Here is a 115,343-nt window from a genome sequence, read left to right as displayed (position 1 = left end):
CTCATCTTCGCCAAAACCGTCCTGAATATGGATAACAGGGCATATCTTTGAAAAGGCATTCGCCATGACCCATTCAGTAGCGCCCCAATTATAGGTTACCAAAAGGTCAGGAGTTTCTGTTTTCAAATACTGTTTGATTTGTTTGATAGCTTGACGGGTATTGCCCTTAGTGATGTTGATATTGTTAGCAATTGATAATTTAGAATTTTGGACCAACTTGGCGGCATCATAACAGCCATCCATGGCGTACACCATATGCTCACAATCGGTGTTTGTATGAGAGATATAAGTAGCAAAACGTCGCTGTGACCCTCCAACCTCAAACGAGGAAAAAACATGTAGAACACGTTTGTTTGCGGACACTGGGCTACTCCATCTTTCATTCGCTGACATTAGGGCTGAAAATCCTATTGGAATCAAGCCTTAGCTGAAAATTGCCTTATTTTCTTGAACAACGAGTTAATCGTTATAGGTGATACTAATAAAGAAGCGATTGGTATAAGGAATAAAAATAATGATCATTGATGCCTGGGCACAGCACCCCACTTTACGGCATAGTCAGGACCCGGTTTTTGAATCGCTCCGGCGGTGGAATAAAACAGAAACACCAACAGAAGAACTACCGCTGGCAATTACCGTTGGTGCCATGGATGCAGTTGGTGTCTCCATGAGTTTGATTTCAGCCTGGTATGCACCTAGAAATATTATGATTTCCAATGATGAAGTCGCGGCGTTTGTCAGTAAATATCCAGACAGGTTTGTCGGGGTTGGGTCTGTTGATATTTCAAAACCAATGGAAGCGGTGCGGGAAATCCGTCGCTGTGTAAATGAACTAGGTTTCAAAGCTATACGGGTTCTTCCGTGGCTTTGGGAAGTGCCGCCGACAGACCGACGTTTTTATCCCGTTTACACCGCTTGTTGTGAACTTGGCGTGCCTTTTTGTACACAGATCGGACATACAGGCCCGTTAATGCCATCTGAGGTGGGCCGCCCAATTTATATTGATCAAGTAGCGCTTGATTTCCCAGAGCTTAAAATTGTTGGTGGTCATATTGGGTATCCTTGGACAGATGAAGCCATAGCGGTTGCTACCAAACATGAAAATGTATTCATTGATACATCAGCGTATACAGCTGCTCGTTATCCGGCACAGCTTGTGGAATTTATGCGCAGGCATGGGCGCAGGAAAGTGTTGTTTGGCACTAATTACCCGATGATAACGCCGGGGAAAGCCCTGGAAGCGTTGGATAGCTTAGGCCTTGATGACGAGGTAAAAGAACTTTTCCTTAGCGGAAACGCGCAGAGGGTATTTGGCCTTTAATGGCTCATGAAAACCGGAAGCTTTGTATTTGCAACAATCTGGGTAGTGATGCTGCCCAGTATTATTTCATGCCACCGGGCATGGGAGTAAGCACCAATGACAATTAGGTCCGCCTGAATATCTTGTGCTGTTGCCAGGATGGTATCTGAGATGCCCGCGTTTGATTGTGGCTGTTCAATGATGGATACGGTTAATCCGTGGTCTTCCAGATATTCGGCTGCTTCATAGAGCGACGGCCTGTCTTCATCTATTTCACCTACCTGAACGATAGATACCTTCCCGGCCGTCCGGAGAATAGGAAGAGCATTGGCGATAGAACGGGCAACTTCTGCCCTGCCATTCCAGGCGATCAGGATGTTTGTGCCAACTTCAAAGTTACCTTCTGTCGGTATCATCAATACCGGCCTGCCAGAACGGTAAATCAGATCATTAAAAAGATGCTTGTAGCATTCATGTTTATCAGAAGGTTGCATGCAGATAGATACATCAGCTGTGCGAGCTTTTCTCCCAATATGATCCGAGATTTCGCCAATCAGTGTTTTCCAACGGTAATGTGAGTTTGGCAAAATATCATCGCCGTTCTTTTTTGCGATTGAGTGGCTTTTCATGATTTCCGCAAATTGCTCTTTACAGAATTTTTCGTGCTCATCGTTTTCCTGCTCGGCGGCTTCCTGAACGCTTTGAATGATATCGGCGGAAAGGCCTTCTCCTACAAAGGGGATAGCTGTGCGGGGGTCTGGTTCCACGTAAAGTGCGGTTATGGTTGCGCTGTGTTTTTTGCTAAAGCGTGCAGTGAATTCAGAAATAGGAGCCAAGTCTACATGGGTTGTAAGCGGCAATAGGACGGATTTCATGTGATATCTCCTTATTTCTTCTTGGTTATTTGTGTCATTCTCTCTTATAACTGGCAGAAATACTGTATGATGAACCCAAATAGATGTACGGAATTCATCAGCGGTTCAGCGTTATCATAGCAGAGTATAACCCATGATGTATGTTTTGCGAAAATTGATGTTACTGAGTGTCCTGTTTTTGGGAGCTACAGCTGTTGTTTCAGCACTGCCACAACTCGTGAATACAGCTGTTGCTGCAGATGAGCATGATGAAGCCCTAAAAGCCATTAAGCGTGGGGACATTATGTCCTACTCGCAAATCAGAAAAATTGTGCAATCCAAACTTAAAGGTCGCGTAGTGAATATTCAGCTACGCCGCACAAACCGTGGATGGCAATATTTTATGCGGGTAAGTAAAAATAATGGCAGGGTTGTTGCTGCTGTTGTTGATGCTCGCAATGGAAAAATTCTTAGCACCAGATAACCTGGGAGGCTGTTATGCGTATACTAGTTGTTGAAGATGATCTTAGTTTGGCTGGGCAGATCCAGCAGTGCCTGCTTGATGCAGGTTATGCAGTTGATATGGCCCATGATGGAGAAGAGGGGCATTTCCTCGGAGATACCGAACCTTATGATGCCGTTATCCTTGATCTGGGCTTGCCAATTCTTGATGGTAAGAGCGTTCTGAAACGTTGGCGCGCTGAAGATAAGAAAATGCCTGTTCTTGTGCTGACAGCCCGTGATGGTTGGACTGATAAGGTCGAAGGTCTTGACGCGGGTGCCGATGATTATTTGACGAAGCCGTTTATTGTTGAAGAACTTCTTGCACGCTTGCGGGCCCTTATTCGTCGTTCAGCAGGACAAACTAATCCACAGTTAGAATGCGGCCCTGTACTTCTTGATACACGAAATGGTCGAGTAACGGTTGATGGTCGCCCGATCAAGCTAACAGCACAGGAATTTAAACTCCTTTCATATCTTATGCATCATGAAGGTAAGGTGATTTCCCGTACGGAGCTTACCGAGCATATTTATGATCAGGACTTTGATAGAGACAGCAACACTATTGAGGTGTTCGTAAACCGTATCAGGAAGAAACTGGATACCAGTATTATTCATACAGTACGTGGTCTTGGTTACCGTCTTGAATGGGATGAGGCTGCTTAGTGTTATCACGCTTAAAGCTCTTTCTAGTTACGATCCCGGGACGATTGTTCCTGTCGGCGGTGATATGGTCGATAGCGGCGCTTACAGTGGGTGGTTTTGCGCTGTCTTTTGTTTTTCGTACGTATGTACTGAATGACGTAGATAGAAAGCTTGAGTCGCTGATTGATACGATGGTGGGAATTAGTGAAATTTCACCTGAAGGAGTTTTAAGGTTTAATCGGCCACTGTTTGACCAGCGTTTTACCACCCCTTATTCTGGGCAGTATTGGCAGATTTCTGAACAAGGGCAGGAGCCATTCCGGGCGCGTTCGCTGTGGGACTTTGAACTACCCACGAATTTCGAGCATAACAGTTTTTCCCTCAAGTTTACTGAGGTGGTCGGCCCGGATGGTCAAGCGCTCAGGGTTGCTGAAAAAGATATTATTTTGCCTGAAGCTGACCGGATTTTCCATTATCAGGTAGCAACAGATACGGCCGAAATTACAGCTGCAATTAACCAGTTTAATTATCTGCTGTTTATTGCGCTTTCGATCATTATGTTCACAGTGTCCATGGCGCTTGTTCTTCAGGTACGTTATGGGCTGCGACCACTTCGGCAGCTTGGTAAAAACATTTCGGAAATTCGGGCGGGTAAAGAAACCCGCATCGAAGGAAGTTGGCCTCCTGATTTGCAGCCAGTAGCGCAGGAAACAAACGCCCTTCTTGACCAGAACGAACAGCTGGTTGACCGCGCCAGAACCCACGTTGGGAATTTAGCCCATGCATTAAAAACACCACTTTCTGTCGTTAAAAATGATGTGGAAGGCAAAGGCGATGAAGTATCGCAGCGTATCGCTAAGCAAGTACAGTTGATGCGTGAGCATATCGATCATCACCTAAAACGTGCACGTATCGCTGGTGGCGGATCGGGGGCAGGCCTTCCCATCAAAGAACGCCTTGAAAAGTTGATTAATGCCGTAAGTGTTATGACACGGGAAAAAGGTGTTCTTTACGATCTGGATTGCCCAGACGAGCTGCGTTTTGATGGTGAAAAAGAAGATTTTGATGAGATTATCGGTAACCTCATTGATAATGCAGGTAAATGGGCAACTGGCCGAGTGATGGTTTCAGTTGAACGTTTAGCGGACAGCCCTCGAAGGCCGTTTATGGAAATCCATGTTGAAGATGATGGTCCTGGCGTGCCTGATGAACAGATTGATACGCTATTTGAGCGAGGCAGGAGGCTTGATGAGCATGTGCCAGGAACTGGCTTAGGGCTCGCAATCGTGCGGGATATTGCGGAACTTTATGGCGGACAGGCACGGCTCGCCCACTCAGAGATGGGCGGCTTGCAGGCAACATTAAAACTACCTTGTAAATAACTATTCAGTTTTTGCTTTGAGGGCGCCGATGATCAGTAGCAACCATCCGGCCATAAAGCTTAAGCCACCAATTGGTGTAATCCAGTGAAAACTACCCAAGCTGCCAGGGCCCATTACCGCGCGCCAATATAGGCTGCCGGAAAAGAATAGAATACCGAGCATGAAACAGATAGTAGCTGCAGAAGCGGTTTTCTTTTGTTCCCATTGGCTTAGTAATATTGCACCGATCATTGCGAGCGCATGCCAAAAGTGGAAATTGGTTGCCTGATCAAAGAGTGATTGCCCTTTACCCTCAAACTTGATTGCATGGGAGCCAATAGCAGCAAGCGCTGTTGCGGTTATTCCGTTTAAGCCCGCTAAAGCTAATATATATTTGGTTTTCAAAGGGCTAACTCCCCGCCTGTTAGGCAGGGATAAACTCTGCCTTAATCATATCTGCACATTTCTCAGCGATCATAATGGTAGGTGCGTTGGTATTGCCACCAATTAATCTGGGCATAATTGACGCATCAACCACACGCAAGCCTTCCATACCGATTACCTTCAAGGTTTTAGGGTCAACAACGCTGTTTACATTATCCGTTGGGCCCATGGCGCATGTGCCAACCGGGTGGTAAATGGTCTCTGCCTTTTCACGAACAACAGTATCTGTGCCTTCGTCATCATCAACCTCTACGCCGTTCCAGGGCGCTTGCTCTTCAGTGATATAATGTGCGAGTGCAGGTTGGCGCATAAAGCGGCGAACAGTTTTCACGCCTTCTCTCATGACGCGTAAATCTTCTTCTGCCTCCAGATAATTGGGGTCTATCTTCGCTGGAGCGAGCGGATCATCAGATTTAAGGCTGATAGTGCCACGGCTGTGTGGACGAAGCTGGCAAACATGAATGCCCATACCGTGTTCGGTTGGCTGTTCAAACCCGTGCGGTTTTGAAGCCATGGCCAGCATGATGTGGAATTGGATGTCTGGGCGTTCGAGTGCTTTATCGGTTTTCAGGAATGCGCCAACAGGTGTTACGCAATCAGAAAGCACACCTGGTTTTTTCATAAACCATTTTGCCATCTCGAAAATAGCGCGATGAGGCGCTTTGTATTTGATGGCGGAAATCGGTTCATTGATTTTGGCATATACAGTCAGATCAAGATGATCCTGCATGTTTTTACCAACGCCCTTGAGTTCATGATGTACCGGTAAGCCAACGTCTTGAATATCGGCAGGATCACCGATACCTGAAAGTTGTAAGAGTTGAGGGCTGTTGATGGCACCACCTGAGCAGATTACCTCTCTGCCTGCCTTCCAGCTTTCGATCTTACCTTTACGGCTTACCTCAACACCAACGGCTTTTTTTTCTTCCAGAATAATTTTACGCGCTTGTGTGCCAGTAAGAACTGTGAGGTTAGGGCGGTTAAGAGCTTGGTGGATGTAAGCACGTGCTGCTGATTGTCTGCGGCCATCTCTGATAGTTTGGTCATACCATCCCACGCCTTCTTGCTGAGGGCCGTTAAAATCATCCGTATAGGGCAGCCCCATTTCCTCTGCTGCCTTCAGGAAAGCAAGATTCAACGGATTAGTGGAGGTATGTTGAGACGTGAGAAGAGGGCCTGAACTGCTGTGTAAATCATCATCAGCCCGGTCGCTACCTTCAGATTTTTTAAAGTAGGGTAGGACGTCATCAAAAGACCAGCCAGTACAGCCAAGTTGGGCCCATTCATCATAATCACGAGCATGGCCTCGCACATAAAGAAGCCCATTAATCGCTGATGATCCGCCCAGGACTTTACCGCGCGGCCAGTACATTTCTCGGTTATTCAATTTGGGCTGGGGCTCGGTGAAATAAGACCAGTTATATTTATTAGGTGGCACTACATCGATGATCATGGCAGGCATATCGATTTTCATCGTGTTATCACGCTCGCCTGCTTCAAGCAGTAATACACTGATATTCGGGTTTTCAGTAAGGCGTGAGGCCATCGCGCATCCCGCAGAACCTGCACCGATGACGATATAATCAAATGTCTTTTCACTCATATTATTTAATCGCTTTTAATTTTACTGGCAGGCCGTCTACTGGTTTCATAAGCGGCATTACTTGGAACTCAGTTGTATAATCATCAGCTAATACGATTTCATAGTTTGGCAACAGATGGGTCATAATCACTTTGGCCTGCATGTAGGCAAAATGGAGTCCAACGCACATATGAGCACCGCCGCCAAATGGTACCCAGGCGAATTTGTGCCGTTCTTTTACACCACCTTCTGGTGAAAAGCGCATTGGGTCAAACTTGTTAGGTTCAGGCCATATCGCAGGGTCTCTATGGGTGGCTGTCGGGCTTATGCCAATTGGTGTGCCGGCTGGGATTTTATGACCTTGCCATTCAACTTCTCGAACAGTTTCTCTGGGTATTCCTGGTACAGGAGGATTCATCCGTAATGCTTCCTTGAAGGCATATTCATTCAGAACAAGCTTGTTCATAAGTGCATAAGGCAAAGTACCGTCATTGATGCCTAGCTCAGAAATCTCGTTTCTCAATTTCTCTTGCCAGTCCGGGTTTTTACCCAACTGATAGACCATGGTGGTGACGCTGCTTGTGATGGTATCGTGTGCGGCCATCCATAAAAAAATCATATGATCGATGATTTCCTGATCAGTGAAGGTATTCCCGTTTTCGTCTTCGGCTTTACAGAGCTGTGTAAACAGGTCCGACGCGTCAGAGTTTCTACGAGAGGGAATAAGATCCTTCAGGAATTGGATCATATATTTCCGCCCTTGAACGCCTGCCCACATAGCTGTGCCTGGGATAGGTACACGGACCAATCCTATTGAGGCGGAAACCATATCGGTAAGTGCTTTATTGACTTTTCCTGTTTGCTTGCCAGGTTCCAACCCAAAGAAAACAGTGGTCGCCATATCAAGGGAAAGCTGTTTGATGGCAGGGTAGAAATGGAAGCTTTCTTTCTTTCCCCATTTGGCGATGCGCGCGGGCATATCTGCGTTTAGGCGTTCCAGATACCCTTTCATAGGGCCGGTTTTAAAAGCCGCTGCCATAATGTGCCTGTGGGCTTTGTGTTCATCAAAATCCAGCAGCATCAAACCGCGTGGAAACAGCCTTTCCAGAAAGCGCCCCCATCCTTTTTCACTGGAAAAGTTTTGCCCTTTATCCATCAAAACAAACTGGTTCGCGTCTGCGCCAAAGAAATTTACTGAACGTTTGAAGAATGTATTGGTGCGGTATGTATCGCCGAATCTTTCGCGCATGGTGTTCCCGAAACCTTCAGGGTCCCTGAGAAGCCAGAAGGTGTGGCCGAAAAATGGCATACCCTCATCGCCTGGAATATCTTCAAGGCGTGCAGTTTTTGTGGTGTCGTCTATATGAGCTGTCTGTGACATAGGCTCCCCCAGAACAGAAATTTTACCCTTCCAAGTGAAAAGAGTATCGCTGCAAATTGGGTGAGTCAATCTTATTGATTGTTTTATCAATAAGAGCCGTAACCGCCTCCACCAGGTGTATTGATTTCAATAATATCACCGGCTTCTAGTGCTGCACTATCGGATGCATTAAATGTCACTGTGGTGCCATCTCTACGGTGAACTATGGTGGAGCCAATTTCGCCGGGGTCACCTCCGTTTAAGCCGGGGGCTCCTTTAATGCGGTGGCTTGAAAGTATGGAAGCTTCCATTGGTTCCATAAATTCTATGATACGTCTGGCGCCGTTCCCTCCTGTGAATTTACCTTTGCCGCCGCTGTTTTCTCTTACTGAAAATTCAAGGAGCCTTACTGGATACCGCCATTCCAATACTTCGGGATCAGTTAAGCGGCTGTTGGTCATATGGCTTTGGATCGCTGCGGTGCCGCCAAAGCCTTGTCCTGCGCCTGTGCCGCCAGCAATCGTTTCATAATATTGATAGGTATCATTTCCAAAGGTGAAATTATTCATGGTGCCTTGAGAGGCTGCGACAGCATTTGTTGCAAGGAACAAGGCATTGGTGACTGCTTGGCTTGTCTCTACGTTACCTGCGACAACGGCGGCTGGGGAAATAGGGTTCAACATAGAGCCTTGTGGAACGATTAGTTTAATCGGCTTAAGGCATCCTGCATTTAGCGGAATATCGGCGCCAGTAAGTGTGCGGAAAACATAAAGTACTGCCGCTTTGGTAACGGCAAGAGGAGCGTTGAAATTGCCATCCAACTGTTTGCTGGTGCCAGTAAAGTCAACAATTGCAGAACGAGTGGATTTATCGGCAGTAATTGAAACGTTGATGGTGCCCCCGCAATCCATTGGGTAGCTGTAGTCGCCGTCTTTAAGGTCAGCGATCACACGCCTTACGGCTTCTTCTGCATTATTTTGAACGTGACCCATATAGTTATCAACTACATCTTCGCCAAAGTTTTTCACAAGGGCTATAACCTGCGACATGCCTTTGGTGTTGGCGGCAATCTGTGCTTTCAGGTCGGCAAGATTTTGTTCAATATTACGTGCTGGATAGGATCCAGATGCAAGTGCTTCTTTCGTAGTCGCTTCTTGAAAATCTCCTTCTTTCACGAGTTCGAAGTTTGTGAACCGAATACCTTCTTCCTGAATGGTTTGTGAGTTTGGTGGCATAGAACCGGGGCTGATACCGCCAATATCTGCATGGTGGCCACGAGACGCTACAAAGAATGATGGGTGTTTGCGCGCGTCATCTAGAAAAACAGGTGTAATAACTGTGATATCGGGCAGATGGGTGCCACCAGCATATGGATCATTCACCATGAAAACATCACCGGGTTTGATAGTGCCTGCACGGGCCCTTAGAATGGCGATTACACTTTCCCCCATACTGCCTAAGTGCACCGGCATATGAGGGGCATTCGCGATCAAGTTGCCAGTTTTATCAAATACGGCACAGGAGAAATCCAAGCGTTCTTTCACATTCACCGATTGAGCGGTTTTAGCAAGAACGCCACCCATTTCTTCGGCAACCGACATGAAGAGGTTGTTGAAAATTTCCAGAAGAATTGGATCTGGCGTATCGCTGACCTGATGTTGTTTTTTGCTTTCCCCTGTTTTAGTGAGTTTCAGGGTGTCATTTTCCTCAAGCGTAGCAGTCCAGTTCGGTTCAACAATAGTTGTACCACCATTTTCGAGAATGATTGCAGGCCCAGAAACAGGATGGTGCGGTTGAAGGCTTTCCTTGTGAAAAATACTCGTCTCACGTTCCTTTCCGCACATGTAAACCTGCCTCTCAGCGAGTGCAGTGGTGCAATTCCCTGAAGCACGAATATTGAGGGCAGATGTGCTTTCACCGCCAGATGCTTCAGCTTCAAGAGCTTGGGCGATAATAGCGCGGTCTTTATCAAGGAAACCAAATTGCTGCTTATGAGCGGTTTCAAATGCTGCTTGCATGTCACCATGGTTTCCAAAAGGAACGGCTAACGTGCTGTCGCTTCCTTCATATTTGGCATGAATGGTTAGCCTGTGGCTTTGGGTTTTCTTCGGAACGCCTTGGGCAGCCAGTTTATTTGATACGGCTTTAGTTAGTTCTTCTACAGCAGAATTAAGGGTGGCTTCTTTCGTCAGAAGGCATTCTAGCGCTCTTTCAGTGATCGTGGTTTGAGAAGCGAGCCCCATGCCTAGTGCTGAAAGCACGCCGGAGAAGGGTGGTATCACAACTGTATCAATTCCTAGCGCACTGGCAACTAGGCATGCGTGCTGCCCGCCGGCACCGCCGAAGGATAGAAGGGCATGGTTTTTGATATCGTGTCCGCGTTCCACTGATACCTTTTTGATTGCACGTGCCATATGTTCAACGGCAACTGCCAAGAAACCTTCTGCTACATTTTCAATCGTTAGTTCTTGGCCAGTTTCAGTTTTGATCTGCTTTGCGATTGCTTTTAGGCCAGAACGCGCGGCTGCAGTATCTAAAGGTTGTTTACCGTCTTTACCAAATACATTTGGAAATAAGTCTGGCTGAAGTTTGCCGATAGCAACGTTACAGTCTGTAACGGTAATAGGGCCACCTCTGCCATATGCTGCAGGACCAGGGTTAGCGCCAGCTGAAGCAGGGCCAACAAGGAAACGACCCTGAGAAAATTGGCAAATGGAGCCGCCGCCTGCGGCAACTGTGTGGATATCCATCATCGGAACTGTCATGCGGACGCCAGCAACAACTGTATCCAGAACACGCTCATACTCACCAGCATAATGGCTTACATCTGTTGATGTACCGCCCATATCAAAACCAAGCAGGTGCTTTTCATTGGCGCGTTCGCCGGATTTTGCTGCCCCGACGATGCCGCCTGCTGGGCCTGATAATACGGCGTCTTTTCCTTCAAAACTATCCGCAGCAGCCAGACCACCATTTGATTGCATGAAATAGAGTGGCGTATCACCAACAGCTTTTTTCACTTTGCTTACATAATGGCGGAGAATGGGGGACAGGTAAGCGTCAGCCACGGTAGTGTCACCGCGGGAAACTAGCTTCATCAGTTGGCTTACTTGGTGGCTTGTAGACACCTGAGTGAAACCCATATCGGATGCGATTTTTGCCGCCGCTTTTTCGTGACCGGGGAAGCGGTATCCATGCATGAAAACAATAGCAACGCTCCGCATACCTTTTGAATACGCAGCCTGTAGCGAGATGCGAACAGAGGTCTCGTCCAGCTCCGTGATGATTTCACCGTGCGCGTCAACTCTTTCCTCTGTTTCTACGACATGAGAATAAAGCGGCTGTGGGCGTGTAGGGTTTAGAGCGAATAAATCTGCCCGGTGTTGCTGGCCAATCAACAGGGCATCCTTAAAGCCTTTGGTGATCAAAAGCAGTGTGGGCTCGCCTTCGCGTTCGAGTAGTGCGTTGGTGGCAACAGTTGTGCCCATTTTAATGCAGGCAACCTGATCGGAAGGAAAAGGGTTTTTTTTGGGAACTTCCATAATTTCGCGCATGGCAAACACGGCAGCATCTTCGTAGCGTTCCGGATTTTCAGAAAGATATTTATGGCTTGTAAGCTGACCTTCAGGGTGGCGTGCTACCACATCCGTAAAAGTGCCGCCGCGATCCACCCAAAACTGCCATTGCTTCGCGTTCATATATTTTGTCCTCCAAGTTCCCTAGCTAAGAGTTAACAAACAATATAGAGTTGGAGAAGTTAGAAATTGCTGGCTGTTAAAGAGTTTATCTTATGCTGATCTAAAGGATATGTATGAGCCTTCTGAAGATAGAGATATATACTAAGCGTGAGAGAAATCAGGCAATTAGCGATCTGGTGGATGCTGTAAATAGTTCTGATGGATGGGTTTCTGGACACCAGCTTTTTTCCAATGTTGCAGCATCAATCGCATTTGAGATCCCTTACGAAGGCCTGACGAGTTTTCTATCTAAATTGGAAGAAGGTGATTTTACGCCTCATGTCGCTGAAGCGCCGTTACCGAAGAGCAAAGAGATAAAAGGCACGATTGCGATAACCTTCATTCATGAAGAACCTGATATGAAGCGGGATGTACCAGCTTTTGGTTAGACGTTATTCTAAATCCAGTTTTTCCTTGGCGCCGACAGATAGCTGCTTTGCAGCTAGATAATCGCCTTGAACTACCTCAATATCGTGAACCCGAACGATCATGCCTTGCAGCTCTGGTGATCGGTCCATAATTCTCTTTACGATACCCCAGTTTTCCATCATGAAACTGGCGCGTCCTTCCGCGAGTAGTTGAACCACACGGTCAACTTCAATGCCGCTTACTCTAAAGATATTTTCTTCTTTAAAGCCAAATTCCAGTAACATCTGGCAATTGCTAGTGTTGGTCTCGCACACCGCAAAATATTTACCGGAGGTAATCTCGGCTTTACTGAGTTGGTTTGGGTTGGCTCCAACGTGGCCGAGTAAATTGAAGCGGTGTTCATCAATTTTCTTAATCCAGATAAATTGATCTTCCCGAGGAGTGGTTCTGGTTAAGGGATAGATTAAGACATCTTCTGTGTTCTCAGTAAGGTTATAAGCCCGGCTCCAGAGCATGGTTTCAATATCCAGATCCAGCCCCTTTGATTTAAGGAAAGTTTTAACTGCATCAGTTCTTGGACCGGCTATGGGTTTCTGGGTTCTATCGGCCTCTATGGCTTCATAACCGCCAGAAACCACTCGGATAGCATGCGCGGCTTCCTGAGCATCCAGTCTACAAGACTGTAAGCTTAGGAAGGCGATAAGCACGATTTGAGAAATTGCTTTAAAATAACTGAGCAACATTTCTGATCCGATTAACCTGAGAATGATTCTGATAGTGCAGATTAATCGGATAGGCTTCAAGTTTTTTGTATAGGTAGTTTAATCCGAAATTATCTTATTCAGGTAAATGGCATACCGCTTCGATATTGTTGCCGTCTGGGTCAAACACGAAAGCGCCAAAATAGTGCTCGTGATACATGGGGCGAGGCCCAGGTGCACCGTTATCTTTGCCTCCAGCAGACAAAGCAGCTTCATAAAACGAGAATACGCTCGAGCGATTGTTGGCTGAAAAGGCGACATGACGGGGAGAGACAGGCTCCTTCACCTCTATAATCCAGTATGCAGGTTTACCTTCCGGTCCGAAAGCACACATACGGCGCCCGGGGAAATCCTGATCCCAATCAGCTTTCATTTCTGTTTGGATGCTATGACCAAGTGCCTTGAAAGCCGTTTCATAAAAAGCCTTGGTTTTCTCATAGTCAGTTGCATAGGTACTTAAATGATCAAACATAAAAACCCCCTTCAATCACTTTACGTTACGTAAATATGCATTAGTTTGTTTGAAGAGGAAGTTTAGGGGGCTGTACAGGCATATGTAAATAACCTGCATTCAGTTCAGCTGACGGAAAGTGTCAGTATTGGAAGTCTCTTATTGACATTAATGTTTATAATAGGCTTTATAAATTTAATGGAATCAATTAAAATGCTTTGCAGCGTTTCCGGGGAGTAAAACATGCAAAACAGAAATGCATCGCCAAGGGTTGCGATTATAGGTGCTGGTTTTTCTGGCATGTGTATGGCTATCAAGCTGAAAGAAGCTGGGTACACGAACATTAAAATGTTCGATAAAGCCGATGAAATTGGTGGTACATGGCGCGACAATACCTATCCCGGTGTAGCCTGTGATGTTCCTTCACACCTATACAGTTACAGCTTTGCCCCAAAAGCTGACTGGAGCAAAGTTTTCTCCCCAGGTGGTGAAATTCAAGAATATTGCCTTGGTGTTGCAAAAGAATATGGTCTTTATGATTATTTCGTGCCGGGGCATGAACTGGTCCATTCAGAATTCAAGGAAGGCGCGTGGCATCTGGAATTTAAAAACGGCAACAAAGAAACATTTGATTTTGTTGTTAGCTGTATTGGTGGCCTTCATATTCCCAATTATCCGGATATCCCGGGGCACGAGAAATTTGATGGGGTGAGCTACCATTCTGCTGCATGGAACCATGACCATGATCTGACAGGCAAAAATGTTGCTATTATCGGTACCGCAGCGAGTGCTTTGCAGATTATCCCGAAAATCGTAGATAAGGTGAAACATCTGGATGTTTACCAGCGCACACCAAACTGGGTGATGCCGCGGGAAGATATGGAATACCCTGAAGAGAAAAAAGAACAGTTTAAAAAATCTCCGCTCAGAGCAAAATTGCACCGCTTGTTTATTTATTCGCTTTTTGAAATGCGTTTCCCGATGTTCCGGGGCAATAAATGGATTGCGAATTATTCAAAGAAAATGGCAATGAAGCATCTGGAAGAGCAAGTACCAGACCCTGAATTACGTGCGAAACTAACGCCAGATTTCCCAGTGGGCTGTAAACGTATTCTTGCTTCCAATACTTTTTATCCAGCACTTCAGCGAGATAATGTGGAACTGATTACCGAAGGCGTGGCTAAGATAACACCTAAGGGCATTACCTCTACAGAAGGAAAAAGCCGCAAGGTGGATACCATTATTTATGCCACTGGTTTCAAGCCTTTCAGTTTGTTCGACAGTCAGGAAGTAATTGGGCGAGACGGTTTGAAGCTAAGTGAATATTTCAAGGATGGTATCCGTGCACACCGCACACTTACAATGCCGGGTTTTCCAAATTATTTCACCATGCTTGGGCCCAATAGTGGGCTAGGGCATAACAGTATTATTCTCATCATTGAGGCACAGGCCAAGTACATTGTGAAATGCCTTGATGAGCTGAAGAAGAAAAACTGCACAACGATTGAGCCAACAGAAGAAGCTGCAAAAGCTTTTGATGATAAATTGCTTGAAGACCTTAAAGGTACCGTGTGGCACGGCAGCTGTAAAAGCTGGTACAAAGATGAAGATGGCCGTATCTTCACACTTTGGCCGAGAGGGACTGTGAATTTCCGAAAGGAAATGAAGAAGGTGAAGCCAAGCGAATATAAGTTTGCAACATCCTAAGTAAAAGGCCGGTTTCCCCGGCCTTTTTTATTCCATCTCGGAAATGAGTTCATTATAGCGGTTTCTTACATCCGCTTGTAAGCCTGCGCAGAAGCGCTTGTTGCCGAAATCTGTTAGGAGTGCATCAAAGAGACCGCGACGCCTGCCTACCTCAAACATTAATACAGTGGTTGCCATGTCACCTACCAGTTCCATACGCGATTCCATAGTAATTTGCTGACTGATACCCTCTAGCTGTTTTGCGATGGTTGATTTTCCAGCCATAACAGCAATTTTGAATGTGACATCGGTAGCGATGTCATTTAGTGCCTGATTATCCATGGTTTCATCTTCGCAGATAAGATTATAGGCCATTACTTGCGAGGCATCTTCGATAAGCCTTATGATCTGATCTTCTCTATTCGCAAGGATATAAAGGTGATGCTCAGCTGCTAAGGACCGAACGAGCTGTGCTCGAGCTAGCATATGGTTGATGGATTTTTTGATTTGAGCTTGCTGATCTGGCTGTGAGGGTTGCGATGGAGCTTCTTGCGCACCGAGAGGGTTATTTAACGTGGTAAACGTAATTAGAGTTGCCAAAGCGCTGACAAAGATAAAGTTTTTCATTGCGATCCCATTTAATAATCTGTAGCGAGTTTGACGAATAATTAGAAAAAAATAAAGGCCTATGAATGCTGGAAGTTTTTGTTGATGCGGATGCCTGTCCTGTGAAGGAAGAGGTTTTAAAGGTTGCTTATAGGCATGATCTGGTTGTGCATTTGGTAAGCAACCAGTGGCTTAGGCTTCCTGTCGGTCCGAAAATCAACAAGGTGGTGGTCTCTGAAGGTTTTGATGCAGCGGATGATTGGATTGCAGAAAAGGCTGGTGACGGTGATATCTGCATAACAGGCGATATTCTACTGGCTTCTCGCTGTCTCGAAAAAGGCGCTACTGTTATCGGGCACGGTGGTAAACCTTTCACCGAGGATAATATCGGCATGGCAATTGCCATGAGAGAGCTGAAGTCTCAGCTCCGTGATATGGGGGAAGATAAAGGGTATAACGCTAGCTTTACTGGGAAAGACCGTTCCAGATTTCTAAGTGCCCTTGAAAGCTGGGCGCAAGAACAGCTGCGAAAACAACATTAAGCACTGATATCGATTTTCAGGCCTTTTCCCTGGCCAGCCGACCCACCTGGTGCTGGTTCAACACGCACTTTGCTCTCTGGCACGGTTTGAATATCTAGCTTGGGCTTTCTTTGCGGTGTTACATCAAGATTGATGGATGCGGGGCGTGCTTGGATTCCAGCATTTGAAGAAACAGTATTTACCATAATCTACTCTAAAAGCATGTGATTCTTGTTTTTTACTCTTTTGCCAAATGTTGGGTGCGCTGTATAGATTTGTATAAAAATTTAATTATTTTTAATGTGAGGGCGCAGAAATTAATACATTCACACAGTTTTAATCATTGGGGTTGTTAATTCATATTGATCTGCAAAAAAAATGAGATTAAAGGGCGCAATCTTTTTATTACTAGGTGAAAGCTTATGTCAGGTTTTGAAGTTGGTTGGGAAGAATGGTTAGCGTTACCGAATTTAGGTTTGCCGGCGCTTAAGGCGAAGGTTGATACAGGGGCAAGAACATCTTCACTCCATGCGTTTACAATTCAGCCATTTGGTAGCGATGAAAAGCCGAAGGTTCGCTTTGGTATTCATCCAATTCCAGATCGGCCAGATATTGAAGTTTATTGCTCTGCTGAACTTGTTGATCGACGTGAAGTGACATCTTCTAATGGTCAGGCAGAACTGCGATATGTAATTGAAACACCTATCAGGATTGGAGATAAAGAATTTCCAATTCAAATCACACTCGCGAACCGGGAAAACATGGCCTACCGCATGTTGTTGGGGCGCCAAGCATTAGAAGAGGGTGTAGCAGGTGGTGTTGTTGCCGTTAAGCCTGATATGTCATGTCTGCAAGGAGAGCTTTCATATGATCTCTATAAAGGGTTAAGAAAAGCGAAACCTATCAAGCGGCCTCTGCATATTGCAGTGTTAACTCGGGAACCAAACAATTATTCAAGCCAACGCGTGAAAGAGGAAGCGGAAGCCCGCGGGCATACTGTTGCCTTGGTCGATACAAGGCGTTGTTATCTTGATATCAAGAGCCATGCGCCAGAGGTGCACTATGACGGTGTGCCGCTACCAGCATTTGATGCAGTGGTCCCCAGGATTGGAGCTTCGCTTACATTTTACGGTATGGCAGTTGTCAGGCAGTTTGAGGCTATGGGGGCCTATTGTTTGAATAGTGCTGCAGCCATTGGTGCATCAAGAGATAAGCTTCAAGCACATCAACTTTTAGCGCGTCATAAAATTCCTATGCCAACAACAGCTTTTGCAAGTTCTCCAAAAGATACAGATAGTTTGATCGATTTGGTTGGCGGGTCACCACTGGTGGTGAAGCTTCTACAAAGTACACAAGGGCGTGGTGTTGTTCTTGCTGAAACAAAGAAGGCAGGGGAAGCGGTAATTAGTGCTTTTCAAGGCCTTGATGCCAATTTTCTGGTTCAGGAATTTGTGAAAGAAGCCGCGGGGCAGGACTTAAGATGTTTTGTTGTTGGTAAGCGGGTTGTAGCTAGCATGATCCGTAAAAGCGAAGACGGTGATTACCGCTCTAATCTGCACCGGGGAGGTAGCGCAAAATCGGTGAGAATCTCTAAAGCCGAACGGGAAATTGCTGTGAAAGCAGCTCGTGTGATGGGATTGGAAGTAGCAGGGGTCGATCTGTTGCGAACAAACTCTGGTCCAGCTGTTCTTGAGGTGAATAGTTCTCCTGGTCTGGAAGGGATAGAGAAAGCTTCCAAAAAGGATGTGGCAGCGAAAATTATTGATCATATTGAAGCGAATGTGCGGCCAATTGTAGGTTCACTTCGCACAAAAAAATAAACTTAGTCTTTAGGTAACCATGTTTGGAGGAAGGCAATACTGTTGCCTCCCATTACCTTGCGGATATCTTCTTTGCTGACATTAAGTTTCAGAAGTTCTGCGGTGATATGGGGAACCATATTGCTTGGGATAGCTTGTACAGAACCATCCCAGTCAGAACCTAGTGCAATATGATCTGCGCCTACAAGTTCAATGCCGTATTTGATGGTTTTAGCAATGCCAGCGGGTGTTGGATCACATACTGCCGTTTCCCAGAAGCCGATGGCGATCAAGCCTCCTTTGGCGGCAATAGCTTTCATCAGGTCATCAGAAAAATTACGAGGGGTATCACATGCGCCCTTGAGGCCAGTATGAGATACAACGGGCGGTCTATTGGAAAGGGAGAGCACATCATATGCCATTTCCTCTGAGGCATGGGCTAAATCAATGATAATTTCCAGCTCATCAAAGCGCTTAACGGCCGCTTTTCCAAAATCGGTTAATCCCGCTTTGCTGGTACCATGGAGCGAGCCGCCCAGAGCATTATCAAAAAAATGAGTAAGCCCAAACATGCGGAAGCCAGCATTATACATGCGGTCTATATTGTTGATGTTACTCTCTAAGGGGTGAGAACCTTCGGTACCAAGCAATACCGCAACACTGCCACCGTTACTGTTTAGGTAAGTTTTGAAATCTTTTTGGTTACGAATCCACGCAAGCTGCCCTTCTGAAGCAACAACATAATCAGTCAACTTATCAGATTGATATAATGCGCGTTCCAGAAGGCTGTTGATAGTTGATAGAGGCCAGCCCTGTATAGCGGCCAGCATGGTGATATTGTCAAAGGTATCAGCATTGTTGGAATGCACATTCTGACCTGACGGAGACTTAGTAACTGTTGTAAGCATTTGTATGCTGATGTTACCCTCTTTCAGGCGCGGTAAATCTACCAAGCCATAGTCATTCCGCTTCAGGAAGTCTCTGTTCCAGAGCAGGCTATCAGCATGCCAATCCATGATGGTAAGACTATCATGAAATGCTTGGGGCTCTGCTGATATCGGGGATGCATTATACTCAAGGAAGGGGTTGAGTTTACTATCAATTGCTTTTGGTCCAAAGATACGGCCAGCACCATATGCTAGCAGTAAAATAACAACTAGACCTATCGATAGTTTTTTCAGCAACTTCATGATCTATCCCCCTATTTGCTACCTGTAACTGTATGGTACTTTTTATACGCGGCAAGAAAAAAGGGGGCTGAAAGCCCCCAAGTTGGTTACAGAAGTATAAATTCCTGATTAATTAGTATTGGTTTCCGGTGTCCTTGGTGCAGGTGATGGACGCACTGAACTACGTGGTTGAACCGCCGGGCGAGGAGCCTGTACTGGCTTCTTCGATAATTGTATTTGGTTCATACTTACTTCTAGTTCAGCAAGCGCACCTGCTAAGTTGCCAATGTGATCTCTCAGACCGGACTGTTCATTAAGAAGACGATCATATTCCAGGAACTTTTCTTCTTGTTCGGCCAGGAATTTTTCGAGTTCTTTTTCATTTTTTGAGCGATTTAGTTGCCCTTTATCGAGTTCTTTCTTGAGCCGTTCAGCTTCCTTCATAACGCGGTTCATTTCACGCTCGACTTCTCTTTGTTCTCTGACCAGTTGGCGTTGAACATCACGTAATTCACGAAGTTGGGTGCGCCATTCATTATTCGCGGCACGAGCGGCGCGTACGGCTCTTTCTTTATCAGCCTTTCCGGCAACCAAACGTCTCTCATGGTCGCTACCAATGGTGTCGATAGCTTCTTCCATGGCTTCACTTAGCTGGCGCGAAGACGGCATCTGACGTTTGATCTTGCTCAGGATTAGACGTTTTTCGTAGTCACTATCGATTAGTGCAGCTGCTTCAATCACCTTCAGCCAGTCGTTTACACCCAGTTTGTTATGTTGAATAAGGGTGCTTAGAAGAAGGCGTTTCTCGTAATCACTGTCCATGGTTTCAAAAGCTGCCTCCAAAGTAAGGTTTATACCCTTAGAAGTTAGGCTACCGTTTTTGAGAGCCTCAGAGAGAAGAAGGCGCATTTCGTAGTCGCTATCAATCTGTTTAGCGGCAACCTCGATAAGTTTTTCAATGTTATCTTTATTAACGGTTTGGCTATCTAGAACTTGTGCCAGCATCAAGCGAAGTTCATAGTCACTGTCGATGTCAGATGCCAAATCAATGAGATTGCGGATATTTTTATCGTCCATGTCAAAGCGTTTGATAAAAGTATCTGCTAGCAAGCGTTTTTCATAGTCGCTATCAATTGCCTTAGCGGCCTTAATGATTTTTGGCAGCATGCTTGATGGAATGTTATTCTCGGAACGAAGCAAACCAGAGAAAGCAAGGCGCATTTCATAATCGCTCTCTATCTTTGAAGTGGCCTTAATGAGATCAGAAACCTCGCCTGATTTCAGTTTCGCTGTTGCCGCTAGGCCCGAGATGTAAAGACGGCGCACATAGTCAGTTTCAAAGCCATTGATTTCTTTAATAACGGCTTTGGCGCCTTTGGCTTTCACCAGATACTTGATGCGTTCTTTTGCTTCAAAGCCATATGAATATAGTTTTTCCAGACTGGCGTTTAGCCATTTTTGGCCCTTTGCATCAAACTTGGTTTTGTCGCCATCAACCCAGTATGTTACCGAGCGATCGCCCCCGACGTTCTTGATGCGGATTTTTCTTTCATCACCGTTTTTATCTTCCGATTTCAGGGTGAATTGACCACCGTTAACAACAGAAATAGTGTTGTCTTTATGATCAATGGAAAATCCTTTTTTCCACTGTACATTGATGCGGTCTTTACCATCATGCCAATTCATATTACCTGAATCGCGTTTGCGATCAAAGGTGATGCCGCGTTTGCCACCTTCAAGGCTAATCGCTGAGATGTCTCCAGCGTTAGCGGTTGCTACAGCAACTTCAGGAGCCTTGATCTCAAAGGTTTTCAGTTCGCCTAGATTAGGTTCGGCTTCATTGCGAATATTGGTAAAGTCTGGTTCTAGTGGTTCAAAAGCGTTGAACTCGCTATTGCCTGCGCCGGCGAATTGGATACTTGGGATGCCCAAGCTCAGACCAATAACGCCCACGCTAACAAGTGCCTTTGCAGATTTAGCGCTTGTTTTGAATGGAGTGTCTTCTGCTTTCAGAAGACGCTCCACCCGGTGCCTCAGGATTGACTTGTTTCCAGCCATTGCTAATCCCCATTCTATATGTCGTGTCTCATGTATTTTTGTGGCGCATGTATATAGTGCGTTTGCTACTGAACGGCTGCTTTGAATGCGGCTTGCAGCCCATTCATCTGCGGCTAGTTCTGCAATATCTGTCAACCGCTTGCGCGCCAGTAAAAATAGCGGTTGAAAGAAAAAGAAGCGGGTTAAAAGCTGAAGGGCGATCAGCATCTGCGGATCTTTTCTCAGCATATGCCCAATTTCGTGTGCCAAAAGACTTTTAAACTCATCTCGTGGCATTGTTTCAAAAGCCCAGTCAGGTAAGCAAATTTCACGCTTTGGTAAGCATACCGGGCTGTTGATATCACTTGATTTGCTTAGATAAGGAACGTGTTTGATGTCAGCTTCTTCGCAGATTTCACGAAGAACAAGATTGGCATTCTCTTCAGCGCCAACACGAACGCGGCTACCTAAATTGTGAATGGCACTGCGGTATCCAAGCAAAAGGCCCGTTACGGCAAGTAAACCAAGCACAATCCAGGTCACGACCGCTAAATCAATCGTTCTCAATTCATAAAAAGATGTACGAGTTTCTTCTGGAGCTGCTTCCCGAATAGGCAGTGTATCTTGAATAGGTTTTGTAGGAGCAGGGAACAAGTTACGCTGCTCTTCCAGGATTGTAGCATCCAGTTTTTCTTGTGCTGTCTGCTTTTCCTCTAACGCTCCAATACCAGAAGATTGCTTTGTTGAAATTTCTAGGAGAGGACGACGTTCCGCAATGTCGCCCGCGATTTCTACCATGTTTCTGTCGTTGATAACGACTTCTGGAGAAATTAGATTTGTAAAAGGTAAAACGGCAATAAACGAACCAGCAATAGCCGCTTTCCAGGCTCTCTCCGCTAAATCCGGTGTGTTGATGAGCCTGATTTTTTCCATCACCCAAACTAGAAGTAAAAGAGTAGAACTTGCGATCATGAATTTGACAAGCAGATCAAACAGTGGAAAGTCCATAAAGAAATCAAGCATCTTTTTTACCCCCATCTAACAGTGATTTTATATCGTCCAGTTCAGATTTATGAATGTCACCTTCGCTCACCAGATGAGCTAATAAGGCTTTGCTATCGCCTTTGAAGAGTGTGGAAATCAGGTTGGAGACCATCGAGCGTTTTACATCACCATCGGTGATCAGAGCTTTATATACCCTTTGACGTCCCTCAGTACGTGAGGAGAGTACTTCACGCTTCTCTAGTCTCGACAGGATTGTACCAATCGTGGTGTGTGCCAAGCCTAGATTTGACAACTTTGCTTGAACATCGCGGGCTGAGCCTTCTCCCATACTCCAGAGAGCTTGTACGACCTGATATTGCTGCTCGCTTAGCTTAATGTTACCTGCCACTTTATTTCTCCACTACTACATGTGTAGGAGAATGGATACTACAGGTGTAGTAGTAAGGCAAGCGAAAAATTTCTATTCAGAGATGAAGCGCTGATATTCATCGTTGCAGGCCGATTAAACACTTGAAATAGCTGATTTCTTCAATAAGGTACCCATGGGGAAAAGAGAGGGACTGGAATGACGTTGGATTTGCCTACGTTATCTTTTGCTGTAACTATAGTTATGGCGTTGTCGGCGTTTATTTTGAGTGCGCATTGGTTGGTCAATAAACATATCGAAGGGCTTGGGGGAGCTGCTTTAGGTATGTTGTTAGCCGCTATTGGCGTTCCTCTTCTTGTTTTTGCTTCGCTCCCTGCATCAGAATTATTATCCTTTACTGGCCAACTGCTTGTTATGACTGGATTTGGTGCTATCTGGTTGGGCACTGCGGCCTTCTGGAAAAAGGGGTGTAGAAGCAGAAGGAGACTTCTCTATATTTTTATTGCTCTTGGTGCGTCTGTTTTAGCCAAAAGTATCCTTGACCCTAATAAGGCAGGTGAGGATTTATACACCATCTATTGGTTGACAGCACTATTTGCATTAGCAACCGTGTTAGTAACAGTCAGGGCCTTGGGTGGCCTAAAAATGGTATATAAAGGGATGATAAGAAGAACGGCCATTGGTGCTGTTCTGGTTATTTTATTATTTACTGCTCACGGTACTTATATGTTTGGTGTCGGTGTCGTTAATTTTATAGGGCAAGAAGCACTTTTGCAGGCCTATAATTTCTCCGTCATCACTCGGATAGAGCTAATTCTCTTTTCCATTTCTTATGCTTTGATAATGATAATAATCACGGCGGAGAAGTTGCAAGGGCAGTTACGCACTCAGCAAATGATAGACCCGCTAACAGGTGCTTTAAACAGAAGTTGTTTTCTAGAGGTTATGCGGGCCACCGTTGCAAGAGCAAAGCGTTATAGTGAACCTGTTTCCATTATAATGCTGGATATCGATCGGTTCAAACGCGTTAATTTGGAACATGGCCGCGCGGTAGGTGATCAACTGCTTAGAGATCTGACCTCACTCATTATGCAAAAACGTCGCGCACAAGATGTGATCTGCCGCTTCAGTGGTGAAGAGTTCATTTTGATGATGCCGCATACCAAAGAAGAAGGTGTGAAGATGGTCGCTGAACGGATACGCCATAAGATCGCTGCCGCAGCGTTCTCTACATCAAAGGGTGTTCCAGTTAGTTTAACAGTAAGTGTTGGCACTGTTACTGCTCGTGGTGACGATCTTGAGGTAGACGGTATGTTGGATATGGTGGATAGAAGGATGCACCATGCCCAACAATTACATTTTGATAGTGTAGAAAGCGTAGGCGGCTGAATTAGAGCCGCTCCACCTCAAAGCAACCTATTGAATAACTGGCACCAAACGAGCAAATCAAACCTAAGTCACCTGTTTTAAAATCACTCTTGTATTTATCAAAAGCAATCAGGCATCCAGCGCCCGCGGTATTTGCGTATTCATCAAGAATAATTGGTGCTTCATCCTGGCTTGGCTCTTTGCCTAGTAGCTTCTTTGTGGCGAAAATATTCATGTTGATGTTCGCCTGATGGAGCCAGAAACGCTTGTAGTCTTCAACTGTGCGTTCGTTCTTCTCTAAATACCCATTTACCAGGTCAATTACCTTTGGCAGTAGTTCCCGGAACACAACACGGCCGTTCTGCTTAAAACGGTATTTTGGATCAGAAATATCTTCCGGCACCAGAAGATTACGAGTACCAAACGTCACCTGAATGTTTGGGGAGTATTCCGTAAACAACTTGCGATCATTAATACGGAAAGCTGTTTCTGATTTTGTTTCGGTTTCTCGTTCAAGAACAATCGCGACAGCACAATCACCAAAAATGAAATGGCTATCACGGTCTTCATAATCCATCACTGGTGTGAGGTATTCCGCTGTTACAACAAGTGCTTTATTAGCCATACCTGATTGCAGTGCATCGCATGCGGTAGAGATGCCAAATGTGGCGCTGGAACAGGCCATGCCCATATCGAAAGCGAAGCCTTTTGCGCCGATCATTGATTGTAGCTCACAAGCCATGGAAGGTAGGAAGCGTTCCCAAACAGAGGCAGAGATGATAACCATATCAATCTCTTCACCTTTTAACTTGGCTTCCTTAAGCGCTTTTTCAGCAGCTGCGAATGCCATCTTAACCTGGGCAGGCGTATCAACTGGGTTTTCAGGCGCTTCTTCAGAGAGATTAGGGTGCATGCGGCTAACGTCGATAGCACCTTTACCTTCCATCATGTAACGGCTCTTAATGCCGGACGCTTTTTCAATGAAAGGTACTGAGGAGGGCTGTTTTTCTACCGCGTCACCAGAAGCAATCGCTTCGGCGTTATCTGCATTCCAGTTTTCTGCGTAAGCATTATAACTTTCAACCAGTTGTTCGTTGGATACAGCATTTGGCGGCGTAAACACGCCGGTGCCGCTTATAACAACCCCACCCATAATATGTCCCTTTTATCGGCTTTTTAGCCTTGCTTGTTTTTAAAGTTTTTCAACGAGCAAACTACCGATTGAATAGCCTGCACCGAATGAGCAGATAATACCTTTATCGCCAGACTTTAGATCAGCGCGGTTTTTATGGAAAGCCACAATTGAGCCAGCGCCAGCTGTATTGCCGTATTCATCAAGTACGGTTGGGGCTTCATCAGTTTCTGGTTCGCGGCCCAGCAGTTTTTTAGCAGCAAACATATTCATGTTGATATTGGCTTGGTGTAGCCACATGCGGTTCAGGTCTGAAACCTTCAGACCCTCGGCTTCCAACTGTGTTGAGATAAATTCTGTTACAAGCGGTAAAAGTTCTTTGAATACTTTGCGGCCTTCCTGAACAAAGAACATATCTTTGCGTAGCATGCTGTTATCATCAATGCGTGTTAGCGGGCCATAGTGAGAGCGAATATTGCTTGAGAACTGTGTTTCAGCTTTTGTGCCAGTGATTTTCCACTGGTCATTCCCTTTAGCAAGATCGGCACGCTCCAGAACAACTGCGGTAGCGATATCACCAAAGATGAAATGGCTGTCGCGATCCCGGTAATTCACCATGGTTGAGAAAATCTCTGGGTTTACCATGAGAACCCGGTCAGCCATTCCTGATTTAATGGCATTAACACCAGCAAGCAGACCATATGTGGCACTTGAACAGCCCATAACCATATCAAGGGCTGATCCACCGGTGCCTAGATGGTGTTGCACTTCGATGCCGATTGCCGGGAAGGCCCGCTGCATAACGGCAGATGAACAGATAAGATGATCAATGTCACCAGCATCAATGCCCGCAGCTTCAATAGCCATTTTAGCGGCAGCAATACCCATTTCAGCTTGAATACACGGTTTATCCTGATCACCGTGAGCTTCTTCAGGTAGCTTGGACATCATACGGTTCAAATCCATCACGCCTTCAACTTCAATCATGTGGCGGGATTTGATGCCTGACGCTTTTTCAATGAAAGCCGCGCTTGAGTGTTGTTTGGCAGTTACGAGGCCTGCTTCAATATCTGCGGCATTTTCTGCATTAAACTGGTCAACATGGTCGTTAAAAGCGGCAACCAATTCTTCGTTCGTTATTTTATTTTCCGGTACAAATACACCTGTACCTGAAATAACTACATCAACCATGTTCCATATTCCCTCAAACTCGAAGGCTCGAAATATTTCAAGCGTGTTACATTGGCGCACAGATATACTGCCTTTTCGCCGTTCCGCCAACAGTTCATTCACCTGATTGTGAGGAAACAAAAATATCCTTAGTTTCCTGTAGGATAGGGAGAGGGGCTGTGCTAGAAAACACACATGTCTATTTGGGGTAAAATTATTGGCGGTACTGCAGGCTTCGCGTTAGGTGGGCCTATTGGTGCTCTCGCAGGTTTGGCTGTAGGAGCGGCGGTAGATGCGGGTGTAAACGCATCTCAACCACCTTCTGAGGCGACCAAGCATATTACATTTACTATTGGTGTAATTGCGCTTTCGGCAAAGATGGCGAAAGCGGATGGGCGTGTAACTCGTGAAGAAGTAGATGCCTTCAAACAGGTTTTTAAAGTGCCACAGCATGAAATGGCAAATGTGGGTCGTGTATTCGATACTGCAAGGCAGCATACGGCTGGTTTTGATGCTTATGCAAAACAGATTGCTGATTTAATGCATGATAACCGTCGGGCGCTTTCTGATGTGCTTGATGCACTTTTCTTCATTGCACAATCTGACGGGCATGTTCACCCCAATGAACTCAATTTTATCCGGGCGGTTGCGAAAATCTTTGGCTATTCCCAACAAGAAATCGATGAGTTGGTATATCGCTATCATGGTGCTGATCCTGATTGCCCATATGCTGTTTTAGGAATTAAACCAACAGCTACGGATGCTGAATTGAAAAAACATTACCGTCAGTTAGTGAGGGATAACCATCCTGATAAATTGATTGCGGCAGGTGTGCCAAGTGATTTGATCGCGGTGGCAACGCGCCGGGCTGCAGAAATTAATGCTGCGTACGATAAAATTGTGCGGCAGCGGGAAAAGGAACCTGCCGGTGCAGTTTAAGCATATTCTTCTAGCGGTACTGGTAACATTAGTTTGGGGGCTTAACTTCGTTGCTGTGAAATGGGCAGTGGTTGATTTCCCACCGCTTACAGCAAACGCCATTCGTTTTCTTATTGTATTTTGCTTTTTTGCGCCGTTCTTTAAAATAGTTAAAGGGCGTATGAAGATATTGCTGGCTGCAGCTATTACTCTTGGAGTGCTACATTTCGGTTTTGTATTTTGGGGTATGAAACTTTCCGGCGGTGTTGGAGCTGTAGCAATTGCTTCACAGTTGGCCGTGCCGTTTTCCACACTGTTAGCCATTATTTTCCTGAAGGAAGCTGTAGGATGGAAACGAGTAGCGGGTATCGCTATTAGTTTCGGTGGCGTTATGGTTCTTGGTTTTGATCCTGCTGTTTTCAGTTATATTGATGGCTTGCTTGTGGTTATCGGATCAGCGTTTTTATATGCGGTTTCTGCCATTTTTATGCGTTTTCTGAAAGATGTTCCTGCGATGACTACTCAAGCGTGGGTGGGATTAGCTGGAACGGTTGGTTCTATTGTTTTGTCGTTACTTTTCGAAAGTAATCAGGTGGCGGCAGTTACTGAAGCAACATCGCTTGCATGGGGTGGAGTAATTTATAGTGCGATCGGTTCATCGATTGTTGGTCACGGTCTGGCGAATTACTTATTTACCAAATATGAAGTCTCTGTAGTATCTCCGTATTTCCTCTTGATGCCACTCTTTGCTATCTTGGCTGGAGTTATAATTCTAGATGAAGAAATTACATCGAGAATGCTCATGGGCGGTATGTTAACTGTACTTGGCGTGTTGATCGTAACGCTCCGGAACAAGCAAAAGCACTCCAATATAGCTACCAGTATTGATGAATAAATTGATTTCACACCCATCACCAAATTGGAATGAACGTCCCACTGGTACAGTGATTGATACGGTGATTATTCATTATACAGGTATGAAAAGTGGGCAGGACGCACTAGAACGCTTGTGTGATGAAGATGCTCAAGTTTCGGCTCATTATCTTATTGAAGAAGATGGAAATCTCTTTCAATTGGTGAAGGAAGATAAACGTGCTTGGCATGCTGGTATTTCTTATTGGCGTGGTATGAATAATCTAAACCATAATTCCATTGGAATTGAGTTAGTGAACCCAGGTCATGAATTCGGGTATCGGGGTTTTCCCGAAAAGCAGATTGCAATGTTGCTGAAGCTTCTAAAAGATATTCATCAGCGGCATGATATAGTGCCCGCGAATGTCATTGGCCATAGTGATATAGCACCAGATAGGAAAAGTGATCCCGGGGAATTATTCCCTTGGGGGTATTTAAGCGCCAATGGTTTTGGGCTTTTTTCTCAAGAAACTGGTGAAAGCACCACTCAGCTTCTTAAGAGGGATGATAACGGAAAGGCTGTTGAAAAAATGAATAGTCTTCTAAAAATTGTTGGTTATAATATAACAGAAATAAAAACCTTCACTCAAGAAAGTGAAGATGCCTTAAGAGCATTTCAGATGCATTGGCGGCAAAGGGCTGTGACGGGTGGTTATGATCGAGGTACAGCCATTATCCTGCAGGATATAGCAGGGAAAATAGCGAGAGATGAGGACATAAAGTGAAAAAACTTGTTATAGCGACATTGATGATGTCGGCGTCATATTCTGGTCATGCTCAGGAAGTGAGCAGTTCTGACAGACCCAATACTCATACATTGAATTGTTTGGCTCAATTGAACCGAGATTGCGCAATTAAGGCTGCTCTTCAAACAGTGATTGAAGAAGATTTTGGTATTCAACGCGCAAAGATACTCATTGGTGTAGCACGGTCGATGATTGCTACTGGCAATACTCAGGACGCGCAACAAACACTTATGTTGGCATTGGATGAAGCACGGTCAGTAAATTTATCATTGGTTACATCAGAAAAAATCAGTGAAATTGCACCACTACTCGCCAAAGCGGGTGATACAGCTGGGGCACTCGCGCTTGTGCAAGAACTTTCTCATAAGACTGTGAAAGACATTACCTTGCTGAGGATTGCTGAAGAATCCGCTGCGGCTGGAACGTTCGCAGACGCTAGAGTAGCTCTGGCGCAGTTGAGTAACCCTAAGCGTGCTTTTTGGCGCGAGATCAGCTTATTCTCTCGTGCTGATAAAGAAACAATTGGTGCTGCGGACCGGATAACTGTTGAAGAGATTGTAAGAACAGAAGAAGCAGCTGAGTTAAAGTACCGTGGTTTTATTCTACTCTCTATTATGGCTGAGAAGATGGGGGAAACTGATTTGGCGGCAAAATATCTGCTTGAGGCGGATGAGTTTTTCCAATCTATTCTTGGGCAAAATATGAAAGCATTTATCGCGGCTGATCGTGCGCGTGCGATGCTTGAGGCGGGTCTCAATACACAAGCGGAAGACAGTTATGCGAAGGCAATTGGATACGCTGGCCGGTTGCGTGCAAAAGGACCTCACGTAACGTTTGCAGACAAAATTGGTTCCGTTGAGGCTGCGAGCGGTCATTTGAATAGAGCTATCGGCCGACTTGCCTATTATGATGATGTGAAAGAAAAGGTACGTTACCTGAAGCATCTGAAAGTAGGGCGGCCTGCAGAAGAGTTGCAAATGGCTTACAATGCAACACTGGATGAGATCGCTGCGATGGATGGCGCCTATGAGCGTGATGTTATTCGTCTTGATCTAATGGAAGCTGCTATCTCAAATCAGGATTTAGTATCAGCAAAGAAGATTGTTGCTGCCGTTGAAGATGATGATAACCAAGCCTTTGCTTTGGCACTATTGGCTCCACTCGTTCATTAAAGTTATATACTTTTGAATGTAAAAAGGGCTGGTGTTTGCCAGCCCTTTTTTTATTGCGTTATGGGTAGGATTGGTTCCGGGTTTTTAGGCTTCGGCAGCTCGCCAGGTGCGCTTACTCTTCTGCGCCGTGTTAGGAACAAGAAAGCGGCTGGTGCAAAATAAAAGCTAACAACCATGGAGAGGAATGCTCCGCCTGCAATAGCTACTGCGAACGGCGGCCAGAATGGGCCTCCGGCAAGAATAAGGGGCATAAATCCACCTACTGTGGTGATTGTTGTTGAAAGAATGTGGCGTCCTGTGCTCATCACGCCTTTCACAACAGCTTCAGCATCGCCGTTACGAGCATCTTCTCTGCCACGTAGTTCAGAGAGGATTACGATAGCTGCGTTAATCGCAAGGCCCACAAGTCCCATGAGGCCAAAGATCACCACAAAGCTGAGAGGGTAGTTAAAGAACCACATGGAAAACAGGCCAAGTCCTGCGGCCTGAACTGCGGCTGCTAATGTAACAAATGCTAGGCGGAAGCTATTAAAGGTGAGCACGATCGCGAGCAGCATAAGAACTACTAACATACCAGCTGTCCCAAAAAGTTGGCCAACAGCTTCGTCCCGTTCTTCAGATTCTCCACCAAATTGAATGGTGTAACCGGGAGGGGCTTTCAAATTGGCTTCCGCAAGAGCTACTTGTACTTCCTTGAAGGCATCTTCAGGTAAAATACCGAACCTGAGAAAGGCCTGTACTTTGTTCATGCGTTCACCGTTCCAGTGTTCTACCGCGCCTACCTTAGTCGCGAGTTTTACATCGGCTACTGCAGAAACGGGGAGATCAGCAAATGATTGATCAATTTCTCTACTGCGTTCGCCGCCCATCAGGCTCATGTTTGCGATTGATTCAATATTCATACGACTGGCGCGGTCAGCTATCAGGCGTACTGGAACCTGCTGAGTTTGTTCAATTACATATGTTGCGATGATGCCGCTGGTTAAGCCTTGTAGTTGTTGTTCCACTTGTTTGAGGGATAATCCCGTCACGGAAACATCATCTTCTCTGGCTTCTACGGAAACCATAGGCCGGCCAGCTTTCAGGCTCGTTCGGGTATAGGTAACGTTCGGTACCTCGGCGAGAATGCTGCGGGCTTGTTCACCAAGTTCTTCAAGAACTTCAAGGTCAGGCCCAAGGATACGAAGTTCGATAGGAGCCTGAATGGGTGGGCCACTGCCTAATTCCCGAACAAGAATCATCGCTTCAGGTAAGAGCTTGGTCAGTTCTTCCTGAAGGCGGGGAATAAGTGTTGTTATCTGCTCAAATGTTCCCACCGTTACGGCGGCTTCAGAGATGCTTACAACACCGTCGTTTGCCGCGATCATGCTGTAATAGAATTTGGCAGGGCGCGTTCCAATAAACCAGTGAACACTTTCGATTTCTTCAATTTTCTTCAAGTGCCCATTTACAAATTCTGTTGCCTTACGGGTTTCTTCAATAGAAGCCTGAGCAGGCATGTAAACTTGAATGCGGAATTGGTTGCGGTCGCTTACCGGAAAGAACTGCTCTGTTAGCTGACCAGCAAGTGCAAAACCTGCAAGCGGAATTGCTGTCGCCACAACAATGGAGCGAAGTGGGCGTTTCACTGACCACCGAAGGCTGGCTTCAAAAGCGCGAGCGAGCATGCCGCCATCAATGCCGTCACGCCACCACACCCGCTTCACTGGACCTTTCAGTACTTCATCAGGGAGGCGGCCTTCAAGCATCCGGCCTGCTACTGCGGAAATAATCGTGAAGGCAATAATATATGAAGCGACAAGAGATGCAATCACAGCTGCAGGTACGCCCAAGAGAAAGTCCCCTGCGTTTCCAGGCATAAGGACCAGCGGCATGAAGGCAATCACAGTGGTCATAGTGCTGCCTAGAAGGGGGACCCATAATTTCCTCACTGTTTTAGCAACTGCGGTGGCACGTCGTTCACCTTGCAGGCGCAGGTGTTGGATTTCATCTGTAATTACGATGGCATTATCTACCATAATGCCAAGGGCTACAATTAAGCCTGTTACAAGAACCTGCTGAATGCGGAGCCCAAACATATTGGTGATAGCAAGCGCAGCAAGGAGCGTTAACGGCAGAATGGAGGCTGAGACAAGGGATGCTCTCCAACCAAGAGATACTAAGAGAACCCCAAGTACCACGAGGGCACCAACCGCTAGATTACCCATCAGGCCATCAAGGCGTTCATCCGCATATTCGCGTTGATCAAATATGCGGTCCAGATGAATACTGGCAGGTAGTGTCTGCTCAATATCGGCCATCAGGGCAGCGATCTGGTCAGACCACTGGTCGATCCGGGAATCCTCGAACATTCTTGCAGCAACGACCACGCCGTAATGACCGTCAAGATATGTCAGGCGTGATGGTGGGTCTTCAAAGGTGCGCGTAACTGTTGCAACATCACCAATGCGCAGGCTAGCGCCGAAGGCATCCTGCCCAATTGGAATGCGCTGGATACGGGCGATATTATCAATGGCGCCTGTCACCTGAACCACCATGCGGTTTTCGGTGCCCGCAACAACACCTGCTGCACCGCGTGCATCAGAACCTCGGATCATGTTTGCAACTTCAGCCATAGTTAGGCCATGTGCTGCAAGTCTGCTATCGTCAACGGTGATACGGATTTCTTCTTGTGGAAGGCCAAGTACATCTACGAAATCTGTTCCGGAGAGGTTTCTAAGGCGGCTTTCAACTTCACGTGCGTGCCGCCCCAAAATCGCATAATTGATTGGGCTGTCTGAATGCCAGGTAAGTGAAAGAATGGCAGAGTGCGCATAAATGCGTGTATCTGAAAAATCTGGTGCCGTAGCACCTTCAGGTAAATCAGTTACTTCAGCGACTTTATCTCGGAGGCGTGCAGTAATGGGCTTTGCATCAGTGATGCGGTCTTCCAGTGTAACCGTGATCAGAGAATTACCGGGGCGTGATGTACTGCGTACTTTTTCCACCTCGGGGATTTCACGAATTTTACGTTCAAGTTTTTCTGTGACCTCAGCTTCCACGCGTTCGGCATCTGCTCCAGGATAGAATGTCGTTACCTGGATTACTCGGCTTTCCATGTGCGGGTCTTCAAGACGAGGCATGGTGAAGAAGGCGTTAGTACCTGAAATGACAATTAGGAGTAGGAGTAACCATACGACCCGGGGATGATTATAAAGAGAGCCTTTCATCTATAGTCTCCCTTTACTGCGCTGCACGTACGAGCTGGCCAGGTGCAAGCCTGTTCATACCGTCCGCAACCAGAATATCACCATCTGATATAGTACCTGTTACGAATGCCCGGTTGCCCTCGGTATAGAGGATCTGTACGTTCTCAAAGCGTACTCTTTGGTCACCACCTTCCTGATGTACTTTATAAACGCGCCACAGACCGCGTACATCAGATGACAGTGCGCGAATAGGGAGCCATGCACCATGTGCATCTTGTTCATCATTTACAACAGCATTGATTAGCTCGCCTCGAGTGGCGCGATTTTCCGGAAGATCAAACGTTACCATCATTGTCCGGGTCTGGCCGGTGATGATGGGAACAATAGAGCGAACCGTTGCTCCTTCAATAATTTGTCTTTTACCGTCTCTTAGTTCTACGGAAGCACCGGTTGCGATACTGTTTGCATGCTTGGGCGGCATGCCGATATGGGCTTCCATGCGGCTATCTTCTGTAATTTCTAGAACGGATGTGCCTGCACCAACAACGGTGCCTTCATCCACCATGCGCTGTGTAATGGTGCCGCTAAACGGTGCTTTTATTGAAGAGCGTCTGATATCTACATCAAGTGTACGCAAGGAAGCGTCCAGGCGCTTCAGGCGGGCTTTTAACGTGATTGCATTCGCTTCGGCCTCATCAAGCCGCTGTGCCGATGCATGGCCGCTTTTAAATGTCTCTTCAGCACGTTTTAAGGTCCGTTCTGCAAGTTTAAGAGATGCAGTTACTTCTTCTTGCTCAGCAATCAGTTGGCTTTTGCTGGCTTCAAGGCGGGACGTGTCAAGGCGGGCTATGACATCGCCTTTGGTAACCTGCTGACCTAGATCAGTGGATATCTCTGAAACTGTTCCGCCGAGCTCAAATGCCAAAGGGCTGATGCGGCCTGCTACAGCACGGCCTGTGAATGTGCGACGTGATACATAGCTGTCTTCAATCTTTACAGTGGTAGTTTTGATTGGAAGGGCAGATATTTTTTTTGAGACATCTTCCTGGGCCGTTAAACGTAAGCCGAGGGCGCTGGCCAAAAGGCCAGCAGAGATAATGATTGCTCCAGCTTTTAACAAGCGGGGGGAGGAGCTGGGGAGTTGCTTTTTCATGCCATCGTAATCCGAAATATTTAAAACGGTTTTACGGATATATAGTATTACTGGACTTATTAGTCTAGTAATTATTTTGAAATGTGATATGATCGAAACCTAAGAAAGCCGTAGGGTTTTTGAAAAGTTGAGGTAATATCTGGACTTATTAGTCTAAAAAATAATAGTTATAGGTGGCAGATTTATTTCAGTTGCGCTAAATGTTTGCTGAAATATGTACGATTATAGAACCTGTTCTGGATTGAAGATGGTTGACAAAAGTGTCTTGAGCGAAAAAAAGTCTAAGCCTTCACGTGGACGGCCGCGTGATGAAGGTAAGAATATTGCGATAACCGAAGCCGCTAGCGAACTTTTCATGGAGCTGGGCTTTCAAGGCACCAATATGGATAAGATTGCTAAACGGGCAGGTGTTTCAAAACAAACCGTTTACAGTCATTTCGAATCTAAAGAGGTTTTATTCGCTCGCGCTATTTCAATGGTGATTGAACGTCATAGTCCTGCAAATGTTTTGGAAAATCTGGAAACGCATTCCCTTGAAAGTGACCTGCGTATTATTTGTGACAGTTATGCGCGGCTTTTGATAAGCCCTGAAGCAATGTCGATGGAGCGTCTTTTGGCTGACGAAGCTGTTAAGGGGCCTGAGCTGGCGCAAATTTTCTGGGAATCGGGGCCAAAGATTATGCAGGAAGGTATCAAGGATTTCCTTCGGTCTTGGGCTGATAAAGGTGAGTTGAAAATAGAGAATTACAACAAGGCAGCAGCTTTGTTGACAACTCTTTTAAAGGGCAAGTTGCAGTTCAAATGGTCTATCGGTCTGATCTCTGAAGTGACGGAGCAGATGATACAGGAAAACATTGATGATACAGTTGAAGTGCTTTTGGGTCTTTACAAGGTAAAATAAAAGGCGCTCTGAAAATCAGTGCGCCTTTTGAAATCTGATATGTGCAGAAATTATTTTGAACCGTCTTCTGATTCTAACTGTGGGCCTTTACGCTCAGTACCAAGATAATTTGCATTGCCTGCATCTCCTTGAAGGTTGGAAGGCAGTGTCTTGATCTGGTCTTCGGTCTTAGGACCCAATGTTGTATCAAAAATAATTTCTTCGCCCTTGCCTTCAAAAAGGCTGCATGCCGAAAGACTGAATAGGGCTGCAATTGCTAGTAACTTTTTCATTATAAAAACTCTTGCTGTGTCACAAGTACCTCTTAAGCGCGGACTGTGCCCGAAATAAGGCTGGTATGCAACAGGCTTGACGTTATTCCCTTAAAATGGCTATGTGCATGCAGCAGATGGCTGGATGATCGCCGCTTGGTGTATGCTGAGGGGAGGAAAGTCCGGGCTTCACGGAAACACGGTGCCGGTTAACGGCCGGCGAGGGTGACCTCAGGGAAAGTGCCACAGAAAGCAAACCGCCTGTGCTTGCATGGGTAAGGGTGAAAGGGTGCGGTAAGAGCGCACCGCGCCTCTGGTAACAAAGGCGGCAGGGTAAACCCCACCGGAAGCAAAACCAATTTGAATGATAGCCCTTTTGGGGCAGGCTCTGTTTCCGAGCTATCATTGTGGTAGGTTGCTTGAGCTTGTTGGCAACAATAAGCCTAGAGGAATGATCATCACTGGCGCATGTCAGGACAGAACCCGGCTTACACGCCATCTGCTGCTATCTTTTCTTATGCTCACAATAAGTTTGTCCCTCTTGTAATTGCTTTCTTCTGATTTAGAGTGAAATCAAACCAATTTGGGGAGAACATATGTTTAGGGTTGGGAACCTGATTTCAGGCTTGTGTGCAGCGGCTTTATTAAGTTCAGTTGCCTTTGCAGATTTTGCAGAAAAAACGAAAGATCTGGAAAAGAAAGATGGATTGATCACCACATATGTTGATCATGACGGAGCTAAAGTTCTACTGGCGCTTGACAAAGCCAGTGATAATACCTTTGGTCGCTATATTTATGCATACTATTTAACAGGTGGTTTGGGGTCTAACCCTCTTGGGCTTGACCGTAGTTTGCCTGGTGGAACGGAGATTTTAACCTTCCGCCGCGCTGGCAAGAACATGTTGGCCGTTATTGAGAACCAAAGCTTTAGGGCATCTGCAGATAACCCTGCCGAGAAAAAGGCTGTCAGAACCAGTTTTTCGGAATCTGTTATCTGGTCTACGCCGATTGTTGAATTTGATGAAAAAACAGGTAAGGCACTGATTGATCTTAGTGGTTTTCTTAAGCGAGATGCCGTAGGCGTTGCTGCCAGATTAAAACGGAGAAATCAGGGGAGCTACCGCATTGATGGGAAACGCTCTTATGTGGACACGGAAGATGCCCATGTTTTCCCGATTAACCTGGAGTTCGATGCTCATCTCACTTTCGCAGGTACTAACCCAGGTGGTGAAATTTATGCAACAACGCCGGATGCTAATTCTGTAACGCTCATTGCTCATACTACTTTTTTGAAAATGCCCGATGATGGCTATGAAGTACGCCATTCTGATGAGCGCGCTGGCGTTATTTCTTCTTCATATGTGGATATGTCAGCCCCGCTTGATGGTAATACGGTGGTGCAACTGGCTAGACGTTTCCGGCTTCAAAAAGATGAAAATGGTGATGTGATTAAGCCGATCGTTTTCTATATTGATAATGGTGCTCCGGAACCTATTCGTTCTGCTCTTCTTGAAGGTGCGAATTGGTGGACGGAAGCCTTTGAAAAAGCTGGTTTCCCAGGTGGGTATCGGGCTGAAATTCTGCCTGAAGGCGTTCATCCGCTCGATGCTCGGTATAACGTCGTGAACTGGGTGCACCGTGCTACACGGGGTTGGTCTTATGGTTCTGCGCTACATGATCCACGTACAGGTGAAACTTTGCGTGGTGTTGTGTTGTTGGGCTCTCTGCGTGTGCGTCAGGATATCAAAATCTTTGAGGCTCTTTCTGGTGCATCGAAAACGGGTACGGGTGAGAAAGATGATCCGGTAGAGTTGGCGCTTCAACGTATCAGGCAGCTTTCAGCGCACGAAATTGGCCACTCTCTTGGCTTTTCTCACAATATGGCTGGGAGCTCATATGGAGATCGTGCCAGCGTGATGGACTACCCTGCGCCGGATGTGCGTGCGGTGGGAAGTGGTCAGCTTGATTTCTCGCGTACTTACGGCGTTGGTGTTGGTGGTTGGGATAATTGGGCGACCAAATTCCTTTATGCTGAATATGACGATGAAGAAAAAGTAGCGCAAGCAAAGCTGGTGAAAGAAGCTGATCAAGCTGGCCTTCTTTATGTGTCTGATCCTGATAGCCGAAATATTGGAACTGGCCACGCTAAGGGTGCTCTTTGGGATAATGGTTCTGATCTCGTTGCTGAATTAGATAATGTTCTAAAGGTGCGTGAAATTGCCATGAGCAATTTTGGTGAGCGTAATCTCCGTAAAGGTGAAACATACGAGGCGCTGCAAACTAAATTTGTGCCTCTCTATCTTTATCACCGTTATCAGCTACAGGCTGCGGCTAAGTCTTTGGGCGGATACGAATTTGAGTATCGCCATGAAGGTGATGGTCGGAATGCACCTGTGCGGGTTGATTGGAAACAACAACAAGCCGCACTTGAGGGGCTTTTAAAAACGGTTGCGCCTGAGGCGCTTGATATCAGTGATGAAACTCTCACAGTTCTGTCACCGGTTGGTCGTCCAAATGGTGATCCGCAATGGAACCGAGAAATTTTTGATGCAGTGGCAAGGCCTGTATTCAGTGAAGCTGAAGCAGCTGCGGTAGCTGCGGACCTTACGTTTGATGCGCTGCTGCACCCAGCGCGGCTTGCGCGCTTGGCTGAGCAAAACCTGTCCGGGCGTGGTAATGATTTGGCCTTTGTACTCGCGCGAACAATTGATTTTATAACGGGCACAGCACGTGGTGATGATGCTAATATAATCGCTCTTCGTATCGTTGTAGCTTCAAGATTGATGGAACAATTAATTACGCTTAATGATCGCCCGAGGACGTCTGTGATGGTGCGTTCAGAGGTGATGAAGGCGCTTAAAGATTTAAGGCTGCGTTTCATTGATTGGCGCCGCGGCTATAGCTCAGCAGGTAGCGCTATGGCGGTGCGAATTGAGAATGCTTTGGCGAGAGCTAAAACACCTGCTGTTAAAAATCCAGATAATCCTGATGTTCCTCCGGGTAGCCCGATTGGTTCTGGTGAAGCAGAGGCATGTTGGCACTGTGAACCTGTTGAGTTTAACTGACGTGTAATATCTTGGTCTTGGGGTGGTCTGGGTTTTTATGGGAATCGGATCACTTGTAAGACGGCTCCATGGGAAAACATGGGATAAATTGGAAAAGAGGGCGTTTTCGCCCTCTTTTTTTGTGGAATTGGGGAGTATTCGGGTTCTGATGCTTAGAAAATTAAAATTCTACAAGCGGAGGAACATAAAAAGAACATGTGGCCTTAATGCTATGTTTTTACTGAATTAACTTCATTTTAAAAAAAAGGAAAGGCCCAAGAAAAATACATATAGTCCCATAAAGTCCCATTGACCCACTATTAAATCCCATGATATCCCATAAGGGCATAGATGACGATCTATGTGCTTGCTTTTCGTTTGGCGGCGAATGGCGAGGGGGAATCAGAGGGGCGAGCGGACAATGGCATTTTTCCTGTCCACATTTACGAATAAGGTCGACAAGAAGGGACGTGTGTCCATTCCTGCGCCGTTTCGTAACGCCGTATCCCAGAGCCTCTTCGCTGGTGTTGTCGTTTACCAACCTTTTAATATGCCTTGCATCGAAGGCGCTGATATCTCTTTCCTTGAACAACTTTCTGACCGGCTCTACGGCGACTTTGGTCCTTTCGACCCTGATCAAATGTCCGTCGCCACCGCCATTCTTGCCGGCGCTTCCCAGCTTTCGTTCGACCCTGAGGGGCGTGTGATGTTGCCTGCGGAGCTTAAAGAATTTGCCGGGATTGATGGTCAAGCGACTTTTGTGGGTATTGGCCGCAAGTTTCAGATTTGGGCGCCAGATGCCTATAAACTTCATAGAGAAGAGCAAATGACACTCGCGGCGCAAAAAGCACCGACTCTTCCAGCTTTCGGGGGAGGGCCGCAAAAGTGATGGATAACGTGCGCGCAAAAGGCGGTAAGCATATTCCAGTTCTCCTGAATGAAGTTGTTCATGCACTAAAACCTGTAGACGGCGAAGTGTATGTGGATGGTACGTTTGGCGCAGGCGGCTATTGCCGCGCCGTGTTGGAGGCAGCAGATTGCAAAGTGATTGCTATTGACCGCGATCCAGATGCAATCAAGCGTGCTGAAGAGTTTGCCAAAGAATTCCCCGGGCGTTTCCAGATTGTCGAAGGATGCTTCGGCGATATGGCTACGCTGTTGCCTGAGGTAGGCATCAATAAAGTAGACGGCGTGATGCTGGATATAGGTGTTTCTTCCTTCCAGCTTGATGAAGCAGAGCGTGGTTTCTCTTTCCGGGAAGATGGCCCGCTTGATATGCGCATGGCGCAAGATGGTGAAACAGCGGCGGATGTAGTTAATACCTATGGGCAGGATACACTTGCGAATATCATTTATGATTATGGTGAAGAACGCCAGTCCCGTAAAATTGCCGCAGCTATTGTTAAAGACCGTGAAGAAGAGCCCTTCACCACCACTCGGCAGTTGGCAGGTCTTATTGAGAGAATTCTAGGGTTTGGCCAGCGTAAGAAAGGGCAGAAACAAGTTCACCCTGCGACACGCACGTTTCAGGCACTCCGTATTCATGTGAATGACGAGCTGGGTGAATTGCGCCGTGGTCTTGCTGGGGCAGAAGAAATTATTGCCGAAGATGGCCGTCTTGTTGTGGTGTCATTCCACTCGCTTGAAGACCGAATTGTAAAGCAGTTTATGGCAGAGCGCTCTGGCCGTTCATCCGGTGGTTCCCGTCATATGCCGGGGCCCATTGATATGGGGCCAGAGCCATCTTTTCGCCAAATCAAGAAGGGGGCTGTTAAGCCCTCCGACGACGAGCTGGATGTGAATCCTAGGGCTCGGTCTTCGCGGTTGCGTGTGGCTGAGCGTACTGGAGCATCAGCAAAGGGGGCGTGGCATGCGTAAAACGCTCACAATCTTTGCGGCAGCGACTGCTATTGCATCAGGTGCGGCTGTTCTTCAGCTCAAAATCACAGTTCAGAACAAAGTAGATAATGTGAAAGAGATTGCCCGGCAGATTAAACAGGACCGTGAGGCAATTAGGGTGCTTGAAGCCGAGTGGGCATATCTCACGACACCTCAAGTTCTTCAGGATCGTTCTATTCGTTTTCTGGCATTGATGCCGCCGCGGGCAAAGCAAATTATTGCTGATCCTTCTTTGATCCCGTTCCGACCGAAAGGATTGGAAGTCGAGGCAGGCGAGGGTGTGCTTCTACCCGCTGCGCAAAAGGAATTGAAATCAAGCAAGGAAAAGAAAAGTAAGCAAACAGAAGGGCAAACCCTGTGAACACAGTATCCGCATATCATAATATGACTACTGAAACTCACCGTCGTTCAGCGATTGAAATTGCTCGCAATCGTTTGATGATAGGCGTTGTTCTGTTCTGTTTTGCATTCTTGATTATGATTGGTCGTACTATCGAGCTTGGTGTTAGTGCGCCTAAACCCCGTGTAACGGCAACTCGGCAGGTAGTAACCGTACCAGAAGTTCAGATCGCTCGAGCTGATATTGTCGATCGTAACGGCGAAATTCTTGCTACAAACCTTGAAACAGCATCTCTTTACGCAGTACCAAAAGATATCAAAGATCCCCAAGAAGCTGCACGTCAATTAGTTTCTATACTGCCGGAGCTCTCATATGCTGATGTTGAAGCTAAGCTTTCATCTGGCAAGAAGTTTGTGTGGCTTAAGCGCAAACTAACTCCGCGCCAAAAATGGGAAGTGAACGCGATTGGCGAACCAGCTTTCCAGTTTGAGCGTGAGGAAGAGCGGATTTATCCACATGGCCGTTTAGCAGCGCATGTGCTTGGCTATGTAGACGTGGACGGTAATGGGCTAGGTGGTGTTGAGCATTTCTTTGATGCAAAGCTTGGCGATAAGTCTCGTACGTCTGAACAGCTTCAGCTTTCACTGGATATTCGCGTTCAGTATGCGCTTGCAGATGAATTGCAGGCTGCGATGCGTGCTTATCAGGCAATTGGTGGCGCTGGTCTTGTTATGGATGTTTCAACTGGTGAAGTGATCGCAATGGTTTCACTTCCTGATTATGATCCAAACAATGTACGAGGTGTTGCTGATACAGAGAAGTTTAACCGGGCAACCAAAGGCGTTTATGAACTAGGTTCCACGTTTAAAACCTTTACTTTTGCGAATGCCTTGGATGACGGCGTTGTATCAATGGAAGATGGCTATGATGCCACAAAGCCGCTTCGTATCTCTCGTTTTCTTATCAGAGATGATCACCCTAAAGAGCGCTATCTAACGGTCCCTGAGATTTTTACATTCTCTTCAAATATCGGTACAGCGCAGATGGCACTAGATATCGGAACTGAGCGTCAGCAAGAGTTTCTTGGTGAATTAGGTCTCCTTCAGCCAGCAAATGTTGAGCTTACAGAGGTAGGTGCCCCGCTTGTGCCACCAGTTTGGCGTAAATCTTCCACAATGACCATTTCATATGGGCATGGGTTAGCTGTTAGCCCACTTCAGCTTGCATCAGGTATTTCTGCGATGGTGAATGGTGGGCGTTTGATGACACCAACGCTCGTTCACAATCCAGAGAATTGGCAAACTGGCAAGCAGGTAATCGCTCCGGATACTAGCCGGAAAATTCGCCAGCTTCTGCGGATGGCAGTTACCAAAGGTACTGGTGGGCGTGCAGATGCTGTTGGTTATCGTGTCGGCGGTAAGACAGGCACGGCAGAGAAGGCAATTGCTGGAGGCTACGCTCGGAAGAAGTTGATTTCTTCTTTCATGGGCGTGTTCCCGATGGATGATCCTCAGTATGCAGTTTTTGCACTGTTGGATGAGCCTAAAGGGACGAAAGAAACATTCGGGTACCGTTCTGGCGGCTGGGTAGCTGCGCCAGTTGTTCGAAATGTGATCTTGAGGTCGGCACCACTGCTTGGTGTGTCACCCAAACAGGAAGATGCAGGGCTATATCAGGATGTGGCCTTGTTGATTGAAGACAAGAAGAAAAAATAGAGGCAAAGCTAGTATGACATATAAGCTTGCAGAGCTGCTTGGCGGAAATGGGGTGAAGGGCGATACAATTGTGTCTGGCCTTACCGTGGATAGCCGTGCAGTGAAGCCGGGCAATATGTTTGTTGCTCTGCCAGGTAGCCATACGGATGGTCGCAAGTTTATCGAAGATGCTATTCGGTCCGGCGCGACGTCTATTTTGTCTACACCAGATGCTGTAGTGCCTGATCATGTCGCTTTTGTTGAAGATAAAAACCCACGTAAACGCTATGCCGAGTTAGCCGCGCGGTTTTGTGGCACCCAACCAGAAGTGCAGGTGGCTATTACAGGAACAAACGGGAAAACATCTGTCGCTGATTTTGTTCGGCAGCTTTGGCAACTGAACGGTGTTGAAGCTGCAAGTATAGGAACTCTGGGTGTTAAATCTGGGCAGCTGCAAATAGATGGCGGTTTAACAACACCGGACCCGGTTGATTTGTATGGTGCCATGGCTCAGCTTGCTGAAAAAGGTGTTCAGCATGTTGCTGTAGAAGCGTCTAGTCATGGTTTGGACCAAAACCGATTAGATGGGCTAAATTTAAGTGCAGCCGGTTTTACAAACCTTACGCGGGATCATCTGGATTACCACCAAACTGAATTTGGCTATTTTTACGCGAAAGCTCGCATGTTTGCAGAGCTATTAATGCCAGGTGATGGTGCCGTGATTAATGTGGATGATCACTGGGGCGCTACGCTCGATGATGTGGCGTGGGCGCGTAACCTTAGCCGTATAACTGTTGGAAAACGTGAGGGAGCCTCAATCCATCTTGTTGAGCAACGTGTTGTGGCTGATGGGCAGGTTATTGAATTTACCATTGATGGTGGGCGTTATGAAGTGAAGCTACCTCTGATTGGTGGTTTTCAGGCTCATAACGTTTTGATGGCGCTTGGTTTAGTACATGCATGTGGTGGAAAAGTTTCTGCCAGTGTTGACGCTATGGAGCGGCTGAATGGTGTGCCTGGACGCATGGAATTGATTGGTTTGACCTCTAAGGGCGGCGCTGTGTTCGTTGATTATGCGCATACACCGGATGGCCTTCGTACTGTTCTGAAGGCAGCACGTGCACACCGGCCGAATAAACTGCATGTGGTTTTCGGATGTGGCGGAGACCGTGACGCAGGTAAGCGCCCGCAAATGGGAGAAATCGCCAGCAAACTCGCAGATACGGTTTATGTGACCGATGATAATCCCCGCAGCGAAGAGGCATCTGTAATTCGTGAACAGATTATGATCGCAGCCCAAGGAGCCATGGAAGTTGGTGACCGCGCTGAAGCTATCGCAAAAGCAATAGAGAATATGGGCAGTGGTGACATGTTGATTGTGGCTGGTAAAGGCCATGAAACCGGACAGATTGTGGGGAATGAAATTTTGCCATTCTCAGATGTTGATGCTGTGAAAGCTGTACTTGGGGAGGGGGCATAACATGGAGATTGGTACACCACTTTGGACCGCTGCTGAAATCAATGCCACATGTGGTGCGTTAACCGCCCGGCCTTGGTATGCTGATGGCTTGCAAGTTGATAGCAGGGACATCTTACCAGGTGATTTGTTTGTTGCACTGAAAGGTGAAGCGCTTAATGGCCATGATTTTGTTGCCAAAGCATTTGAAAAGGGCGCTGTCGCGGCCATTGTTTCAGAAACGCCAAAGGGTGTAAAAGAAGGCGATAATCGTCTCGTCTTTGTTGATGATACTTCTTGTGCGCTCGTTCGTATGGCACATCATGCCCGTGGCCGTGCGCCTGCTGGTATAATAGGTGTTACTGGGAGTGCAGGCAAAACCAGTGTGGTACAGGCTCTTCGTCAGTGTTTGGCGTTGGTTGGTGATACTCATTCGAGTATAAAGAGCTTCAATAATCACGTTGGGGTGCCGCTTTCCCTAGCGCGAATGCCAAGAGAAAGCAGGTTTGGAGTTTTCGAGCTTGGAATGAATAAGCCAGGTGAAATTATTCGGGAGGCTACCAAGGTTCAGCCTGATGTAGCAATTGTTACCACAGTTGGATCAGCGCATCAGGCTTCATTTGCGAATGTATCTGATATTGCAGAAGAAAAGGCTTCTATTTTTGGAGCGTTGAAACAAGATGGTTTTGCCATTTATGGTATCGACCATCCGTATAAAGATGAACTTCAAAAGGCCGCAGAAAAGTATGGTGCCAAGGCCATTAGTGTTTCCGTGACAGATAAAGCTGATGTTTATCCAGTACGGATGACTGAACACCACAACTGTACCTGTCTTACAGCAAATGTAATGGGAACGCTCATTACCTATAAAGTGGCACAGCCAGGTCGAGAGTGGGTATTGAATAGCTTACTTACTCTCGCCGCCGTGAAAGCGATTGGTGCTGATCTGGGACACGCGGCTTTAGCGCTTGCATCACTTGAAGCAGAACAGGGGCGAGGCCGAGAGTACAGCCTGCAGTTGGGATTTGGTGAGGCAAAGCTGATTGATGATAGTTATAACGCCAATATCCTTAGTATCCGTGCTGCTCTGCGGCGTTTAAGCCTTGCGAAAACAGGTAAACATGGTAAGAGAATTGCTGTTCTTGCTGATATGCAGGAGCTTGGCTCTCGCAGTGAAGAAATTCACTTCTCACTTATCGCGGATCTCAAAAAATTCGGTGTGTCGAAGATTATTGCCTTTGGTGACCAGATGGCTGCTGTTGGCGAAGCTTCGGGCTTGCCAACGGAACGATGGCACAATCCAGATGCATCTGCTGAGCAGTTGATGCAGCGACTGGGGGATGGCGATGTCGTGATGGTAAAAGGAGCTAACAGTGCGGGTTTATCTGCGCTTGTGAATAACATGTTGGATTTAAGTAAATGTGACACGCTTGTGCCTGAAAGTGGCTTACAGTGTGCTCATGGGTTTTAGGTAGGAGTGAACGCGTGCTATATTTATTAGCAGATCAAGGCGGTATATTTAACCTGTTCCGGTATCTGACGTTTCGAACCGGTGGTGCGATTTTTACTGCAATGATTATTTGTTTCGTGTTTGGCCCTGCCATTATCCGGTGGTTAAAGTCCAAGCAGAAAAAAGGTCAGCCAATTCGGGAAGATGGTCCTGAAAGCCATATCCTGACAAAGCAAGGTACGCCTACCATGGGTGGGTTTATGATTTTGTTGGGTCTTGGTATTTCTACTTTTTTGTGGGCTGATCTCTCCAATCCATATGTTTGGGCAGTCATGACAGTTACTCTGGGCTTTGGTGCTATTGGTTTTGTGGATGACTATCTGAAAGTAACGAAAAGATCATCAGCAGGGTTTCCCGGAAAACTTCGTTTGGCGCTAGAATTCGCAATCGCAGGCGGTGTAGCTTGGTTCCTCACAACAATGAATGGTACAGATCTGTCGTTGCCATTTGCAAAGAATTTTTTAGTGAACCTTGGTGTGTTCTACATTCCGTTTGCTATGCTTGTTATGGTGTGGGCCGGGAATGCCGTGAACTTAACGGATGGTCTTGATGGCCTTGCAACAGTTCCTGTTATTATTGCTGTGGGTGCTCTTGGTTTTATTGCATATGTGGTGGGCAGCACAGTTTATACTGAATATCTAGGCGTGCCATATGTGGCGGGAGCCGGTGAACTTGCCATTCTATGTGGTGCGATCATTGGCGCTGGCTTGGGTTTCCTTTGGTTTAATGCACCGCCAGCTGCCATCTTTATGGGCGATACGGGGTCGTTAGCACTTGGCGGCGCAATCGGCGCTATGGCTGTAGTGATTAAGCATGAGATTGTTCTCGGTATCATTGGTGGTTTGTTCTGGCTTGAAACAATTTCTGTAATTGTACAGGTAGCCTCCTTTAAGCTCACCGGTAAACGTGTGTTTCGCATGGCTCCGCTTCATCACCACTATGAACAAAAAGGTTGGGCGGAACCGACCATTGTTATTCGGTTTTGGATTATCGCCTTTATCCTCGCGATGATTGGCCTCGCAACATTGAAGTTGAGGTAAGCAGCTTTGATTACGGCACCAGCATATGATGGTAAATCAGTTGGAGTTTTTGGTCTGGCACGCACAGGTGTTGCCGCGGTCAAAGCCTTAGCTGCGTCTGGTGCTAAGGTTTTTGCCTACGATGATAATGCTGACCGCAGGAACGAAGTGGCGGAGCATGTGTCAAATCTTTATGAGTTAGATTTCTCATGTCTTGACGAGTTGTTGTTGGCACCGGGAGTGCCGCTTACACACCCTGAACCTCATGAACTGGTGTTGAAGGCTGCTGCAAATGATGTGAAAATCATCAGTGACTTTGATGTATTTGAAGCAGCTCGCATAGAAATGCCTGCGCATAAGGTTGTGGCTATCACTGGCACTAATGGGAAGTCCACCACAACAATGTTGGTGGCACATATGATTGCTGAATGCGGAAAACCTGTCGTTGTGGGCGGTAATATTGGTACCGGCGTATTGGCTCTCGATGCATTGCCTGAAGGTGGTGTGTATGTATTTGAAATGTCTTCTTTCCAGTTGGATTTAACAAAAGTGTTTGATGCGGATGTCGCTGTCCTTTTGAATATGTCACCTGACCATTTGGACCGACACGGCGACATGGCTGGCTATATTGCAGCGAAACGTAGATTATTTGAAATGCAGTCAAATGGGCAAACGGCCATTTTAGGTGTTGATGATAGGTCTTCAGAAGAAATCGCAGACGGTTTGTCCGACAATGTGACGGTTTCTACGAAAGGTGTCGTGGCGGATTATTCGGTTTCGAATGGTTTGTTGATGGCAGAGGAAGAAAAAGTATCAGATTTATCTGATCTCAATCGTTTGCGAGGTGCGCATAATCACCAAAATGCAGCTTGTGCATTTGCGATTGGTAAAGCGCTGGGGTTTGCTAATGCAGACATTCTTGCCAGCTTTGAAACTTTCCCGGGGCTAGAGCACAGGCAAGAGCTTGTGGGTACGTTTGATGGGGTAACTTACATCAACGATTCTAAAGCGACGAATAGTGATGCAGCCATTAGAGCACTTTCTTCTTTCGAAGATATCCACTGGATTGCTTGCGGTAGAGCAAAAGAGACAGATTTTACTCATATGAAGACTGCCATTGCACACGTGAAAAAAGGTTATTTTGCTGGTGAGGTTGCAAGCTCTCTATATAAAGATCTTGGTGAAAGTCTTGAAGCAGAATGTTTCGTATCTGTGACTGAGGCTGTGGTCGCCGCTTGTAGAACGGCGAAGTCCGGCGATGTGGTGTTGTTGTCGCCGGCATGCACAGCTTTTGATGAGTTTTCGAATTTTGAAGAGCGCGGTGAGGCCTTCAAAGCCCTTGTTCGTGAAGAGAAAGGAGCGGCGGCATGATTGCCCTTTCTCGAAATGACAACTCGGTTCTCTCTCGTTGGTGGTGGACAGTTGATCGCCTGATGCTCGTGCTTGTCTTAGCGCTTATTGTGTTAGGCCTTTGGCTTGCCCTTACTGCAAGCCCTGCGGTTGCAGAGCGGCTTGGCCTCGATAGCATGTATTTCGTTAAAAAACAGGGGCTTTTCCTTGGGGTTTCCTTGGGCGCAGTCTTGATTGTTTCCATGATGAGTACTGATCTGGTCCGCAGGCTGGCGATAATTGGGTTTCCCATCACTTTGGTTTTAATGGCGCTTACGCTGTTGATCGCACCGGAAATTAAGGGAGCAACTCGCTGGTTGCCGCTTGGTAGTTTTACTTTGCAGCCCAGTGAGTTCTTGAAGCCTGTTTTTATTGTAACGACGGCTTGGATTTTATCGGCTGACCTAAACGGTGAAAAAATTCCTGCAAAACAGATCAGTTTTGCACTGTATTTAATCGTGGTTGCATTCCTGATTTCTCAACCGGATTTTGGGCAGACCGTGCTTGTGAGCACTGTATGGATGGGACAGATGGCCCTTGCAGGACTGCCCATGACTTGGTTGATGATTGCTGGTGGTCTTGGTTTGCTAGGGGCCGGGCTTGCATATGCATTGCTGCCTCACGTAGCTAGCCGGATTGACCGTTTCATTAATCCAGCTAGCGGCGATACCTACCAAACAGACAAGGCTATGGAGGCTTTTGGCTCCGGCGGTTTGTTTGGCAAAGGGCCGGGTGAGGGAGTTGTGAAACTTGGTCTGCCTGATGCACACACAGATTATATCTTTGCGGTTATTGGGGAAGAGTTTGGCGCAATTGCAGGGGTAATGCTGCTTCTCTTATTCGCAGGTATTGTTGTGCGTGGTTTGGCTCATTTGGTTAATGAGGAAAATCCATTCCGCCTGCTTGCTGCGGCGGGTTTAATTATGCAATTTGGGCTTCAAACATTAATCAATGTGGGGGTAAACCTCGCGATTTTGCCTTCCAAGGGTATGACATTGCCGTTCGTATCTTCTGGTGGGTCATCAATGGTAGCGCTTGCCATTGGGATGGGGATGACACTTGCTTTCACCCGGCGGAACAGATTTATCCAGCCGGGTTTTGACCCTGTAGGGTGGAGAGCCGCAGAATGATGGAACAGAGAATGCCATTACGCGCACCTAAGATAATTCTCGCGGCCGGTGGTACCGGGGGGCATATGATGCCTGCAGAGGCTGTGGCGGATAAATTAACCGAGGAAGGTTATAAGGTCTCATTAATTACTGACAAGCGCGGTATAGCGCTTGGCAACATTATGGCTGATCTTGATAAAACGATCTTGAGTGCTTCTAGCCATATGGGTGGCGGCTTTTTAGGGAAGATCAAATCGGCAATTAGTCTTGCTTCAAGTACTTTGAAAGTACGCAAACAATTTAAGAAAGACATTCCATCTATCGTTGTTGGTTTTGGTGGGTACCCCTCGCTTCCAGCTGTGATGGCGGCTCGTAGTTTAGGAATTCCCTTTGTGCTGCATGAACAAAATGCTGTTCTTGGTCGTGTTAACCGTATGATGTCGAAAGATGCGGAGCTGATCGCACTTAGTGTAGAGAATACTGAACGTGTGCCTTACGGCGTAAAAACTATGGTAACAGGTAATCCAGTACGAAGGCTAATCGCCAAGCTCGCCAATATCGCATATTCGGTGCCATTCGGTCTCGGTGCAATCCGTATTTTCATTATTGGTGGTAGTCAAGGTGCCCGTATCCTTTCTGATGTGGTGCCCAGTGCACTAACAGCTTTACCAGAAGAGCATAAAAGCAGATTAGATATCGTACATCAGGCACGTCCTGAAGATGTTGACCGTGTAAAAATTGCATATGCAGAAGCTAATATAGCGGCGGAAGTAAAGCCATATTTTGACGATGTAGGTGGAATCCTGCTTCGTACACAATTGGTAATCTGCCGTTCCGGCGCATCAACACTTTCAGAACTTACAGCCATGGGGCGTCCGGCTATTTTAGTTCCGCTTAAAATCGCTGCAGATGATCATCAAACCGCAAATGCACGCATTGTTGAAGAAGCTGGCGGCGGTTGGATGATGCCTGAAGAAGAATTTACGTCTGAAGCTGTCACTGAAAAGCTCAATAAAATGTTTGAAGACATGGGTGACCTTAGGAACGGATCTGACGGTATGCGTTCAATAGCGCGCCTCGACGCGGCAGACAGGCTTGCGGATGTCGTAGTTAATATTTGTGAAGGTGAAGGAGTATCTGCGTGAAGGGCATTCCCTTTGATATAGGCACAGTCCATTTTGTGGGTATTGGTGGTATTGGCATGTCTGGTATTGCAGAGGTGATGCATAACCTTGGCTATAACGTTCAAGGTTCAGATATAAGTGCTAACCCCAATGTTGACCGTCTACAGAAGCTGGGAATAAGGGTAATGGTCGGCCAGAAGGCTGAGAATGTTGCAGATGCACAGGTGCTGGTGGTATCTACCGCTATTAAAGCTGACAATCCTGAAGTGGTTGAAGCTCGAACTCGCTCTATCCCGGTCGTACGTCGTGCCGAGATGCTCGCTGAGCTTATGCGCCTGAAATGGTGTGTATCAGTTGCCGGTACTCATGGTAAAACAACAACCACATCGATGGTCGCGACCGTTCTTGAAGCTGCGGGGATTGACCCGACCGTGATCAATGGCGGTATTATCAACAGCTACGGCACAAATGCTCGCCTTGGAGAAGGTGATTGGATGGTTGTTGAAGCAGACGAAAGTGATGGTACTTTCGTGAAGCTTCCGGCAACAATTGCTGTTGTTACCAATCTGGATGCTGAACATCTAGATTTCTACGGTACATTTGAAGCGGAAAAGGAAGCCTTTAAAACATTTCTTGAGCGCGTTCCTTTTTATGGCGCAGCTGTGCTGTGTGTTGATCACCCGGAGGTGCAAGGATTAATCGCAAATATCCAAGACCGGAAGTTCATCACTTACGGATTGAGCGCCCAAGCTGATGTACAAGCAGTAAATATTAGACCATCCTCCGGCGCTGTTACTTTCGATGTGCGTTTGAGAGAAACGGCGAATGCAGATGGTCGGGTTATTCAAGGTATTAAGCTTCCAATGCCAGGGGATCATAATATTCAAAATGCACTCGCGGCAATTTGTGTTGGCCTTGAGATGTATGTGGAAGATGAAACACTCCGCAAAGCATTTGAAAGCTTTGGTGGTGTAAAACGCAGGTTTACTAAAACTGGTGAGGCGAATGGTGTGACGGTGATCGATGACTATGGTCATCACCCGGTAGAGATTGGCGCTGTACTGAAAGCTGCGCGCGAGAGTTTTGAAGGTAAGGTTATTGCAGTTGCACAGCCTCATAGATATACGCGCCTTGAAAGCTTATTCGAAGAGTTTTGTACCTGCTTTAATGATGCAGATGTAGTGCTTGTTGCGCCTGTTTATGAAGCAGGTGAACAACCAATAGAGGACGTTAATCGTGATAGCCTTGCCGAAGGCATTCGTACTCATGGTCATCGGCTTGTTGACATAGTGGATGGGCCTGACGATTTGGCCGAGGTAGTTAGCAAATATGCTGAAGCTGGTGATGCTGTTATTTGTTTGGGTGCTGGTTCCATTACGAAATGGGCCCATGATCTGCCTGAGCAGTTAGGGGCTTAAATAATGACAGCTGCTTATTCATTCTTGGAAAATATGCCGCATTTGAAAGGACGCCTCAAGGAAGACGCTGATCTTGCACGTCTCAGTTGGTTCAGAACCGGTGGACCGGCGGATATTTTATTTGAACCCACAGATGAAGCAGATTTGCAAACCTTCCTACGCCATGTGCCCAGTGAAATACCAATTACTGTGGTAGGTGTTGGTTCTAATCTACTTGTGCGAGATGGTGGTGTTAGGGGGATCGTTATCCGGTTGGGTAGAGGCTTTTCAGGCACCCTTATTCAAGGAAATGTGCTGAAAGCTCTTGCTGGAACAATGGATGTACATGTTGCGCGTGAAGCACAGAAAGCCGGTAAAACGGGACTTGAATTCATGGTGGGGGTACCAGGAACAGTCGGCGGTGCATTACGAATGAATGCAGGTGCTTACGGTCGTGAGATCAAGGATGTTCTGTTGCATTCTCATGCCGTTGACCGGTATGGGCATATGCACGAGTTCAAATTGGATGATTTTGACTTCAGTTACCGCAAAACAGCTTTGCCAGCAGATCTGATCTTTTTAGGAGCATCGTTTCAAGTAAAGGATGGTGATCCTGCTGAGATACAGAAGCGTATGGACGAGATCACAAATGCGCGCTCAGAGAGCCAGCCTATCGGAACCCGAACTGGCGGTAGTACGTTTAAAAACCCTGAAGGTACGCATGCCTGGAAGCTTATTGACGAAGCCGGCTGTCGGGGGCTTCAAATCGGCGATGCTCAGGTTTCAGAAAAACACTGTAACTTCCTTATTAATCACGGCGGTGCTACAGCCGCTGAGATCGAGGAACTTGGAGAGACAGTACGCACGCGTGTGAAAGCCAATTCAGGCGTTGATCTTCACTGGGAAATCCAGCGAATTGGGGAGGCGAACTAATGACAGCTTTTGTTAAACAGCATCGTTATGGATTGTCGCTTTTTACCTTTATTCTGCTGGTTGCTTCAGTAATGCTGTTTGCGCGATCGGTAACGGAAAGCTGGTTCTACGAAACCACCCGTCAGGCCGGTTTTGAATTATCTCGGCTTTCGGTGAGTGGTGCTGAGCGTACGGCTTACAACGATGTGCTCGCTGTCCTTGATATTGATGATGGTGTGCCGATCCTGTCAGTAGATCTCGTTATGATTAAAGAGCGCATTGAGACTCTGCCTTGGGTTAAACAAGCTAAAGTGAGCCGTATTTTCCCGGGAGAGATTAAGGTCTCTATCACAGAACGTGAAGCGTTTGCCCTGTGGCAACAGGAGGGTCTTGTTAGGTTGATTGACCCAGACGGCGTAGTAATTACTGCTCGTGGCCTGCACGAGTTTAGTCATCTACCTCTTGTTGTGGGGGAAGCCGCACCTGCGCATATCGAAACGTTGTTTTCGAAGTTGGAAAGAGCTGGTGATTTATCGGACAGGGTGAAAACAGCTGTATTCGTTGGTGAACGGCGCTGGGATATTATTTTTGATAATGGTATTCGTTTGAAACTCCCTGAGGAATTTCTGACGGATTATAACGGTGATGCCGCATGGGATAAGTTTGTAAGGCTGGAGGCTGCTCACAATTTCCTTGCACGGGAGATTAGCGTATTAGATATGCGTGTTGCTGATCGTGTAGTAGTGCGGGTAACCCCAACGGGCCGTCGTATGATGGACGGTAAAGAGTGGGCAACCTGATTGTATAGAGTGATGGATCTATGAAGATATTAGATGACGTAATGGAAGGAACAATTGCTGCACTTGATGTTGGATCAAGTAAAGTAGCGTGCCTGATTGCTGATTTTTCCCCTGATGGATCTTATGTGGTACGTGGCGTTGGTAACCGGGCCTGTAACGGCGGCGTAGTTGGCGGTGCCATAGTTGATATGGAACTTACTGAGAAAGCGATCCGTGCCTCTGTCGATCAATCAGAGAAAATGGCCGGTACGACGGTAAGCGACGTAATTCTCAGCTTCTCTGGTGGTGAACCGCAAACGAGAGTAATTGAAGTTGAGGTAGATGTTGCTGGTCATGCAGTGACACAGACTGATGTTGATCAAGCAATTGCAGAGGCTAAAGAGCAAATAGATTTTGACGAGGATGGATTGTTACATGCCTTTCCTGCGGCTTACGCGGTGGATGGCAATTATGGTACCAAGCCTCCAGTTGGGATGTACGGTAAAAAGCTGGGGCTGGCCGTCCTCGCAGTAACTGTGTCAGCGGGCCCTCTTAAAAATCTGGAGGCCTGTGTGCGCAGGGCTCATCTGAATGTTCGGAGTGTGGTGCTTGCTCCTTATGCTGCAGGACTTTCCTCGCTTGTCGATGATGAAATGAAAATGGGTGCTGCCTGTATTGATCTTGGCGGGGGTACCACGGGTATTTCTGTCTATGCCCAAGGGGCTCTGGTCCATTCAGAAATTCTGCCCATTGGTGGCGCTCAGATTACTGAGCAAGTTGCTCGGAATCTGCTAACACCATTTGATGAAGCGGAACGGCTCAAAACATTTCATGGCTGCGCGCGAGTTGACGCAACGGACGAGCATATTGAGATTGAGGTACCGCAAGTTGGTGAAGTGGGGTCTGACCGTGTTGTGCGCATGAAACGTAGCGCGCTTACATCTGTTGTTGAGAAAGAACTTGAGCTTCTTTTTACAACAATTGCTGATCGCCTTGACCAGTCAGGTTTTTCGGGTGTTGCAGGACGACGGGTGGTTATCACTGGTGGTTCAGCGCAGTGTGAAGCTGTCCGGGATCTTGCAAGCCGTATCCTTGGCCGTCATGTGCGTATTGGCCGTCCTCAAAAGGTTTCAGGGCTTCCTGTGGCCGGGCAATCCCCTAACTTTGCTGTGGCTGTTGGTTTGCTGGAATATGCGGCTAAAACACCCCAGCAAATTTTTAAACAAGACAAACAAACAAGCAATATTCCCCAAGGCGGCGGGTTTAGCCGGGTAATGCGCTGGATAAAAGAAAGTTTCTGATGAAATACGTGCTGCAAACACTGGCATTGCCACGCGTAGCAGGTTAGAAAGAAATCAACGGAGGTATTCGGGCAATGTCGATTGAATTTGGAAATACAGAGCTAACAGAAATTACACCGCGTATTGCGGTTGTGGGTGTTGGTGGTGCGGGCTGTAACGCCGTAAATAATATGATTTCAGCGCAGCTACAAGGTGTTGATTTTGTCGTTGCAAATACAGACGCGCAGTCACTTGCTGCATCTGCTGCTGATAACCGTATTCAGCTGGGTATTGAGATCACTCAAGGTCTTGGTGCAGGCGCGCAGCCTAAAATTGGTGCTGCAGCGGCGGAAGAGGCAGTTGATTCAATTGATGAAACCTTAAATGGTTGCCATATGGCGTTTGTAACGGCCGGTATGGGCGGTGGTACGGGCACAGGTGCTGCACCTGTTATTGCTCGTCGTGCTCGTGAAAAAGGTATCCTTACTGTCGGTGTTGTGACACGTCCGTTCCAGTTTGAAGGTGGCCGCCGAGCAAAGATAGCAGATAGCGGCATCGCCGAACTTGCCCAGAATGTTGATACGCTGATTATTATCCCGAACCAGAACCTGTTCCGTGTAGCGAACGAGCGTACGACTTTCGCAGATGCCTTTAATATGGCTGATGAAGTGCTGCATTCCGGTGTTCGTGGCATTACAGACCTTATGGTTATGCCTGGTTTGATCAACCTTGATTTTGCTGACGTTCGTACAGTTATGTCTGAAATGGGCAAAGCCATGATGGGTACGGGGGAAGCGGAAGGTGAAACCCGTGCACAGGATGCCGCCGCAGCAGCTATTTCCAATCCACTTCTTGAGGAAGCTTCCTTAAAGGGCGCTAAAGGTGTGATCATCAACGTAACAGGCGGCATGGATATGACACTGTATGAAGTTGATGAAGCCGTAAATATGGTGCGTGAGCAGGTGGACCCAGATGCGCTTATCGTATTCGGTTCTGCTTTCAACCAAGACCTTGAAGGTAAACTCCGTGTCTCTGTTGTTGCTACAGGTATTGAGGGTGGGGCACAGAATATTGAAATTCCAGTGCCTGTGCGCAAGCCTGAGCCTGCGCCAGAACCTGTCGTAGAAGAAACTGCTGTTGAAGAGACGGAAGAGGCTGCCGAGGTTGCTGAAACAGCGGAAGAGCATGATGCTATTCCTATGGAAGAAGAGAAATCCGTTGCAGATATTCTAGGCGAGGTACAGGCATCTTTAGATGACCGTGCTGAGCAAGCTGTATCTGAGCAGCCAGAAATGCCAAGGGAAACTGAAGACCTAGAGGAAAAGGCGCTAGCGAAAGCTGAGCAAGCGGATGCTTTTGTTGCAGAGGCTCCTATGATGCCAAAAGAGACACTTGCTCAGCCTGCAGGCCAGGCAGAAGCACCTCTTGTGGATGCATATACGGCTGAGCCTAAGGTTGAAGAAGAGCCTAAGCCAGAACCTTCTACACCACAGAAACGTAGCCTGTTTCAGGTGATGACCGCCGGTCTAAGAGGCGGAAACACAGAAGTAAGCGCATCTGAGCGTGTAAATACGGAGCCAGAAGCCGTTGAAACAACTTCTTCGCTTGGTGGGGTAACTGAAGAAGATCGTTCCGCTCCTAAAACAGCAGATAAGGATCAGCTAGAAATCCCTAGTTTCTTGCGCCGTCAGCAAAATTAAACTGAGCTGGAAGTTAATCGAAAAGCCGGATTTCTTATCCGGTTTTTTTTATGTCCATATGCCGCAGTGATCATTTCAAATGAACCTGATAAAGTGTGTAGGTGATTTGAGGGATACATATGAACAGATACTTATTGATTGCGGCCGCCCTTAATTTCAGCGCGGCTTTTACCCATTTGCTAATTATCTATTTTGGTGCACCTTGGTACCGCTTTTTTGGCGCAGGTGAACAGATGGCAAAGCTTGCCGAGGAAGGTAGCAACTATCCTACTTTTATCACTCTATTCATTGCGGGTGTGCTATCTGCCTTCGGGCTTTATGCCCTTGCGGGTGCTGGTGTGAATATAAAGTTACCCTTGGTGAAGTATGCGCTTGCTGGGATTACCGCTATTTTCCTGTTACGTGCTTTAGCTCTAATTCCAGTTTTTAGACCTGAGGAACAGTTGCCTAGTCCAGCTTTCTGGACATGGAGTTCACTGATCGTATTAGTCTTTGGTCTTATACATTTAATTGGCCTTAAGCAAACCTGGCATTGGCTATAGAAGAAACTATTTTTGCCAGCGCTCTAGCGCTTTATCATCTGCGTCATTGGCATCCACCCATTTAGCACCTCTAGATGTGGTTTCTTTCTTCCAAAATGGTGCATTGGTTTTAAGAAAGTCCATAATAAAGTTAGCTGCGTCGAACGCTGCTTGCCTGTGTGCGGAAGCTGTAATCACCAGAACGATATTGTCGCCGGGGAATAATTCGCCGAACCTGTGGATGATACGGCAGCCCTCAAGTGGCCAGCGTTCTTTAGCTTCCTTTGCAATTCTAGCGAGTTCGGCCTCGGTCATTGCGGGATAATGTTCGAGCGTCATGGATGTAAGACCATCCGCTAAATCGCGTACTGTACCAACAAAGCTGACAACAGCGCCGATATCGTGCTTATCTACTTTGAGCTGATTGATCTCATTTCCGATATCAAAATCGTCTAGCTGTACTGAGATTTGGGGCTGCATATCAGCCGCCTGTAACCGGAGGAAAGAAGGCGATCTCATCAGTATCGCTTACGGGATGATCAGCCTGTGCATGCACTTGGTTTACTGCAATCCGAACAAACATCATGCTTTCAAGAGCGTTATGGTGATCTTCGCTGAAGCTTCTCAAATGTGCAACCAGATCAGCAACCGTTTCTACGTCGTCAGGCTTACTGATAGTTTCTTCACTTTTGCCAATTTGCTCACGGATGCTCGCGAAATAGAGGATCTGCATTCTTACACCATATGTTTTAGGCCAACCCGAAGATAATCAAGACCTGTATATAGTGTTAGAACTGCTGCAATCCAGAGGGCAACGATACCAATTTCCTGTGCAGGAATTCCAAATGCGATGGCACCCTTGGACCATGTAAGTGAACCAAGAGCCAGCATTTGTACGGTGGTTTTCCATTTAGCGAGCATGGTTACGGGTACACTCACCTGAATGCCTGCGAGGAATTCCCTAAGGCCAGATACAAGTAATTCCCGGCACATTATAATCACAGCTGCCACAACATGAATGCCGTCCACCCAGCCTGCAAAAACGAGCATGATAATGACTGCACCGACCATGAGTTTGTCAGCGATTGGGTCAAGGAATTGACCGATCTTTGAAACACTGCCAGTGGCACGTGCAAGATAGCCGTCAAAAAAGTCAGTGATGCCTGCTAGGGCAAAGGTAACAAATGCGACGTGGCTGCCTAGCGGTTGCTCCATAAAAAACGAAGCCACAAGAACAGGGATCACAACGATCCGTGACATTGTTAAAATGTTTGGCAAATTCCACATAAGCGCGGGTAATCCTAATGCTTTACTGTCTTTCGCACACCATAGCGATTAAAGCGCTAAGGTCAATCATCCGGCAAACTTAATCATGAAAATGATCATAAATCTGTTGGGCCATGGCTTTTGAAACACCGTCCACGTTCGCCAGATCTTTTACGTCTGCATCAATCACCGCTTTTGCCGAGCCGAAATGATGGAGAAGAGCCTTTTTGCGCTTTGGGCCAACACCTGGAATTTCATCAAGCGGTGATTTTTTAATATCACTCTTTCTACGGGCCCTGTGGCTCCCGATAGCAAACCTATGAGCCTCGTCCCGTAGGCGCTGAAGATAATAAAGTACAGCATCTGTATGTGGCATCATGAAGGTTTCTTTACCCGGCATATGGAATTGCTCACGTCCAGCATTTCTGTCCGGCCCTTTGGAGATGGCAACAATAGTAACATCGGTTACGCCAAGTTCTTCGATGATCTCCATAACGGATGAAAGTTGGCCTTTTCCACCATCAATCAATAGAAGATCTGGCCAGTGACCTCGTTCCCGGGTCGCATCTTCTTTGAGAAGACGAGAGAAACGCCGTCGCATCACCTCCTGCATCATGCCAAAGTCATCCCCAGGCGTAAGATCTTCGTCCTTGATGTTAAACTTGCGGTAACTGTTTTTCATAAAGCCATCGGGACCAGCCACAATCATGCCACCAACTGCGTTGGTTCCTTGAATATGGCTGTTATCATACACTTCAATACGCTGAGGGACTTCATCCATATCAAATGCTTCAGCTACACCTTCGAGCAGTTTGGCTTGGCTCGCACTTTCTGCCATATGACGCTCAAGAGCTTCTTTGGCGTTACGGCGTGCTTCAGCTATCACCTCGGCCTTCTTCCCTCTAGCCGGTACCGTTATCTCTACCTTGCGTTCCATACGCTCTGACAGGGCCTCTGATAGAAGTTTTGTGTCTGGTAACTTATGAGAGGTAAGAATAAGCTTAGGGGCAGGCTTGTTATCATAGAACTGCGAGATAAAAGCGGAGAGCACGGTTTCGATGCCATCGCTTTTATCATGCTTTGGGAAATAGGCCCGGTGACCCCAGTTTTGCCCTGCGCGGAAAAAGAATACCTGAATAGCGATACGGCCAGCTATTTCTTCAGCTGCGATAACATCAGCTTCTTCAACCATCGCATTGACGATTGATTGGTGGCTTTGAATTTGAGTAAGAGCATTCAAGCGGTCGCGGTATACAGCTGCAACTTCATATTCCATTGCTTCGCTGGCTTCTTGCATAGAGGCAGCGAACTTCTTTTGGATTTCAGATGATTTGCCTTCCAGAAACGCGCGGGTTTCAGCGACCATATCGCTATAGTCTTCTTTACTAACCTTATCAACACATGGGCCTGAACAGCGTTTGATCTGATAGAGCATGCATACTCGGCTTCTGGTTTCCAGCGTGTTGTCGCTGCAGCTTCGAAGCTGGAAAACTTTTTGAAGGGTATTGAGAGTGCGGTTTACTGAACTTACATTGGCAAATGGCCCGTAATATTGGCCTTTATGCTTTCTGGCGCCTCTATGTTTGGAAATCTGAGGCCATTCATGGTCTTCCCGCAAAAGAATGTATGGGAAAGATTTATCATCTTTCAAAAGTACATTGAACTGAGGCTTGTATCGTTTGATCAGAGATGCCTCAAGGAGAAGGGCTTCTCCCTCTGTGCGAGTGGTTACAAACACCATAGATACTGTTTGAGCGACCATACGCTGCAACCTTATGGTAAGCCTGTTAACCTGAGTGTAGGAGACAATTCTTTTTTTAATGCTTTTTGCTTTACCCACGTAAAGTACATCACCGTGCTCACTCAGCATCCGGTAAACCCCAGGCGCTGTCGGCGCTGTCTTCACTTGTTCTCGGATTACAGAAATCCCAGCAGATAGATTGGTTTGGGTCACTTTGGTTTACCTTGCACAGATTTAGGTTTCATTTTTGACGGAATCGCCTTCGAGAATCAATGAACGAATTAAGCTTTGTGAATAACTCGAAAGATTTCCACTTCGGCTGTGGATAACCTTGTGGGAAAGATATGGGTATGTAATGCAACATGGCTGTAACACTTGGCTTCTAATAAATTGCCTATTTTTTAGGCAATTTTGCTAAGCTGTTGTTTTTAAAGGGGTCAAGAAATAAAAAACACATTATTGCATCAAAAATAAATTTGTCATCTTGTATGCATATAGGGGGTGTGGCAGCGAATGATTCGTTGTGCACAACTTTTCTGGCTAGGAATAAGGAAACGCTTAGAAAAAACCAATTGTTACTAATTGGTTAACTATATCTATGGCGTTCAATCTCTACACCTACGCTTGCAGCGCCTTCAACCGCTTCAAGTTTTTCCACGCGCACGCGTGTGCCGATAACTCGATTATCAACCAGCGTCATCGTTGCGATTTCTTCAGCTAGAGTTTCAACAAGATTAATGTGCCCTTGTGAAATGATCTTCTGAATATTAAGAACGATGTCGTTGTAGCAGACAACTTTATCTAATTGGTCACCATGGTGATCATTATTTTCAAGAACAGAAAGGTCGACGTTGATGCGAACTTTCTGGCGCGTATCTTTTTCGTGTTCCCAAACACCAATTTCGGCATTTGTTACATAGTCACGCACAAAAACATGGCGAACAGATCGTGTAGCATCCGCATAAGGTAAATGTGAAAGTGATGCTGCTGGTTTTACATCATCATGTGCCATGGTCAGTCCTCAAGAATATCTTCTGTACGCCAAGCCAAATGCTGGCCGCCATCTAGGGTAATCATCTGCCCTGTCATTGACGGAGTCTCAAGTAAAAAACGCACAGCATTTGAAATTTCATCCAGGGCAGGGCCTTGCTGAAGTAACACTTTTGCAGCTTCCTGTGCGAATTCTTCTTTTGATTGCCTAGTGTTAGCGAGTGTTGGACCCGGGCTGATAGCATTCACACGAATATTCGGTGCCAGAGCCTGTGCCCCGGTGCGGGTTGCGTTCCAAAGCGCTGCTTTTGATGACGTATAGGAATAATACTGTGGGTTCAGTTTTAAAACTCGTTGATCAATTAAATTGATAACAGCTGCTTTTTGCTTTGTTGAAAGTGTTTGAGCCAGTTTTTGTGTAAGTAAAACAGGAGCGAATAGATTCACTGCATGATGCGCATTCCAGCTTTCTGCGGTGAAAGAATGGATGTCGTCTTTTTCAAAAAGCGATGCATTATTCACTAAAATATCGATTGGTCTGCCGAGCATATCACTTGCGCGTGCGAGCAACGACCCTGTTGTTATTTCATCAGCGAGGTCAGCTCTAACGGTTACTGCTTTTCTACCCATATCACAGATAGCATCAGCAACTTCAGCTGCTGCTTCTTCTGAACCATGATAGTGTACGGCAACGTCATAGCCAAGTTCAGCGAGCGACAGGGCGATATGTTTACCAATTCTATGACTGGCACCAGTGACAAGAGCGGCACTGTACGGTGATTTACTCAAAGTGAAGGCCCATTACTGATGCACTGTCACCGTTGTTCGCCAGATATACCATATACCCAATATACATAATTACCATGATCATACCGGAGAACCTTCCAACTCGGGAGCGCATCCGGCAAAATGGGATAAGCAACATGCTGGCACCGAGCATCACCCATAAATCAACTTCCATGAAGCTATCAGGAACAGGCACAGTACCAAAGAGCGAAGTAACACCCATGATGCCAAGAAGGTTGAAAATGTTAGAACCGATAACATTACCGACAGCTACATCGCAGTGACCACGAACTGCTGCTACAAGAGCTGTTACTAGCTCAGGTAAGCTAGTTCCAAGAGCAACGAGTGTAAGGCCGATCACTGCTTCTGAAACGCCAAAGTCGCGGGCGATATCAACAGATCCGGCAACGAGTAGGTCGGCACCAAAAGCCAAGCCGAACAGGCCCGCTACTACAAGAAGGAAGGATTTGCCGTAGCTTTCTGGTTCTTCATTTAATTCTTCCATACCATCGAAGCCAGATTCTGCTTCGCAGCCATGGCGAGCCCGCATACCTGAGTAAACAAGAAATGCAGTAAGGCCAGCAATAAGGATAATCCCTTGTGGCCATGCAATCTCACCTGTGAAGGCTACACCCATAAACAAGGCTGTAGCTAATAGCATAATACTGAGGTTACGGCCAAGGCGTGGAGCATCACATGTCATCGGGGCAATCATAGCTGGAAGACCAACAACAAGAAGCACGTTCGCGATATTGGAACCAACAACATTACCAAGAGCAAGAGAAGGCGAGCCGCCAAGCACAGCATCTACGCCAACAAAGAGTTCAGGCGCACTGGTGCCGAAAGCAACGATGGTCAAACCAATTATAAGTTTTGAAATCCCGGCGTTTTGGGCGATTGATACAGCGCCTCGCACGAGAAGATCACCGGCTACAACAAGCAATACTAAACCAGCAACAACTTCAATATAGGCCATACGGCTCTCTAATCCTTAATCTATATCTTGCATAAAAATGCAGTCTTAGAGGTTTATATAGGTATTCGTTTCTAGAAAAGAAAGTCAGTATCCGCGATTTAGGTCTAACTTATTTTCTGGTTCTTCCCCATTTTCCAGCTTTTTTATGTTTCTAACTACATAGTTAGCTGCCGTATCTGGGCGTGTAATAGCCGCAACATGAGGTGTAATAATAAGTTTTTCCTGATGCCAAAGCGGATGATCGGTGTTTAAAGGTTCTTTGGGGAATACATCTAGGGTTGCACTTTCTATATGACCGCTGGTCATCACTTCTTCGAGAGCGTCGAGATCAATGAGACCGCCTCGACCGCCATTGATGATGGAAGCACCTTGTGGAAGCTTTAGAAGACGTTCTTTATCAAGAAGGTTGATCGTTTCTTTGGTTTCAGGCAGTAGACATACAAGGATGTTGGAGCCAGAAAGAAATTCATCAATGGTTTCAGTACCGGAATAATGTTTGATACCTTCTTCAGGTGCTTTGGCCGTTCTCGACCATGAAACCAGATTATAGCCAAAAGGCTTGAGCTTCTCTGCAGCTGCTTTGCCGAGTGCGCCATATCCCATGATACCCACCTGAACATCTTTGGCGGCTGGGGCAAACACACGAGCCCAGTTTTTCGTCTTTTGCTGTTCCAGAAGATAAGGCATTTGCCTGTGATGCATGAGCACGCTCATTGCCATAAATTCTGCCATACCTTCTTTAAGACCATCATCACCCATGCGGATGATAGGGGTGTCTTTGGGTAGCTGGGGGTCACGTGTAAGATGATCAATCCCGGCCCCCATTGAGAAAATAGCCTGAATGTTTGGATAATCTTTTAGTAGGCCCGGTTTCGGTTCCCATACAAGAGCATAAGCAGGCCCGTCCTCAGGTGAGCCCCAATCCGGGTAGCTTCTGAACTCCAGATCAGGGTTTTCAGCAAGTAGTGCATCTCGCCAGATTTCATGGGGGTAATCGTCAAGATAAAACAGAATACGCATTATTTTACAGGCCCGGCTAATGTGTCGTGGTGGTTAACAATAAGTTCGCGGAGGTGGAAACTGATATCAGCGCGGTTTTTAAAGCCTGCGTCAACGGCTGCCTTTTCACCTGCTTCCGCACTCTCTGGACCGCCAGCTGCAAAACTGCTGAGGCTATCATGGAAGCCAATGGTGAAAATATCTACGTCCGTCCCAAATGTAACCTGGAAGATGGCATTCTCTACTTGACCAGTGAGGCCTAGATATTTGTTTTCAATCTTGCGTTGGCGCAAAAGCGCTTCGTGTTTACCAGCTGCGGCATTGAACATTTCAATATGGTAGAGGCCTTTGCCTGAGGCTTCTTTTTGCAAATCATCCCAACTAGCTTCAGATGTTGCTAAGAAACTCACTTCTGAGTCTACAAGGTCTCGTACCTGCTTTTCAAAAGTTGCAGTTGCCTCAATGCAAGCTGTAGCACAGTTTTCTAGGTGCTTGCCAAGGAGCATAACATCCCAGTGGTTGCCTTGACTGTGACGCATCATAAGAGGGGTAGAGCCGTCAATGGCTTGCCAATCTGTCTTTTTAATTAACTCTAGGAGGGCAGGGAACTTACCCGGTGCAGCCCTTAACTGCGTTACCCAGTAATCATCTGCGATACTCGGAAGGCTGAGGCCTCCCAAGAGTGTGAGGCCGATAAGGAATTTTTTCATTTTACTCTCCTAACGTAGCGGGCTTGATTGTGCAGCACCGTGGAAGATGGCGTTAAAGAACACCATGTTCAGGCCATCAAGATAGGCACGTACTGTTGGGTCTTGTGTAAACCCAATAACATGACCGCGCCCCATACGCTCGCTAACAACAAATGGTTTATAGGCATATTGCTTGCGGTTTTCTTCCCAAAGGTGCCCACTGGCGAGAAGGGCATCAGACCCTTCAAACCAAGCGACATTTCGGCCGCTGTTAAGCTGCGCTGGGGTATAGATGTCACTCCCGCGGATAAGAACATTCAAGGTATCTGGTAGGCCGGACGACAGCCAGTGGTCTTTATCAACAGATGCACGTACCAATACACCAGGAACACTATCTGGACTTTCGTTTGTTGGTTCGGTAGCTGCCTGCATTTCTTCCAGGCTATTGAAGATAGTTCCTTCTACACGCCCGCTTTTGAGTTTCTTTTCTTTACCAGCGTCTTTTTCTTTTACCTGTGCTTCACGCTGAATTGAAAGCATGCCTACATCTTTATCTGAGAGATAGCGAACGGCAGTACCCGTCCCGATGAGAACGCCGCCTTTACGTACCCACTCCTTGAGGTTAGACGCTCCACGTTTCCCGAGAGCAGATTGGTAACCGCCCCAAGAGGATGGCAGAATGATAACCTGATACCGCGACAGATCAGCACGAGAAAGCTGGGCGGGGCGAATAGCTGTTACCGGATAACCAAATTGTCGTTCGACCACAAAACGCGTGTTGCCGGCGGAGTATTGGCTTGTTGGTTCATCCCATGCGATGGCAACTTTAGGGGCAACCAGTTCGTTCACTGAACGGCTACCTAAATCTTGCCCGCTATCAACCCAGCTTGAATTAACACCAACAACTTCGGCTCCTGTAGCTTCTGCGATTGCTTTAAGGTCTGGGCCTAGTGTCTCTGTGTTTTTAGAGACATCAAAGATCAATGTACCAGCAGGATAATCCTTACCGTCTTTTCTAAAGCCTTCGTCGATAATTTTAACGCGAAGCCCTTTACGCAGAGCGGAGGTAAGAAGGCGGCCTGCAGCCATGTCGTTCCAAGGTACCAGATAGGCGACAGAAGCTTCTGTTGTATTAACACTAGCTGTATTGATTAGTGTTTCACCTGCTGGTGTAGAAGAAGCATTTACAGCTTTGCCGCAAATATCCATTTCCACATTATACATAATAGGCAGTGACCATGCGGTTACGTCATAGATATCATGGCCAATGTTTTTCGCACGTCGGCGTTCCTGTTCTTTTACCCACTCTCCGCTCATGTTTACCTGTGGATCAAGTAGCGTGCGGATCATGCGCTTACGTGGCTGCGCACTATCAACAATGAAAGCACCTGCTTGGTATGTGTTGCCGCATGCGCTGAAATTTGACGTAGCTTGTTGCACTTCAATTCCTTGTGCGGAAAGTACGCCTGCAAGCTTACGATTAGCTGCTTTGTCTCTTGACGCAGGGAAAATATAAGAACGGTTCTTTTTATCTTTCTTGGCTTCATCAATGGCTGAAACCTGATAGTCCCAGAAGTTTGTAAGAAACTTTTCCCTGTTCTTTGCTGTGGTTTCTGCGGTGGCCATAGAAGTGATAAAGTGTTGGCGAACCGTCTGGCGGTATTCAAGGTCTGTACCGTTACTGCGGCGGTAAACAAGCCCACGAGATGAGGCTTGTTCATATGTCATGGAAATAGCGCCGTAATACGCTGGCCAGCTGGCACCATACCCTGGATAGAAAGCATCAAAAATATCACGTGTGAAATAGCTGTAGCCGAAGTTATCAAACCATTTGGCGTTATTTTTACCAAATAGATAAAGGCTTTCACGCTGCTCGCCGGAAAGGTGAGGATTATATGGATCGGCTTCTGGTGCGAAATAATAAGTGCTGTTACCCCCCATTTCGTGAAGGTCAACAAACACCAGAGGGTACCATTCCTGCAGCGCTTTCACATGGCCTTTGGTTTCGGGCTGTGTGAGCGAAATCCAATCACGGTTCATATCAAACAAATAGTGGTTTGTACGCCCGGACGGCCATGGCTCGTTGTGTTCAGCGGAAATTGGATCGCTATCTGCTTCCATACCAAGTGCTGTGCGGAAACGGTTGATGAAGCGGTCCCGGCCATCAGGATTTTGAAGGGGGTTAACAAAGACAATGCTGTTGTCTAGAATTTCTGGAACACGTTCATCGCCCTCAGATGCGAGCAGGTGATATGCTGTCATCATAGCGGCATCTGTGGAAGAGATCTCATTCCCATGCACACTGTATGCGAGCCATGTAGAAGACGGCATATCATCAATTAGCTTCTTAGCTTCTGCGCTTGAGGTTTTTCTTGGGTCTGAAAGTGCCTGCATGCCAGCTTTGAAAGTATCAAGTTTGGCAATGTTTTCCGGGCTTGATATTGCAAGATAAATAAGGCGGCGGCCTTCCCATGTTTCGCCGTAATCAAATAACTTGATACGGTCAGGTGCAGCTGCCGCTAGAGCTTCGAAATAGCGAATCATATCAGCATGAGTGGTGATACGTTCGCCGCTTTTATAGCCTAAAACGCTTTCAAGTGTTGGAATGCTCGTCTGGTACTGTGCATTTGGCCAATACTCATAATCATCGGCAGCGATGGTTGCTGCACTTAGGCTGCTTATAAGCGCTGTAGCGGCTAACGCGCCCTTCAGATAGTTTTTCATTATGTCCCCCTAGAGCCAGAATTCGTGGTCTAATCATCAAATAGATCGATAAACACTTATTTACAGCTTGAAAAGGGTGGAAGAATCAATTATCCGTGCGCCCAAGAACGGGATCACGCCGCAGGTGTGACTTATCCCTTGCTTTTTAATGAGGTTCGCCTTATGTTGCGCGCCTCGAATTCAATTAGTTCGCCAATTGGTGGGCTTTTAAATTTACCCGGCGGTGCTGAATAGCTAACCCCGGTTAGTGAAAAGGTTAGAAAAATGGCAGTTCCTAAGAGTAAGATCACTCGTTCTCGCCGTGGTATGCGTCGTTCACACGATGCTCTGAAAGCAGTTAACTTTCAGGAAGATACACACACAGGTGAATACAAGCTTCGCCACCACATCGACCTGAAGACAGGTATGTACCGTGGTAAGCAAATTCTTGAGCCAAAAGGCGATTACTAAATCCCTTTTGAAACTCAATTGAGTTTATGAAAGCCGGCGAGCCAGATGGTTCGTCGGTTTTTGTTTGTTTTGAGGCCAGCTCTGGTATCCTTATCTATAGTCGAATCAGAAATTGATGGGGTATCTCGTGCGTATCAAAACCTTTATCGCCGCTTGCATGGCTCTTTGCCTTTCCGCCTGTGTTACAACAAATGAAGTAACTGGGCGCTCCCAATTTATCACCATTCCTGCAAGCCAGGATGAAGCGCTCGGCCTTCAGGCACTTAATGAAGTGAAGAAGAGCAATGGGAACGTTCGTACATCAGGGCGCGATGTTGAACGTGTGCGCCGCATTGGTGAGCGTATTGTTCATGTTTCAGATAAGCCTGATATGAATTGGGAATTCATTGTTATCGATGAGCCTGTTCTAAATGCGTGGGCTTTGCCGGGTGGTAAGGTCGCTGTTTACAGCAAGATGATTGATAACCTGACAGATGAAGAACTGGCAGCAGTACTTGGACATGAAGCCGCACATGCTATTCTCCGCCACGGTGCTGAACAGGTGAGCAGAGCACAGGCGCAGCAGCTCGCGATTGTTGGTCTTGGTGCTGTGGTTGGCGCGACAACTGAGAATGAAAAAAATGCTCAACTCGCTGTAGCTTTAGGTTCAATGGCAGCACAAGGTTTTGTAGCTCTTCCACACAGTCGAAACATGGAGCTGGAAGCAGACCATGTGGGTACTATTTATATGGCACGCGCAGGCTATAACCCGAGGGCTGCAGCTCAGCTATGGCGCAAGATGGCACGCCTTAAAGAAGGTGGTGGTAGCCAACCAACGTTCCTGTCTACTCACCCTTCAGATGATAAACGGATTTCCCGAATTGAAAACCGTATGTCTGAATATTTGGCGATTTACGAACGGCACTAATTATTCAGTGAAGAAATCAAGACCAATGTCAACTGCTGGGGCGGACTGTGTGAGCCGTCCCACAGAAATATAGTTCACGCCTGTTTCGGCGATAGCGCGGATAGTTTCTAAATTCACGCCGCCAGATGCTTCACAATTGATGCGGCCATCTACAATTTTCAGTGCTTCCCTAAGCACAGCAGGGGGCATGTTATCTAGAAGCAGGCTATTTGCGCCAGCTTCAACGGCTTCTTTCACTTGCTCTAGTGTGTCACATTCAACTTGAATATCTTTTCGGCCAGCAGCTTTTGCACCTTCAATGGCTTTTTCAACACTGCCAGCTACAGCGATATGATTATCTTTGATCATGACCGCATCAAAAAGACCTATGCGGTGGTTTTTACCGCCGCCCATAGCTGTGGCGTATTTGCCAAGTTTTCTGAGGCCAGGAATGGTTTTACGCGTATCGAGCAAGGTCGCAGGCGTGCCTTCAATCAGGTCAACATACTGCCGAGTGAGCGTTGCAATTCCTGAAAGGTGCTGAACGATGTTAAGGGCTGTGCGCTCAGCAGAGAGTAGTGCTCGCGCTGTACCGTGGACGGTCAGGATATTGGTGCCAGCTGAGAGCTTGTCACCATCTTTGGCTTCAAATGTGAACTTGCAATCAGGGTCAAGGCGTTTGAAAATAGGCTCAATAAGCGGCAGGCCTGCTACTACCATATCTTCTCGAGCATTCATGCTTGCTTTCAGCATAGCATCTATAGGAATTACGGTTTCCGCTGTTACATCACCTGTGGCAATATCTTCAGCGAAGGCACTATCAATGAAGGCTTCAACTTCTTGGTTAGATAGCGGAAACATGGTCACGTGAATTTACCTTGTTGTTTACAGGTTTTCTTTTGGTGGCTGCGGCGCGAATGTTGGGCTCATTTCCAGCATGCGACGTAAAGGCTTTTCCGCTTTGATGCGTGTCTCTTCATCCAGATTGATTTCCGGCCCGAGATCACGCAGGCAAAGATATAGTTTATCCATCGTATTTAGCGCCATATATGGGCAAATATTACAATTACAGTTGCCGTCAGCACCCGGCGCGCCGATGAATGTTTTATGCGGTGCTGCTTTTTCCATTTGGTGGATAATGCCAGGTTCTGTGGCAATGATCATGGTGTCAGTTTCATGCTCTGTCACAAACTTCAGGATAGAACTGGTTGAACCAACATGGTCAGCATGTTGGACGATCTGATCAGGGCACTCGGGGTGTGCAGCAACTGGTGCGTTTGGATGCTTTGCTTTCAGCTTGATCAGCTCTTTTTCACTGAATAGTTCGTGCACCATACAGGTACCCTGCCAAAGAAGCATGTCGCGGCCCAGTTTACGAGACAAGTAGCCACCAAGGTGGCGGTCCGGCGCGAAGATGATTTTTTGGTCTTCAGGAATTTGGGATACGATGCTTTCAGCGTTAGAGCTGGTCACGATAATATCCGTGTGTGCTTTAACCGCTGCTGAGCAGTTGATGTAACTAAGAACCAGATGATCAGGGTTCGCTTTTACGAATTTTTCAAATTCATCAGGTGGGCAGCTATCTTCCAGGCTACAACCAGCTTCCAGATCAGGCAGAACTACTGTTTTTTCAGGGCTTAGGATTTTCGCCACTTCCGCCATGAAGCGCACGCCGCAGAACACAATAACATCAGCGTCCGTCTCTGCTGCTTTACGAGAGAGATCGAGGCTGTCACCAACAAAATCTGCAATGTCCTGAATTTCACCAGCTTGGTAATAATGCGCTAAAATAACTGCGTTTTTTTCTTTGCGCAGGCGCTTGATTTCTTCGACCACATCAAGGGTAGGGTCTACTACTGGTGTGTTTACCAAGTTCATGGTTGTCTCCTAAGACGTACTTCGTACATTTGGCAGCATAAATACAAGGGGTGCGCACCAAACGCAAACAAGATATTTCAACTAGCCAGCTAAGCTATATATACTTGAAAGACGTGGAGGTCCTTCACAGGAAATTCTACCTTCATCAACTAGTGCAATAATGTGCCCGAATACCGAACGAGCAGCAGCCGGATGCAGGCGTTTATCCACGTCTTTATACATGCGAGCCACTAGTATATCGATAGTGCTAGCTCCATCTTCAAGGCACTTTAATATTTGCCCTTCACGCATTTTACGGTGAGTAACGATGCCGCGGATGAAAGGTTTTGGATTTTCCACCCATGGGCCGTGAGTGGGGATGAGTTTTTCTACATCCTCTTCGGCTATTTTTTTGAGGCTTTCTATATATTTTCTTACATCACCGTCTGGTGGTGCGATTACTGTTGTAGCCCATCCCATAACGTGATCACCAACAAACATGAGTTTTTCCTCCTTAAGAAGAAAGCACATATGATTGGCGGTATGGCCAGGGGTGTGAATAGCTTTTAAAGTCCAGTCGGTCCCTGAAAAAGTATCGCTATCAGTGATGGTGTGGTCTGGCATAAATTCTTTATCAGCTCCGGCTTCGACTTCTTCTTCCTGAAGGCCTCCTGCGCGCCCGGTACCGTGCGGTCCGAACGCATAGATTGGTGCTTCGGTTTTTTCCGAAAGCCATGCTGAAAGAGGGGAGTGATCAATGTGGCTATGTGTTACGAAAATGTGTGTAATAGGCCTATCACCAGCTGCCTTTAAAATAGCTTCCCCGTGTTCTGTATCAAAGGGGCCGGGATCAATAACCGCAAGGTTATTTTCGGCACCAACAAGGTAGGTTCCTGTACCTGTATAGGTGAACGGGCTTGGGTTGTTACACAGAACGCGAGTGACCCGTTTGGTCATTTGTTCTGGTATTCCATACTCCGCGGAAAAATCCTGTTTAAATTCTACACTCATATCTGCCTCACAAACTTATGGAGAGAGCTGTATCAGTTTCTTGGAAAGTCAACTAGAGAAAAGAAAAAGCCAACTGTCCAGTTCGGATTGCTTGGGGGCAAATCTGGGCAGTTGGCTATTCACTGGGCTGCTGCAAGTGGCAGCTAGAGCAACCTTGATCTAAACCGAAATCGGTGGCAGCCGGATAATCGGTTTGCATAAAGAATAGCAACCACTGTGCCAGTTTTCGAAATGGCGGAAAATATAGGGTTTTATCAGTTCAAGGAAATGTATGTATCAAAATGAAGCATATGTGATCTGAAATGAAACTGGATGTTTAGTTTCAATTTGATGCAATTGTTATAAATCCGTATTTTTCCCATATAGGAGCAGTATTTGGTGACTTCAGAAAAGCAATAAATGAAGTGGCTGTGCTATTACTCTGTTTTAGCGGTGCAGCAATATACTGAATTGGGTTTTCTGTCGGGTTATTTTGAACTCTATGTATGATATGAACGTTGGTGCTGATCGCTGCGTCTGAGGCATATATGAAACCTGTTAGTCCTCCATATTCTACTAGACGTAATGTCTGTCTTACATTTGGGCTATAGGCCACTTTGCCTTTTAGGGCATCCCATGCATCAATAGATAAGAGAAAGCGTTTTGCATACTGGCCAGCTGGTGATGTAGCTGGGTTCGCAAGTGCTAATCTACCCCCTTTAAGCAAGCTTAATAAGTTGTTTTTGTTAATGTGAGGTATCGTAGCTGTTTTACTTTTTGAGGTGGCGATAACAAGCGTATTAGCGGCGATAATGGTAGGGTTGGTTTTGAGTTGTTTTTTCTCTTGTAAGTAACTTATCCAATCTTCGTGGGCAGATATGATTATATCGGCTTTTGCTCCCGCATTAATCTGTCGAGCTAGAATAGCACTTCCCCCAAATGAGAAGAGAGGTTTGGGGTTTTTGGTTTTTTGTGAAAAAGCTCGCGCTATTTCAGGCAATACGTCTTGAGTGCTTGAGGCAGCAAATATAATGAGTGAACGTTGTCTGGTGTCTTTTGCTGTTGCTTTAAAACTTACGCAAAATACCGCCGCAAATAGAAGGACGATTTTTAATAGGTTTGTGATAATAGAGAACATTGTTTAATTCATTCAACCGACATATTTTCAGCAACAAAGTATGGGAACTGGGTAACTATCTCAGTATAGAGACCAGACATTCTTATAGTTTTCAGACCATTATTAAAGGATTGAATAAGCCTTTCCGCATTAGCTGTCTTTTTAGAGATAATGAGGCTTAGGCTTGCGGCAGGAAATGCTTTAGTGGCAACGTTTAATTTGATGTCTTGATCTGGAAATATTTCATCCAGAAAGTATGTATGAGCGACAGGATTAATAAGGATACAATCGATCCGTTTAGAGATTAAGCTGTTGTATAAAGTCTCGTATGTGGGGAAGCGAATAGGTGGTTTGTTCGCATTCTTTAAATAGTCACCGATATAAGGGTGTTCGCTGAACATCACAGTGCCAACTCGGTGTGACAGGATATCTTCGAAAGTTTGCCAATCTGCCTGCACGTCTTGATGGCAAACAAGAGTCTCTTGAAAGGTAAAGACTGGATCTGAATATAAGAAATCATTGGCACGGTTTTCTGAATGATACCATACCGCCGAACCATCCCAAGTACCAATTCTGCCGAGTGCGTAAGCTCGGCCCCATGGAAAAAAGCCCCATTCAACTGTATATTCAGCCTCTTTAAAAGCAGCTTCTACTACAGCAATGGCGATACCTTGTGCGGTTTGATCTTTTTGCGCAATAAAAGGGCGCCAGTTTCCAACTGTTAGTCTAACTGTTTGATCATTTGACCAAACAGAAAAAGAGACAAAAGTCGCACTTAATAAAAAGGCAATGATAAGACGCACTATACTCTTCCCCAAATCAGCAAGTACAAAACTTAGCAAATGTTGAAGAGTAATTCTACTTTAACTATACAGGTGCGACTAATAAGCGCGTTCGATGCAGAAGTCTACAATGCCAAGCATGCAATCTTTTGCTTCACTGTCTTTGAAAATTGCAAGTGCATCCTTTGCCATAGCGCCATAATGGCGGGCTCTCTCAATAGTATCGTTGATAGTACCGTGCTGTGTTAGAAGTTCTAGGGCATGCTCTAGATCACCATCTTCTTGTTTCAGCTTTTGAATGGTGCGCTTCCAGAATTCACGTTCTTCATCCGAACCACGACGATATGCAAGAATAACAGGCAATGTAATCTTGCCCTCACGGAAATCGTCACCAATTTCCTTGCCAAGCGTTGCGCGTTTGGCGTTGTAATCAAGTGCATCATCTACGAGTTGGAAGGCAATGCCTAGGTACTTTCCGTATGCTTCAAGTGCCTTTTCAGCCTCTTCACCATGTTCTTCAGAGATAACTCCGGCAACCTCGCAGGCAGCAGCAAAGAGCACAGCTGTTTTAGCGGTGATAACCTGAAGGTATGTCTCTTCCGTTGTTGAAAGGTCATTCGCAACAGTCAATTGCAGTACTTCACCCTCAGTAATAACAGCAGAGGTATTGGACAGAATTTGAAGAACTCGCAAGCTATCGCTTTCAACCATCAATTCAAACGCGCGGCTGAACAGGAAGTCACCAACAAGAACAGTTGCTTGGTTGCCCCAAATAAGATTGGCTGGTTTTTTACCTCGGCGTAGTTTGCTTTCGTCTACAACATCATCGTGAAGCAGTGTCGCTGTGTGAATAAATTCAACAGCCGTAGCAAGACCAATCTGTTTTTTGCCTTCGTAGGCAAGCAGTTTTGAAGAGGCAAGTGTAAGCATAGGTCTTAAGCGCTTGCCGCCAGAATTAATCAAGTGACCTGCAAGTTCAGGGATGAGGGCGACAGGACTGTCCATCCGTTTAAGGATGGTATCATTCACGAGCTGCATCTGATCAGCCACAAGGCTTTGCATTTTCTCGATTGCGGTTATTGTTTTGTCCGCATTTTGATGATCTTCCAGAGATACAACGTTGTTACTAGCCATGATGATACCGTTATGCCTATACTTCGATAGATTTTTGTTGCGGCGAACATATAGCCGCTTCACCATTAACGCAAGGTTGTCGCGGTAAAAGAAAGGTTACTACCTTGATTGACCCTATGATAAAGTTGAATACAATTTATTGAATAAATACAAAGTTTCAAATTTCGCGGAAAATTTGTGGAAAAACTGTCAGATATCGTCGCTAAACAATTTGCCGAGACCATGCCTGAAGAAGGGGAAACAATAGATGATTTCCTCGGCGGTAATGTCCGTCTTATTCAGCCTGCATCTGGATACAGGATTTCCATGGATACTGTGATGCTCGCAGCATCTGTGCCAGCCAAAGCTGGACAACGTATTCTTGAGGGTGGAGTGGGTACAGGCGGTGCTGCTATTTGTTTGGCGCGTCGTGTGTCTGGCGTTTATGTGAACGGTGTTGAACGCGAGGATGAAATGATTTCATACGCGCGCCGTAACGTTGCCTTCAATGGATTGGAGGAAAACGTACAAATTCACAAAGCATGTATTACCGACCTAAGTGATGAAGAAGGGCAGTATGACCATGTAATGGTCAACCCGCCGTACCTTGCTGAAGGGCACGGCATCAGGCCGCCTTCTGAAAATAAAGGGCTCGCGCACATGGATTTAGGCACCACGCTTAAGGACTGGATGCGTTTCTGTGTTTATAAGGCTAAGGTAAAAGGCACAATTTCTATTGTTTACCGTGCCGATAGGGTTGATGAGATTATCGCACATCTCCACCGTAGAGTTGGTGAATTGAAAATTATGCCACTTTGGCCGCGCGTTGGGGTGCATGCTAAGCGCGTTATCATTCAGGGGCGCAAAGGGGTGCGTGGTGCAGCAACAATTTTGCCAGGTATTCCGCTCCATGGTGAGGTTGAACGCTATACACCAGAGGCCAAAGCCGTTTTATGGGATGGAAAGCAGCTTGAGTTGAAAGATTTTGCGTGAACGCCTGAAAACAGGTAAGCAAGTGGGGAATTTTCTTTTAAGGCGCCGTTAATGCTCAAAAAGCTAGGTAAAATTCTATATTCACTACGTCGTGCGATCTTTGGCGATCCGCCACCGGTTGTGGCTGTTTTAAGGTTGTACGGCGTTATCGGTCCCGGTGGTCGTTTCAAGCAAGGCATTAGTATGGCCTCTGCCGCAAGGCAGATTGAACAGGCCTTCGCTATCAACGGCGTTTCAGCGGTTGCGCTTCTTATTAATTCGCCGGGCGGTTCCCCTGTTCAGTCTTCTCTTATCAATAAACGTATCCGCGACTTGGCAGATGAAAAGCATGTTCCTGTACTGGCTTTTGCTGAAGATGTAGCGGCTTCCGGTGGTTATATGATCGCGCTGGCAGGGGATGAGATATACGCTAATGAAAGTTCTATTGTCGGCAGTATTGGTGTGATTTCTAGCGGGTTTGGTTTCACAGAGGCTATGAAAAAGCTGGGGGTGGAGCGCAGGCTGCATACCTCTGGCGAAAGCAAAGCTATGCTTGATGCGTTTCAGGAGGAAAAAGAAGAAGACGTCACGCGCCTGAAAGAAATTCAGCATGAAATTCATGAGCAGTTTAAAAAGCTTGTTCGTGATAGGCGCGGTAAACGCCTTAAGGGATTACGCGGTAAACTGTTTTCTGGTGATGTATTCACTGGCGCTGAAGCTGTCAAACTTGGGCTGATTGACGGCATTGGCGATGTTCGGTCGGTTCTTCATTCCCGATTTGGGAAAGAAGTAAAATTGCGCGTATTGAGTGATAGAAAGCCACGCCTTGGGTCTCTTTTAGGCCTTGGCGGTGGTGATGATACAGATTTGGGGGTGCTTCACGATATGCCGAAGGGGATGCTTTCGGCGATTGAAGAGCGCATGTTCTGGAATAGGTTCGGGCTGTAACGAGTATTTTGGAGGAAGCCTGTGTCAGGTGAAGCAAAAAAAGAAATAACTGAAGAGCAAAAACAGCAACTGCGGGAATATAGAGAAAGCATCGATAATATTGATGCATCTCTTGTGTTTATGCTGGCTGAACGCTTCAAGATTACGAAGGCTGTTGGGTTTTATAAGCGTGAGCATGACCTGCCGCCAGCCGACCCAAGCCGGGAAAAGCTGCAAGTGGAGCGTCTGCGTGATTTGGCGAAATCAGCGAACCTTGACCCAGAGTTTAGCGAGAAGTTTTTGAACTTCATTATCAGGGAAGTTATCCAGCACCATGAGCGTATTCGCGAACGTGGTGAACTGTAAGTATTTGATTGAGATAGTTTTATGATCATCGATGGGCCGGAAGCGCTCGAAAAGTTAAAAGAGATTGGCGCGATCTGCAGAGATGTAAGAATGGCGATGGGGGAAGCTGTGCGCCCTGGTATTACGCCCTTGGAGCTTGATGCAATCGCAGAGAAAATGTTCGCCGAACGGGGTGCGCGTTCAGCGCCGATCCTTGCGTATAAATTTCCGGGGCAGACATGTATTTCTGTTCATGATGCGGTGGCGCACGGTATTCCGGGAGATCAACCGCTTGTTGAAGGGCAGCTAGTGAACATTGATGTTTCCGCAGAAAAAGATGGTGTTTTCGCGGATACTGGTGAGAGTTTTGCCATTGGTAAAATCTCGCCGGACCTTCAAAAGCTTCTGGACGTTACCAAAGATGCACAGCGGAAGGCGATGTTTGCCGCGCGTGCCGGGCAGCCTGTAAATGTAGTTGGTAAGGCGGTTCAGAAAGAAGCCTATAAGCATAATTATAAGATAATTGAAGGACTTAACGGTCACGGTGTGGGCGGCTGGATTCACGAAGAGCCAACGGTGCCAAACCTTTATTACCCAAGGGATAAAGAGAAGCTTGTTGAAGGGCAGGTGATCACGATTGAACCGTTCCTGACTACAGAAAGCCGCCACTATGTGGAGGATGCGGATGGTTGGACCCTTCGTCTTGCAGAGGGCGGTTTCGGAGCGCAGTTTGAGCACACATTCGTTGTGACCAAAGGTGCGCCCATTGTTGTGACTCAATAGGTTTTTGCACGTTTCCTGTGCCCAAAAGTGTGCCCGGAAATGTGCCCTTGTTCGGAGGTGAGATCAGGCGGTAACAAATGAAACCAAAAAACCTTGGTTTCCAACCTTGACCACCCCTTAGCCTGCGGCTAGTTTGCACCGCAATATTTTACGTAAAGATTCGGTTTTTTAAAGCGACCAAAATGACAGATAAATCCCAGAATAAAGGCGGCATGCCTTTCCAGCAAATGATCCTGACGCTCCAAGATTATTGGGCGAAGCAGGGCTGTGTTATCCTTCAGCCATATGATCTGGAAATGGGCGCGGGTACATTCCACCCTGCAACCACGCTGCGCGCACTGGGCCCTGAGGGCTGGAAAGCTGCCTATGTGCAGCCTTGTCGCCGCCCAACAGATGGTCGCTACGGTGAAAACCCAATGCGCTTGCAGCATTATTACCAGTTTCAGGTAATCCTTAAGCCGTCCCCTGAAAATATGCAGGAGCTTTATCTCGGTAGCCTCAAAGCTATCGGGATTGATGCCAAGCTGCATGATATCCGTTTTGTGGAAGATGATTGGGAAAGCCCAACCCTTGGTGCGTGGGGCCTCGGCTGGGAAGTATGGTGTGACGGCATGGAAGTAAGCCAATACACATATTTCCAGCAAGTTGGTGGTTTCGAATGTAAGCCGGTTTCTGGTGAGCTAACCTACGGACTTGAACGTCTGGCCATGTTCGTGCAGGGCGTGGATAATGTTTATGATCTTGATTTCAACGGCGCTGGCGTAACATACGGCGACGTGTACCAGGAAAATGAGCGTGAGCAATCCGCCTACAACTTTGAACACGCCAACACTGAAAAACTGTTTGAAGAGTTTAAGCGCGCACAGGATGAATGCGCGAAGTTGATTGAAGCAGAATTGCCGCTGCCAGCTTATGAGCAGTGCATTAAATCAAGCCATACTTTCAACCTTCTTGATGCCCGCGGGGTGATCTCGGTAACGGAACGTCAGGCCTATATCGGCCGCGTGCGTGATCTCGCGAAGGGCTGCTGTGAAGCATGGATCAAGAAAAACGGGTGGGAGCTATAATCATGGCTGATCTTCTAATCGAACTATTTTCAGAAGAAATTCCTGCGCGTATGCAGGGTAAAGCGGCTGATGATCTGAAAAAAATGGTAACAGGCACGCTTAAAGAAGCGGGCCTGACCTTTGATGCGGCCGACGCTTATTCAACACCGCGCCGTCTTGCGCTTAATGTAACAAACCTGCCTGCTGCAACACCGGATATCAGCGAAGAACGCCGCGGCCCACGTGTGGATGCGCCAGAGAAAGCGCTTGAAGGTTTCATGCGCGGTGCTGGTGTAACCCGTGATCAACTTGAAGAGCGCGAGGAAAAGAAAGGCACTTTCTTCTTCGCGAAAATTGAAAAGCCGGGCCGTGCTGCAACGGAAGTAATCGCAGAAGCAGTTGAAAATGCCGTGCGTAATTTCCCGTGGCCAAAGTCTCAGCGCTGGGGCAGTGGATCGCTTAAGTGGGTTCGCCCGCTTCACAGCATCCTTTGTGTGCTTGGCGGTGAAACTGTTGAACTGGAAGTTGAAGGTTACCGGGCTGGTAACACCACGCGCGGTCACCGCTTTATGGCACCTGATGAATTCACGGTTACAGATTTCGCGGATTATAAAGCCAAGCTTCTTGAGCATAAAGTTGTGCTTGATGCCACACGCCGCGAGACACTGATTTATGATACAGCGCAAACGCTTGCGCAGGCCGCCGGGCTTGAACTTGTTGAAGATCGTGGTTTGCTCACTGAAGTAGCTGGCCTTGTTGAATGGCCTGTACCGATGATTGGTGCATTTGACCCTGCTTTCCTTGAAGTGCCGGAAGAAGTGTTGATCCTGACCATGCGGAAGGATCAGAAATATTTCGTGACCCGTGACCCTGCCACTGGCAAACTTGCGAACAAGTTTATCTTCACTGCGAACTTAGAGCCTTCTGATGACGGCTCTGCGGTAACGAACGGTAACCAGCGTGTAGTAAGTGCGCGTCTCGCGGATGCGAAATTCTTCTGGGATCAGGATTTGAAGCGCAAGCTGGATGATAACCTGCCAGCCCTTAAAGAGATCGTATTCCATAAAGACCTTGGTATGGTTTCAGACCGTGTTGAGCGCATGAAGAAGCTCGCGCGCCATTTGGCTGAATTTATTCCGGGCTGTGACGCGGATGAAGCAGAACGCGCGGCAGAGCTTGCGAAAGCAGACCTTGTTTCAAACATGGTTTATGAGTTTCCTGAAGTGCAGGGGGCTATGGGCCGCTATTATGCGCAGAAGCAAGGCGAAACGGATGCGGTGGCAGATGCTATTCGCGATCATTACGCGCCGGCTGGTCCGTCTGACGCATGCCCGTCAGCACCAGTTTCAATCGCAGTAGCGCTTGCGGAAAAGCTCGATACTTTAGCTGGTTTCTTTTTCATTAATCAAAAACCTACAGGCTCTAAAGACCCATTTGCACTTCGAAGAGCCGCATTGGGTACTATCCGTCTTATTGTTGAGAATAACCTTAGAGTGTCTCTTGATAAGCCAATTTATGAGGCCCTTATTCTAGTTAGGGAAACTATTCGTAAGAATGCTCAACTAGAAGTAAAGGTTTCTTCAAGTAGAAATCTGGAAGATTTGTCAATTGCGATTGATGGACTAGAGGCTGATATTGAATATCAAGCTGATGCTTTGCAGCAATTGCTTAGATTTTTTGGAGATCGGTTAAAAGTTGCGCAGCGAGAAAAAGGTGTGCGCCACGATTTAATATCTTCAGTATTTTCTCGATCCGAAGATGGAGAAAAAGACGTCGATATGGTGAGAATATTGACTTGTGTTGTAGCGCTCTCAACATTCCTTGCAACCGATGACGGTACAAACCTGCTTGCGGGTTATAAGCGTGCGGCAAATATCCTGAAAGCGGAAGAGAAGAAAGAGGGCAAGGCCTTCGATGCGAGCGTTGATGCTTCCAAGTTTGAACTGACCGAAGAGAAAGCGCTGGGTGAAGCGCTTGTAAGTGCGAAAGCGGGTGCCTCAGAAGCACTGGAAGCTGAAGACTTTGAAAAAGCCATGAGTGCTCTATCTACACTTAGAGCGCCGATCGATGCTTTCTTCGATAAGGTAATTGTTAATGCGGATGATGCGGATGTGCGGGCTAATCGCCTCTCGCTCCTTACTGAAATTCGTGCAGCAGTAAATACTGTTGCTGATTTTGGCCTGATTGAAGGCTAGGTCGCAGAGTTCAGGCTCTGCGATATGTTTTAAACCGGGGTCTGAACACAATAATAAGCAGGCCCTAAAGTACTATAGGCGTATTCCAAAGGGATAATGGGATACGCGACTAAGGACTGCTTTAAATGACCAAATGGGTTTATAGCTTCGGTGATGGTGCGGCGGAAGGCCGTGCCGACATGAAAAATCTACTAGGCGGAAAAGGTGCTAACCTTGCTGAGATGGCCTCTCTCGGCTTGCCGGTTCCTCCTGGCCTTACCATCACAACTGAAGTCTGCACATATTATTATGATAATGGTCATAGCTATCCGGCAGAGCTTGAAGGTGAGCTAGATGCCGCGATTGCACAAATTGAAGCTAGCGTAGGCGCCAAATTTGGCGATGCTTCAAATCCGCTTCTTGTTTCTGTTCGTTCTGGCGCACGGGTTTCCATGCCGGGTATGATGGATACGGTTCTTAACCTCGGCCTGAATGACGAAACAGTGCAAGGCTTGGCTGCCAACAGTGAAAACCCACGTTTCGCATGGGACAGCTACCGCCGCTTTATCCAGATGTATTCTGATGTAGTTCTTGGTGTTGATCACTATCACTTTGAAGAATTGATTGATATCCACAAGGAAGAAAAAGGCGTTGATCTGGATACGGATCTAGATGCAGACGACTGGAAAGAACTGGCGGCTGCGTTTAAGGCAAAAACAGAAGAAGAGCTTGGCAAACCATTCCCACAGGATGTGAAAGAGCAGCTTTGGGGCGCTATTAATGCAGTATTCGGTAGCTGGCGCATTGAACGTGCGAAGGTTTACCGCAAGCTCAATAATATCCCTGAAGAATGGGGTACAGCCGTAAACGTGCAGGCGATGGTGTTTGGTAATATGGGCGAAACATCTGCAACAGGTGTTGCCTTCACCCGTGATCCATCAGACGGCACAAACGAATATTACGGTGAGTATCTGATTAACGCGCAGGGCGAAGATGTTGTGGCGGGTATCCGTACACCGCAGAACCTTACGAAAAAAGCACGTGTCGATGCAGGTAATGACAAGCCTTCCATGGAAGAGAGTATGCCAGAGGTATACGGTCAGCTTGCTGATGTGTTCGAAAAACTTGAGAAGCATTACCGCGATATGCAGGACATTGAGTTCACAGTGCAGCGCGGCAAACTTTGGATGCTTCAAACTCGCAGTGGTAAGCGCACAGCGAAGGCTGCGCTGAAGATTGCTGTCGAAATGGTTGAAGAAGGCCTGATTGACGAAAAAACAGCGGTGATGCGGGTTGAGCCAGCATCTCTTGATCAGCTTCTACACCCAACGCTTGACCCAGATGCACCGCGCGATATTTACACACGTGGCCTGCCTGCATCCCCGGGTGCAGCATCTGGTAAAGTGGTGTTCGATAGTGATGAAGCAGAGGCAATGGCCAAGAACGGTGAGGATGTGATCCTTTGCCGGGTTGAAACATCACCGGAAGATATCCACGGTATGCATGCAGCGCGTGGTATCCTTACTGCACGGGGCGGCATGACAAGCCACGCAGCTGTGGTTGCGCGGGGTATGGGCCGGGCTTGTGTATCTGGTGCTGGTCAGCTCCGTATTGATGGCAAAGCCGGTGTGATGACCTGCATGGGCCGTGAGATTAAAGCTGGCGATATTATCACGATTGATGGTGGTTCTGGTGAAGTGATGGTGGGTGAAGTGAAAACTCTTCAGCCTGAACTTTCTGGTGATTTTGCAAAACTGATGACGTGGGCAGATGCACACCGTACGCTTAAGGTTCGTACAAACGCTGATACACCAAATGATACCTCCACGGCGCGTGAGTTTGGTGCAGAAGGCATTGGCCTTTGCCGCACGGAACATATGTTCTTTGAAGGGGAGCGTATTGTTGCCGTTCGCCAGATGATCCTTGCGGAAGACCTGCGCGGCCGTAAGGAAGCGCTCGCGAAGCTGCTGCCGATGCAGCGTGGTGATTTCGTTGAAATCTTTAAGATTATGCACGGTCTGCCAGTAACAATTCGCTTGCTTGATCCGCCACTGCACGAATTCATGCCGCGTGAAGAAAACGAGTTTGCGGATGTGGCTGACGCAATGGGGGTGGATGCAGCTGTGCTTAAGCGTCGTGCGTCTGACCTGCATGAGTTTAACCCAATGCTGGGCCACCGTGGTTGTCGTCTTGGTATCACATATCCTGAGATTTACGAGATGCAGGCACGGGCTATTTTCGAAGCTGCGATCGAAGTTGAAGGCGATACAGGTGAAACTGTTGTGCCAGAGATTATGATCCCGCTTGTGGCGACGGAGAAAGAACTGGCAATGCTGCGTGAGCGTGTTGAGGCAGTGGCTGGTGAAGTGTTCGCTGAAAAAGGTAAATCAGTTGATTATCTCGTTGGTACAATGATTGAGCTGCCGCGCGCGGCACTTCAGGCGGCGAAGATTGCAAGCTCTGCTGATTTCTTCTCCTTCGGTACAAATGACCTTACGCAGACAGCTATTGGTATCAGCCGTGATGATGCAGGCCGTTTCCTTGATGAATATGTGAAGAAAGATATCTTCGCACAGGACCCGTTTGTGTCTATCGATCAGGACGGTGTTGGCGAACTTGTGAAACTTGGTGCTGAGCGTGGGCGTTCAACCAAAGAAAATCTCAAGCTTGGTATTTGTGGTGAGCATGGCGGCGATCCTGCATCAGTGGAATTCTGCCACGGTGTAGGGCTTGATTATGTATCCTGCTCACCGTTCCGGGTGCCGATTGCGCGCCTTGCTGCAGCGCAAGCTGCTCTTAAAGGTTAAAACCTTATCGCAATGATTGAAAAGCCTCACTTCGGTGGGGCTTTTTGTTTACAAAAATGGTCATATATCCTTATGGTACGCGCCAACAATAAACATGGGCGTAAAGACCTTGACCAGGATAGAGTATCTAACAATAGACCAAATCCCCGCGTCTCATCCTGTCGGCAAATTTCACCAGTTGTGGACTGGTTTGAAAGCTGACGAGGGTTTTCCCTTATGGACGACTTTTAAGGCAAACAACCACCCCGGAATTGTTCCGTGGATGATGGTGTTTGAGAAAGAATTCGGCCAGCGGTATCGCTATAAGTTTGCGGGTACGAGTGTTGAGCAGCTTTTTGGACTTGATTTGCAGGGTGAGTTATTGGGTACTAATACACTCCCAGACGATTTTTTTGAACGGGTAACTCGTGAATTTCAGGAAGTTGAGGCAGGTGGTGCGCCTAAGTTGAGCCAGGCATCGCTACCATACGCAGAAAAAGCGCATAAAACTGTTTACCGTGGTCTTTTTGGTTTTTCTGGTGAAGATAATCCCGTTTCCCGCATTGTAGCGGTAGTCGCCCCTCAAGATATACGTGTGGCGTAAAGCCGCATTTAAAACTCTGTCAACTTTTCTCAATTAAGACTGCCTGCTAACGTATATTGAGAGGCACATGGTTCCTTATTTTAAACATATCCCACCGGAAGAAATTCCAAGTGAGCACCCTGTTAGCCTTTTTCGGGCCTTCTGGGAAAGCAAGCTTGCGTCAGGTAGGCTTGTGAAATGGGCTGATTTCTCACCTATGAGTATTGCTGAGGTGTTGCCGTGGGTTTTGATGCTTGAAAAGCAGCCAGATGGGCGGTTTTTTTATGAAATTAGTGGCTCCGGGTGCGAGATGCTTTTCGGTGTGAAGTATGAAGGTAAGTTTCTAGGGGATGATCTGCCACCTGAAGCTACCGAACAGCGCCTTGAAGAATTCCGTATTATTGAAAGAGGGGAAGGGCCACTCTTTTCGCAAAATACACTCCCAATTGCCGATAAGCAGTTTAAGGAAGTGTATCGCGGTGTTTTTGGCTTTCAGGATGATGATGGCCTGCTCAACAAGATAATTGTTGTCATTGCCCCAATTTAGAGAGCTTTGAAAGTAGCTCCTTCAGTTTTTAACTCTGCTTCCCGGTGCTCAAGTTTCAGGTAGGCGAGAGCATAATCACCAGAATGCGTTCTGATCTCACCAGCTTTACTGCCATCAGCTGTTGTAATTGCATCGCCTGTTTCAAACGTGCCACTTGTCAATTCCACAGGGACAATCATTTTCTTCAGTGTTGTACGGTGCTTCATCCGCGCGGTCAGTTCCTGCCCCACATAACAGCCTTTGCTGAAAGATACACCGTTCAGCGCTTCAGCATTTGTTTCGAGCCAAAAGTATTTCTCTGTGAGGATGTCACGGCTGCCATCAGGGATACCGTGGCGGATACGACGTTCTTCATATTTTAAATACGGTAGATCATTTGCGTCTGCCGCAGGGTTTGTGTTTGCCAGAACGCGCTTATGTAAGGCTTTATGTCGTGGATCTTGAAAAGAAGTACCCTTATCAGCTTCACCGCCGAATAGAGCCCATACCTTCAGGTCTGTTTCTGTTATTTCCACTTGCGCCCTAAGCTTGTACATCATTAAACGGCGTAACAGATCAGCTTTGGTTTTGGCTTCAATATCAAGCAAAAGCCCTTCGCTGTCTTGTGTAATGAGCATATCGTAAAAAAACTTGCCTTGCGGCGTTAAAAGCGCTGCATAAACTGCCTGTGTATCGCTTACTTGAGCTACATCGTTCGTCACCAACCCATTTAAAAACTCTTTCGCGTCAGGACCTGAAATGCGAATAACAGCACGGTTCTTAAGCTCAAGTATTTCTGTAGTCATGGTTGGTGCTTCCTGTTTAGGCGGTATCTGAATGTATATTATTCATAAATGAGACTAGGGTTGGTTAAGCCTGTACAGCTTCTTATTGTTTGCATGATAAATGGCTATTTAACTATAGGTTTCAAGTTGTAAATGAAGGGCAATCTGGTTACAACAATCTTCATGAGCATTCTGTTATTTTAGCGAAGTTATAATCATGAATTTGTCACAGCCTGGTACCGCCCAAACTAATAATAGTAATTCTCTGGACCGGTTGGTGATGCGCCAGCCGGATGATTGGCATGTGCACTTGCGTGATGATGCAATGCTGCAGGCTGTAGTGCCATATACGGCACGGCAATTTGCCCGGGCGATTGTTATGCCAAACTTATCACCTCCGGTAAGTACAGTAAGCGCAGCAGAAGATTACCGAAACCGGATTATCGCTGCAACACCAGAAGGCGTGGATTTCACACCTTTGATGACATGTTATTTAACAGATTCTATTAAAGCCGCTGAAGTGGAAAATGGTTTTGCAAAGGGTGTTTTTACGGCTTGTAAATTATACCCAGCCAACGCCACAACAAATTCGGCACACGGTGTTACGGATATTAAAAACATATACCCTGTACTTGAAGTGATGCAGCGCATTGGTATGCCGTTATTAGTTCACGGCGAGGTAACTGATCACGACATTGATGTGTTTGACCGCGAAGCAGTGTTCATTGAGCGTACAATGGTGCATGTGATTGCAGATTTTCCGGCGCTTAAGGTCGTATTTGAGCATATTACAACTCAAGAAGCGGCTGAATTTGTTGAAAGCGCGGGTGTGAATGTTGCCGCAACCATTACACCGCAGCACCTTGAATATAACCGCAATGCAATGTTGGTCGGTGGTATAAAACCTCATTTTTATTGCCTTCCAATTATAAAGAGGGAAAAGCATAGACTGGCACTTAGGCGTGCAGCTACATCCGGTTCTGCTAAGTTTTTCCTTGGTACAGATTCTGCGCCGCATGTGGTGGCAAGTAAGGAAACTTCATGCGGTTGTGCTGGTGTATTTAACGCACCTTATGCCATGGAAAGTTATGCAAAAACTTTTGAAGAAGAGGGCGCTTTAGATAAATTGGAAGCTTTTTCTTCTTTGAATGGTCCGAAATTTTATGGGCTTCCAGTGAATGAACGTAAAATTGTTCTTGAAAGATCGGATAATATTGCGGTTACAGCTATAGAAGCTGATGGTACGGAGATTATTCCTTTCCACGCTGGTGAAACTTTGGCGTGGCGGTTTGCTGGTTTTGTTGATGGCAGTTACGAATAATATTATTTGTGTTATCAGCATCGGTTAGCCCTATTGTTGATGGTAAAAGTGCCGTTTGAAAATGGGTTAGTTGATGTTGCAGGGAAGCAATCGATTCGTTTCCAGGAAAGAATTGAAAGCGCGTAAGCATTTATGATGGAGCCTATCGGATATCTATTGTGGGGAATTGGGTTCGGTATTGCACTTTCTGCGCCTGTTGGTCCTATTAATATTATTGTGCTGCGCCGGGCGCTTTTTGGAAAAGCGGCAGATGGTTTTCTGATTGGGCTTGGTGGTGCTTTTGGTGATGCATTTTATGCCGCTCTCGCTGCTTTTGGGCTCAATGCAATTTTCGATATGATCGAAGAATATGAAATGCCGCTCAAGATTGTGGGTGGCATTATTATGTTGATATTCGCTTACCGCATCTGGAATTCCCATCCTCATATTGACCGAACACCAAAGCAAGGTGGGGTTAAGCGAGGTATGTTTGGTTCACTTGTTTTGACACTTACAAACCCGGGTGTTTTCCTTGGTTTCGTTGGGCTTTATACTCTTGCCGGGCTTGGTAGTCTTGGAACTGGGGCGCATTGGTGGCTTAACATGAACGCTATTATGTTAACTGTGGGAGTATTTTCCGGAGCTGCAATATGGTGGGCGACACTTGTTATTTTAGCCCGTAAATTCCGGGAAAAAATAAATGACAAGCTTCTGGAAGTTATCAATCACGTCTCTGCCGCTGTTATCGGCTTGTTTGCCTTGATTACGCTTGGGAGTGTATTTTTATCGGCGCTGATAAAATAAACTAAAATCCATTTCACGGAAAATTCACGAATAAACAAGCATTTGCCAACTTTTCCCCGCTTGATAACTTAGAAAACGCGTTCTATAGTGCCTTCAAATGAGCTTTACTCCTTGAATTTCACGGGTGAGGGGTAGCTTTTAGTATTTATTCCATGGGGGAACCCGATCCATTGGAGGGAGCAACAATTATGTCCTTACGCCTGGGCAAGAATATCGCACTTATTTCCGCTGCAGCTCTAGTTCTTGCAGCTTGTTCCAAAGACCAAGAGTTTGTTGAAACTTCACCTGCTCCGGAACAAGAACCTGTTGTAACAGATACAACAAATAATGATGGTGGTCGTCCAGATACAGTGAACACCGCTGAATTAACAGCTGAACAGCTTTTGAGTGCTGGTACGTTTGACGCGTTTGAAGAATTCTCTGGCGCGGATCGTGTTCTTTTTGCGTATGATAGTTCTGAGCTTTCTTCCACAGCGCGCGGTATTCTGGCAAAACAGGCTGAGTGGCTGAACCGTAACCGCAGTGTTCGTATTCGCATTGAAGGTCACTGTGATGAGCGCGGTACACGTGAATATAACCTTGCTCTTGGTGATCGCCGTGCAACAGCGGTTAAGAACTACCTTGTTGCACTCGGTGTACCTGCAACACGTATGGACACAATCAGCTACGGTAAAGAACGCCCTGTAGTGCCGGGTGATTTCGCGAAAAACCGTCGTGGTGAAGTTAAGTTTCGCTAAGATTTAATTGACGGCGTAATGAATTAGAGCCCCGTACCCGGATTTCCGGGGCGGGGCTGTCTTTTTATAAACGTAATTCTTTGTATGATGGCGCTGAGGAGAGTTTAAATGACAGTTAAAGCCTTTGCCCTTTCTTGTATAATTGGTGTGACTAGCATTTTTGGTTCGGTGGAAGTGCAGGCGCAGTCTAACAGTGTTAACAGTGCTCGCATTGAAGTGCTTGAGCGTAAAATTCGCGCACTTCAGGTTCGTCTGGGTGAAACACCAGATGGTGTTGCTCCAACTCAGGCTGGTGGTAACCGCGTGATTGCAGATATTTCTGCGAGAATGGGCACACTGGAAGAGCAAATCCGCCGTCTCACTGGCCGTATGGAAGAATTTGAGTATAGACAGCGCCAGCTTTCTCAAACGCTGGAACTTGTTCAGCAGGAAATGGCCTTGCAACGTGCTGATATTGCTAAAGCAGCAGTACAGCAGCCTGTGGGTGCATCAAATGCTTTACCATCCGCCTCGACGGAAGAAGCTCCTGCTGGTGCCACACCGGAAGTGGCGGCGGTAACAGAGCCTGCTGTTGTTATTGAACTTCCTGATGGCGATGCTGCGGCCCAATATGATTATGCTTTCAACTTTATCCGGAAGAATGACCTTGATAGTGGCCAGATCGCTATGGAGAAGTTCATGGAAGTGAATGCAGGTAACCCGCTTGTTGGGAATGCTAAGTTCTGGCTTGGGCGTATTTATTTGCAGCAGGGTAAAAACGCTAATGCTGCGCAGAATTTTCTTGCTTTGATTGAGGAACATCCCAACCACAATAAACGCGCCGAAGCGCTTGTGGATCTGGCTGATGTGCTTATCAAACTGGATAGTGCGAGTGATGCCTGTAATGCATTGCTGGAATTCCGCCGCGTGGAAGATAAAGCCTCCGGGCGTTTGAAAACGCGTGCCTCAAGATTAGCGGAGCGAGCGCGCTGTAATTAAAGGCCGTATTTTCACGTATGGTAAACCAGAGCAATATTATCGAAAACTATAGCCAGTTTGGTATCGAAAAGGGTGCCAAGCTGGCTATTGCCGTTTCTGGGGGAGCGGATAGCCTTGCGCTCCTTTATTTAAGCTACAGGCATTTTGATGTTGCTGTTCTGACGGTAGATCACGGCTTGCGTAAGGAAGCTCGAGATGAGGCGCGTTACGTTGCTTCTTTATGTGAGAGGCTAGGGGTGGCGCACACAATCCTTACTTGGGAAGGAGATAAGCCCGAGGGGAACATACAGGCGGAAGCTCGCGAAGCCCGCTATGCTCTTATGGAGACATGGTGCCAGAGGCATGGATACCCATTTCTGGCGGTCGCTCATCACAAAGATGATCAAGCGGAAACCTTTCTACTGCGTTTGGCGAGGGGGAGCGGAGTATACGGCCTTTCTGGTATGAAAGCGTCCAGACAATTGGATAACGGCGTTAAACTTATCCGGCCTTTACTGAACTATGCGAAGGCAGAACTCGTAGACTATCTTAACGAGCAAAAGATTGAATGGATCGAAGACCCTAGCAATCAATCTGAAAAATATGGCCGCGTGAAAGCGCGTACTATGCTTGAGAATCCGCCACTTGACGGCCTTAATACAGACCGACTTGTGGATACTGTTCATAGAATGCAGCAAGCGCAGGACGCTTTATCATTTTATGAAGGCCAGTGGTTGAAAGCTGTTCTTTCAGAACGGTTTGGGTTTGCTTTCCTGGATTTGAAAGCACTTGATACAGCACCTGACGAAATTGTACTTCGCGGATTATCACGTGTCTGCATGTTCATTGGTGGGCAGATATATGGCCCTAGATACGAAAGACTTTGCCGGCTGAAAATTGAACTGGGTTCTTCTGACTTTAAAGGTGCGACGCTTTCTGGTGCCCAGTTTGTGCCACAGAAGGATGGCAAAATACTCATCTGCCGAGAGCAAAGGCAGATTGAAACGATCAAACCTTTGTTACCTGAAGGAAACTGGGATAACAGGTTTTCTTTTACAGCGAAGGGTGATATTGCGGGGCTAACTATTGGAAAACTGGGTGAAGCGGGTTTACGTTTTCTGAAGGAAAACCATCTAGGCTTTGATCAAGTTTCAGTTCCGCGGCAGGCTTTGCTTGCCTGGCCTGCAGTTTATCGGGGGGATAATTTGCGGCTGGTTCCAGAGTTGGGCTATGATGATTTGGAAAATGCGGATATTCGAATTTCGTTGAAGCGAAATATTTTGGATAAAAAGTGACGGTTTAGTATATATAAGCCCTTGTAGAGTGGGCTTTTGAGCTTATTTGTAAGAGTATTCTTAAAGTCGGGCCTGAAGGCTCGCAGTATGCCGGAAAATTATAAGAAGGCATGACAGCATAGGAAAGGCAGTAAAGTGAATGGTTTGACGAGAAATGCACTGGTCTGGGGCGCGATTATCCTTGGTCTTATAGTGCTTTTCCAGGCTTTCCAAGGTGGCGCAGGTCGCTCTCAGGAAGTTAGTTTTTCTCAGTTCCTTACTGAAGTTGAGAACGGCCAGGTTAAAAGCGCAGAAATTACCGGGCAAACAATCTCCTTCAGAGGCGCTAGTGGTGAGCTGAAAACAGCTGTAAAGCCGGTTTTCTACCCGAAGCTTTATGATACGCTTCAGGAACACAGTGTTGATGTGAAAGAAATCAAGGAAGAGCAAAGCATCTTCACAAGCATGCTTATCTCTGTGCTTCCTTTCCTTCTGATCATTGGTATCTGGATTTTCTTCATGCGCCAAATGCAGGGCAAAGGCGGCGGTGGCGGTGCCATGGGCTTTGGTAAAAGCCGTGCACGCTTGCTTACAGAAAAGCAAGGCCGCGTAACCTTTGAAGATGTTGCTGGTATTGAAGAAGCTCAGGAAGAGCTGGAAGAAATCGTTGATTTCCTTAAAGATCCGCAGAAGTTCCAGCGCCTTGGCGGTAAAATCCCTAAGGGTGCGCTTCTTGTTGGCCCTCCGGGTACTGGTAAGACACTTCTAGCGCGTGCAATTGCTGGCGAAGCCAATGTACCATTTTTCACGATCTCAGGTTCTGATTTCGTAGAAATGTTCGTAGGTGTTGGTGCAAGCCGTGTACGTGACATGTTCGAACAGGCGAAGAAAAATGCGCCATGTATTATCTTTATCGACGAGATTGATGCTGTAGGTCGCCATCGTGGTGCCGGCCTTGGCGGTGGTAACGATGAGCGCGAGCAGACACTGAACCAGCTTCTTGTTGAAATGGATGGTTTTGAAGCCAATGAAGGTATTATCATCGTAGCGGCAACAAACCGCCCTGATGTGCTTGATCCTGCGCTTCTGCGTCCGGGCCGTTTTGACCGTCAGGTTGTTGTACCGAACCCTGATATTGATGGCCGTGAGAAAATCCTTGGTGTTCACATCAAGAAGGTGCCGCTTGCACCAGATGTGAATGTGAACACAATTGCTCGCGGCACACCTGGTTTCTCGGGTGCTGATCTTATGAACCTTGTGAACGAGGCTGCACTTCTAGCCGCTCGTCGCGGTAAGAAAATTGTTGCTATGCAGGAATTTGAAGACGCAAAAGACAAGGTGATGATGGGTGCTGAACGTCGTTCTATGGTGATGACGGAAGAAGAAAAAACCATGACAGCTTACCACGAAGGTGGGCATGCTTTGGTATCGCTTCACTGTACACACCTAGACCCGATCCATAAGGCAACAATTATTCCGCGTGGGCGTGCTCTTGGTATGGTTATGAGCTTGCCGGAGCGAGATGAATATAGTTTCCGCCGCCAGAAAATGCATGACCATTTGGCTATGGCTATGGGCGGACGTGTTGCTGAAGAAATCGTGTTTGGGTATGACGAAGTTTCTTCAGGCGCTTCTGGTGATATTCAAAGTGCTACTGATCTCGCCCGTAAAATGGTTACCCAGTGGGGTATGTCTGATAAACTTGGCCCAATCCAGTTGGCGGCAAATGAACAGGAAGTTTTCCTTGGTCATTCTGTTTCGCAGCAGAAAAATATTTCTGAAGAGACAGCCATGCTTATTGATTCAGAAATTAAACGCTTCGTGGATGAAGGCTATGAGCGGGCAAGGAAAATCTTGACCGAAAACCGGGATCAATTGAACTTGATTGGTGAAGCTCTTCTTGAATATGAAACATTGACTGGTGACGAACTTAAAGCATTGATCAATGGTGAAGAAATTCGTCAGGCGCCGAAGAAACCGGACAACACACCTACTGTGCCACCGGCTGCTTCAACAGGTGTTCCAACAACTGGCGCAAGCCACGGCGAACCTCAGCCTGAAGGCTAAGCTTCAGTGAGCATTGAGCTTTTGAAAAATCTATCCGGCGGGGCGAGAGTTTATCTCGTACCCGCTGGTTTCGTTTATGGGGATGAAAACGCTTGCCCGTTTGCGGGAACTGGTATGATGATCGCTGGTTTTCGTGTCATTGCTCGTGAAGAGGGGAGCAAGCTTTGTGATATTCGTCTTTCATATAGTGATTTGAAAGATACTCTGCCTGCGTTGCCAGAATATGTGGCAGTCGAGGTCACTAAACAATTACGTAATTATCAAACGCCTCGCGCGCCACTTCAAATCCCTAACTCAGATAAAACGCTGGCTTACACGCGTCCTCGCATTATGGGTGTGCTCAATGTAACACCAGATAGTTTTTCTGATGGTGGGAAGTTCATCGATCCTGACGCTGCAGTTCGGCATGCGAGAAAGCTCATTGCAGAGGGCGCAGATATCATTGATATCGGTGGTGAAAGCACACGGCCGGGCGCTAATCCTGTTTGGGAAGGTGAGGAAGCTGATCGTGTGGTGCCTGTGATTGAAGCTCTGCAAGCTGATGGTGTTCTGCTTTCCATTGATACGCGGCATTCTTTTGTGATGGAAAAAGCTATCGATGCAGGCGCTCATATCATTAATGATGTGACGGCGCTCTCCTATGATGGTGAAAGCCTTCGCGTAGCTGCGAAATCAGGCGCACCGATCATTCTGATGCATTCGCAGGGTGATCCAAAGACCATGCAGGATAATCCAACATATGCTGACACACTTCTTGATGTGTATGATTATCTGGAAGAACGGGTTCGTATCTGTGAGCATGCAGGGATAGATCGTAGCCGTTTGATCCTCGACCCCGGTATCGGTTTTGGAAAGCGAATGGTGCAGGATAATATAGCCTTGATTAATGGCTTACCGCTCCTTCACGCGCTTGGTCTTCCCATTCTTTTCGGTGCATCCCGCAAAAGTTTTATTGGTGCGATCTCTGGCGAGGAAGATGCTTCAAAGCGTATGCCGGGTTCTTTGGCAGCGGCAATGAAAGCCTCGGAATTAGGGGCTCAAATCGTGCGTGTGCATGATGTGGCTGAAACAAAACAGGCCCTGGCTATGGTTCAGGCCTTCAAAGATGCAGCAATTCTAGACGCAATGAATTGATGCTGTTAGAATCACTCTGAAATTTTAATTTATTGATTTGAGGGCACTCAATGAGCCGTAAATATTTTGGTACGGATGGTATTCGAGGAACAGTCAATCAAGGTGCATTAACACCTGATATGGCACTGAAAATTGGTTTGGCTGCGGGTCGGGTTTTCCGCCGTGGTGACCATGTTCACCGGGTGGTAATTGGTAAGGATACCCGCCGTTCCGGTTATATGCTCGAACCGGCGCTTGCCTCAGGTTTTGTAGCTGCAGGTATGGATGTGATTATGGTTGGCCCAATGCCAACCCCGGCCGTTGCTATGTTGGTGAAGTCTCTGCGGGCTGATCTAGGCGTGATGATCTCAGCGAGCCATAACCCCCATTATGATAATGGTATTAAATTCTTTGGCCCTGACGGTTTCAAGCTGTGTGATGAACAAGAGCTGGAAATTGAAAGCATTATTGACGGCGAAACCAATGATGTATTGGTGCCTGCGGAACGGCTCGGAAGCGCACAGCGATTAGAGGATGCCAGAGGTCGTTACGTTGAATTCGCCAAAGCAACTGTGCCTGTAGGTGTTCGTTTTGAAGGGCTTAAAGTTGTTGTCGATTGTGCAAATGGAGCTGCTTATAAGGTAGCACCAACTGTACTATGGGAATTGGGCGCTGAAGTTATTGCAATGGGCGTTACGCCAGACGGTTTTAATATCAATGAAAAGTGTGGCTCTACGCATCCTGAAGAAATGTGTAAACGGGTTGTCGCAGAAGGAGCTGATCTTGGTATTGCTCTGGACGGTGATGCAGATCGTTTGATCCTTTGTGATGAAAATGGCGAGATCATTGATGGTGACCAGATTATGGCACTTATCACCCGTAACTGGCACAAGCGCGGTATTCTGAAAGGACGTGGGCTTGTTGCTACGGTGATGTCAAACCTTGGTCTTGAGCGCCTTCTGGAATCTGAAGGTCTAACGCTCGCGCGTACCAAAGTTGGTGACAGGTATGTCGTCGAAGAAATGCGTAAATCTGGCTTCAATGTTGGCGGTGAACAATCTGGTCATGTGGTGCTTAGTGATTTCTGCACAACGGGTGACGGGCTTGTATCTGCCTTACAGGTGATGACAGAGATCAAACAGTCTGGCCTCAAGGCTTCCAAAGCCTGTAAACAGTTTGATCGAGTGCCTCAGCTTTTAAAGAATGTTCGCTACAGTGGCGGTGATCCTCTAGAGGCCGATAATGTGAAAGCAAGTATCGCTGATGCAGAAGAGCGTTTAAACGGTTCTGGACGCCTTGTTATCCGTAAGTCTGGCACGGAACCCCTTGTACGTGTGATGGCGGAGGGTGATGATGCTCAACTTGTGGAACAGGTTGTTGACAGTATCTGCCGTGAAGTTGAGGCCGCAGTATAATGCCGCAAAACGGTCGAGTTTTAATCATCGCGGGTTCGGACCCATCTGGTGGTGCTGGAATTCAGGCAGATATTAAAGCTGTGACCATGATGAGGGCTTATGCGGCATCAGCCATTACCGCGCTAACCGTTCAAAATACACTCGGTGTAACCGATGTGTTGCCCATCGATCCCGATTTCGTAAAAGCGCAGATTAAATCTGTACTGTCTGACATTGGCGCAGATTGCCTGAAAACAGGCATGCTTCATGATGCAGAGCTTATTAATGCGGTGACAGTTTCTCTTGCTGAAGAATCCTATAATGGCCAATTGGTGGTGGACCCAGTGATGGTGGCAACATCCGGGGACCAACTTTTAAAGGCTGAAGCAGTTGAAGCTATGAAGGCCGAGCTGCTACCTCGTGCGACGGTAGTGACCCCTAATATTCCCGAAGCGGAAGTATTAACGGATATGAAAATCAGTGGTGTTGACGATATGCGTGAAGCTGCTGAAAAAATTATAGCACTTGGCGCGCAATCAGTTTGTATGAAAGGTGGGCACCTTAAAGCTGATAAACTGACGGATTTACTGGTGACCGCAGATGGTGACGAATATGTAGCTGAAGCGGAAAAAATTGATACACGTCATACCCACGGTACGGGCTGTACGTTTGCAAGTGTTATGGCTGCGGAGCTTTCAAAAGGTGAAGCCGTAGAGGATGCCTTTTTCGCGGCACATTCCTTTGTTTATGATGCTATTAAAATGGCCCCTCAGTTAGGTGCCGGGCATGGGCCTTTGGGCCATGCTTATGTACGGAGTTAGAGTATGGATCTTTTCTACAGAATAAGAGGCGAGGGCGAACCATTATTGTTACTGCACGGCTTGTTTGGATCAGCGGATAATCTTGGTGGTATCGCGCGATTATTTGAAGAACAGTATCAGGTGATCTCTGTTGATATGCGCAACCATGGCCGCAGCCCGCACGATGGTGGCATGAGTTATTCTGAAATGGCTGAGGATGTTATCCGTGTGATGGACAAGGAAAGCATCAGTGAAGCTTATGTGCTGGGACATTCAATGGGCGGTAAAGCCGCTATGCAGCTGGCACTTTCTTATCCTGAACGTGTTAAGAAGCTGATTGTGGGTGATATTGCACCGGTAAAATACGGTGCGCATCACGATAGTATCCTCAAAGGTATGCAGGAAGTGGCTGAGCAGAGCCCTCAATCTCGCAAAGGTGCTGAAGAAATTTTAATGGCTTATGAAAGTGAGCCTGCGGTTCTTTCATTCCTTCTTACGAATTGGCGCAGAACAGAAGAAGGTACATGGGCATGGCGTGTGAACCTTCCAGCAATTGTTGATGAGTATCATAACATTGCTGCAGCAATGCATGGCGGACCGTTTGAAAAGCCAGTGCTGTTTATGCGCGGTGGCAATTCAGAATATGTGCAGGCGGAACACCGTGATGCAATTTTAGGCTTGTTTCCACAAGCCGCTGTTCGCACAATAGAAAATACAGGACATTGGCTTCATGCAGAAAAGCCGGATATGTTCGCACGTGCTGTTATTAGATTTTTGAGTAGTTGATCGACGTATATGAGAAAGTTTGTGGGGAAAATTGTTAATCATATTTCGGCTTTAGCGCTATTGGTGGGAGCTGCCACATCGGCGGTATCAGCTGATGCTATTACTGATTTTGATAGTAAATTCCGGGCTGCTGTGAAGAAGCATAAAGTACCGGGGGCTGCCTATGCTATTATCAAAGACGGCAAAATTGTTAAAACCAAAGGTTACGGCAGGCGCAGTCTTGGCACACAAAATCCTGTTGATAGCAATACAGTTTTCCGTTTGGCATCTGTTTCCAAAACCTTTGCTGCAGATTTAACAGCTCTTTTGGTAGCGGAAGGCAAACTTTCGTGGGACGATAAAGTTTCCATGTATGTGCCTAACTTCAAGCTCAAGACACCGGGGCACGCGGAAAAGCTCACGATTGACCACCTACTGAGCCACAGCACAGGGCTTACGCCTAATGCATATGACAACATGCTAGAGGATGGTTGGTCTCTTCAGAAAATTATTCCGCGCTTTAAAAGGCTGAAACCTATTTGTAAGCCTGGGAACTGTTACGGTTATCAGAATATTGTTTTCAGTTTCATCGAGCCAGTGATTGAGAAGCGAACAGGTAAGCCATATGAAGCGCTTGTTGAGGAACGTATCCTAAAGCCACTCAATATGGAAACTGCTTCTCTTGGCTTGCAAGGCTTCCTTAAAACATCAAACCGGGCGGAGCCACATGTGCTTACACGCAAAGGGTGGTACCGAAGCCGGGTGAAAGAGAATTACTATAATGTGGCACCCGCGGCCGGTGTGAATGCAAGTATCACTGATTTGGCTAAATGGGTTCGGGCACATATGGGGTCAAACACAGATGTGCTTAGTGAAGAAGTTCTGAATATGGTGACAGCTAAGCGCATACGTACCAAACGCGAGATGAACAAGCGCGTTTGGCGGCCAGTGCTTGAAGATGCGCATTATGGTTATGGCTGGAGAATATACCAGATTGGTGGTGAAGAAATTGTTCTTCACGCGGGTGGTGTTGCTGGTTTCCGTAGTCTTGTGGGTTTTTCCAAGAAGCACGGTGTAGGCCATGTGATGCTCATGAATGCGGAAACACGCTCAATTGATCAGTTAGGCGCTGAATTCTGGGCAGAGTTTGCAAAAGATGTGCACCGGATGGCCCAAGTGGCCGCTAATACGGCCACGGCTAGGTAAAATAGCTGCTTCCTAATCAGGAATAGGGAGCAGTTCTTCTACTTTTTCGTCGTTTTTCTTATTCTTTTCTGATTTAGCAGAACGACGTCTTTCCCCACTTCTGATGGCAGCGATTTCAGCGCGTAGCGCTTCTTCCTTTGAAATCAGACAATCACTGTCAGCATCAAAGCCTTGGAAACGGCTTGGTGGAATAGCGATAAATTCATCAAGTTCGATACGGCCGGATTCGTCTACATCCGCTTTAGGGAACTCAAAGAAATGGAAAGAACGATCTTCAAATTTGGCTAAACGGTATTCACCAGGCCATAGATCACCGCTTTTATCTGCATCTACAACTTTAAACAAAGCTCTTCGGCGAACAGCGACATCTTCGCAGCTGGCTTTACCGTCTTTATTCTCATCCCACTCGCGAACAACACGGTTGTAAATCTGTTCCGCCCGTGCAGGTGGGATTTGGGTAATTGGATCAATATCCTTTTTGCTGCAAGCACCAAGAAGAATGCAGGCGGTAGAAATTGAAATGAACAGCTTGTTTTTATGCACAGTTGCCAACCATATAATTAATCACTTCCATGAATGGAGCAGGAAACCTGCGGGTGTGTCAACAGTATTTACAATCATCCTGCTCTAACGATTAAGTGTGGTTAAAATGTGCCTTGAGGCTTGCCGCGGCCACCGCCTTTTCCTCCAGGTCTTCTGCCTTGCCCCTTACTGCGACGTCTCTCTGATGCGATTTCTTTAGCGGCAATGGCGAACTCTTGTTTTGAGACATTGCAGTTTCCGTCTTTATCGAAACGGGTGAAGATATGATTTGGGGTGTTCGCAAATTCTGCTTCGCTGATTACGCCGTCAGCATTGTTATCTATTTGTTCAAAGGGGATGAAACGGTAGCTTTTATCATGAAACATGATTTCACCGAATTCCCGGCGGGTGACGACCAGGTTTTTATCCAAATCCAACTGTGTAAATAGAGCTTTATTTTTCTTAACAGTATCTTTGCAGGTGACGAGACCATCTGTGTCTAAATCCCAGCGCTGTATAAATTCTTGATACCGGCTTTCAATGTTTCTGGTGTGTTGCTGTTTATCAGGCCGTTCGTTCTTGCCTGAACAGGCGGTGATTACGAGAGCGGTGGAGATTATTACGGGTAAAGTCACTGAACGTGGCATCTTGAAGCCTTTAATTTGATTTACGTTATTGTTGGCCCGTTCAGTGATACGGCGCAGAAATAGAATCCCTTTGTTTCCAAAGCGGTTTTGATGAGTGGCAAGAAAACTTCTTAAATCTTTCAAAAATACTTAGTTGACTATTCCTAATATTTCACATATCTCCGGCCTTGGTACTTCCCCCAACTGGGAAGCAGTTGTCTGCGAGGTCAGCACTTGTATTGGGACACGCCTCCCCAACGAGGCGCAACTAACTGGAAGGTTAGAGACATGACAAAGCCACTAAAGGCACCCGTGCGCCCGGAGTTTAGCTCTGGTCCGTGCGCTAAACGTCCTGGTTGGACACAGGATGTTCTTAAAAACGCTCTTCTTGGGCGTTCACATCGTTCTAAGCCCGGTAAAGCCCGGCTCGCGTATGCTTTAGAAAAAACTCGTGAAATCCTTGGTGTACCAGATGATTACCGCATCGGCATTATGCCTGCGTCTGATACTGGTGCAGTTGAAGCTGCATTATGGTCGCTTCTTGGTGCACGCGGTGTTGATATGCTGGCGTGGGAAAGCTTTGGTAAGGGCTGGATAACCGATGTTTCCAAGCAGCTTAAGCTTGATGATGTAAGAATTTTTGAAGCCGATTACGGCAAACTCCCTGATCTTGGCGCAGTAGATACTGACCGCGATGTCGTGTTCACATGGAATGGTACAACATCTGGCGTGAAAGTTCCGAATGCTGACTGGATCAAGGATGACCGTGAAGGCCTGACAATTTGTGATGCCACGTCGGCAGCGTTCGCTATGGATCTGCCGTGGGACAAATTGGATGTAACCACATATAGCTGGCAGAAAGTACTGGGCGGTGAAGGTGCTCACGGTGTGCTTATTCTCTCCCCGCGTGCTGTTGAACGCCTTGAGAGCTATACACCAGCGTGGCCTATGCCAAAAATTTTCCGCCTTACGAAAGGTGGAAAACTGATTGAGGGTATCTTCACCGGTGCCACAATCAACACGCCATCCATGCTGTGTGTGGAAGATTATATTGATGCGCTTGAATGGGCTGATGCTCTTGGCGGTCTTAATGGATTGATTGCGCGTTCTGAAGCGAATCTTAAAGCAATTTCGGATTGGGTGGAAACATCTGATTGGGCGGCGCTGCTTGCGGAAGATGCAACAACGATCTCCAACACCTCAGTTTGCCTGAAGGTGAAAGACCCCTGGCTTGCAGGCTTGGATGCTGAGGCGCAAGCGGCAGTGCCGAAGAAACTCGCAGCTCTACTGGATGAAGAAGGTGTGGCGTTTGATATTGGCGCATACCGTGATGCACCTCCGGGCCTGCGTATCTGGGCGGGCGCTACAGTCGATGCTTCCGATCTTGCCATTCTTACAGAGTGGCTCGATTGGGCCTATGCAGAAGTTAAAGCTTCATTTGCCGAATAATCGGCACCTAGACTGATCAAGGTCGGGACACTCGGCCTTTCCCAAACAAAAGATTTGAGATTTTATGAAAGGGTTGGATCATGCCTAAGGTACTGATTTCTGACAAAATGAGCCCACTTGCAGAGCAAACATTCAAAGAGCGCGGTGTTGAAGTTGATTTCAAGCCGGGGCTGAGCAAAGAAGAGCTGATTGAAATTATCGGCGATTACGATGGCTTAGCTATCCGTTCCGCCACTAAGGTAACGCCTAATGTATTGAAGGCCGCAAAGAACCTTAAGGTTATTGGCCGTGCTGGTATTGGTGTGGATAACATCGATGTCCCCGAGGCGACAAACAACGGTGTGGTGGTAATGAATACGCCGTTTGGTAACTCTATCACCACGGCAGAACATGCAATCAGTATGATGATGGCCCTTTGCCGCCAAATCCCGCAGGCAAATGCGTCTACTCATGAAGGTAAGTGGGAAAAGTCTAAGTTCATGGGAATGGAACTTACAGGCAAAACACTTGGCCTTATCGGTTGTGGTAACATTGGTTCCGTGGTTGCGGATCGGGCTCTTGGTCTGAAGATGAAGGTTATTGCGTTTGACCCTTATCTGGCGGTGGAGCGCGCAGCTGATCTAGGCATTACAAAAGTGGAACTTGATGAACTGTTTGAGCGCGCGGATGTTATCAGTCTTCACACGCCGCTTACTGACCAGACACGGGGTGTTGTGGGTAAAGACGCCTTCAAGAAGATGAAGGACGGCGTGCGCATTGTAAACTGTGCTCGCGGCGGTCTTGTAGATGAGCCAGCCCTTCTTGAAGCTTTGGATGCTGGTAAAGTAGCTGGTGCGGCGCTCGATGTGTTTGAAGTGGAACCTGCTAAAGAAAACCCACTTTTTGGCCATGAAAAGGTTATTTGTACGCCACACCTTGGTGCATCTACCTCTGAAGCGCAGGTGAATGTTGCGCTGCAAGTTGCCGAGCAAATGGCTGAGTATCTATTAACCGGTGGTGTGACAAATGCGCTTAATATGCCATCTATCACCGCGGAAGAAGCTCCGAAATTGAAGCCTTATATGGCGCTTGTTGAGCAGGTTGGTGCATTCGCCGGGCAGATTACGGAAACGGGCCTGAAGCGTGTGGTTATTGAGTATGAAGGTCATGCAGCAACATTGAATACGAACCCGCTGAGTGCAGTGATGCTTGAAGGTCTTTTGTCTCCGCTGATGAGCAGTGTGAATATGGTGAACGCGCCAGTGATTGCCAAAGAACGTAATATCCAGATCACTGAAGTGAAACACGATAGGGAAGGCGACTATCACACCCTTGTACGCCTGACAGTGGAAACGGATCGTGGTGAACGTACGGTCGCTGGAACACTTTTTGCCAATGGTTCACCGCGCCTTGTGGATGTAGATGGTGTCCGCCTTGAGGCAGAACTTGCACCTAGCATGCTCTATATTGTGAATGATGATAAGCCGGGCTTTATCGGTGCCCTCGGGTCACTTCTTGGTTATAACGGTGTAAACGTGGCGACATTTGCCCTTGGCCGCCGTATTGAAGGCGAAGAGGCGGTCGCATTAGTTGCGGTTGACCAACCACTTAAGGATATAGTGCTTGACCAATTGGCTGCACTTGCGCATGTACGTCAGGCAAAACGCCTTAATTTCTAATGGCGTTCGTTTAAACATCAGGGAGTAACCCCATGAATGGGCCTTCAAAGAAAGTGGCGGGAAGTGCATATGCCCGTCAGGCATTGTTGCCAGAAGGGTTTCGTGATCAGCTTGCACCAAAGGCTGAACAGGAAGCAACACTAGTACGTAAACTTGTGGATACCTTCCTTTCTCATGGTCATGACAGGGTTTCTCCCCCGGTTGTCGAATATGAAGACAGCCTGCTTGTTGGCGCGGGTAGCACCAAAGGCAAGCAAATGTTCCGCCTGATGGATCCTGACACACAGCGTATGATGGCTGTAAGGGCGGATATGACCATTCAGATGGCGCGTCTTGCGGCTACTCGTCTTGCAGATAGCCCACGACCGCTCAGGCTTGCGTATGCCGGTAGTGTATTGCGCACTAAAGGCAGCCAGATCAGGCCTGATCGCCAGTTCATTCAAGCTGGTGTCGAGCTTGTAGGCAGCGACGCAATCGATGCTGAACTTGAAGTGATCGCTATTTCCGTTGAAGCTCTTGAGGCTGTGGGAATTGCTGATCTCACGCTTGACCTAACTATTGCACCGCTTGCTGCGATGCTTTGCGACGGTTTTGGACTAGAATTGAATGTAAAAGATCATGTTCTTGAAGCACTTGATGCCAAGGATATTGGGGCGCTGGCGGAATTAGCGCCAGAACCTCGTGCGATTTTTGAAAAACTACTTTCGGCAGCAGGACCTGCTGAAGATGCAGTTGAGGTTCTTTCTGCTCTCGAATTGAATGGAGAAGCTGGCAAGCTTGTAAAACGCCTCGCATCACTTGTTGAAATGCTTGGTAAGCGCCTGCCTGATATGCAGATTACGGCCGACCCATGCGAAACCCACGGTTTTGAGTATAAGACGGGAATCGGTTTCGCCTTATTTGCAAAAGGTGGGTCCAGTGAGCTAGGAAGAGGTGGTCGCTACCAGGTTATTCATCCTGATGGGCACGCAGAAGATGCAACAGGTTTTTCTGTGTATCTGGATAGTTTGATGGGTGCAGTTGAGCCATTACAGCCTGTTAGCAGGGTTTACCTTCCAAAAGGAACCGATGCATCTGAGGGTAAGAAATTGCGTGAAGAGGGCTTTAGAACGATTCAGGGCTTGACAGATGGGTCAGATTTCGAGAAAGAAGCGGCTCGGCTAGGGTGTAGCCACGTTTATGCGAAAGGCGCAATCAGCGCTATTTAAGCCTCTCAGTGGAATGTAAGCAGAGGCAAATCTTATTTGAAGGGAATTTGGCATGGGCAACGTTGTTGTAGTCGGTACCCAATGGGGCGACGAAGGCAAGGGCAAAATTGTTGATTGGCTCTGTGAGCGTGCGGAAGTTGTTGCACGTTTCCAAGGTGGTCATAATGCCGGCCATACTCTTGTGATCGACGGTAATGTTTACAAGCTATCACTACTACCATCAGGTATCGTACGTGGCGGTAAAGTAAGTGTTATTGGTAACGGTGTTGTTGTTGACCCGTGGGCGCTTCTCAAAGAGATCGATACGCTTCGTGGTCAGGGTGTTGAAATTAACCCTAAAACACTTCAGATCGCAGCAAACGCTACGCTGATTATGCCTTATCACCGTGAGCTTGATGCGCTTCGCGAAGATGCAACAAAGGGTGTTAAAATTGGCACAACGCGCCGTGGTATCGGCCCAGCTTATGAAGATAAGGTTGGTCGCCGGGCACTTCGTATTTGTGATCTTCAGTCTCGTGAGCTTGTGGAAGCGCGCCTTGAAGTAGCGCTGACGCACCATAATGCTCTTCGCAAAGGTCTTGGCCACGACGCAATCGATGCGAAAGAGATTACTGACGATCTAATGAAGATTGCTGGTGAGATTCTTCCGTACATGAACAATGTATGGCGTACACTTGAAGACGCTGAAAAAGAAGGTAAGCGCATTCTGTTTGAAGGTGCGCAAGGTACACTTCTTGATATTGATCACGGTACATACCCGTTTGTGACATCATCAAACACAATCGCTGGCCAGGCGGCTGGCGGTACTGGCCTAGGTCCTGATAGCCTTGATTATGTCCTCGGTATTACTAAAGCCTACACAACACGTGTTGGTTCCGGCCCATTCCCGACAGAGCAGGAAAATGAAATTGGCCAGTTCCTTGGTGAAAAAGGCCATGAATTTGGTACTGTAACAGGCCGTAGCCGCCGCTGTGGTTGGTTTGACGCTGTTCTTGTTCGCCAGAGCCTTGCTGTTGGAGGTGTTACTGGTATCGCGCTTACAAAGCTTGATGTACTTGATGGCCTTGAAGAACTTAAAGTTTGTGTGGGCTACAAGCATAATGGCGAAGTGATTGATTACCTACCGTATGGCATGGAAGACCAGGCGAATGTTGAGCCGGTATATGAAACGCTAGAAGGTTGGGATGAAACAACATTTGGTGCGCGTAGCTGGGCAGACCTTCCTGCAAAAGCAGTGAAGTATATCCGTCGCATTGAAGAGCTTATCGGGGTGCCTGTAGCACTTCTTTCAACAAGCCCTGAGCGTGATGACACTATACTTGTAAAAGACCCTTTTAAGTAGAAAATGCTTGAATTTTTAATAAAAAGCCGTTTAACCCATTGGTTAGGCGGCTTTTTTTGTGGAAAAATTAGCCCGACTAGTGTTTTTATATTAATTGGAAGCGGATTGATCTGGGTTCCGACACATGCTTGAGAGTTGTTGAAATAATAGGATTGATCTACAAGAACGCAATTCCTTAGTGATATAGTCTACTTATACGTTGTTTGGGGTACAACTTATAAGCCACAGCGGATGTGAGAGGAAATACGCTTGAGTGGAGAGAAGACGCCAGTACCGTCTGGGCAGACGGCATTTGGTGATAGATATGTATTGAATGCCAAGGCCCCGTTGGTTGAATTTAATTCGCATGGTGGCTTGGCTTTTGAGGTGCAAGATAAAGAGAAGCCTAACGTTCCTTTATATGGGTTTGTACATCACCCTACTGTACCTATCAGAAACGAATTTTATAAAAGCCTAAAATCGCGGCCAATCGCAAATGCCGTTAACCCGGTAGATCGCGGTTTGATGAATGTTGATGTTAAGGGGCGTAAGCAGCGCCTTGTAACTATCTTTAAAAGGCCTACTGGTGGTGCGTTATTGTCGCCTGATGGTACGTTACACCCTGAACTTAATCCGAATAAGCTTAGGCATAATGTTGTACTTTCCCTTTTGAAGGCGCTTGCTGAATTGCATAAGCGCGGTTTGGTCCACCGTTATATTGCGCCAACGAATATGTACTTTGCCGAACCTGGCAGTGATGAAGTTGTGCTGGGAGAAAGTTATAGCTTTCCTGCCGGTTACAAACTGCCAACAGGGCTCGAGCCTCTTGAACTAGCGTTCGCTGACCAAAGCTGTCGTGGTGAAGGCGATGTAAATGCGGATTTCTACCAACTAGGTGCTTCATTATTATGTTTGTACTTTGGGCAAGATCTGCTGAAAAATCGTAGTCGAGACAGCCTGATGATGGCTCGGATAAATCAGGGATCATATTGGGCGTTGGCTGGTGGTCAGGAGATGCCGGGGGCATTAGGGTCTTTAACCAAAGGTCTGATGGCGGACGCGCTCGATGAACGCTGGAATGCTGAAGACATTCTTGATTGGTTTGAAGGTGTTGGTAAGCCTAAACGGACAACGATGACCACCTGGACGATGAACAAGCCTACAACCTTTATGGGCGTGGCTTATGTGGAACGCCGTTTATTGGCAGATGCCTTTGGCCGTAATCCTCTTGATGCTGCAAAATTTTTAAAGTCCATTGATTTTCCTGCGTGGACGCAGATTTCACTTCGTGATGAAATAATGACAGAGCGTTTGGAAAAAGTAATCAACGTCAAACCTGAAGAAGGATATGGTGGGCCAAGGTCAGATGATCATTTCATGGTGTCGCGGGTATGTTCGTTCCTGCACCCAACTGGCCCGGTTTATTACAAAGGAATGGCGCTGAATATTTCCGGGTTTCCAGGGCTAATTGCTGAATATTTCTCGCGTGATGATCGAGAAACAATGACTTCGGCATCAGAGATATTTGATGCGAAAATCCTTAATTCGCTTACTGAAATTGTAGCGGAACGAAATCCAAATTTTGCGGTGCAATCTGTTAGCATTAAAAAAGCACTGGATCATGGCCCCAGCAAACAACTTGGTCGTGGTATGGAGCGGGTTCTTTATGAACTCAATCCTATTATGCCTTGTGTTAGTTCACGTTTTGAAAGTGTCTGGATTGGTTCTTTAACACAGTTAATGAGGGCGCTTGACAGGCTTTCTTCAGTGGGTGGTGGTAAAAATATCCTGCTGGACCGCCATGTGGCCGCTTTTTGTGCAGCGCATGGTACGGATCTTGAGCGTGAGTTTAATAATCTGGCAGCATCTCAGAGTAATCCGGCCAAGTTCAATACACTGACGGCTGATTTCTTTGGTTTGTTGCAGAAACGATTGAAGTTAGAAGCGTTGCCGCACTTGTGTGAGAAACTGGTGGATGGGTTGGCGCCTTCTATTCGTGAACTCAAAAATAAGAAACGAAGAGAGCAGGTACAAACCGCTGTTGAGAAACTCAAGAAATCCGGAGATATTGCTAAACTTATCTCGGATATTAAGCTTACTCAAACACAAGCTCTTGATGCTAGAGAGTTTTCTCAGGCTACGAACTTGGTACGCAAACTTGAACGCGAGAAAAACAGATTGATGCGTAAGGTCCTGCCGACAGATATCATGGCCCGGAAACGTGGATATCAGGCAGCCCGTATGATTGCGTTTTTTGGTTTGGTAACGATCAGTTTCTTTACGTTTTTTGGAGGTAGGTAGATATGGCAAAGAAAACATCCCTGCCTAAAAATAAAAAGGTGGCAAAAGGCTCTGAGGCAGCCAAGAAGCCAATTCGTAGACGCCGGAGAAGAGGTAATCAGGAATATAGTGGTGTAACACCTCTGCTTATTATGCTTATTACTGGACTTGCCTTTTTTAAAGTAGAATTGGCGATGCTGGTTGGTGCGGGAATGCTGCCTACATTCGTGATGGCTTTTACGGTAAGCGGTGAGCATAAATCCGCTAAGTTGCAATGTGTTGCTTTTGCCAATCTTACCGGGGTTCTGTTCAAGTTCAACACCGTACTTAGTCAGCCACACCTGATCTCGGACATCTTATTTGATCCGATTAATATTTTGGTGATGTGGGGTGCGGCTGTTCTTGGGCATGCTTTGATTTACCTTGGCCCTTGGGTCGCAGCTTTCTTTTTACAGGCCGTGGCGCAGGATAAACTTAAAAAGCTGAATGCACAAAAGCAGGGGCTTGTGGAGCTTTGGGGGCATGAGGTGCTGGGTGATAAGGAAGAACAACAACAGCAACAACAAGCACCACAGTCAATGAGATAAATAAAAAGCCGGGCTAAACCCGGCTTTTCTATTAGTGGGATGACAGATTACCCATCCCGGTTTCTGAAGCTGCCAATCGCATGGCTTTCTGAACTTTCTCGAATGCTCTAACTTCAATTTGGCGTACGCGTTCGCGGCTTACACCATAATGTTGGGATAATTCTTCCAGCGTTTTAGCAGGTTCCGCCAAACGGCGCTCTGTAAGGATGTGGCGTTCACGCTCGTTCAGATTTTCCATAGCATCCGTCAGTAGCTGTAGCCGTTGGTCTCGTTCTTCGTTATCCGCAACAATGGTTTCCTGATCAGGGTTTTCATCAACCAGCCAATCCTGCCATTCCCCTTCAGCATCAGCTTTAAGTGGAGCGTTCAGGGAATGATCATGCGCACTCATGCGGCGGTTCATGGAAACCACGTCGTCTTCTGCAACATCTAGCTTTTCAGCGATTTTGGTTACATTTTCAGGGGTTAGGTCACCTTCTTCTACGGCAGAAATCTGGCCTTTAAGGCGGCGCAGGTTGAAGAATAGTTTCTTCTGTGCGGCCGTTGTACCGATTTTAACCAGGCTCCAACTGCGGAGGATATATTCCTGAATAGCAGCTCTGATCCACCACATAGCGTATGTTGCTAGACGGAAACCTTTTTCAGGGTCAAAGCGTTTTACCGCTTGCATCATGCCTACGTTACCCTCGGAAATCAGGTCAGCAACAGGAAGGCCGTAACCGCGGTATCCCATAGCAATTTTCGCTACAAGGCGCAGGTGGCTTGTTACCATCGTACGTGCAGCTTTACTATCTTCGTGCTCAGCCCATGCTTTGGCGAGCATATATTCCTGATTAGCTTCTAACATTGGGTATTTGCGAATTTCCTGAAGGTATGAAGAAAGGCTTCCTTCAGGGGACAAGGTAGGCAAATTACTTTGTGACATAAAAATCCTCACAGCAACTTTGTTATACGCCAGATAAACTGCACGCTTATTATACGCTAAACCCGATAGGCATCCAGCGCTTCAAGTAGTTCCTTCATATCATATGGTAATTCGCTCTCAAATTTAAAGAGCTTACCTTCAATAGGATGAATAAAACCAAGGGAGCGGGCGTGAAGTGCCTGCCGGTTAAAGCTTTGAAGCGCTGCACGCGGTTTGCCTTTAATCTGCGCGGAAACTTTATTGTTTTTATTGTAAACCGGGTCACCTACCAGTGGATTGCCAATATGCGCCATATGAACGCGTACCTGATGCGTGCGGCCTGTCTCCAGCTGGCATTCAATTTCAGTGGCGATAGCATGACCGGCTTGCGCGAATGTGTTGATGGTGCGGTAGTGGGTTTTTGCCCATTTGCCGCCGTTCTCAGCAACTGCCATACGTTTACGGTCAACAGGGTGGCGGGCAATGTTCCCTTCTACATGGCCGTTAAGCGGATTTGGAAAACCTCTGCACACCGCTGTGTATTTGCGTTCGATACTATGGTCGGCAAACTGTTCTGCAAGCCCGTTATGTGCCTTGTCGTGTTTTGCCATCACCAGAAGACCACTGGTTTCCTTATCAATACGGTGCACAATACCGGGGCGCTTCACGCCGCCAATACCGCTTAGTGATCCTGCACAGTGATGTAGAAGGGCATTCACAAGTGTACCTGTTGGGCTGCCGGGGGCAGGGTGCACGACCATACCTGCGGGTTTGTTCACCACAATCAGGTGGTCATCTTCGAAAATTACATCGAGCGGTATGTTCTCTGCCTGAGGTTCAGCATCTTCTGCTTCGGGGACTGTGATAGAATATATCTCGCCCGCTTTTACCTTTGCAGATGGGCTTGTGACAGCTTTTCCGTTCAGGCTAATATTGCCTTCTTTGATAAGTGCTTTGAGCCGCGAGCGAGAAATGTCTGGCATTGCGTCCGCAAGCAGCTTATCAAGCCGTGTAGCAGCACTATCTGCTGGAACTTGTATTTCGTGTAAGTCGTTCATGGAGACCTGTTATGACTTCAGATACTCAAAATGTCACGCCTGAGAATGCAGAAAATGCAGAGGAAGCTCCAAAAGCGCCGCTGTGGCTGATTATGGTCGTGGTAATTCTGGGTATTGGCATCGTGGGTATGCTTGGCCTGATCATCATGAAAATTATTGCCGGTGACCATCAGAAAAAGCCTGAAGAAGAGCAGCTTGTTTCAGAGGCAGCCATCTCTACCCCAAGTGCTCCAGATAACGCAGCTGGGCAGATTGTTTCACCAGAAAAGAACGTGTTTGTACCAGGGTCTCAATATGCCATTAATTATGATGGTCTTGTAGTTGAGCGTCCAGAAGGGGCAGAGCTGATCTCTTCTTCCTTATCTGGGTATGAAATTCTGCTTCGTTTCCGTACAAAAGGCGGTGAAGATTTACTGCTTATCGTGAACCGTACGAACGGTAAAACTCAGCAAGTTAAAATCTCTCGCTAAGAAACGCCCTGTTGAAGTCAGTATTCTCCGTAGCATATCAAATGCTGCGCTATGTAAACTCATGCTTGCACCATAATCTGATAAGTGTTCAGATAATGACCATAGGAAGCGATACGCAATAAGGCCGTAAGGACAAATTTCAAAAAACAGTACGATTGGATTTGAATTTACATCTGCGCGGCCTATTGTTTTATCGGAGGAAGTTTCTAGTGGGGAGGATATAGTGCTAGGACAGATGCAGAATTGGCCATTGTTGGTTTCCAAACTGTTAGAAAGCGGTGAAGTTAACCACCCAAACCGTGAAGTGTTTTCTATGCTGCCTGAAGGTGGCGAATTTCGTTATACATTCAAAGATCTTGCTCTTCGTGCTCGTAAATGTGCGCAGGCAATGGAGCGTTTAGGTATTGAAAAAGGTGACCGCGTAGCAACGCTGGCGTGGAACACACACCGCCATGTAGAGCTGTGGTTCGCAGGTTCTGGTATGGGCGGTGTGACACACACAGTGAACCCGCGTTTGTTCCCCGAGCAGCTTATTTACATTATGAACCATGCGGAAGATAAAATCCTCTTCCTTGATGTAACCTTCGTGCCGCTTATTGAAAAGCTGGCTCCGATGCTCGAAACAATCGAACATTATGTGATTATGGTTGGCCGTGAGCATATGCCAGAAACCAGCTTGCCGAATGTAATCTGCTATGAAGAATTTGTTGAAGCAGAAGACGGTAATTATGAATGGCCACAGCTTGATGAGAACACAGCTTGCGGGCTTTGTTACACATCCGGTACAACAGGCAACCCAAAGGGCGTGCTATATTCACACCGTTCTAACTTCCTGCACACGCTGACTGTTCTTCAAAAAGATGTTCTGAGCATTGGCGCGCATACTGTTATTCTGCCAGTGGTGCCTATGTTCCATGCGAACGCTTGGGGTATCCCTTATGCGGCGCTGGCTGCGGGTTCAAAACTCGTGCTTAACGGCCCGCATCATGACCCAGAGACACTGCATATGCTGCTCATGCGCGAGAAAGTGACGATGACGGCGGCTGTGCCGACTGTATGGATGCAGATGCTTCGCCATTTGAAAGAAAATGATCTTAACTGTGGTGAACTGAAAGATGTGACCATTGGTGGTTCTGCTGTGCCGCGTAGCATGATCCAGACCTTCCAGGATGATTATGGCGTACGGGTGAACCACGCGTGGGGTATGACAGAATGTAGCCCGCTGGGTAGCCTGGGTAGTGAGAACTCAGCTGTTGCTGAACTCAGCAACGAAGAAAAGCTGGATGTGCAGTGTAAGCAGGGACGGCCTGTTCTTGGCGTTGAGATGGCTATCAAGGATGATGATGGTAATCACCTGCCGTGGGACGGTAAATCATCAGGCCGCCTGATGGTGCGTGGCCCGTGGATTGTGGAATCATATTACCGCTCCGGTGAAACAGCCCTCGACGATGAAGGCTGGTTCGATACTGGCGATGTATCCTTGATGGATGAATACGGCTTTATGCAGATCACTGACCGTGCGAAAGACGTGATTAAATCCGGCGGGGAGTGGATTAGCTCTATCGACCTTGAAAACGAAGCCGTTGGGCACCCTGGTGTTGCTGAAGCGGGCGTGATTGGTGTTTACCACCCGAAATGGGATGAGCGCCCACTTCTCTGTATTGTGGAAGAGGATGGCCAGACGGTAACCAAGGAAGAAATGCTTGCTTACTTGGACGGTAAAATTGCCAAATGGTGGATGCCTGATGATGTGGTAACAGTTGAAGAACTGCCGCATACAGCAACAGGTAAGATTTCCAAGAAAGATCTTCGTGATCAGTTCAAGGACTATAAACTACCGGGCACCTAGTTCTTATGAACTGATCTGATGCATAAGAAAGCCGCGGTGGTTGCCGCGGCTTTTTCTTTACTCTTGGTTATCTTTGTAGGCAGCTGCCATCCATTTAAGAAGCCATTTAACTGGCCATATCCAGATAATGCCGAAGATCAAATAATAGATCGACTGAATGGCAATTGACCAATTAATGATCAATTCACCAATTGCGGCCACACCAAATGCGTAGGCGGAAAGACCAAAAATAAGGATCAGCATACCGGTGATGCTACGGTGCGACGGGCGTGTTGGTTCCATTGGTGTTTTCCTCTTCGCCTACATCAGGCCTTTAAGTTCTGCCGCTTTTGTAATGATACGCTTGGTTTCTGTCCATAGGGGAAGTTCAAGTGCTTCTGAAATAGGCAGAAAGTGGGCTTCTTTTGCGTCACTTGCAGCCTGAAGCGTGCCGCCGATCACATCAACTGCATAATCAAGCAGTGTATAGTGAAAGCGCATGTCACCGTTTGGTGCGCGGTCAATAAAATCAATCACATCCAGAAAACCAGTGATGGTTACCTCAATGCCCGTTTCTTCTTTAACCTCTCGGATAACCGCATGTTCAACCGTTTCACCGATATCCTGCCTGCCGCCGGGGATGCTCCATTCACCTTCACGGGGTGGTTTCGCGCGCCTGATCATCAACACTTTACCATCATTAATAACAACGGCGCCGACAGCAATTATAGGTCTTTCAGGATTTTTACTTGCCTCAGTCATATGCATACTATTTCTTGTTACAAAACAAGGCCGATACTGGTTCAGCAAAAGGGCATAGGCAAGCGTTATGTGTGGAAGATTTTCGCTCAAGACAACAACAATGGAAATTGAGCAGGTTTTCAAGGTGAACGCACCTGTGCCAATCCCTGACCGATATAATATCGCGCCGCGCCAACCTGTACTTATCATACGCCATACCGAAAAAGCTGTGCGTGAGCTTGCGGCTGTTGAATGGGGACTGGTGCCTGAATGGAAAAAGGAAATTGGCGACAAGCCGCTTATTAACGCACGGGTTGAAACCATTGAAGCCAAACCTTCTTTCCGCTCAAGTATTAAGCGGAAGCGTTGTTTGGTACCCTTTACTGGTTGGTATGAATGGAAAACGGTTGATGGCCTCAAAGTTCCACATTTTATCAGCCATATGGATGGTGAAATGCATGCTTTTGCAGGAATTTGGTCCACGTGGCACGGTCCGCACGGGGATCACTGGCTTGAAACAATGTCTATCGTTACAGCAGCTTCAAGCGGCACGATGAAAGGTATGCACCACCGAAAGCCTCTTGTAGTGAAGCCTGAACAATTTGAAGATTGGCTCACGCTGCATGATCCACTGCCGCGTAATTTCCTGGGCAGCTTTGATTGGGAAGAAGAACAGCATTTTCACTGGCGGCCTGTAAGCCGAAAGGTAAACAGTGTGCGTTATGATGGGCCGGATTGCCTTGATCCACCGGAAGAAAACCCGCAGGGCGTATTATTTTAGAGAGTAAGGATAGTTTGATGGACTTCAGCGATAAAAGCGGCGTGATTTATACCGATGAGAAAGACGGTATTGGCTATCTTGTACTCAACCGTCCTGAGAAACGGAATGCTATGCTGCAAGCTATGTGGGAAGCAATCCCAAACGCGGTGGTTGAACTGGATGCAAATCCAAATGTACGGGTGATAATTGTAACAGGCAGTAGTGATAAGGCTTTTTGCGCGGGGGCTGACCTCGAAGAGCTTGAAGGCATTGCAACATCTGCTGAACGCCGTGAAAGCAACCGTCTGGCCATCAGGAATGCGCAGCGGTCGCTCGCCCGGGCTAAGAAGCCAACGATTGCCCAGATATGGGGCGCTTGCGTTGGTGGAGGCTGCGGGCTTGCAATCCACTGTGACATGCGCTTTGCGGCACGCGGCGCTAAGTTTGGTATTACGCCGGCCAAATTGGGGCTTGTGTACCCACTGAATGATACCAAGCAGTTGGTTGATTTGGTGGGGCCATCGAAGGCGAGATCTATTCTCTTTAGTGCGCGCAAAATGGATGTGGATGAAGCAGAACGAATTGGCTTAATTGACATGGTATTTGAGCCAAATGAACTTGAGGAAGAAACACTTGCGTTCGCACAGCAGATTTCAAAGCAGTCTCAATATTCTGTTCGCATGATGAAAACCTTTATCCAGCGGGTGCTGGATGGGCAAGTGGATGATGATGAGGAAACAGCTAACATCTTTGGTGATGCGCATGAAGGGATGGACGCAACAGAAGGTGTGAGGGCATTCCTTGAAAAACGTGTGCCAGTGTTTAAGTGGACGGGCGAAGAATAAGCCCTAAAGTTACGTAAAATAGTTTCAGGGGAGGTAGGTATGTTCAGTGGTCAGGTTGTTTGGATAACAGGGGCTTCTTCAGGTATTGGGGAAGCTGTAGCACTTGAAATGGCGACAGAAGGCGCGAGCCTTATTCTTTCTGCACGACGGGAAAGCGAACTCACACGGGTGAAAGAAGCTTGCGTAGCGCGAGGTGCAGCTGCGGAGAATGTGATGGTGCTGCCACTTGATGTGACAGACGAAGCGAGCCTGGCGGAGAAAGTAGCCGAAGCGCGTGCCTTTAAAGGGTGTATTGATATGCTTTATAACAATGCAGGTATTTCACAGCGCTCTACTTGTTTAGAGACAGATATGGCCACTTACCGCCGCCTGTTTGAAGTAGATGTATTCGGCCAGATTGCACTCACCAAAGAGGTTTTACCCGTGATGCTGGAGCAGGGGAACGGCCATATGGCTGTAACCGCTTCAGTGGCTGGTAAGGTTGGTGCACCAAAGCGCACAGGCTATTGTGCTGCCAAACACGCGATGATGGGCTTTTTTGATGCTCTTCGGGCTGAGACAAGCAAGGATGGTATTTTTGTAACCACTATTACACCCGGTTTTATCCGTACTGCTATTTCGGAAAATGCGCTTAAGGGGGACGGAACTGAATTTGGCAAGATGGACGAAAATATCTCTGGCGGGATGGATGTAACAGACTGCGCCAAGGTTATTATGCGTGGTTTCAAGAAGAAAAAGAAAGAGATTGCAGTAGGTAAAGGGATGGAAATGAATGCGCTTTGGGTTAAGCGTTTCTTCCCGAATATGCTGTTTAAAATGGTTGAGCGGCTTGGTTAGCTATCAAGCTTTTTATGGTGGGCGCCTTTTTGTGTGGACGGCATAAAGCGGTTCCACCATTTCTCACTTTTAGCCTGTGAATGGATTGCAGGGTTTGGCGTAGGCCGATCAAAAATCACTTCAGGTGTGCCGTACCCTAAATCAATATATTCCAGCTGCCTGATGTTCTGCTGATCAAGGATCAAACGGTCTGTGATATCTACAATTGGCTGCCTGTCTTCATAGATTGAGCAACTGATAATATAGCTGGCATTTCCTTCTGTATCAGCGAGTGGTAGATAAAGCGAGGCAACATCAGCTGGCCCTGATTTACGTTCTACTGTCTTCCTCAGCAGTGCCGCACAGGGTTGGTCTAGCACTGCTGCGTAAAGCCGTGCTGTATTTTCGTGCATTTGTGGGCTGGTGAAATCAAACGCATTCATGCCGATATGAGGGTTATGCCAGTGTGTGTTGGACCCTGTGCCCATCATACGGATAGGGATATCATAGCGGTTATGTCGTTTGAGAAGGGCAATGCGCGGCAACAGCTCGTGCAGGTCACTTGGTGTAAGCGCAGCCTTTGGCGGAATGTACTGCCCTTCAGGGCGTGGCAATTCCTGCCAATATTCTAAAAGATGTTCTAATACTCCGGAAACAGGCACCCCAGCCTCCTATCAGTATAAAAAAGAACTTCACCCATAATTAGGATGAAGTTCCTTTGTTACTTTAGCAAGGGTGTATAAATATCGCCTTATGGGTTTACTTTTTGACGTGCTTCAAATGTTTGAATCTCTTGTGTGATTCCCGCTGCCAGATCATTTGGAATAGGGAATGTAAGATTATACTGGATGATCTTCCAGCCATCATTTGTGCGAATCAGTACACCTGTACCGCGACTTGTGCCGTATTTTTCGTTGTTGA

The 115,343-nt window shown here is 47.0% G+C and carries 107 protein-coding genes and 1 other RNA gene (2 of these 108 running past the window's edge); 65 read left to right on the top strand and 43 right to left on the bottom strand.

All coding sequences use genetic code 11. From position 1 onward, the window contains the following. Positions 1-363 carry the start of a glycosyltransferase family 4 protein gene (locus tag MF542_RS04485; RefSeq protein WP_247016391.1) on the bottom strand. The gene continues 765 nt to the left of window position 1, outside the view, so 363 of the gene's 1,128 nt are visible here — the first part of the coding sequence; the start codon lies at positions 361-363; its stop codon lies off the left edge, out of view. Positions 364-511: 148 nt separating this feature from the next. Here MF542_RS04485 and MF542_RS04480 point away from each other — a divergent pair, with 148 nt between their 5' ends. After that, positions 512-1,321 (top strand): amidohydrolase family protein, encoded by an 810-nt coding sequence (locus MF542_RS04480; RefSeq protein ID WP_343264853.1) that lies wholly within the window; start codon positions 512-514, stop codon positions 1,319-1,321. On the opposite strand, the gene MF542_RS04475 is transcribed toward MF542_RS04480, so the two are convergent. After that, the gene (locus MF542_RS04475) at positions 1,318-2,175 is read right to left on the bottom strand and encodes a universal stress protein (RefSeq protein WP_247016389.1); all 858 of its coding nucleotides are present in this window, start codon (positions 2,173-2,175) and stop codon (positions 1,318-1,320) included. The two genes, MF542_RS04480 and MF542_RS04475, sit on opposite strands and share 4 nt — an antisense overlap. 157 nt (positions 2,176-2,332) lie before the next feature. Here MF542_RS04475 and MF542_RS04470 point away from each other — a divergent pair, with 157 nt between their 5' ends. Genes MF542_RS04470 through MF542_RS17780 form a run of 3 tightly spaced genes read left to right on the top strand, consistent with a single transcriptional unit; the run spans position 2,333 to position 4,682 of the window. Continuing rightward, positions 2,333-2,638 (top strand): PepSY domain-containing protein, encoded by a 306-nt coding sequence (locus MF542_RS04470; RefSeq protein WP_247016387.1) that lies wholly within the window; start codon positions 2,333-2,335, stop codon positions 2,636-2,638. A gap of 14 nt (positions 2,639-2,652) precedes the next feature. Further along, entirely contained in the window at positions 2,653-3,321 is a 669-nt protein-coding gene (locus tag MF542_RS04465; protein ID WP_247016385.1) for a response regulator transcription factor, read from the top strand. Beyond that, positions 3,321-4,682 (top strand): ATP-binding protein, encoded by a 1,362-nt coding sequence (locus tag MF542_RS17780; RefSeq protein ID WP_247016384.1) that lies wholly within the window; start codon positions 3,321-3,323, stop codon positions 4,680-4,682. Before MF542_RS04465 ends, MF542_RS17780 begins: the two co-directional genes overlap by 1 nt. Here the strand turns inward: MF542_RS17780 and MF542_RS04455 are convergent, their stop codons facing one another. The 4 genes from MF542_RS04455 to MF542_RS04440 form a co-directional block, all read right to left on the bottom strand. Then, the gene (locus tag MF542_RS04455) at positions 4,683-5,066 is read right to left on the bottom strand and encodes a DUF423 domain-containing protein (protein ID WP_247016382.1); all 384 of its coding nucleotides are present in this window, start codon (positions 5,064-5,066) and stop codon (positions 4,683-4,685) included. A 19-nt stretch (positions 5,067-5,085) separates the two neighbouring features. Next, on the bottom strand, positions 5,086-6,708 hold the full coding sequence (locus MF542_RS04450) for a GMC family oxidoreductase (protein ID WP_247016380.1): 1,623 nt from the start codon (positions 6,706-6,708) through the stop codon (positions 5,086-5,088). A 1-nt stretch (position 6,709) separates the two neighbouring features. Continuing rightward, complete coding sequence (locus tag MF542_RS04445; protein WP_247016379.1) at positions 6,710-8,068, bottom strand: cytochrome P450; 1,359 nt, start codon at positions 8,066-8,068, stop codon at positions 6,710-6,712. Between the two features lie 86 nt (positions 8,069-8,154). Then, complete coding sequence (locus MF542_RS04440; RefSeq protein WP_247016377.1) at positions 8,155-11,745, bottom strand: hydantoinase B/oxoprolinase family protein; 3,591 nt, start codon at positions 11,743-11,745, stop codon at positions 8,155-8,157. Positions 11,746-11,858: 113 nt separating this feature from the next. Here MF542_RS04440 and MF542_RS04435 point away from each other — a divergent pair, with 113 nt between their 5' ends. Further along, entirely contained in the window at positions 11,859-12,173 is a 315-nt protein-coding gene (locus MF542_RS04435; protein ID WP_247016375.1) for a hypothetical protein, read from the top strand. Positions 12,174-12,176: 3 nt separating this feature from the next. Here the strand turns inward: MF542_RS04435 and MF542_RS04430 are convergent, their stop codons facing one another. Next, positions 12,177-12,896, bottom strand: coding sequence for a hypothetical protein (locus tag MF542_RS04430; protein ID WP_247016373.1), 720 nt, complete (start codon positions 12,894-12,896; stop codon positions 12,177-12,179). A gap of 94 nt (positions 12,897-12,990) precedes the next feature. After that, positions 12,991-13,386, bottom strand: a complete 396-nt coding sequence (locus MF542_RS04425) for a VOC family protein (RefSeq protein ID WP_247016371.1) — start codon at positions 13,384-13,386, stop codon at positions 12,991-12,993. Between the two features lie 222 nt (positions 13,387-13,608). Here MF542_RS04425 and MF542_RS04420 point away from each other — a divergent pair, with 222 nt between their 5' ends. Then, complete coding sequence (locus MF542_RS04420; protein ID WP_247016369.1) at positions 13,609-15,072, top strand: flavin-containing monooxygenase; 1,464 nt, start codon at positions 13,609-13,611, stop codon at positions 15,070-15,072. Between the two features lie 27 nt (positions 15,073-15,099). Here MF542_RS04420 and MF542_RS04415 read toward each other — a convergent pair whose 3' ends face one another. Further along, complete coding sequence (locus MF542_RS04415) at positions 15,100-15,678, bottom strand: hypothetical protein (protein WP_247016368.1); 579 nt, start codon at positions 15,676-15,678, stop codon at positions 15,100-15,102. A gap of 65 nt (positions 15,679-15,743) precedes the next feature. Here MF542_RS04415 and MF542_RS04410 point away from each other — a divergent pair, with 65 nt between their 5' ends. Continuing rightward, positions 15,744-16,199, top strand: a complete 456-nt coding sequence (locus MF542_RS04410) for a YaiI/YqxD family protein (protein ID WP_247016366.1) — start codon at positions 15,744-15,746, stop codon at positions 16,197-16,199. Here the strand turns inward: MF542_RS04410 and MF542_RS04405 are convergent. Beyond that, positions 16,196-16,384: a hypothetical protein gene (locus tag MF542_RS04405; protein WP_247016364.1), complete on the bottom strand. Its 189-nt coding sequence runs from the start codon at positions 16,382-16,384 to the stop codon at positions 16,196-16,198. The genes MF542_RS04410 and MF542_RS04405 overlap by 4 nt on opposite strands. A 216-nt stretch (positions 16,385-16,600) precedes the next feature. On the opposite strand from MF542_RS04405, the gene rimK reads away from it, so the two are divergent. Beyond that, positions 16,601-17,998 (top strand): 30S ribosomal protein S6--L-glutamate ligase, encoded by a 1,398-nt coding sequence (gene rimK, locus MF542_RS04400; RefSeq protein ID WP_247016362.1) that lies wholly within the window; start codon positions 16,601-16,603, stop codon positions 17,996-17,998. Between the two features lie 2 nt (positions 17,999-18,000). Here rimK and MF542_RS04395 read toward each other — a convergent pair whose 3' ends face one another. From MF542_RS04395 to MF542_RS04385, 3 genes are all read right to left on the bottom strand, one after another. Further along, positions 18,001-19,167, bottom strand: coding sequence for a dipeptidase (locus MF542_RS04395; RefSeq protein WP_247016360.1), 1,167 nt, complete (start codon positions 19,165-19,167; stop codon positions 18,001-18,003). A 108-nt stretch (positions 19,168-19,275) separates the two neighbouring features. Next, positions 19,276-22,206 (bottom strand): M56 family metallopeptidase, encoded by a 2,931-nt coding sequence (locus MF542_RS04390; protein ID WP_247016358.1) that lies wholly within the window; start codon positions 22,204-22,206, stop codon positions 19,276-19,278. Beyond that, positions 22,199-22,576, bottom strand: a complete 378-nt coding sequence (locus tag MF542_RS04385; protein WP_247016356.1) for a BlaI/MecI/CopY family transcriptional regulator — start codon at positions 22,574-22,576, stop codon at positions 22,199-22,201. The genes MF542_RS04390 and MF542_RS04385 overlap by 8 nt, the downstream gene beginning before the upstream one ends. A gap of 177 nt (positions 22,577-22,753) precedes the next feature. On the opposite strand from MF542_RS04385, the gene MF542_RS04380 reads away from it, so the two are divergent. Beyond that, positions 22,754-23,944 (top strand): GGDEF domain-containing protein, encoded by a 1,191-nt coding sequence (locus tag MF542_RS04380; RefSeq protein WP_247016354.1) that lies wholly within the window; start codon positions 22,754-22,756, stop codon positions 23,942-23,944. 1 nt (position 23,945) lies between these two features. On the opposite strand, the gene MF542_RS04375 is transcribed toward MF542_RS04380, so the two are convergent. Continuing rightward, positions 23,946-25,076 carry a beta-ketoacyl-ACP synthase III gene (locus tag MF542_RS04375; protein WP_247016352.1) on the bottom strand — a complete coding sequence of 377 codons (1,131 nt, stop codon included), beginning with the start codon at positions 25,074-25,076 and terminating at the stop codon, positions 23,946-23,948. Between the two features lie 39 nt (positions 25,077-25,115). Continuing rightward, a complete protein-coding gene (locus MF542_RS04370) occupies positions 25,116-26,246 on the bottom strand; it encodes a beta-ketoacyl-ACP synthase III (protein ID WP_247016350.1) in 1,131 nt (376 codons plus the stop codon). Between the two features lie 174 nt (positions 26,247-26,420). Between MF542_RS04370 and MF542_RS04365 the strand changes: the two genes are divergently transcribed. From MF542_RS04365 to MF542_RS04350, 4 genes are read left to right on the top strand one after another with little or no spacing between them, the layout of a single operon-like run. Further along, positions 26,421-27,164, top strand: a complete 744-nt coding sequence (locus MF542_RS04365; RefSeq protein WP_247016348.1) for a TerB family tellurite resistance protein — start codon at positions 26,421-26,423, stop codon at positions 27,162-27,164. Then, on the top strand, positions 27,154-28,038 hold the full coding sequence (locus tag MF542_RS04360) for a DMT family transporter (protein WP_247016346.1): 885 nt from the start codon (positions 27,154-27,156) through the stop codon (positions 28,036-28,038). The genes MF542_RS04365 and MF542_RS04360 overlap by 11 nt, the downstream gene beginning before the upstream one ends. A gap of 49 nt (positions 28,039-28,087) precedes the next feature. After that, complete coding sequence (locus tag MF542_RS04355) at positions 28,088-28,780, top strand: N-acetylmuramoyl-L-alanine amidase (protein WP_247016344.1); 693 nt, start codon at positions 28,088-28,090, stop codon at positions 28,778-28,780. Then, complete coding sequence (locus MF542_RS04350) at positions 28,777-29,973, top strand: hypothetical protein (protein WP_247016342.1); 1,197 nt, start codon at positions 28,777-28,779, stop codon at positions 29,971-29,973. Before MF542_RS04355 ends, MF542_RS04350 begins: the two co-directional genes overlap by 4 nt. A 50-nt stretch (positions 29,974-30,023) precedes the next feature. Here MF542_RS04350 and MF542_RS04345 read toward each other — a convergent pair whose 3' ends face one another. Together MF542_RS04345 and MF542_RS04340 are read right to left on the bottom strand one after the other, a co-directional pair. Continuing rightward, positions 30,024-33,182 (bottom strand): efflux RND transporter permease subunit, encoded by a 3,159-nt coding sequence (locus MF542_RS04345; RefSeq protein WP_247016340.1) that lies wholly within the window; start codon positions 33,180-33,182, stop codon positions 30,024-30,026. Between the two features lie 13 nt (positions 33,183-33,195). Next, entirely contained in the window at positions 33,196-34,314 is a 1,119-nt protein-coding gene (locus MF542_RS04340) for an efflux RND transporter periplasmic adaptor subunit (protein ID WP_247016338.1), read from the bottom strand. 247 nt (positions 34,315-34,561) lie between these two features. Between MF542_RS04340 and MF542_RS04335 the strand changes: the two genes are divergently transcribed. Next, entirely contained in the window at positions 34,562-35,215 is a 654-nt protein-coding gene (locus MF542_RS04335) for a TetR/AcrR family transcriptional regulator (RefSeq protein WP_247016336.1), read from the top strand. A 50-nt stretch (positions 35,216-35,265) separates the two neighbouring features. On the opposite strand, the gene MF542_RS04330 is transcribed toward MF542_RS04335, so the two are convergent. Beyond that, complete coding sequence (locus tag MF542_RS04330) at positions 35,266-35,487, bottom strand: hypothetical protein (RefSeq protein ID WP_247016334.1); 222 nt, start codon at positions 35,485-35,487, stop codon at positions 35,266-35,268. A gap of 112 nt (positions 35,488-35,599) precedes the next feature. On the opposite strand from MF542_RS04330, the gene rnpB reads away from it, so the two are divergent. The 18 genes from rnpB to MF542_RS04240 all read left to right on the top strand — a co-directional run bounded on the left by rnpB (position 35,600) and on the right by MF542_RS04240 (position 56,660). After that, an RNA gene (gene rnpB, locus MF542_RS04325) (RNase P RNA component class A) lies at positions 35,600-35,973 on the top strand. A gap of 89 nt (positions 35,974-36,062) precedes the next feature. After that, positions 36,063-38,531, top strand: a complete 2,469-nt coding sequence (locus MF542_RS04320; protein WP_247016332.1) for a zinc-dependent metalloprotease — start codon at positions 36,063-36,065, stop codon at positions 38,529-38,531. 451 nt (positions 38,532-38,982) lie between these two features. Next, positions 38,983-39,399 (top strand): division/cell wall cluster transcriptional repressor MraZ, encoded by a 417-nt coding sequence (locus MF542_RS04315; protein WP_247016330.1) that lies wholly within the window; start codon positions 38,983-38,985, stop codon positions 39,397-39,399. Then, the gene (rsmH, locus tag MF542_RS04310; RefSeq protein WP_247016959.1) at positions 39,399-40,388 is read left to right on the top strand and encodes a 16S rRNA (cytosine(1402)-N(4))-methyltransferase RsmH; all 990 of its coding nucleotides are present in this window, start codon (positions 39,399-39,401) and stop codon (positions 40,386-40,388) included. Before MF542_RS04315 ends, rsmH begins: the two co-directional genes overlap by 1 nt. Then, on the top strand, positions 40,381-40,770 hold the full coding sequence (ftsL, locus tag MF542_RS04305; protein WP_247016328.1) for a cell division protein FtsL: 390 nt from the start codon (positions 40,381-40,383) through the stop codon (positions 40,768-40,770). Before rsmH ends, ftsL begins: the two co-directional genes overlap by 8 nt. Before the next feature lie 23 nt (positions 40,771-40,793). Further along, positions 40,794-42,464 (top strand): peptidoglycan D,D-transpeptidase FtsI family protein, encoded by a 1,671-nt coding sequence (locus MF542_RS04300; RefSeq protein ID WP_247016326.1) that lies wholly within the window; start codon positions 40,794-40,796, stop codon positions 42,462-42,464. A 13-nt stretch (positions 42,465-42,477) separates the two neighbouring features. Beyond that, the gene (locus MF542_RS04295; protein ID WP_247016324.1) at positions 42,478-43,923 is read left to right on the top strand and encodes a UDP-N-acetylmuramoyl-L-alanyl-D-glutamate--2,6-diaminopimelate ligase; all 1,446 of its coding nucleotides are present in this window, start codon (positions 42,478-42,480) and stop codon (positions 43,921-43,923) included. Position 43,924: 1 nt separating this feature from the next. After that, positions 43,925-45,370, top strand: a complete 1,446-nt coding sequence (locus tag MF542_RS04290) for a UDP-N-acetylmuramoyl-tripeptide--D-alanyl-D-alanine ligase (protein WP_247016322.1) — start codon at positions 43,925-43,927, stop codon at positions 45,368-45,370. A 14-nt stretch (positions 45,371-45,384) separates the two neighbouring features. After that, a complete protein-coding gene (mraY, locus tag MF542_RS04285; protein WP_247016320.1) occupies positions 45,385-46,449 on the top strand; it encodes a phospho-N-acetylmuramoyl-pentapeptide-transferase in 1,065 nt (354 codons plus the stop codon). Positions 46,450-46,455: 6 nt separating this feature from the next. Next, the gene (gene murD / locus MF542_RS04280) at positions 46,456-47,799 is read left to right on the top strand and encodes a UDP-N-acetylmuramoyl-L-alanine--D-glutamate ligase (protein ID WP_247016318.1); all 1,344 of its coding nucleotides are present in this window, start codon (positions 46,456-46,458) and stop codon (positions 47,797-47,799) included. Further along, a complete protein-coding gene (locus tag MF542_RS04275) occupies positions 47,796-48,947 on the top strand; it encodes a peptidoglycan glycosyltransferase FtsW (protein WP_247016316.1) in 1,152 nt (383 codons plus the stop codon). The genes murD and MF542_RS04275 overlap by 4 nt, the downstream gene beginning before the upstream one ends. Next, on the top strand, positions 48,944-50,071 hold the full coding sequence (gene murG / locus MF542_RS04270) for an undecaprenyldiphospho-muramoylpentapeptide beta-N-acetylglucosaminyltransferase (RefSeq protein WP_247016314.1): 1,128 nt from the start codon (positions 48,944-48,946) through the stop codon (positions 50,069-50,071). The genes MF542_RS04275 and murG overlap by 4 nt, the downstream gene beginning before the upstream one ends. After that, on the top strand, positions 50,068-51,468 hold the full coding sequence (gene murC, locus MF542_RS04265) for a UDP-N-acetylmuramate--L-alanine ligase (RefSeq protein ID WP_247016312.1): 1,401 nt from the start codon (positions 50,068-50,070) through the stop codon (positions 51,466-51,468). Before murG ends, murC begins: the two co-directional genes overlap by 4 nt. 3 nt (positions 51,469-51,471) lie before the next feature. After that, positions 51,472-52,380, top strand: a complete 909-nt coding sequence (gene murB / locus MF542_RS04260) for a UDP-N-acetylmuramate dehydrogenase (RefSeq protein ID WP_247016310.1) — start codon at positions 51,472-51,474, stop codon at positions 52,378-52,380. Then, the gene (locus MF542_RS04255) at positions 52,380-53,159 is read left to right on the top strand and encodes a cell division protein FtsQ/DivIB (protein ID WP_247016308.1); all 780 of its coding nucleotides are present in this window, start codon (positions 52,380-52,382) and stop codon (positions 53,157-53,159) included. Before murB ends, MF542_RS04255 begins: the two co-directional genes overlap by 1 nt. Positions 53,160-53,179: 20 nt before the next feature. Continuing rightward, a complete protein-coding gene (ftsA, locus tag MF542_RS04250; RefSeq protein WP_247016306.1) occupies positions 53,180-54,439 on the top strand; it encodes a cell division protein FtsA in 1,260 nt (419 codons plus the stop codon). Between the two features lie 74 nt (positions 54,440-54,513). Further along, the gene (ftsZ, locus tag MF542_RS04245; protein ID WP_247016305.1) at positions 54,514-56,118 is read left to right on the top strand and encodes a cell division protein FtsZ; all 1,605 of its coding nucleotides are present in this window, start codon (positions 54,514-54,516) and stop codon (positions 56,116-56,118) included. Positions 56,119-56,237: 119 nt separating this feature from the next. Further along, on the top strand, positions 56,238-56,660 hold the full coding sequence (locus MF542_RS04240) for a hypothetical protein (protein WP_247016303.1): 423 nt from the start codon (positions 56,238-56,240) through the stop codon (positions 56,658-56,660). Positions 56,661-56,666: 6 nt separating this feature from the next. On the opposite strand, the gene moaE is transcribed toward MF542_RS04240, so the two are convergent. The 10 genes from moaE to MF542_RS04190 all read right to left on the bottom strand — a co-directional run bounded on the left by moaE (position 56,667) and on the right by MF542_RS04190 (position 66,810). Next, positions 56,667-57,119 carry a molybdopterin synthase catalytic subunit MoaE gene (gene moaE, locus MF542_RS04235; protein WP_247016301.1) on the bottom strand — a complete coding sequence of 151 codons (453 nt, stop codon included), beginning with the start codon at positions 57,117-57,119 and terminating at the stop codon, positions 56,667-56,669. Position 57,120: 1 nt separating this feature from the next. After that, on the bottom strand, positions 57,121-57,372 hold the full coding sequence (gene moaD / locus MF542_RS04230; RefSeq protein WP_247016299.1) for a molybdopterin converting factor subunit 1: 252 nt from the start codon (positions 57,370-57,372) through the stop codon (positions 57,121-57,123). A 2-nt stretch (positions 57,373-57,374) separates the two neighbouring features. Then, the gene (pgsA, locus tag MF542_RS04225; protein ID WP_255833254.1) at positions 57,375-57,926 is read right to left on the bottom strand and encodes a CDP-diacylglycerol--glycerol-3-phosphate 3-phosphatidyltransferase; all 552 of its coding nucleotides are present in this window, start codon (positions 57,924-57,926) and stop codon (positions 57,375-57,377) included. A gap of 79 nt (positions 57,927-58,005) precedes the next feature. Then, positions 58,006-59,859, bottom strand: a complete 1,854-nt coding sequence (gene uvrC, locus MF542_RS04220) for an excinuclease ABC subunit UvrC (protein WP_247016294.1) — start codon at positions 59,857-59,859, stop codon at positions 58,006-58,008. Between the two features lie 373 nt (positions 59,860-60,232). Then, on the bottom strand, positions 60,233-60,658 hold the full coding sequence (locus MF542_RS04215; protein ID WP_247016292.1) for a dihydroneopterin aldolase: 426 nt from the start codon (positions 60,656-60,658) through the stop codon (positions 60,233-60,235). A gap of 2 nt (positions 60,659-60,660) precedes the next feature. Continuing rightward, positions 60,661-61,425, bottom strand: coding sequence for an SDR family oxidoreductase (locus tag MF542_RS04210; protein ID WP_247016290.1), 765 nt, complete (start codon positions 61,423-61,425; stop codon positions 60,661-60,663). After that, positions 61,418-62,398 carry a calcium/sodium antiporter gene (locus MF542_RS04205; protein ID WP_247016288.1) on the bottom strand — a complete coding sequence of 327 codons (981 nt, stop codon included), beginning with the start codon at positions 62,396-62,398 and terminating at the stop codon, positions 61,418-61,420. Before MF542_RS04205 ends, MF542_RS04210 begins: the two co-directional genes overlap by 8 nt. 84 nt (positions 62,399-62,482) lie before the next feature. Next, positions 62,483-63,418 carry a 2-hydroxyacid dehydrogenase gene (locus tag MF542_RS04200; RefSeq protein ID WP_247016286.1) on the bottom strand — a complete coding sequence of 312 codons (936 nt, stop codon included), beginning with the start codon at positions 63,416-63,418 and terminating at the stop codon, positions 62,483-62,485. Continuing rightward, entirely contained in the window at positions 63,418-64,107 is a 690-nt protein-coding gene (locus tag MF542_RS04195) for a hypothetical protein (RefSeq protein ID WP_247016284.1), read from the bottom strand. Before MF542_RS04195 ends, MF542_RS04200 begins: the two co-directional genes overlap by 1 nt. Before the next feature lie 9 nt (positions 64,108-64,116). Further along, the gene (locus tag MF542_RS04190; RefSeq protein ID WP_247016282.1) at positions 64,117-66,810 is read right to left on the bottom strand and encodes a M14 family metallopeptidase; all 2,694 of its coding nucleotides are present in this window, start codon (positions 66,808-66,810) and stop codon (positions 64,117-64,119) included. 264 nt (positions 66,811-67,074) lie between these two features. Here MF542_RS04190 and rpmF point away from each other — a divergent pair, with 264 nt between their 5' ends. Together rpmF and MF542_RS04180 are read left to right on the top strand one after the other, a co-directional pair. Then, the gene (gene rpmF, locus MF542_RS04185; RefSeq protein ID WP_247016278.1) at positions 67,075-67,260 is read left to right on the top strand and encodes a 50S ribosomal protein L32; all 186 of its coding nucleotides are present in this window, start codon (positions 67,075-67,077) and stop codon (positions 67,258-67,260) included. Positions 67,261-67,387: 127 nt separating this feature from the next. Beyond that, positions 67,388-68,167 carry a M48 family metallopeptidase gene (locus MF542_RS04180; RefSeq protein ID WP_247016276.1) on the top strand — a complete coding sequence of 260 codons (780 nt, stop codon included), beginning with the start codon at positions 67,388-67,390 and terminating at the stop codon, positions 68,165-68,167. Here MF542_RS04180 and nadC read toward each other — a convergent pair whose 3' ends face one another. From nadC to MF542_RS04150, 6 genes are all read right to left on the bottom strand, one after another. Further along, positions 68,168-69,007: a carboxylating nicotinate-nucleotide diphosphorylase gene (nadC, locus tag MF542_RS04175; RefSeq protein WP_247016958.1), complete on the bottom strand. Its 840-nt coding sequence runs from the start codon at positions 69,005-69,007 to the stop codon at positions 68,168-68,170. It lies immediately after the preceding gene. Positions 69,008-69,031: 24 nt separating this feature from the next. Continuing rightward, positions 69,032-70,024, bottom strand: a complete 993-nt coding sequence (gene nadA, locus MF542_RS04170) for a quinolinate synthase NadA (RefSeq protein WP_247016275.1) — start codon at positions 70,022-70,024, stop codon at positions 69,032-69,034. Positions 70,025-70,105: 81 nt separating this feature from the next. After that, positions 70,106-71,014 carry an MBL fold metallo-hydrolase gene (locus MF542_RS04165; protein WP_247016274.1) on the bottom strand — a complete coding sequence of 303 codons (909 nt, stop codon included), beginning with the start codon at positions 71,012-71,014 and terminating at the stop codon, positions 70,106-70,108. Positions 71,015-71,336: 322 nt separating this feature from the next. Beyond that, on the bottom strand, positions 71,337-72,131 hold the full coding sequence (modA, locus tag MF542_RS04160; protein ID WP_247016272.1) for a molybdate ABC transporter substrate-binding protein: 795 nt from the start codon (positions 72,129-72,131) through the stop codon (positions 71,337-71,339). 8 nt (positions 72,132-72,139) lie between these two features. Further along, positions 72,140-72,913: a substrate-binding periplasmic protein gene (locus tag MF542_RS04155; protein WP_247016270.1), complete on the bottom strand. Its 774-nt coding sequence runs from the start codon at positions 72,911-72,913 to the stop codon at positions 72,140-72,142. A 78-nt stretch (positions 72,914-72,991) separates the two neighbouring features. Next, on the bottom strand, positions 72,992-74,026 hold the full coding sequence (locus tag MF542_RS04150; RefSeq protein WP_247016268.1) for a polyprenyl synthetase family protein: 1,035 nt from the start codon (positions 74,024-74,026) through the stop codon (positions 72,992-72,994). A 177-nt stretch (positions 74,027-74,203) separates the two neighbouring features. Between MF542_RS04150 and MF542_RS04145 the strand changes: the two genes are divergently transcribed. From MF542_RS04145 to MF542_RS04105, 9 genes are all read left to right on the top strand, one after another. After that, entirely contained in the window at positions 74,204-74,998 is a 795-nt protein-coding gene (locus MF542_RS04145) for a tRNA1(Val) (adenine(37)-N6)-methyltransferase (protein WP_247016267.1), read from the top strand. Positions 74,999-75,049: 51 nt separating this feature from the next. Next, the gene (locus MF542_RS04140; RefSeq protein WP_247016264.1) at positions 75,050-75,925 is read left to right on the top strand and encodes a S49 family peptidase; all 876 of its coding nucleotides are present in this window, start codon (positions 75,050-75,052) and stop codon (positions 75,923-75,925) included. A gap of 45 nt (positions 75,926-75,970) precedes the next feature. Next, positions 75,971-76,270: a chorismate mutase gene (locus tag MF542_RS04135; RefSeq protein WP_343264852.1), complete on the top strand. Its 300-nt coding sequence runs from the start codon at positions 75,971-75,973 to the stop codon at positions 76,268-76,270. A 21-nt stretch (positions 76,271-76,291) separates the two neighbouring features. Beyond that, a complete protein-coding gene (gene map, locus MF542_RS04130; RefSeq protein WP_247016260.1) occupies positions 76,292-77,032 on the top strand; it encodes a type I methionyl aminopeptidase in 741 nt (246 codons plus the stop codon). A gap of 182 nt (positions 77,033-77,214) precedes the next feature. After that, positions 77,215-78,099: a glycine--tRNA ligase subunit alpha gene (locus tag MF542_RS04125; protein WP_247016258.1), complete on the top strand. Its 885-nt coding sequence runs from the start codon at positions 77,215-77,217 to the stop codon at positions 78,097-78,099. A 2-nt stretch (positions 78,100-78,101) separates the two neighbouring features. Then, positions 78,102-80,273: a glycine--tRNA ligase subunit beta gene (glyS, locus tag MF542_RS04120; RefSeq protein WP_247016256.1), complete on the top strand. Its 2,172-nt coding sequence runs from the start codon at positions 78,102-78,104 to the stop codon at positions 80,271-80,273. Between the two features lie 125 nt (positions 80,274-80,398). Further along, entirely contained in the window at positions 80,399-83,059 is a 2,661-nt protein-coding gene (gene ppdK, locus MF542_RS04115; protein WP_247016255.1) for a pyruvate, phosphate dikinase, read from the top strand. A 190-nt stretch (positions 83,060-83,249) separates the two neighbouring features. Then, positions 83,250-83,642 carry a PAS domain-containing protein gene (locus MF542_RS04110; protein ID WP_247016253.1) on the top strand — a complete coding sequence of 131 codons (393 nt, stop codon included), beginning with the start codon at positions 83,250-83,252 and terminating at the stop codon, positions 83,640-83,642. A gap of 67 nt (positions 83,643-83,709) precedes the next feature. Then, positions 83,710-84,168 (top strand): PAS domain-containing protein, encoded by a 459-nt coding sequence (locus tag MF542_RS04105; RefSeq protein ID WP_247016251.1) that lies wholly within the window; start codon positions 83,710-83,712, stop codon positions 84,166-84,168. On the opposite strand, the gene ygfZ is transcribed toward MF542_RS04105, so the two are convergent. Beyond that, on the bottom strand, positions 84,165-84,953 hold the full coding sequence (ygfZ, locus tag MF542_RS04100; RefSeq protein WP_247016248.1) for a CAF17-like 4Fe-4S cluster assembly/insertion protein YgfZ: 789 nt from the start codon (positions 84,951-84,953) through the stop codon (positions 84,165-84,167). The genes MF542_RS04105 and ygfZ overlap by 4 nt on opposite strands. Before the next feature lie 196 nt (positions 84,954-85,149). On the opposite strand from ygfZ, the gene pyrC reads away from it, so the two are divergent. The 11 genes from pyrC to MF542_RS04045 all read left to right on the top strand — a co-directional run bounded on the left by pyrC (position 85,150) and on the right by MF542_RS04045 (position 97,349). Then, positions 85,150-86,253 carry a dihydroorotase gene (gene pyrC / locus MF542_RS04095; protein WP_247016246.1) on the top strand — a complete coding sequence of 368 codons (1,104 nt, stop codon included), beginning with the start codon at positions 85,150-85,152 and terminating at the stop codon, positions 86,251-86,253. Positions 86,254-86,385: 132 nt separating this feature from the next. After that, entirely contained in the window at positions 86,386-87,036 is a 651-nt protein-coding gene (locus MF542_RS04090; protein ID WP_247016244.1) for a LysE family transporter, read from the top strand. A 188-nt stretch (positions 87,037-87,224) separates the two neighbouring features. After that, positions 87,225-87,773, top strand: a complete 549-nt coding sequence (locus tag MF542_RS04085; RefSeq protein ID WP_247016241.1) for a peptidoglycan-associated lipoprotein — start codon at positions 87,225-87,227, stop codon at positions 87,771-87,773. Positions 87,774-87,881: 108 nt separating this feature from the next. Continuing rightward, positions 87,882-88,751, top strand: a complete 870-nt coding sequence (locus tag MF542_RS04080) for a tetratricopeptide repeat protein (RefSeq protein ID WP_247016239.1) — start codon at positions 87,882-87,884, stop codon at positions 88,749-88,751. A 17-nt stretch (positions 88,752-88,768) separates the two neighbouring features. Continuing rightward, entirely contained in the window at positions 88,769-90,025 is a 1,257-nt protein-coding gene (tilS, locus tag MF542_RS04075) for a tRNA lysidine(34) synthetase TilS (RefSeq protein ID WP_247016237.1), read from the top strand. Positions 90,026-90,160: 135 nt separating this feature from the next. Beyond that, on the top strand, positions 90,161-92,071 hold the full coding sequence (gene ftsH / locus MF542_RS04070; RefSeq protein ID WP_255833225.1) for an ATP-dependent zinc metalloprotease FtsH: 1,911 nt from the start codon (positions 90,161-90,163) through the stop codon (positions 92,069-92,071). 6 nt (positions 92,072-92,077) lie between these two features. Beyond that, positions 92,078-93,205 (top strand): dihydropteroate synthase, encoded by a 1,128-nt coding sequence (gene folP / locus MF542_RS04065; RefSeq protein WP_247016235.1) that lies wholly within the window; start codon positions 92,078-92,080, stop codon positions 93,203-93,205. A gap of 50 nt (positions 93,206-93,255) precedes the next feature. Next, a complete protein-coding gene (glmM, locus tag MF542_RS04060; protein WP_247016233.1) occupies positions 93,256-94,599 on the top strand; it encodes a phosphoglucosamine mutase in 1,344 nt (447 codons plus the stop codon). Beyond that, positions 94,599-95,399 (top strand): bifunctional hydroxymethylpyrimidine kinase/phosphomethylpyrimidine kinase, encoded by an 801-nt coding sequence (thiD, locus tag MF542_RS04055; RefSeq protein WP_247016231.1) that lies wholly within the window; start codon positions 94,599-94,601, stop codon positions 95,397-95,399. The genes glmM and thiD overlap by 1 nt, the downstream gene beginning before the upstream one ends. A gap of 3 nt (positions 95,400-95,402) precedes the next feature. Beyond that, positions 95,403-96,164: an alpha/beta fold hydrolase gene (locus MF542_RS04050; protein ID WP_247016229.1), complete on the top strand. Its 762-nt coding sequence runs from the start codon at positions 95,403-95,405 to the stop codon at positions 96,162-96,164. 21 nt (positions 96,165-96,185) lie between these two features. Further along, the gene (locus tag MF542_RS04045) at positions 96,186-97,349 is read left to right on the top strand and encodes a serine hydrolase domain-containing protein (RefSeq protein ID WP_247016227.1); all 1,164 of its coding nucleotides are present in this window, start codon (positions 96,186-96,188) and stop codon (positions 97,347-97,349) included. 12 nt (positions 97,350-97,361) lie between these two features. On the opposite strand, the gene MF542_RS04040 is transcribed toward MF542_RS04045, so the two are convergent. Together MF542_RS04040 and MF542_RS04035 are read right to left on the bottom strand one after the other, a co-directional pair. Then, positions 97,362-97,892: an EF-hand domain-containing protein gene (locus MF542_RS04040; protein WP_247016225.1), complete on the bottom strand. Its 531-nt coding sequence runs from the start codon at positions 97,890-97,892 to the stop codon at positions 97,362-97,364. Positions 97,893-97,993: 101 nt separating this feature from the next. After that, entirely contained in the window at positions 97,994-98,641 is a 648-nt protein-coding gene (locus MF542_RS04035) for an EF-hand domain-containing protein (protein WP_247016223.1), read from the bottom strand. 144 nt (positions 98,642-98,785) lie between these two features. Here MF542_RS04035 and MF542_RS04030 point away from each other — a divergent pair, with 144 nt between their 5' ends. The 6 genes from MF542_RS04030 to MF542_RS04005 all read left to right on the top strand — a co-directional run bounded on the left by MF542_RS04030 (position 98,786) and on the right by MF542_RS04005 (position 107,000). Next, a complete protein-coding gene (locus tag MF542_RS04030; RefSeq protein ID WP_247016221.1) occupies positions 98,786-99,946 on the top strand; it encodes a phosphoserine transaminase in 1,161 nt (386 codons plus the stop codon). Positions 99,947-100,026: 80 nt separating this feature from the next. Then, entirely contained in the window at positions 100,027-101,604 is a 1,578-nt protein-coding gene (gene serA, locus MF542_RS04025; RefSeq protein ID WP_247016219.1) for a phosphoglycerate dehydrogenase, read from the top strand. A gap of 32 nt (positions 101,605-101,636) precedes the next feature. Continuing rightward, a complete protein-coding gene (locus MF542_RS04020) occupies positions 101,637-102,812 on the top strand; it encodes an ATP phosphoribosyltransferase regulatory subunit (RefSeq protein ID WP_247016217.1) in 1,176 nt (391 codons plus the stop codon). Between the two features lie 52 nt (positions 102,813-102,864). After that, on the top strand, positions 102,865-104,154 hold the full coding sequence (locus tag MF542_RS04015; RefSeq protein ID WP_247016215.1) for an adenylosuccinate synthase: 1,290 nt from the start codon (positions 102,865-102,867) through the stop codon (positions 104,152-104,154). 249 nt (positions 104,155-104,403) lie between these two features. After that, entirely contained in the window at positions 104,404-106,434 is a 2,031-nt protein-coding gene (locus tag MF542_RS04010; protein ID WP_247016213.1) for a protein kinase family protein, read from the top strand. 2 nt (positions 106,435-106,436) lie between these two features. Next, positions 106,437-107,000, top strand: coding sequence for a hypothetical protein (locus MF542_RS04005; RefSeq protein ID WP_247016211.1), 564 nt, complete (start codon positions 106,437-106,439; stop codon positions 106,998-107,000). A gap of 31 nt (positions 107,001-107,031) precedes the next feature. Here the strand turns inward: MF542_RS04005 and rpoH are convergent, their stop codons facing one another. Further along, positions 107,032-107,925 (bottom strand): RNA polymerase sigma factor RpoH, encoded by an 894-nt coding sequence (rpoH, locus tag MF542_RS04000; RefSeq protein WP_247016210.1) that lies wholly within the window; start codon positions 107,923-107,925, stop codon positions 107,032-107,034. Between the two features lie 56 nt (positions 107,926-107,981). After that, positions 107,982-108,962 carry an RluA family pseudouridine synthase gene (locus MF542_RS03995; RefSeq protein WP_247016208.1) on the bottom strand — a complete coding sequence of 327 codons (981 nt, stop codon included), beginning with the start codon at positions 108,960-108,962 and terminating at the stop codon, positions 107,982-107,984. An 11-nt stretch (positions 108,963-108,973) separates the two neighbouring features. Between MF542_RS03995 and MF542_RS03990 the strand changes: the two genes are divergently transcribed. Together MF542_RS03990 and MF542_RS03985 are read left to right on the top strand one after the other, a co-directional pair. Further along, positions 108,974-109,432 carry a flagellar basal body-associated FliL family protein gene (locus tag MF542_RS03990; protein ID WP_247016206.1) on the top strand — a complete coding sequence of 153 codons (459 nt, stop codon included), beginning with the start codon at positions 108,974-108,976 and terminating at the stop codon, positions 109,430-109,432. Positions 109,433-109,655: 223 nt separating this feature from the next. Continuing rightward, a complete protein-coding gene (locus MF542_RS03985) occupies positions 109,656-111,281 on the top strand; it encodes a long-chain-fatty-acid--CoA ligase (protein WP_247016204.1) in 1,626 nt (541 codons plus the stop codon). A gap of 57 nt (positions 111,282-111,338) precedes the next feature. On the opposite strand, the gene MF542_RS03980 is transcribed toward MF542_RS03985, so the two are convergent. Together MF542_RS03980 and MF542_RS03975 are read right to left on the bottom strand one after the other, a co-directional pair. Beyond that, entirely contained in the window at positions 111,339-111,563 is a 225-nt protein-coding gene (locus MF542_RS03980; protein WP_247016202.1) for a DUF2842 domain-containing protein, read from the bottom strand. 18 nt (positions 111,564-111,581) lie between these two features. Continuing rightward, positions 111,582-112,028 (bottom strand): NUDIX hydrolase, encoded by a 447-nt coding sequence (locus MF542_RS03975; RefSeq protein ID WP_247016200.1) that lies wholly within the window; start codon positions 112,026-112,028, stop codon positions 111,582-111,584. A 61-nt stretch (positions 112,029-112,089) separates the two neighbouring features. Here MF542_RS03975 and MF542_RS03970 point away from each other — a divergent pair, with 61 nt between their 5' ends. From MF542_RS03970 to MF542_RS03960, 3 genes are read left to right on the top strand one after another with little or no spacing between them, the layout of a single operon-like run. Further along, positions 112,090-112,782, top strand: coding sequence for an SOS response-associated peptidase (locus MF542_RS03970; protein ID WP_247016198.1), 693 nt, complete (start codon positions 112,090-112,092; stop codon positions 112,780-112,782). Positions 112,783-112,799: 17 nt separating this feature from the next. Continuing rightward, positions 112,800-113,606 carry an enoyl-CoA hydratase/isomerase family protein gene (locus MF542_RS03965; RefSeq protein ID WP_247016196.1) on the top strand — a complete coding sequence of 269 codons (807 nt, stop codon included), beginning with the start codon at positions 112,800-112,802 and terminating at the stop codon, positions 113,604-113,606. 39 nt (positions 113,607-113,645) lie between these two features. After that, positions 113,646-114,443: an SDR family oxidoreductase gene (locus MF542_RS03960; RefSeq protein WP_247016194.1), complete on the top strand. Its 798-nt coding sequence runs from the start codon at positions 113,646-113,648 to the stop codon at positions 114,441-114,443. Here the strand turns inward: MF542_RS03960 and MF542_RS03955 are convergent. Both MF542_RS03955 and MF542_RS03950 read right to left on the bottom strand, forming a co-directional pair. Further along, positions 114,440-115,084, bottom strand: coding sequence for a PAS domain-containing protein (locus MF542_RS03955; protein ID WP_247016192.1), 645 nt, complete (start codon positions 115,082-115,084; stop codon positions 114,440-114,442). The genes MF542_RS03960 and MF542_RS03955 overlap by 4 nt on opposite strands. Positions 115,085-115,173: 89 nt before the next feature. After that, positions 115,174-115,343, bottom strand: the 3' portion of a protein-coding gene (locus tag MF542_RS03950) for a nuclear transport factor 2 family protein (RefSeq protein ID WP_247016190.1). Its footprint extends 310 nt past the window's final position; the window shows 170 of its 480 coding nt (coding positions 311-480); its start codon lies beyond the right edge, outside the window; its stop codon occupies positions 115,174-115,176.

Origin of the sequence: Kordiimonas laminariae (assembly GCF_023008165.1) — a bacterium.
GTDB lineage: Bacteria > Pseudomonadota > Alphaproteobacteria > Sphingomonadales > Kordiimonadaceae > Kordiimonas > Kordiimonas laminariae.
Note: the sequence above shows the minus strand (reverse complement) of the source record. Positions and strands in the feature narration are given on the sequence as shown.

What these genes read in the sequence shown, in the direction of transcription:
- MF542_RS04475 (WP_247016389.1), bottom strand. Translation starts at nt 2,175, where the DNA reads ATGAAATCCGTCCTATTGCCGCTTACAACCCATGTAGACTTGGCTCCT.
- MF542_RS04470 (WP_247016387.1), top strand. Translation starts at nt 2,333, where the DNA reads ATGTTACTGAGTGTCCTGTTTTTGGGAGCTACAGCTGTTGTTTCAGCA.
- MF542_RS04465 (WP_247016385.1), top strand. Translation starts at nt 2,653, where the DNA reads ATGCGTATACTAGTTGTTGAAGATGATCTTAGTTTGGCTGGGCAGATC.
- MF542_RS04450 (WP_247016380.1), bottom strand. Translation starts at nt 6,708, where the DNA reads ATGAGTGAAAAGACATTTGATTATATCGTCATCGGTGCAGGTTCTGCG.
- MF542_RS04445 (WP_247016379.1), bottom strand. Translation starts at nt 8,068, where the DNA reads ATGTCACAGACAGCTCATATAGACGACACCACAAAAACTGCACGCCTT.
- MF542_RS04440 (WP_247016377.1), bottom strand. Translation starts at nt 11,745, where the DNA reads ATGAACGCGAAGCAATGGCAGTTTTGGGTGGATCGCGGCGGCACTTTT.
- MF542_RS04435 (WP_247016375.1), top strand. Translation starts at nt 11,859, where the DNA reads ATGAGCCTTCTGAAGATAGAGATATATACTAAGCGTGAGAGAAATCAG.
- MF542_RS04430 (WP_247016373.1), bottom strand. Translation starts at nt 12,896, where the DNA reads ATGTTGCTCAGTTATTTTAAAGCAATTTCTCAAATCGTGCTTATCGCC.
- MF542_RS04425 (WP_247016371.1), bottom strand. Translation starts at nt 13,386, where the DNA reads ATGTTTGATCATTTAAGTACCTATGCAACTGACTATGAGAAAACCAAG.
- MF542_RS04420 (WP_247016369.1), top strand. Translation starts at nt 13,609, where the DNA reads ATGCAAAACAGAAATGCATCGCCAAGGGTTGCGATTATAGGTGCTGGT.
- MF542_RS04415 (WP_247016368.1), bottom strand. Translation starts at nt 15,678, where the DNA reads ATGAAAAACTTTATCTTTGTCAGCGCTTTGGCAACTCTAATTACGTTT.
- MF542_RS04410 (WP_247016366.1), top strand. Translation starts at nt 15,744, where the DNA reads ATGCTGGAAGTTTTTGTTGATGCGGATGCCTGTCCTGTGAAGGAAGAG.
- MF542_RS04405 (WP_247016364.1), bottom strand. Translation starts at nt 16,384, where the DNA reads ATGGTAAATACTGTTTCTTCAAATGCTGGAATCCAAGCACGCCCCGCA.
- rimK (WP_247016362.1), top strand. Translation starts at nt 16,601, where the DNA reads ATGTCAGGTTTTGAAGTTGGTTGGGAAGAATGGTTAGCGTTACCGAAT.
- MF542_RS04395 (WP_247016360.1), bottom strand. Translation starts at nt 19,167, where the DNA reads ATGAAGTTGCTGAAAAAACTATCGATAGGTCTAGTTGTTATTTTACTG.
- MF542_RS04390 (WP_247016358.1), bottom strand. Translation starts at nt 22,206, where the DNA reads ATGCTTGATTTCTTTATGGACTTTCCACTGTTTGATCTGCTTGTCAAA.
- MF542_RS04380 (WP_247016354.1), top strand. Translation starts at nt 22,754, where the DNA reads ATGACGTTGGATTTGCCTACGTTATCTTTTGCTGTAACTATAGTTATG.
- MF542_RS04375 (WP_247016352.1), bottom strand. Translation starts at nt 25,076, where the DNA reads ATGGGTGGGGTTGTTATAAGCGGCACCGGCGTGTTTACGCCGCCAAAT.
- MF542_RS04370 (WP_247016350.1), bottom strand. Translation starts at nt 26,246, where the DNA reads ATGGTTGATGTAGTTATTTCAGGTACAGGTGTATTTGTACCGGAAAAT.
- MF542_RS04365 (WP_247016348.1), top strand. Translation starts at nt 26,421, where the DNA reads ATGTCTATTTGGGGTAAAATTATTGGCGGTACTGCAGGCTTCGCGTTA.
- MF542_RS04345 (WP_247016340.1), bottom strand. Translation starts at nt 33,182, where the DNA reads ATGAAAGGCTCTCTTTATAATCATCCCCGGGTCGTATGGTTACTCCTA.
- MF542_RS04340 (WP_247016338.1), bottom strand. Translation starts at nt 34,314, where the DNA reads ATGAAAAAGCAACTCCCCAGCTCCTCCCCCCGCTTGTTAAAAGCTGGA.
- MF542_RS04335 (WP_247016336.1), top strand. Translation starts at nt 34,562, where the DNA reads ATGGTTGACAAAAGTGTCTTGAGCGAAAAAAAGTCTAAGCCTTCACGT.
- MF542_RS04330 (WP_247016334.1), bottom strand. Translation starts at nt 35,487, where the DNA reads ATGAAAAAGTTACTAGCAATTGCAGCCCTATTCAGTCTTTCGGCATGC.
- MF542_RS04320 (WP_247016332.1), top strand. Translation starts at nt 36,063, where the DNA reads ATGTTTAGGGTTGGGAACCTGATTTCAGGCTTGTGTGCAGCGGCTTTA.
- rsmH (WP_247016959.1), top strand. Translation starts at nt 39,399, where the DNA reads ATGGATAACGTGCGCGCAAAAGGCGGTAAGCATATTCCAGTTCTCCTG.
- ftsL (WP_247016328.1), top strand. Translation starts at nt 40,381, where the DNA reads ATGCGTAAAACGCTCACAATCTTTGCGGCAGCGACTGCTATTGCATCA.
- MF542_RS04300 (WP_247016326.1), top strand. Translation starts at nt 40,794, where the DNA reads ATGACTACTGAAACTCACCGTCGTTCAGCGATTGAAATTGCTCGCAAT.
- MF542_RS04295 (WP_247016324.1), top strand. Translation starts at nt 42,478, where the DNA reads ATGACATATAAGCTTGCAGAGCTGCTTGGCGGAAATGGGGTGAAGGGC.
- MF542_RS04290 (WP_247016322.1), top strand. Translation starts at nt 43,925, where the DNA reads ATGGAGATTGGTACACCACTTTGGACCGCTGCTGAAATCAATGCCACA.
- MF542_RS04275 (WP_247016316.1), top strand. Translation starts at nt 47,796, where the DNA reads ATGATTGCCCTTTCTCGAAATGACAACTCGGTTCTCTCTCGTTGGTGG.
- murG (WP_247016314.1), top strand. Translation starts at nt 48,944, where the DNA reads ATGATGGAACAGAGAATGCCATTACGCGCACCTAAGATAATTCTCGCG.
- murB (WP_247016310.1), top strand. Translation starts at nt 51,472, where the DNA reads ATGACAGCTGCTTATTCATTCTTGGAAAATATGCCGCATTTGAAAGGA.
- MF542_RS04255 (WP_247016308.1), top strand. Translation starts at nt 52,380, where the DNA reads ATGACAGCTTTTGTTAAACAGCATCGTTATGGATTGTCGCTTTTTACC.
- ftsA (WP_247016306.1), top strand. Translation starts at nt 53,180, where the DNA reads ATGAAGATATTAGATGACGTAATGGAAGGAACAATTGCTGCACTTGAT.
- ftsZ (WP_247016305.1), top strand. Translation starts at nt 54,514, where the DNA reads ATGTCGATTGAATTTGGAAATACAGAGCTAACAGAAATTACACCGCGT.
- MF542_RS04240 (WP_247016303.1), top strand. Translation starts at nt 56,238, where the DNA reads ATGAACAGATACTTATTGATTGCGGCCGCCCTTAATTTCAGCGCGGCT.
- moaE (WP_247016301.1), bottom strand. Translation starts at nt 57,119, where the DNA reads ATGCAGCCCCAAATCTCAGTACAGCTAGACGATTTTGATATCGGAAAT.
- moaD (WP_247016299.1), bottom strand. Translation starts at nt 57,372, where the DNA reads ATGCAGATCCTCTATTTCGCGAGCATCCGTGAGCAAATTGGCAAAAGT.
- pgsA (WP_255833254.1), bottom strand. Translation starts at nt 57,926, where the DNA reads ATGTGGAATTTGCCAAACATTTTAACAATGTCACGGATCGTTGTGATC.
- MF542_RS04215 (WP_247016292.1), bottom strand. Translation starts at nt 60,658, where the DNA reads ATGGCACATGATGATGTAAAACCAGCAGCATCACTTTCACATTTACCT.
- MF542_RS04205 (WP_247016288.1), bottom strand. Translation starts at nt 62,398, where the DNA reads ATGGCCTATATTGAAGTTGTTGCTGGTTTAGTATTGCTTGTTGTAGCC.
- MF542_RS04200 (WP_247016286.1), bottom strand. Translation starts at nt 63,418, where the DNA reads ATGCGTATTCTGTTTTATCTTGACGATTACCCCCATGAAATCTGGCGA.
- MF542_RS04195 (WP_247016284.1), bottom strand. Translation starts at nt 64,107, where the DNA reads ATGAAAAAATTCCTTATCGGCCTCACACTCTTGGGAGGCCTCAGCCTT.
- MF542_RS04190 (WP_247016282.1), bottom strand. Translation starts at nt 66,810, where the DNA reads ATGAAAAACTATCTGAAGGGCGCGTTAGCCGCTACAGCGCTTATAAGC.
- rpmF (WP_247016278.1), top strand. Translation starts at nt 67,075, where the DNA reads ATGGCAGTTCCTAAGAGTAAGATCACTCGTTCTCGCCGTGGTATGCGT.
- nadC (WP_247016958.1), bottom strand. Translation starts at nt 69,007, where the DNA reads ATGTTTCCGCTATCTAACCAAGAAGTTGAAGCCTTCATTGATAGTGCC.
- nadA (WP_247016275.1), bottom strand. Translation starts at nt 70,024, where the DNA reads ATGAACTTGGTAAACACACCAGTAGTAGACCCTACCCTTGATGTGGTC.
- MF542_RS04165 (WP_247016274.1), bottom strand. Translation starts at nt 71,014, where the DNA reads ATGAGTGTAGAATTTAAACAGGATTTTTCCGCGGAGTATGGAATACCA.
- modA (WP_247016272.1), bottom strand. Translation starts at nt 72,131, where the DNA reads ATGTTCTCTATTATCACAAACCTATTAAAAATCGTCCTTCTATTTGCG.
- MF542_RS04150 (WP_247016268.1), bottom strand. Translation starts at nt 74,026, where the DNA reads ATGGCTAGTAACAACGTTGTATCTCTGGAAGATCATCAAAATGCGGAC.
- MF542_RS04140 (WP_247016264.1), top strand. Translation starts at nt 75,050, where the DNA reads ATGCTCAAAAAGCTAGGTAAAATTCTATATTCACTACGTCGTGCGATC.
- map (WP_247016260.1), top strand. Translation starts at nt 76,292, where the DNA reads ATGATCATCGATGGGCCGGAAGCGCTCGAAAAGTTAAAAGAGATTGGC.
- MF542_RS04125 (WP_247016258.1), top strand. Translation starts at nt 77,215, where the DNA reads ATGACAGATAAATCCCAGAATAAAGGCGGCATGCCTTTCCAGCAAATG.
- glyS (WP_247016256.1), top strand. Translation starts at nt 78,102, where the DNA reads ATGGCTGATCTTCTAATCGAACTATTTTCAGAAGAAATTCCTGCGCGT.
- ppdK (WP_247016255.1), top strand. Translation starts at nt 80,399, where the DNA reads ATGACCAAATGGGTTTATAGCTTCGGTGATGGTGCGGCGGAAGGCCGT.
- MF542_RS04105 (WP_247016251.1), top strand. Translation starts at nt 83,710, where the DNA reads ATGGTTCCTTATTTTAAACATATCCCACCGGAAGAAATTCCAAGTGAG.
- ygfZ (WP_247016248.1), bottom strand. Translation starts at nt 84,953, where the DNA reads ATGACTACAGAAATACTTGAGCTTAAGAACCGTGCTGTTATTCGCATT.
- pyrC (WP_247016246.1), top strand. Translation starts at nt 85,150, where the DNA reads ATGAATTTGTCACAGCCTGGTACCGCCCAAACTAATAATAGTAATTCT.
- MF542_RS04090 (WP_247016244.1), top strand. Translation starts at nt 86,386, where the DNA reads ATGATGGAGCCTATCGGATATCTATTGTGGGGAATTGGGTTCGGTATT.
- MF542_RS04085 (WP_247016241.1), top strand. Translation starts at nt 87,225, where the DNA reads ATGTCCTTACGCCTGGGCAAGAATATCGCACTTATTTCCGCTGCAGCT.
- MF542_RS04080 (WP_247016239.1), top strand. Translation starts at nt 87,882, where the DNA reads ATGACAGTTAAAGCCTTTGCCCTTTCTTGTATAATTGGTGTGACTAGC.
- tilS (WP_247016237.1), top strand. Translation starts at nt 88,769, where the DNA reads ATGGTAAACCAGAGCAATATTATCGAAAACTATAGCCAGTTTGGTATC.
- glmM (WP_247016233.1), top strand. Translation starts at nt 93,256, where the DNA reads ATGAGCCGTAAATATTTTGGTACGGATGGTATTCGAGGAACAGTCAAT.
- thiD (WP_247016231.1), top strand. Translation starts at nt 94,599, where the DNA reads ATGCCGCAAAACGGTCGAGTTTTAATCATCGCGGGTTCGGACCCATCT.
- MF542_RS04050 (WP_247016229.1), top strand. Translation starts at nt 95,403, where the DNA reads ATGGATCTTTTCTACAGAATAAGAGGCGAGGGCGAACCATTATTGTTA.
- MF542_RS04030 (WP_247016221.1), top strand. Translation starts at nt 98,786, where the DNA reads ATGACAAAGCCACTAAAGGCACCCGTGCGCCCGGAGTTTAGCTCTGGT.
- serA (WP_247016219.1), top strand. Translation starts at nt 100,027, where the DNA reads ATGCCTAAGGTACTGATTTCTGACAAAATGAGCCCACTTGCAGAGCAA.
- MF542_RS04020 (WP_247016217.1), top strand. Translation starts at nt 101,637, where the DNA reads ATGAATGGGCCTTCAAAGAAAGTGGCGGGAAGTGCATATGCCCGTCAG.
- MF542_RS04015 (WP_247016215.1), top strand. Translation starts at nt 102,865, where the DNA reads ATGGGCAACGTTGTTGTAGTCGGTACCCAATGGGGCGACGAAGGCAAG.
- MF542_RS04005 (WP_247016211.1), top strand. Translation starts at nt 106,437, where the DNA reads ATGGCAAAGAAAACATCCCTGCCTAAAAATAAAAAGGTGGCAAAAGGC.
- rpoH (WP_247016210.1), bottom strand. Translation starts at nt 107,925, where the DNA reads ATGTCACAAAGTAATTTGCCTACCTTGTCCCCTGAAGGAAGCCTTTCT.
- MF542_RS03995 (WP_247016208.1), bottom strand. Translation starts at nt 108,962, where the DNA reads ATGAACGACTTACACGAAATACAAGTTCCAGCAGATAGTGCTGCTACA.
- MF542_RS03990 (WP_247016206.1), top strand. Translation starts at nt 108,974, where the DNA reads ATGACTTCAGATACTCAAAATGTCACGCCTGAGAATGCAGAAAATGCA.
- MF542_RS03980 (WP_247016202.1), bottom strand. Translation starts at nt 111,563, where the DNA reads ATGGAACCAACACGCCCGTCGCACCGTAGCATCACCGGTATGCTGATC.
- MF542_RS03975 (WP_247016200.1), bottom strand. Translation starts at nt 112,028, where the DNA reads ATGCATATGACTGAGGCAAGTAAAAATCCTGAAAGACCTATAATTGCT.
- MF542_RS03970 (WP_247016198.1), top strand. Translation starts at nt 112,090, where the DNA reads ATGTGTGGAAGATTTTCGCTCAAGACAACAACAATGGAAATTGAGCAG.
- MF542_RS03965 (WP_247016196.1), top strand. Translation starts at nt 112,800, where the DNA reads ATGGACTTCAGCGATAAAAGCGGCGTGATTTATACCGATGAGAAAGAC.
- MF542_RS03960 (WP_247016194.1), top strand. Translation starts at nt 113,646, where the DNA reads ATGTTCAGTGGTCAGGTTGTTTGGATAACAGGGGCTTCTTCAGGTATT.